Source organism: Evansella clarkii (assembly GCF_002019695.1).
In the GTDB taxonomy this organism is placed as follows: domain Bacteria; phylum Bacillota; class Bacilli; order Bacillales; family Salisediminibacteriaceae; genus Evansella; species Evansella clarkii.
On record NZ_KV917376.1, the window covers coordinates 518,223 to 633,565 of the forward strand.

The following is a 115,343-nucleotide window of genomic DNA, read 5'->3' on the forward strand; positions in this document are numbered from 1 at the left end:
TGAACGGCCGAAACAGTTACTCTAAAACCGACACTGATGCGAGTTTCATGAGAATGAAGGATGACCACATGCGTAACGGCCAGCTTAAGCCAGGCTACAATGTACAGACAGGGACAGAAAACCAGTTTATCACCGGATTTAGCCTTCATCAGCGAGCTGGAGATCCAGGCTGCCTGAAACCACACTTCGATTTACTGGAAAAATACGGTCGCCGACTTCCCAACAACCTGATCGCCGATTCAGGCTATGGAAGTGAGGAAAACTACTCCTTTTGTAAAGAGAAGAAGATAGAAGCCTATGTGAAATACAGTACACTGGATAAGGAACAGACCAAAAAGTTTAAAGATCAGATCGGTCGGGTGGAGAACCTCCAATATGATGAAGAGGAAGACGAGTGGAATTGCGCTAATAATAAGCGTCTTACGTTTCAGTATAATTCTAATCGAAAAACAGAAAACGGTTATACGACGATCAAACGTGTTTACCGGTGCGTGGATTGCCACGGCTGTCCTTTCCAGGAAGTATGCGCTAAAGGAAAAGATACGAAAACGATTAGTGTGTCTATGAAGAATCAGGAACAGCGAAGGCAGGTTCGGGAACGGCTTCAGACAGAAACAGGAAGTCAGCTTTACCGGCGGAGAAAGTGTGACGTAGAGCCGGTTTTTGGACAAATTAAATATAACCGAGGCTTTAATCGGTTCCATCTGAGAGGCCTTTCCAAAACGACGCTGGAATGGGGTCTTCTTTGTATTGCCCATAACTTTCTAAAATGGGAAACACATCTGAGGTTGAAGGAACAAAAAGAAATAAAAAGAGAGCCAAAGGCAGGGTAAGAGGCCTTCGACTCTCGAAAAATTAACTAAAAAAAGCTTACAAAAAGAGGCTGTCCTTTAAAGATCGCAATTTAGCGACCTTTTGGGACAGCCTCTATACTCTTAAAAGAGAATAACAAGTATGTATTAAAAAGCTGTTAATTATATTATTAGGTTCCTTGGCGCGCCCTAGAGGATTCGAACCTCTGGCCTACAGCTTAGGAGGCTGTCGCTCTATCCTGCTGAGCTAAGGGCGCTCGCAGAGTAATTATACCTGGAATCTAAGTTTGGTGCGGGTGAAGGGAGTCGAACCCCCACGTCTGTTAAGACACTAGAGCCTGATTCTAGCGCGTCTGCCAATTCCGCCACACCCGCAATATAAAAAATGGTGAGCCATGAAGGACTCGAACCTTCGACCCTCTGATTAAAAGTCAGATGCTCTACCAACTGAGCTAATGGCTCTTACTGGTGCTGGCCAGAGGACTTGAACCCCCAACCTACTGATTACAAGTCAGTTGCTCTACCAATTGAGCTAGGCCAGCAAAATTGGTGGAGGATGACGGGCTCGAACCGCCGACCCCCTGCTTGTAAGGCAGGTGCTCTCCCAACTGAGCTAATCCTCCAGTAAGTGGTGACCCGTACGGGATTCGAACCCGTGTTACCGCCGTGAAAGGGCGGTGTCTTAACCACTTGACCAACGGGCCAACTAATTAATAAAAGCTATAATTTAAGTTATTATGGCGGAGGAAGAGGGATTCGAACCCCCGCGGGCTTTGACACCCCTGTCGGTTTTCAAGACCGATCCCTTCAGCCAGACTTGGGTATTCCTCCGTGGCTCCACAGGCAGGACTCGAACCTGCGACCGATCGGTTAACAGCCGATTGCTCTACCAACTGAGCTACTGTGGAATAACTATGGTGGGCCTGAGTGGACTCGAACCACCGACCTCACGCTTATCAGGCGTGCGCTCTAACCAGCTGAGCTACAGGCCCTCAAGCAGCAATTGTAAGTCTACCATGTATCTATGAATTGTGCAAGAGGTTAAATTTGGAGCGGGTGATGAGAATCGAACTCACGACATCAGCTTGGAAGGCTGAGGTTTTACCACTAAACTACACCCGCATATTATTGAGAATATATAGCTTTAGCTTGTCTAAAATAAGTGCAATGGTCGGGAAGACAGGATTTGAACCTGCGACCCCCTGGTCCCAAACCAGGTGCTCTACCAAGCTGAGCCACTTCCCGTTTTCTCTTAATTGACCTGGCTAAAGGAGATTGAACCCCTACGTACTAATACCAGCAATTGTATTTGGTGCCGAGGGCCGGACTTGAACCGGCACGGTAGTCACCTACCGCAGGATTTTAAGTCCTGTGTGTCTGCCAATTCCACCACCCCGGCTAGAGGTTAAAAAGATTAGTGAAAATGGAGGCGGCACCCGGATTCGAACCGGGGCATAAGGGTTTTGCAGACCCGTGCCTTACCACTTGGCTATGCCGCCATGAAATATTGGAGCGGAAGACGAGATTCGAACTCGCGACCCCCACCTTGGCAAGGTGGTGTTCTACCACTGAACTACTCCCGCTTAATATTGGCTGGGCTAGCAGGATTCGAACCTGCGAATCACGGAATCAAAATCCGGTGCCTTACCGCTTGGCTATAGCCCATTAATAAATATGGGGCGGCTGATGGGAATCGAACCCACGAATGCCGGAACCACAATCCGGTGCGTTAACCACTTCGCCACAACCGCCTTAATAAAATGGTGGAGGGGGACGGATTCGAACCGCCGAACCCGGAGGGAGCGGATTTACAGTCCGCCGCGTTTAGCCACTTCGCTACCCCTCCACACTTATAAAACTAAAAAATGGTGGCTCGGGACGGAATCGAACCGCCGACACACGGATTTTCAGTCCGTTGCTCTACCGACTGAGCTACCGAGCCTTAAATTTGTTAAATTAAAAATGGCGGTCCCGACGGGAATCGAACCCGCGATCTCCTGCGTGACAGGCAGGCATGTTAACCGCTACACCACGGGACCTTGGTTGCGGGGGACGGATTTGAACCATCGACCTTCGGGTTATGAGCCCGACGAGCTACCAGACTGCTCCACCCCGCGACGATATGAAAGTTTCGAATGACTTAGAAAATGGTGGACCCTGTAGGACTCGAACCTACGACCAACCGGTTATGAGCCGGTTGCTCTAACCAACTGAGCTAAGGGTCCATAATTTTGGTAGCGGCGGAGGGGATCGAACCCCCGACCTCACGGGTATGAACCGTACGCTCTAGCCAGCTGAGCTACACCGCCATATAATTACAGAAAATATTTTTAAAATATGGTGGAGCCTAGCGGGATCGAACCGCTGACCTCCTGCGTGCAAGGCAGGCGCTCTCCCAGCTGAGCTAAGGCCCCGATAGAAACGGGACTAACATAGTTAGCCCCGGTCTGCCCAGCGACGTCCTACTCTCACAGGGGGAGAGCCCCCAACTACCATCGGCGCTGAAGAGCTTAACTTCCGTGTTCGGCATGGGAACGGGTGTGGCCTCTTCGCTGTCGTCACTGGACTATGTAATTGAAAGGTGTCTAGCTTCAGCGCCTACTCGTTCGAGGTCACTTCGGTCCGTCAATCGAAGCTTAAATGCTTGCTTCTTCTTTCCGGTCCTCCAGTGCTTGTCGCTCGTATACGAGGCCGCTTACGCTTTTCGTGTTGCCCTCTCAAAACTGGATAACTTTTTTCTGATTGGTGATCTTGCTTAGTAAGACTTATTGGTTAAGTCCTCGATCGATTAGTATCTCTCAGCTTCACATGTCGCCATGCGTCCACACGAGACCTATCTACCTCATCTTCTCTGAGGGATCTTACTCACATAAAGTGATGGGAAATCTCATCTTGAGGGGGGCTTCATGCTTAGATGCTTTCAGCACTTATCCCTTCCACACGTAGCTACCCAGCGATGCTCCTGGCGGAACAACTGGTACACCAGCGGTGTGTCCATCCCGGTCCTCTCGTACTAAGGACAGCTCCTCTCAAATTTCCTGCGCCCGCGACGGATAGGGACCGAACTGTCTCACGACGTTCTGAACCCAGCTCGCGTACCGCTTTAATGGGCGAACAGCCCAACCCTTGGGACCTACTTCAGCCCCAGGATGCGATGAGCCGACATCGAGGTGCCAAACCTCCCCGTCGATGTGGACTCTTGGGGGAGATTAGCCTGTTATCCCCAGGGTAGCTTTTATCCGTTGAGCGACGGCCCTTCCATACGGTGCCGCCGGATCACTAAGCCCGACTTTCGTCCCTGCTCGACCTGTATGTCTCGCAGTCAAGCTCCCTTATGCCTTTGCACTCTGCGAATGATTTCCAACCATTCTGAGGGAACCTTTGGGCGCCTCCGTTACCTTTTAGGAGGCGACCGCCCCAGTCAAACTGCCCGCCTGACACTGTCCCTGAACCGGATCACGGTCCGAGGTTAGAATTTCAGTACAGCCAGGGTAGTATCCCACCAATGCCTCCACCGAAGCTGGCGCTCCGGTTTCCAAGGCTCCTACCTATCCTGTACAAGCTGTACCAAAATCCAATATCAAGCTGCAGTAAAGCTCCATGGGGTCTTTCCGTCCTGTCGCGGGTAACCTGCATCTTCACAGGTAATATAATTTCACCGGGTCTCTCGTTGAGACAGTGCCCAAATCGTTGCACCTTTCGTGCGGGTCGGAACTTACCCGACAAGGAATTTCGCTACCTTAGGACCGTTATAGTTACGGCCGCCGTTTACTGGGGCTTCAATTCAGAGCTTCTCCCTTACGGGATAACCCCTCCTCTTAACCTTCCAGCACCGGGCAGGTGTCAGCCCCTATACGTCGCCTTGCGGCTTGGCAGAGACCTGTGTTTTTGATAAACAGTCGTTTGGGCCTATTCACTGCGGCTCTCTCGGGCTTGCACCCTATCAGAGCACCCCTTCTCCCGAAGTTACGGGGTCATTTTGCCGAGTTCCTTAACGAGAGTTCTCCCGCGCGTCTTAGAATTCTCTTCCCGCCTACCTGTGTCGGTTTGCGGTACGGGCACCAGTCACCTCGCTAGAGGCTTTTCTAGGCAGTGTAGGTACAGGAACTTCGGTACTTAAATTTCCCTCGCCATCACAGCTCAGCCTTATGGCAAACGGATTTGCCTGTTTGCCAGCCTAACTGCTTGGACGCGCATATCCATCAGCGCGATTCCCTGCCTTCCTGCGTCCCCCCATTGCTCAAATGGTGACGTGGTGGTACAGGAATTTCCACCTGTTTTCCATCGCCTACGCCTTTCGGCCTCGGCTTAGGTCCCGACTAACCCTGAGCGGACGAGCCTTCCTCAGGAAACCTTAGGCTTTCGACGGAGGGGATTCTCACCCCTCTTTTCGCTACTCATACCGGCATTCTCACTTCCAAACGCTCCACATGTCCTTCCGGTCATGCTTCACAGCCCTTGGAACGCTCCCCTACCACTGTCCGTAAGGACAATCCATAGCTTCGGTGATACGTTTAGCCCCGGTACATTTTCGGCGCAGAGTCACTCGACCAGTGAGCTATTACGCACTCTTTCAATGGTGGCTGCTTCTAAGCCAACATCCTGGTTGTCTAAGCAACTCCACATCCTTCTCCACTTAACGTATACTTGGGGACCTTAGCTGATGGTCTGGGCTGTTTCCCTCTTGACTACGGATCTTAGCACTCGCAGTCTGACTCCCGAGGATAAGTGATTGGCATTCGGAGTTTGACTGAATTCGGTAATCCTGTGGGGACCCCTAGTCCAATCAGTGCTCTACCTCCAACACTCTTCCCTCGAGGCTAGCCCTAAAGCTATTTCGGGGAGAACCAGCTATCTCCGTGTTCGATTGGCATTTCACCCCTACCCACACCTCATCCCCGCACTTTTCAACGTGCGTGGGTTCGGGCCTCCATCCAGTGTTACCTGGACTTCACCCTGGACATGGGTAGATCACACGGTTTCGGGTCTACAACAACGTACTATAGCGCCCTGTTCAGACTCGCTTTCGCTGCGGCTCCGTCTCTTCAACTTAACCTCGCACGTTATCGTAACTCGCCGGTTCATTCTACAAAAGGCACGCTGTCACCCATGAACGGGCTCCAACTACTTGTAGGCACACGGTTTCAGGATCTCTTTCACTCCCCTCCCGGGGTGCTTTTCACCTTTCCCTCACGGTACTGGTTCACTATCGGTCACTAGGGAGTATTTAGCCTTGGGAGATGGTCCTCCCGGATTCCGACGGGGTTTCACGTGTCCCGCCGTACTCAGGATACACTCCGGAGGAAACAACGTTTCGGCTACAGGGCTGTTACCTTGTCCCGCGGACCTTTCCAGGTCGCTTCACCTACGCTGTTTCTTTGTAACTCCGTATGGAGTGTCCTACAACCCCAGAAGGCAAGCCTTCTGGTTTGGGCTGATTCCGTTTCGCTCGCCGCTACTCAGGAAATCGCATTTGCTTTCTCTTCCTCTGGGTACTAAGATGTTTCAGTTCCCCAGGTCTGCCTTCTCATACCCTATGTATTCAGGTATGGATACTGCCTCATTACAGGCAGTGGGTTCCCCCATTCGGAAATCTCCGGATCAAAGCTTACTTACAGCTCCCCGAAGCATATCGGTGTTCGTCCCGTCCTTCGTCGGCTCCTAGTGCCAAGGCATTCACCGTGCGCCCTTTCTAACTTAACCGTTTTTGCGGCAGATAACCGTCGGATATCTTCGTCAACTGCGCCTTCTCGTTCCTGTCGCGTATTGGTATACGCTCAGTCACTCGAAAGCTTGTTTCCTCGATCTCCTTGGTTCTCCTTGCAAAAACCTTAATAAAAGGTTTTTTACGCAATTATGGCGTCTACATTTAGCCTTATCTAAGACACTCGGTTGTACTCGTTAAAAGTTTGCACTTTTAATTAAAACAACCGGTGATCATCAATCAGTTAATCGTTATCCAGTTTTCAAAGGGCAATAATGAGACAAGTATGTCTCTAAATTGAAGGATTTATTCCTTCAAAACTGAACAAAAGCTCAAGCGAAGCTTTAAAAAGGTATGAGCCTTTTAAGCTCCTTAGAAAGGAGGTGATCCATCCCCACCTTCCGGTAGGGATACCTTGTTACGACTTCACCCCAATCACCTGTCCCACCTTCGGCGGCTGGCTCCAAAAGGTTACCTCACCGACTTCGGGTGTTACAAGCTCTCGTGGTGTGACGGGCGGTGTGTACAAGGCCCGGGAACGTATTCACCGCGGCATGCTGATCCGCGATTACTAGCAATTCCGGCTTCATGCAGGCGAGTTGCAGCCTGCAATCCGAACTGAGAGTGGCTTTATGGGATTCGCTCGGCCTCGCGGCTTTGCTGCCCTTTGTACCACCCATTGTAGCACGTGTGTAGCCCAGGTCATAAGGGGCATGATGATTTGACGTCATCCCCACCTTCCTCCGGTTTGTCACCGGCAGTCACCTTAGAGTGCCCAACTGAATGCTGGCAACTAAGGTCAAGGGTTGCGCTCGTTGCGGGACTTAACCCAACATCTCACGACACGAGCTGACGACAACCATGCACCACCTGTCACTCTGTCCCCCGAAGGGGAACGCTCTGTCTCCAGAGTTGTCAGAGGATGTCAAGACCTGGTAAGGTTCTTCGCGTTGCTTCGAATTAAACCACATGCTCCACTGCTTGTGCGGGCCCCCGTCAATTCCTTTGAGTTTCAGCCTTGCGGCCGTACTCCCCAGGCGGAGTGCTTAATGTGTTAACTGCGGCACTAAGGGTATCGAAACCCCTAACACCTAGCACTCATCGTTTACGGCGTGGACTACCAGGGTATCTAATCCTGTTTGCTCCCCACGCTTTCGCGCCTCAGCGTCAGTTATAGGCCAGAAAGTCGCCTTCGCCACTGGTGTTCCTCCACATATCTACGCATTTCACCGCTACACGTGGAATTCCACTTTCCTCTCCTACACTCAAGTCCCCCAGTTTCCAATGACCCTCCACGGTTGAGCCGTGGGCTTTCACATCAGACTTAAGAGACCGCCTGCGCGCGCTTTACGCCCAATAATTCCGGACAACGCTTGCCCCCTACGTATTACCGCGGCTGCTGGCACGTAGTTAGCCGGGGCTTTCTGGTCAGGTACCGTCAAGGTGCCGCCCTGTTCGAACGGCACGTGTTCTTCCCTGACAACAGAACTTTACAATCCGAAGACCTTCATCGTTCACGCGGCGTTGCACCGTCAGGCTTTCGCCCATTGCGGATGATTCCCTACTGCTGCCTCCCGTAGGAGTCTGGACCGTGTCTCAGTTCCAGTGTGGCCGATCACCCTCTCAGGTCGGCTACGCATCGTCGCCTTGGTGAGCCGTTACCTCACCAACTAGCTAATGCGCCGCGGGCCCATCTTACAGTGTTAGGAACAAGTCCCAACTTTTACAGCAGAACCATGCGGTTCTTCTGATCATCCGGTATTAGCCCCGGTTTCCCGGAGTTATCCCAGTCTGTAAGGCAGGTTGCCCACGTGTTACTCACCCGTCCGCCGCTCATTCCACAGGCATCACCCCGAAGGGATCAGCCTGTTTCCTGCGCTCGACTTGCATGTATTAGGCACGCCGCCAGCGTTCGTCCTGAGCCAGGATCAAACTCTCCAATAAATTGATACGAGTTTGATGTCTCTGACATCATTTATTTGAAAGATTACTCTTTCGATTGACGGGATATTTAAAATATCCCACTTCGCTTGGCTTATTGTTCAGTTTTCAAAGAACAAATGTTTCGTTGTCGTTTCGGCGACAAGAATCATTGTATCACATCTGAAAGTTCTGTGCAACAACTTTTTTCAAGAAGTTTTTCTTGTGAGTTGTTTGCAGTAATTAATGTAAGCAGCTGTTTTATCAGCGACAAGATTCATTGTACCATACTCACTAATTCCGTGCAACAACTTTTTTCAATAACTTTATAAGTTGTTCGTGCCGTGAACCAGTGTGTCTCTGCGACGTATATAACTATATCACACAGATTAATTCTGCGCAACAATAAATTTTAAGGTATTTTTTTCTAACCGGTTTACTAATTTATCATAGTTACAACGAAACAACAAGGCAAACCCCTTGCTGTTTTTCAGAAGCGAAAATTATTCCGGTCCTGTCATTCAGTGGCCAATTACTTACACCTCTCCCATAACGGAATTCCATGCTATGTATTATAAGAAGAAAATAAAAAACCTCCTGTTAAAAACAGAAGGTTACAATTGCTCATGCATAATTTCTTTCATTCTTTCTTCCTGTTGCACAAATGCAGCGAAGTATCTTGAAGCTTCAGATGGTGAGGTACTCACCTTTTCTAAGTAATCTCCCTTTATATCTTCATGAATATAACCACTTCCTGCAATTCTTTCTTTTATAAATTCCAGTTGTTCATCCTCTTGGGAGTTTTCATGTTTATACTTGTTGTCTTTATATATAGCAAGTCCGGAAACTGCAGCAGTAGAAGAAACAACAATCAATCCGTCACCAGCAGGAAGAAGACTGATAAAATACATTATTAATATCGTAAAGGAGAAAAGCGGAATAAATAATGCCCCATAAATTAAGCATTTGCTTGCCACCGGCTTTATACGTTCCTGAAAATGAATTATGTCGCTTTCTGCAAAAACGGAGTTGCTTTCCTGACTGGATAACATATCATGTTGTCCTCCTTTCACATTTGTTTAACGTTTACCCTGTTATTATTTTAGTCAATCCCTTTTTTCGGTTGAGAACATGTTTAATAAATGTTTAGTCTTCTGAAAACAAATAAAGAAGACCCTAAGTAATCTTAGACCCTTCTTTGTCAGTCAGGAATTCTGTTGTCAGTTCCTTAATAACGAGATCAATCGCCTTGATTTCCCCTAGTGTCAGAGACCTTAGCTCCACTGTTTGCTCTTCTTTCATTTCCTTAAGAAGGTGGTCTCTTCTTATTTCCAGCCTGCTTATATAGTCGGTAATTTGCTCTTCCATAGGCACCGTCCCTCTCACAAATATAAAGTATAAAACCCCTTCGTTCTTTTTAAAGATTTAATGTTCTTTATAAAGAATATAGTTTAAGTATAATACCTTAAGCTTACGAACGCAATATTTTTCACTTAAAATATAGGCTTAAAGTAGTGTTACTACAAGTGTACTTTGTTCTGATATTACAAAAGGTAAGTAAAATGACGGGTCAACAACGAGAGCAGCCAAACTCCTGTACTTTTTATCCAGGGGACCTCTTCTGTCTCTGTGAACTCATTTTCCTTATATAAACCGTCTCCGTCTACAAGGAGACTGTTGTATTTAATATCCTTCTCAATTTCCTTCATTAACATTGCGGCAAATTCTTCACTATCCACTACAACCATTACCTCTGTGCTTAAAAAGGTACTTCTTGAATCCAGGTTGAAAGAACCTACTACACTGATCCTGCCATCAATAATAAATGTTTTTCCATGGAGGGATTCATCAGGACCCTGGTACTCGTAGAGTTTTGCCTCTGAAGCAGCTATCTTATTCCGTGACTCTCTGTACCCGGAATATGCAAGTAAATTGGGTGTTGCAGCCAGGGAATTGGTTATGATGGTTATTTCTGCAGCATTAACCTGGGAAAGGTTTAGATACTGTAGCATATCTTCTGTTGGAATAATATAAGGACTCTGCATGAGGACAGAGTCCTCGGCATTCTCTATTAATGAAGTAATCTCCTTCCATACCCATGGTTCCTTATTCATTCTGACCACCGGGTTATGGATGAAGGAAATGTTATTAACCGGGACAGACTGTTCCAGCCAGTCAGACTCATTATTAAAAGCTTCCTTATATACATTCAGGTGAAAGTCATGCAGTTCACGTAATTCATCCAGTTTTTCTATTGCCATCTCTTCTTTATTCTTCGATAATTCCGGAAAAGCATACTGGGAAAATTCATGGTCCCAGACATACTGATAGTAACTGCTTATTTCAGTTATGGTGCTTTCATTACAGCCGCACATATTAATAATACCCAAATCCCTGTCGTTCGAAGCTCCGTTATACCCCTCCCTTCCAAAGTACTTATCTCCGATATTACGTCCGCCCATAAGAGCAATCTGATCATCAGCAATCAATATTTTATCGTGCAGCCGATTGTTCCATGTCCATGGACGAACAGGATCAAAAGGCTCGTAAAACTTCATATCAATATTGGGATGATATGAAAAAGCATAGGCTGCTGACTTTGCCTCGCCTTTTATGCCATGGAACATCCCATCGAGCAGAATACGAACATTCACCCCTCTGTCAGCTGCTTCAATAATGCTTGAAAATAATATATCCCTTGATAACCCAGGGTGTACAGTATAATAGGAAAGTTCTATTTTTTCCTGTGCATTTTCAATTAAATTAATTCTCGCAAGCCCCGCCTCGTACCTGTCTTCTATATGGAATACCCTATCGTCCGACTGCGTTTTATCCAGACTGGTATTCTGCTGGCCTTCTGATGATGAAGGGGCAATGAACTGAAAAATGAACGCACCTGTAATGAAAGCATAAAAGATGTAAATTAACACGCCCGCAAGAATTGTTACTGCAATTTTCTTCATATACTTCATCACAGGCAAATCCCCTCCCATTGTGCCTTCTCTTTCACTAATATGTATTTATAAATCTCCTAGTGACAAATAAAAGCGGGTACACAGCCTCTTACAGCCATGGGCCCGCTTCAACCAGGTTATATTGTTTTCTTCTAATATCCCGCTGTATTAAAGTTCCTTAAATCAGCTTCAGTGGCTACTCTGCATGGTTAACCAGCTCCCTGAAAAGCAGGTAATCTGTAGGGGCCAGGCAAGATTCCTTAAAAAGGCTGTTCCAGCTCGTTTGATTATCACAATTATATCTGGGAAGTATGAACTGAAAATGAACTATAGGGCAAGAAGCAGAGGAAGGACGGGCACTCGAGACCTTCTTGCATTACCTCTCAATATGAATCCCCGCCCAAGTAGAATTCACTGACGGTGCTCACCTTTCATACATGAGCTTTTCACCGTCCTGACCCCGCCCATTCAGAAAAAAACTGCCTGCACTCTGGCAGACAGCTTTTTTCTAAAAACTATATTTATTTTTCGCCGATAAACATATGTTCACCGGACTTAGTACTCCTGGAATTCTCTTTGTTAGGCTACTTGAGATGTGTCCTCGTCGATTTCAAAGTTATCCATTGCCCGGTTCAGTTTCACTTTGTAAGCGAACAGTCCGAGAACGATTACTGTGCCAACTCCAGCAAGGATATAAGATGTTGTCATCGGCAGGCCAAAACCGATTGGCGCACTAAAGATGAAGGTAAAGGATACCATTGTCATGAAGACAGCCGGCACTGTCGCCACCCAGTGGAACTTCATCTGAATTGCCAGGTACATTGCCCCGACAAACAGGGCAATTGCACTGATCGCGGCGTTCGTTACTCCGAAGTATCTCCACAGAAGTGTGAAGTCCATGTTAGTAAGGATGAAAGAAATAACGAATAACGGAAGTGCGATCCAGAGACGGCTTGCGATTTTGAGCTGCGGAAGCTTGATATAGTCCGCGATAATCATACGCGCAGAACGGAAAGCTGTGTCGCCGGAAGTGATTGGAAGCACGATTACTCCAAGTACTGCAAGTGTTCCGCCGATAGCACCCAGAAGCGTGAACGCTACTTCGCTTACTACAAGTCCAGCTCCGCCAGTTGCGATAAGCTCGCTTAAATCTTGTCCATAGAAAAGGCTCATTGCAGCAGCAGCCCAGATCATTGCGATAATACCTTCAACAATCATCATTCCGTAAAAAATTCTGCGTCCGCTTTTTTCATTCTGAGTTGTTCTTGAAATGATCGGTGACTGTGTCGCATGGAAACCGGAAATGGCACCACATGCGATCGTAATCATCAGCAGCGGGAAGATTGCGTCTCCGCCTGGATGCATGTTTGTCAGAGTCAGTTCTGGAATCGGAGCTCCTGTACCAATCAGCATTACACCGACACCGATTGCACTTATTACCAGCAGCGCTCCGAGAATTGGATAAATCCGTCCGATGATTTTATCAACAGGAAGTAATGTTGCAAAAATATAGTAAACGAAAATTGCGCCAGTAATAATTCCTAATGTAACCCATCCGTTCATTAAGTTAAACAGCAGTCCTGCCGGGGCAGTTACGAAAACGGTTCCAACAAGCAGCAAAAGAAGAACTGCAATCGCATTTACGATGTGCTTCATTGCTTTACCAAGAAACTTCCCTGCAAGTTGCGGCAGATGAGCCCCTCTGTTACGGATGGAAATCATACCAGTAAGATAATCATGAACAGCACCGGCAAAAATACAGCCGAGTACAATCCAGATAAAGGCTACAGGTCCGTATAAAGCACCCATGATCGGTCCGAAGATAGGACCCACACCTGCGATATTCAGCAGCTGGATCAGGGAGTTCCGGTTAGTGCCCATTGGTATATAGTCAACACCGTCTTTCATGCTGTAAGCAGGTGTCTGCCTTGTTTCTTTAACGCCAAAAATCTTTTCAATGAATTTTCCGTATGTGAAATAAGCAACGATTAAAAGTGCGATAGAAACTAAAAATGTTATCATTTGGGAGCACCTCTTCCTTATATGAATGTTAATTTATAAATACGTTTTTTGAATACGCTTTCATAATACCACCAGAAAGTCTAATTGTGTCGAAATTGTGACGAAATGTAGAAAGCGCTTACTAACATGCTTGTATTTGTGTTTTACATGCATTCGGACAATGAGTGCGGTTTTCTCGACCAGTGTGACAAGTGCGTTCAAACAAACTTGTATTTTGTTTTCCATATGAATTAACATAATCAACTGCAAAAAAAAACACCTTCTTAAGGGTGTTTTACTAAAAGTGTATTTACAAATGCGGAAAAACGAAAGTGATAATTAACCCTTCCTCATTTGAACTCTACCGACCTGAGGTTTTTGAGATCTATACGGCGAAGTAACGCAAGCTCTTCTTTTGTTGGAGCTTCTGTCACTAGTATATTTTCATTCTTTAAAGCAAAACCTGTTGCTTCCTGCACTTGTTCAAAAGTGATATTGGGATGTATCGCATCAAGCACAACACGGCCATTTTTGTAACCAAATACACACAGGGGGGTAACTATTTTCCACAGATTTCCCCTTGTAGTTACAAAATCAACATCCTCTACAAATGTCCGCTTATCATGCTTTGTACGCCAGATTATTGCTTTTTTGGCTGTAGGAATAAGTACTGCACTGCCCGCGCCACCAGGAAGTCGTACTTTTGGCTTTTTATAGGGGCCGATGGCAGAGGCGTTCACATTTCCTTTTGCATCAAACTGAACCCCTCCTAAGAAGGCTACATCTAATTTTCCGCGCATAGATAAATCAAAAATGTCAGCAAGGGAAAAATAAGACTCTCCTCTCCTCACCAGCTCTGGTCCCGCCGAAGAATAGGAAACATCCCGTAAAGAATCAGGATTTACTCCGCCTGGGATATTTAAGTGTACTAAATCCGGAGCATGCAATGCTTTTGCAAGCTGCATAGCAACCATGGGCATGTGTGAGGAGACTCCATGGAAAACCGTTTCTTTGTCTTTAAGCAACCTCGCAATAACACAGGTCATTAAGTCGCCTGTCTCCCACTCCCGGTTACCAGGCACGCGCCCTCCATTAATCATCGCCATGCCCCCAGTCCCCCTTTATACGATAAACTATTGCGTGCCCTGTCTTTTCTCTCATAGGAATCTACCCACGCATGGAGCTCCTCCTTATTGTCCGCTTCTATAAAGCGTTTTATATCTTTCTCAGAAGCCTCATACTTTCCCTCGCACGAACACGGGGAAGCTCCATTAGGAATATGAACCACTGCATCGACCAGAAATCCCGGTATATCAATTCTGTCCTTTCGCTGAATCAGCCGACCTGCAGGCACTACCGTTTCAGCTGTTACAATAACCTTGTTTGCCGCGCGGCTGATTAATATGTCTTCGTATTGAGCTCCCTCAATAATTGTATTTCCATCTTCATCACATACCTGGGCATGGATAACTGCAAGGTCAGGGCGCAGAGTTTTCACTAACGTAACTGATTCAGCGGGCTTTCCCTCCGCTTCTGCAAAAGGGTTTTCCACAACCATGAAATAATCATTTTCCACAAGCAGATCTCCGTACTTTAAACCATGAACCGGCATAAACGGCACATTCATTACCGCTCCCCGGAGTGCGCAGATCACCGTATAACATGCATGTTCATTCCCTGTCACAGTTCCTGCCTCCACGGCTTTGCGGTAATGCTGGGCGAGCCCATATTCAGATTCATAACTCACAAAACCAGCATGGACGGTTGAAACAAGACCAAAGGCACATAATAAATCCACATCTAACGCGGCTGCTGTCTTAGCAACTTCCAGCTGTTTTTTTTCCTGCCTTACAATCTCTCTTATAAACGACATCGGTGCCCGGTGAAGTGCGTTGCCGCTGAATGTGAGCAGCATTCCGTCTTTCACAAATGACTGGACCGCTTCCTCTGTACCCATTCTCTTAGACATTAGATCAGCCTCCTATTTTATTTCACCGCATTACTGGCTACATGGATCGCATCCCAAACTCCGGCAAATGGCGGGGCGTAGCATAAATCGACCATTCCAAGTTCATCTGCTGTCATTCCGGTATGGATAGCCACAGCAAATGTATCGACGCGTAACACCGCTCCTTTTGGTCCGGCAACCTGAGCTCCGAGGATACGCCTGCTCCGTTTCTCACAAATAAGTTTGATCCAAAGAGGCGTCGCTCCCGGATAGTAGCCAGGATGGTCCGAAGATTCTATAACCACTGTCGAAATTTCCATTGAAAGCCTCTTTGCTTCAGGCTCAGACAATCCAGTACGCCCCATCTCGAGGCTGAACACCTTTATCGCCGCACTGCCCAGAGTTCCCGTATATTTTTTATGGCTTCCAGCTATATTTGCACCAGCCAGGCGGCCGCACTTATTTGCATTAGTTCCTAAAGGAATATAATCATTCTCCTGTTTCACCTTATGGTATACCACCGCACAATCCCCAGCTGCATATATATCTTCCACGCTCGTGCGCATTTCCCTGTCTACGATAACAGCCCCGTTTGAAGCAAGATGAACCCCTGTTCCTTTAAGAAACGCCGTCGCAGGTCTTACGCCAAGAGACATAATTACGTAATCTGCTTCATAAACACCACGATCAGTAACAATTTCAGACACGTTTCCTGAAGATGGCGTACCTGTAAAACTTTCGAGCTTCTCACCCAAATGAAGTTTTACTCCGTTATTAATCAATTCTTCTTCCGCTTTTTCAGCTACTTCCTTATCGAAGGGGGAAAGTATTTGGTCTGCCATTTCTATAATGCGGACTTCTTTACCTTGGAAAGAAAGGGCTTCTGCCATCTCCACCCCGATATAGCCCCCGCCGATTATTGCTACCCGCCTTATATCGGGCCTTTCAATATCCTCCCGAATACGAATACCGTCCTCCATGGACTTCAGCACACTGATCCCCTTTAATTCTCCGCCTGGAAAAGGAGGCACAATGGGAGTGGTACCAGTAGAGATCATTAATTTATCATAGCTTTCCAGAAAAACTCTTTTACTTTCCAAACTCCTTACCATTATCTGCTTTTTTCCCGGATCTACTTTTACAACTTCATGCCTTAATTTTACTTCAATTCCTTTCTCAGCAAAGTAAGCCTGAGAACGGGCAATCATACGGCGATAATCGTCATTTTCTCCTGAAATATAATATGGAAGGCCACAGGCGCCATATGTAGGAAACTGCCCTCTCTCGTATACTGTGATTTCCGCTTCATGATTAAGCCGGCGAAGCTTAGATGCTGCCGACATCCCTGCAGCAACTCCACCTATTACGATTAACTTCATAGCTCCTGACTCCCTTTCACCTGAACTTCGGATTATGCAGCCTGCTTCCGTGAATTCTCTGTCTGCTTAATGCAGCAGACTCTCTTTTTTTCTTTCGGTACACGAGGACATGTGCTGCCTTAGGGTGATTAAATACTGCCCCGCCAATCAGCATCTCCCCGGGTACCGAGGGAAGAATATCTTTAAAGGCTTCTCTTTTTTACGCAAAGATACGGTTAGTTTCACTCCCGGTACTCTCGCTTTTCAAACGGCTGAAAGACTTTTCCCTTTATATTGCAAGATTTCTCCTTAGTTATAAATGAACAACTTATGATTTAAATACGGCGAATAAAGCTATTTCGATCAATACCTGCAGTAGTCCAGGAGCCATTTCTAATCGGCTTCCTCAAAAACGGGCTCCTGGTCAATAATTCCTACTACAAGCATATCAATTGGAGCTTCGCGATGAAGGCCGTAACGGACAGGTTCTCCTGTAGTTAATAGCACATGCTCTCCCCGTCCGGCGCCAATAGTGTCTGCCGCCACGACATAGGACGGTTCGGCAGTGTGAGTGAGCCGGACCACAAGCAGTTTATACCCTTGGAGCCCTTCATATTTACGTGTTGAGACAACGTTTGAAATGACCTTCCCCATTAACATGACCGTCACTCATCCTCTCTAAGCAGCTTCACACTGCTGCTTCCTTCTATTAAAAATGCATTTCCGTCATCTGTATCAATGTGCATGTCCAGAGCATAGGAGTCCTTCACCCGGATTGTCACATTCTTCAAAATGCCCGGCTTCTCGCCATATACTTCTACAGCAACTTTCTCACCATCGGCAACTTGGTAATTAGATGCATCTGAAGGAGTCATATGGATATGCCTGTCCGCAATTATACATCCTTCCTCAAGTTCAAGACGGCGGCCTGAAGGACCTATTATTATTACCGGAGAAGAACCCTCCAGATCCCCGGAATGGCGGACCGGCGGCTTTAACCCAAGTATACGGGCGTCTGTACGAGACACTTCGACTTGAGTCCGGCCTCGGGCAGGTCCTAACACTCGCACTCTTTCAATCTGTCCTTTTGGACCTTCGAGAGTTACCTGTTCTTTACATGCATATTGATTAGGCTGGGATATTTTTTTAAACGGTGTCAGTTCATACCCATCTCCAAACAAGTATGCAACATGGTCTGGTGAAAGGTGCAGATGACGTGCAGATACACTGACAGGGATCATATCAGTTTCAGCAGGCCCTGCCAATTGGACGCCTTCTGCTCTCAGAATCTCTAAAACTTTAACCGTTACCTCTTCTACGAGCCTTTCCCTCTTCACCATCCTCTTCACATCCTGTCATTATTAAGACTGAAGCATAGGAAGAATTTTTACTACGTCACCATGCGGCCTGGGAATTACATGAGCGGCAATCAGTTCACCTGTACGCTGCACTGCATCTGTTCCCACTTCAATGGCGGCTTTCACTGCTCCTACTTCTCCCTGAATAATCACAGTAACCAGTCCAGAGCCAATTTTCTCGCTTCCAACTATCTCTACATTTGCAGCTTTCAGCATTGCGTCTGCTGCTTCAATTGCTGCAGTCAAACCTCTCGTTTCAATAATTCCTAATGAACTATTCATTTTTCAGCCTCCTTATTTATTTCCAGGTAAAAGATTAGTTAATTCAGCATGCGGTCTCGGAATGACATGTACTGCTACAAGCTCACCGATTCTCTGCGCAGCTTCCTGGCCTACTTCTGTTGCAGCCTTTACTGCCCCCACATCACCTTTAATCATTACAGATACCAGGCCTGAACCAATTTTCTCACTGCCTACAACTTCTACATTCGCTGCTTTAAGCATAGCGTCCGTCGCTTCAATTGCCGCGGTTAAACCTCGTGTCTCAATAATTCCAATAGATTCATTCATTTTCATTTTCCTCCTCTGATATTTGTTGAGAATCTTCCTTTCCAGCAGCTAAATAATTCATTATTTCCGGAGCTGGATTTGAAATAAGCACTGCACCTTTCAGGTAATCAGCAGTAATCTTCGGGTTTACATGTTTTGCAATCTCCAGCGCTCCCTGCACTTCTGATATGCTCCCCCCGATCACTAATGTCACCAGGCGGCCGCCAAGGTAGTTTTCACTGGAGAGAAAATCCACATTCGAACCTTTACACATGGCATCTAATAACTGAGATGCAATAGTAAAGTACTTAACTTCAACCAGTCCCACTGCTTCATAATCAGCCACTAAACCCACCTTCTTCCTTGCCTTTTTGCGCCATAACCGACAAAGTTCCATCGTACGGCCGCGCAATCACCTTTGTCCTGATAAGCTCTCCGTAGACGGCGGCTGTTTCTTCCGCTGACTCTAATGCAGCCTGTACAGATGCGAGATCTCCTTTTACTGCAATTGTTATATATCCAGATCCTGTTTTTTCCACCTGTTCACAAGTAACGTAAGCAGATTTTATCATTACATCCAGACACGCCACTGCTGCCGTATATCCAATCACTTCAACAAATCCGTACGATTGATACATCGGCTCTCCTCCTTTATAGCGGCTGCTTCCGCTTAACCTTCCCCAAAGGCAGCAGGCTTTTCAGCTCATCTGCAACTCCAGGCACAATCCGGACAAGTATATCTTCCTCATCTAAATACTTAAGGGCTTCTGATCTGGCACCATCCATGGCAGCTTCCACATCTGATACAGCCCCCGTAAACTTCACCTGGATAACTACCGGAATTTTTGCATTATCTCCAGACACTGGATTGTTGCAGTCGATTCCTTCTATTTTAATATTTCCTTGTTTGCACGCTTTGTCCATTGCAGCCATAGCAACACTAAAACCTAATACTTCGAGCATCCCCAGTGCCTTATTCATCATCATTACCCCCGCTTATCCTATAATTCGAAATCCGCCTTCTGCCAATACACAGCGGCGCTTTCGGGTAAATGTCCGTGCTGAGGTAACTCCTTCTCCGGTAGGACCGGCTATGCTCATTGTTGTATGTCCTTCACCGCCGAAACCGACACCTGCTAAAGAAGAAGCATTTTTGACAAAAATAGTTGTTTCTATTGCCCTGGCAAAGGCTGTCATTCTGTCGACATTTTTTGAATGTATTACTGCTGTATGGCGATTTCCTCGTTCAGCAAAAACAGCTTTTTCCACAGCCTCTTCAAAAGTTGCCGTTCTTACAAGTGGTAAAACCGGCATCATCTGTTCTAACTGTACAAATGGATGGTCAAAATCAGTTTCACAGATTAGGAGTTTGACCCCTTGCTTTTCAATGCCAATAGCGCGAAGGATTTTTTCTGCACTCTGTCCTACCCATTCTTTAGAAACATGGTATTTTTTTGCAGGGTTAAGAGTACATCCTGCCGCGGCTCCTGGATCCCGCTTGTCTTCTTTAAGCACAAGAGACATCACTCTCTCCAGATCATCTTTTCCAAGCATATATGCGCCTTCCTCAAGGAAATGGTAGATCAGCTCATCTGCAGCCTCTTCCATCACAAAAACTTCTTTTTCCGCAATGCATAAAATGTTGTGATCAAAGGATGCTCCGAGGATGATGGATTTTGCAGCGTTCGCCAAGTCAGCTGTTTCATCCACAATTACCGGAGGATTGCCCGCACCTGCACCAATAGCCTTTTTCCCTGATTGAAGCAATGAACGAACCAGGCCAGGACCGCCTGTACCTACCAGTAGCCTTACTTTCGGGTGCCTTGCAAGAATCTCAAGTGTTTCCAGAGAAGGTTCAGCTACCATAGTGATCAAGTTTGCCGGGCCTCCGGCTTCTATAATTGCTTTATTTAAATACCTTATTAGCACCTGGCAAGTACGTTTTGACGAGGGGTGCACATTGAATACCACTGAGTTTCCCGCAGCAAGCATTGACAGACTGTTATTTATAATTGTGGTAGTGGGATTAGTCACTGGCGTGACGCTTCCTATCACCCCGAACGGAGCATATTCCGTAATCGTCAGTCCGTCATCCCCGGATACTGCTTCAGTACGTAGATCTTCCACCCCCGGTGTTTTCATAACAACCAGTTCGTGCTTTTTCACTTTATCTTCCACTGAACCAAGCTTCGTTTCTTCCACAACTTGTTCTGCTAGAAAACGCTTTTTTTCTGTCACAATCTTTTTAATTGCCTCAAGGATCCGTGTTCGTTCGGAAACACTAATCTCCTTCACGAATAAAGCTTGTGCTTCTGCTGCCTGCTCTACAGCCGACCTCATGTCTGCAAATACACCGTCTGACCCCTGCGCTCCCACAACCGCCGTATTCTCCGGAACCTGTGTAACCGTCTTCATTTTCACCGGGGCAAGAGCCTTAGCGGTGGGAGTGCTTGTCTCCTTTTGCAGCTCTCCTCCGCCCAGTTCCTTTTCTACATTAGCAACAACAGACTGAACGATCTGGCGCAGTGCCTCTTCCGAAATGGCCATCAGTGTTCCCTCCTTTATTGCTGATACTTTCTTAGTACTTCCCGGGTTACCCGCTCAACTATATCAGCTATATTAACGTCTTTCTGCCTGTTTTCATCAGCAGTGCATGGAGGCGTGCCTCCGGTTTTTATGCCCATTTTGTCCCGGATTGCTATTAGATCGGAAACCTGGCTGCAATTTAATTCATTACTTCTTTGAATAATATTAGTGGAGTACATAGTCATCAGTGCATAATGCTCTAATGATTCCATTCTGTAATAAGCTTCAATCAGATCCCGCCCCCAGGTCAGGGCCCCGTGGTTTGCCAGCAGAACAGCATTATAATCTTTACAGTATGGGGCAATGGAGTTTGGCACCTCTTCTGTTCCCGGAGTGGCATAAGGGGCTATAGGAACGGTCCCTAAAAGCACTACCGCTTCAGGAGATATAGGTTTATCCAGTTCTACTCCTGCAATAGCATAAGATGTTGCGACTGGCGGATGAGCGTGTACTACTGCATTAATTTCCGGATTCTCTTTATAAGCGCGAATATGCATCTTCACTTCGGAAGAAGGCTTGTACTTTCCGGCAAGCACTTTCCCGCCGAGATCCATTTTCACCATCATGTCCGGGCGCATAAAACCTTTACTCACTCCTGTTGGTGTTGTCCATATAGTATTTGGTCCGCATTTAACGGAAATATTTCCATCATTCGCTGCGACAAAATTCTTTTTATAGATTCTGTCTCCGATTTCACAAATCCACTTCTTTGCTTCGAAATCAGAATAATAGTTCGAGTTTTTCATGGGAAACCTCCCCTCTTTTCCTGCCTGCTTCAATTATATTTTCGTCTTTTTTATAAGGTTTGTCAATTGTTTGTTTGGTTTTTTGTTGTTTTGTTTTGTTTTATGCTTGTTTCCTTCGTATGCAACCCTAAAAAGTATGGTATAATAACTGATGAATTAATAAATGTTAAGGAGAAACGACAATGCTTCCCATCGAACGAAAAAACAAAATTAAAGAATTGATTATTGAAAAAAAGAGCTTAACTGTCTCGGAAATGACCAAGCTGTTTAAAGTAACCGAGGAAACGATCCGACGCGACTTAAAACAACTGGAAGAAGAAGGTGTCTTAAACCGCACATATGGAGGCGCTTACATTTCTGAAGGCGTACAAAACGATGTAGATATTAACCTCAGAGAGTTTATACACGTAGACGGCAAGAAAAAGATCGCTAAGAAGTGTCTTTCTTTTATTCATAGCGGGGATTCCATTTTTCTTGATGCCTCTACCACGTCTCTTATGATCGCCTCAATGCTAAATGATCTTAGTCTTACAGTAGTAACTAATTCTATTAAAGTAGTTAATTCATTAAACGCTAATCCAAATATAAACCTGGTGGTAATTGGCGGCAGCTTCGCCCGTTCTTCCCAGTCAAATTTAGGAAGGGCGGCTGAAGATAATTTAAAGCAGTACTTTTTTGATGCCGCTTTTATTTCCTGCCGCTCTGTAAGCATGGAGCACGGTATCACTGATTCTAACGAAGCTCAGGCCGGTATTAGGAACATCGCTGCCGAGCATGGGAAACAAATATTTTTAATTGCAGACTATACTAAATTTGATAAAACATCCTTCACTAAAATATGCAGCTTTGATCAAATCCAGCATGTGGTCGTTGACGAAAAACTGTCAGATAGCTGGCACGCATTTCTTAAAGATAAGCAAATCACCCTTCATGAAGCTTAAAGAATGCTCCATATAACCTCTCTTCATATAACTGCCCCTCCAAATGATGGAGGGGCGTTAGATTTATTTATCGAAAAGCGCCTTTAAACTTCCTTCATATCCCGGATAAGCTAAACCCTTCTCCGTTATAATAGCCGTAATTAAAGAGTGGTCCGTCACATCAAATGCCGGGTTATAAACTTTAATATCTTCAGGAGCCATTCTCATTTTATACCATTCTTCTGTTATTTCTTCCGCCCGTCTGTTCTCAATTTCAATATCATCCCCTGTTGCGCAGGATAAATCAACAGTGGACAACGGAGCACATACATAGAAGGGAATATTATAATGTTTAGCAAGAATAGCGACACCGGATGTACCTATCTTATTTGCGGTATCACCGTTAGCCGCTACACGGTCACATCCAACCAGAACTGCCTGCACACGTCCTTCTTTCATCACAATGGAGGCCATATTATCACAAATGAGAGTTACATCCACTCCCGCCCGTTCTAATTCCCAGGCCGTCAGCCTTGCTCCCTGAAGCAGGGGACGGGTTTCATCTGCGTAAACTTTAAAGTTATAACCTTGTTCTTCCCCTAAATAAATTGGAGCTAGAGCCGTTCCATACTTAGCTGTTGCAATGGCGCCGGCATTACAATGTGTTAAGAGACCCATCTCAGGCTTTAATAACGTGAGTGCATGTTTGCCTATAGATTCGCACACTTCAGCATCTTCATCTCTGATATTTTCAGATTCTGCATGCAGTGCTTCCTTCACTTCCTGAACAGTTCTGCCAGCATTCATTTCCCCAATAAAACAGCTCTCCATCCTGTCGAGAGCCCAGAATAAGTTAACCGCTGTCGGTCGTGAAGAAGCCAGATATTCTTTTGCTTTTTTGAATTCTTCATACAAACTCCTTACATCCGCTGCTTCGGATGGTTTCACTGCTAAATAAACCCCGTATGCTGCTGCTATGCCTATTGCCGGAGCTCCCCGCACTTTCAGTTTATAAATAGCGTCCCAGATCTCCTCCACTGTCTTTAAGTTTAAAAACTGTGTCTTTCCTGGCAGTAATGTCTGATCTAATAAAACAAGAGTATCGTTTACATCATCAAGCCTCACTGACTGGATCACATTTGCTCCCATAACTGTCACCCCTCTTAATTAAAACTCTTCTATTATTGTGTGCGCTGTTTCTGCATACTGGATTCCGGACTTCATATTTGCGCGGGCCAGAATCAGTGATTTCCCAATAGCTAAACAAACTTTTTCTGCACGGGCTCTTTGTTCGTTATTTTCAATACCAGTCAAATCTTTTACATGGGCAAGGCCTACCGTTCTGCGTATCAGCTCACAGCCGGTAATTCCTGCCGTATTTTCAAGAATGGAATTCAAGTAGTATTCTTTAAAGCCTGGAGATTCCGCCATGTGATCCTTGGCACATTTGTCCCATACTGTGTTGAATTTTTCTTTAAATAAGTCAACCACTTCTATAATAGTTTTTTCAAGAAATCCGGTGAAATGTTCCTTGCTGTCTCCTTCTTCCATCGTGACGACACCGTTGATATAGGCGAAAATTAAATTAGCAATAACGTTCCCAACATCGTAACCAGCTGGTCCGTAGAAAGCAAACTCAGGATCGATCACTTTTGTGGAATCAGGCTTAATGAACACTGATCCTGTATGAAGGTCACCGTGTATAAGAGACTGTGCATTAGTCATGAAATCGAACTTCAGTTTGGATGCTTCCAGCTTTAATTCTTCATCATTCCAAATCTCCCGTTCTACAAAACTTTTAATCTCAGGGAAAACATCATTTCGTGTACAATTATAAAAAGGCTCAGTGAATACAAGATCTTCACTAATTTCACAAAGGTCAGGATTAATAAAATCCTTTACGAGCTCTTTTTTCTCCTTATGGTTCATTACCACATCCGAAGTCAACAGGAGTGTATTAACCAAAAAAGTAGTAATATGATCTGAGAACAGCGGGAATGTTTCTTTATTTATCAGCGCTTCCCTCATAATAGTGTGGTCAGATAAATCCTCCATAGCCATACAATTCATTACTGGATCATAATGATAAACTTCAGGGACAAACCCTTCCGCCAGTTTACCCTGCAGTTTTAAAATCTCACTTTCAATCCTGTTGCGGTCTGGAGACACTTTAAACTCATCTGAAATTCTCGCCACAGGACCTGCCTGCTTAATAATCACAGATTCATTATTTCTCTCATCTTTTACCAAAAAAACATAATTAAGGTTTCCATCGCCTATTTCTTTACAGCTAAGCTCGGCATCTTCTTTAAAGTAGTTCAGCTCAGTTTTAACATAATCTGTCACATCTTCTTCACTCATAGTAAAGTATGCTGTCCTGAAATCTTTAACTGTCATATTTAATCCCTCCGCCTTATTTAAGCTTGTAATAAGTTAAAGCAAGCGCTAATGCAAGTACTGTTCCTTTCACAATATCCATGGCATAGTATGGTACTGCCATCATAACCAGACCATTCGCGAGAATACCTATTAAAACAGCACCGATAAATGTTCCAAACGCGTTAGGCTTTCCTGCTCCAAGCACAGCGAAACCAATAAATGCTGCTGCTACAGCGTCCATTAAGTAAGGACCGCCTGCGTTAATCTCCGCAGTCATAACCCTGGAAGCAAGCACCATCCCGCCTATCGCTGCAAATGTTGCTGATAGGAGATAAGCCAGCACCTTATATTTGTTAACAGGTATCCCGGACAATCGGGCAGCTTCCTGGTTCCCGCCTATCACATACATGTACCGCCCGTGCTTAGTGTAGGTTAAGAAAATGTGAACAACCGCTACTGAAACCAGCATAATTATGATTATCCAAGGTATTTGCCCAAGTTTTGCGAAAAGCGGGGATATTTGACCCTGCGCATATGTTCCATCAGGCATAATCATATTTTGTGAGATAGTTGCTCCCCGTGTATATGTGAGGGCGACCCCCTGTATAATAAACATGGTGGCTAATGTCATTAATAAATCAGGGATTCTTACTTTAACTATCATAAAAGCATTGAGTGCTCCTACCATCAGCGCAGCCAAAAGACCAGCTCCTATCGCAATAAACACCGGCTGCTGGTACCAGACAAACATGGAAATGACTACAGCATTTGCGAGAGAGGCTACAGACCCTACCGATAGATCAAATCCATCTACAGATAATGACAGCGTAATGCCAACTCCAATGATTGTTACAATAGATATGGAACGCAATATGTTTACTAGATTACTCGTTTGTAAAAAGTTTGGATTCATGGATGCAAAGAAGATAATTAATAGACCGATAAGAATTAATGTTCCATATTTATACATAAAATCAAATAAGTCAAAGCCCTGTCTGCTTTTTTTTGTATCAACTGAGCTCGAGGTGTTCATATTAATTTCCTCCTGTTGAATAAAGTAGCAATTTCTCTTCGTTTGTCTCTTCTGTCATCACTTCATTAACAATCCTTCCATCGTACATTACGTAAATTCTATCGCTGATTCCCATAATCTCCGCAAGCTCACTTGAAGCATATATCACAGACTTTCCCTGGTCAGCCAGAGCAGCTATTAAATTAAAAATATCTCTCTTTGCCCCTACATCTACTCCTTTAGTAGGCTCATCGAAGATATATACTTCCGCATCTGCAACCAGCCATTTCCCTATAGCTATTTTCTGCTGGTTTCCCCCAGATAGATTTTCAACAATCGCTTTTTCGGACGGGGTCTTTACTCCAAGGCTCTGGATCATTTCTTTTGCTTTAGTTGCTTCTGCCCTGAAGTCCAGAAAACTGAACACTTTTAAGAAGTTATTCAGGCTAGATGCTGAAAAATTTGTCACTACTGTTTCATGGACAAGGACCCCTTCTTTACGCCGTTCTTCAGGAACGAGGGCCAACCCTTGGTTAACAGCATCATATGGTGTACGGATTCTCAGCTTCTGACCATGAAGTAGTACTTTACCGTCAACTTTGTTAGTAACACCAAAAAGCGCCTTGCAAAATTCTGTTTTTCCTGCCCCTACAAGCCCGGCTATCCCAACAATTTCACCTTTTTTCACATGCATGTTGATATCAGATATTTTTTCCCGGTCACTTAGTTCTTTAGTTTCCAGGACAGTTTCTCCTATCATCGGCGTTCTGGAAGGAAATTGATCATCAAGCTTCTGTCCGAGCATATATTCAATAACACGATTAATTGTCGTCTTAGGAATTTCTTCTTTAATAACAAACTCTCCATTACGCATAATTGTGATTTCATCACAAATCTCAAAAAGTTCCGGCATTCGGTGTGAAATAAAAATAACTCCGACATTTTTGCTTTTCAGGTCACGAACTATGCGAAACAACTCTTCTGTTTCGGTAAAACTAAGAGGAGCAGTAGGCTCATCAAGTATGAGGAACTTACAGTCTTTAGAAATAGCCCTGGCAATCAAAACCATTTGTTTTTCTGAAAGGCTCAGCTGGCTCACCAGTTTTCTGGAAGACACATTAACATTAATACTCTCTAAAATTTCTGTGGCCTTTTTATGAATACGGGTCCAGTTAACTACTTGCTTTTTTCCCATATCACTGACTGTTTCGTTCAGCATAATATTTTCCCCGACAGTTAAATAGGGGATAAGCGCCGTGTCTACCTCTTGATAGACAATTTGTATACCAAGATCCTGAGCATCCTTCGGAGTGCGGATATTTACCTTTTTGCCATTTAGAAAAATCTCTCCCGTATAGTGTCCATAAGCACCGCAAAGTACTTTCATTAAGGTGGATTTCCCTGCTCCATTAGCACCGATAAGCGCATGAGAAACCCCTGTTTCTGTTTCAAAATCTACATTATCAAGCGCTTTAACACCCGGAAATTCAATGGATATCTGATTCATAGCTAATACTGTTTTTTCCATGCGATATGGCACCTCTTTCAAAAAAGGGGGAGAGTACAAGCCTCCCCCTCTTCCTCTTGTTAATTATTAGCTTTTAATGTTTCCATCCAGTCTTCAAGGAACTCATCTGTCTGGCCCCAGCCAGGAATTAGTTCCTGCAGGCTTTCCATGTTTACCGGAGCATCACTTTCCTGGAGCTGTTCCTGAGAGATTAAGGTAGCTTCCAGGTCATACGTATCCGGAGTATCTTCTCCAGCTAATTTTTTTGCCAGTATACGCATGTTTACAGCACCGACAAGCTTTGGATCAACCGCAGCTGTATATTTCCATGGACTTCCTTCCTGCTGCATAATTTCTAAGTCGGCATTGGATACATCGATTCCATAAATAGCAATTTCATCACGTCCTGCTTCATTAACAGCACGAGCGGCACCAATAGCAAACGCATCCCATGTTGCGAAAATTGCGTCAATTTCCCCTTCAGAATGAGCGTTTAACATTGAAGCGACAGCATTTTGAGTCTGTCCCGTTGTATCCTCAGCTGCAACTCCGAATCTGTCAATTTCATTTAAACCTTCATATTCATTCATATAATCTGTGTAAATATTATTACGGCGAACCATTGGGGGAAATCCGTCAACCCAGAGATATACCAGATTTGCTTCACCGTCGTAATCCTGTACCAGTTGTTCTAAAGCAAGTTCAGCAAGAGCCTCATCATCCTGGGATGTCACTGTTACATTGTCGATATCAGTAAGTTCAGGAATAGAGTCGAAAGCAACTACTTCAATTCCTTTTTCTCTCGCTTCTTCCACTGCGTCAAAAGTTGCTGAATCGTCCCCATGGGAGATGATTAAACCGTCTACATTCTCATCAATCGCCTGGGCGATTGCATCATGAAACCTTGCAGTATCCCCGTTTGCTGTAAAAACATCTACATCAAACCCCAGGGAATTCCCCTCTTCCGATGCCCCAGCTAAAAACTGCGCCGTATGATCGTCCCCGCCGATTTTACGAATAACACGTATCTTTGTGTCTTCCTCAGTAAATCGCTCAGGGACCCCTTCCATACTACTGCTACCATTATTTTCATTTTGACTATTATTATCATTATTGTTTTCCGCTGAACCATTATTAGATGCTCCAGTGTTATCGTCACCACAACCAGCCAGCAAAATAGTCGCCATTAATGCACCCATTAATGTTTTACTAAATGAAAATCTTTTCATACCCCTGCCTCCTCTTATTCTTCTCTTTTTCAAAACCATATAAAAGCGCTTACAAATCAAACTTTTAAGAAAATAATAGCACGAATACATTGTTTGTACAATGTTTCTTTTGTGTTTTTGTATATTTTGTGTGGATTTGTTTTGTTTTTTGCCATATTTAATGGGTGATTTATATAATGAAGTTTTTTTCAGGATTTTATAAAGACAAGAAAAAACACCCCGACTATCAGAATGTTTTTCATATTTCAAGAAATTATAATTGTTTTATTATCATAGAGGAGGCACTAATAACCCCCTCTTTCCACCGTTTCAAACTCCATGCCAAGCTCATCTTCCACGAGCACCCGCAGCTCAACATTTTCCAGGTCTGTACTGGCTTCCTCATGCTCAACCAGTGTGTAGAAAAAATACTCCTCACTATATTCGCTCGTATAACTATTGTGAGCTCCCTCAAGAATGTCCCATTCGTGCAGGAGTTCTCCCTGATAATAAAGAAAGGCAGAAGCCTCCGTTATGCGCATATCCTCCACGTTCCCTGCCATAACAAATTCCTCATCTGTATTATTAGTAATGTCGATATGAACTTCAAACTCCTCCTGGTTTACAGGAAGAATATTGGGGTTCAGGAATACACGGGAAGAAAGCTGGTCATAGAAATCAAGCTCAAACAGAGCATCACTCCGGCTTTCAGACTCTGACCGGGCGATTACTTGTGTGCTTATATTGCTGTCCAGAGGGAATCTGTGCTCCAAGGAGTAATTAAGCCCGTTCATATGGACAGCATCAAGCTCCGTCCATTCCTCCCCGCTCCCTAAACGATAAAGGAAAGCCACTTCCTCATTATCGGCAAGCTCACGAAAACGCCATTCAAAAAGCAAATCCACCGTGTTTTCCACAGTATCAATATTTTGGATTTCATATCCGTTTTCCTGCACCCACGCCTGCTCCTGAACAAATTGCTCCCTCATCTCGTTCATGTCCTCTGATAATTCCGTTACAGACCAGCCTACGTTGCTGATATCATGGGACAGGCCTTCCAAATAGGGGAGTTTGTTATCCAGTTCTGCCAGGCGTACTAAATTATAAACATTCACACCAATAATGAGAGCAATAGCTAATCCAGCAAAAATTTCCTTTTTACCCATTTCCTCCTCCCCCTTATCCCTTATTATAACTCAAGACGGTCCCTCAGTTCCTTAACATAATTGCGGCTGACAGGTATTTCTTCTTTGCTGCCCTCCACTTTTACCTGGTAAGCACCGTTAAACCATGGGATTAGTTCATTCACTTTATTCAGATTGACGAGATAGCTTTTATGTGTACGGAAAAATGGATAGCCTTTGAGCTTTGCTTCAAGATCTTTGATCGTTGTCCTGACACTGTACTTCTCATCCTTTGTGCAAATCACTGTTTCTCTTTCTTCACGGAACATATAAGTAATCTCTTCCGGGGACAAGTAGACGATCCTGCCGTCCCCTTCCACTGCAAGTCGTGCAGCAGGTGAAAGAAGAAACTCCTGTTTTTCCCCCGCTCCTGCAACAGATGCCCCAAGTCTTTCCCTGATCATCGCAATTGTCTCTGCCAGCTCCTCTTCGTCGAAGGGCTTCAGTATATAATCCAGCGCCTGAACGCGAAAAGCTCTAGCTGCGTAGTCTGGATAGGCTGTGGCAAAAATAATGAGCGGCGTCTTCTTCATGTTTTTTAATGCCTGGGCCAGCTCCATTCCCGACATCCGGGGCATTTCAATATCGAGAAATGCTACATCCGGTTCGTTTTTCATAATTACCTCAAGCCCTTTTTCCCCTGAATCTGCTTCAGCGACAATTTCTATATCGTCGTACTGCCCCAGTAAGAACTTCAACTCATCTCTGCTGTATGGCTCATCATCTACGACAACTACACGGATTCCAGTTTTCAATCTCGTTCACCTCTGTTTCTTACAGGGAGGGTAAATGCAATGGTTGTTCCCTTCCCTGCTTCACTGTCAATTTCCATTTTCATCTCTTCTCCATACATCATCCCTAGTCTTCTGTTCACGTTGGAAAGGCCGATTCCCGTCCCGGTCTCTGATACCACAGGCTCAGAGCCCAGTTCCTTGAGCCTCTCCTCGGAAATGCCAGCACCGTTGTCACTGATGGAGAGTAAAACACTATTATCCCGTTTCTTTGCCTGGATAAAAATAAAGCTTTCCTCCCGCAGCTGTTTCACGCCATGTTTAATGGCATTTTCAACTAGTGGCTGGAGTGTCATCGGCGGAATCCTCACAGGCAGTGCTTCCTTATCAACATCGAAGTCCACTGTAAGCTTGTCCGAAAATCTCGCCTCTTCGATCTCCAGATACGATTTAACATGTTTCAGCTCCTCCTCTAATGACGTTTCGGTCATATTCGTACCCGAGAGATTCTGCCGGAAAAAATGTGATAAAGATATGAGCAGTTTCCGTGCTTTTTTCGGGTCCGTTCTGATGAGAGCCACAATTGTATTCAGGGCGTTGAAAAGAAAATGGGGGCTCACCTGCGCCTGCAGGGCTTTAATTTCCGCCTGTTTTGCCAGTTCAAGGTGGCGGTCCACTTCCGACAGCTCCAGCTGGTGGCTTAGGATGGTTGACAGACCTTTACTCAGTTCCACTGCCGTCTGAGTCATATCGTCTTCTGATTTAAAGTAAAATTTCAAAGTCCCTATCGTCGTGTCTTTTATTTTTAACGGGGCAATGACGGCGGCTTCCAGCGGGCATTCTATAAAGCCGCAGTAAATCTCCTCAGAGTCCGCGATCATCAGCTCACCTTCTCTGAGAACCTGCTTTGTTGCCCCGGTCATTATTTCTTCATTCAGCAAATGATACTGGCTGCCTGCTCCGACAAACGCAAGTATTCTGTCTTTGTTCGTAAGTGACACTGCATCCGCCCGTGTCTCCTTTAAAAGGATTTCACACGTAGCCTGAGCGGACTGCTCATTCAGCCCTTTCCTCATATATTTCAGTGTATAATCTGCAAGCTTCAGGGCTTTCTGCGCCTGAAGAGACCCCATTTTTTCCTCTTCGAAAAATACGTTGCGGATGATCAGGATGAAAATTGCTGCTCCAATTCCATTGGCCACCACCATCGGTACACCGATTGCCTGAACAAGCAGCACCGACTGTTCAAAGGGACGGGCAACAAGAAGGATAATCAGCATCTGAACTGCCTCCGCAACTGCTCCGGCAAATAGAGCCGTCTGCAAAGATATGATCCGGTGGTTCTTGTTCCGTTTATAAAAATAACCAGCAATAAGCCCGGCAATAATAGTGGCAAGCCCGCAGGCAATACCAGTAAATCCGCCTAAAAACATACGATGAACACCTGCTATGGCTCCGGCTCCAAGGCCCACTGCCCAGCCCCCCAGCAGTCCGGCGACAACGACACCAATAACCCGGGAGTTGGCAATTGCTTCCCCTTCCCCGATGTCCAGAGCCCATCTGTCATAGGAAGCCTGTTCAATATTTACGGTGAGCCCGGAATATGTTCCCAGAATTCCGAAGAGTCCAAACACAATGATCACACTTATTTTATGTTTTCGGCTGAGTTCCCGCCGGTCAATTAAATGGCGGATAAATTTAAACCGCGTCATGATAAAGGCGACTGCGACGATAATTCCCAGCCGTTCAAGCATCGCCAGTAGCAATTCCCACATGGTGTACCCTCTCTCCAGTTTAATTTGAATAGTTGCTGCACACTTGTCTTATTTTAGTATACTTCTTTATTTGGTGGCTAATCTTTTATGAGGGATGAGTAGTGGAGGATGACTGCACGTTTGGATAAATGTACTGACTTGTGCAAAAGTGGATTAAAGTTATGCGTAAGCCGGGGAAGTTGTGCAAACCATAACGGAACTTGTACGAATCTCCTGCCTTATCGTGCGAACGGCATTTGAACTTGCGCAACCATTCCGGTCTACAGATAAAAATCCTGGCGCTTTTTATATTCACCTACTGGATGGTTCAGGGACTCACCGTATTTCTCCAGGATATATTCCACATTCCTGGCGTCCCGCTCCATCCCTACCCCCTGTTCGTAAACAAGCCATTCCAGTAAATAGACCAGTCCTGAATGCCCGCCCTTAACCGCCTCGTCATAAAGCTCGCCTATTGTCATTTTACTCTGCTCCTTCCAACCAGAATCAGATGCTGCCTGCTTATATGTATGCCTTTATACTCCAAAAGGGTAGGGTAAATATATTTTTTCTTCCCCTTTTCTTTCATTAATCAAGGTATAATTGCAAAAGGTATAATATAAATTCATGTAATTTTGAAAGGGGAACAAACAAGCATGATGATGATTCTCGCAATTATAGCCGGAGCCGTTATTTATATGGTTTCGGGAATGATTTATTACACAGTGCTGGGGAACCGGTGGGTCGATCTGTTAAACATCAAAAATCCTGAGCAGCCCAATTACGGGCTATTATCCTTTGTCACACTTTTAACTTCTCTCATTTTGTTCGGGCTTATCCGGTTTTCAGGGGCCGAAACATTTATCGGCGGGGCTTTCGCCGGCTTATTGACTGGATTAATTGTATCCCTTGCTTATTCAAAGGATTTTATTTTCGGGCTTGGAACCAGTACGAAGAACGCGCTCCATGTTTTTTTGATCGCGGCTGGCTATCATGTAATAGCACTCACTTTAATAGGCGGAGTAATGGCCTTGTTTTAAAAAAATGTATTATCCTTAACTCTCTGACGGCTTATAACAAAAAAGGGCTTCTGTTACCCTCGCGATTCCTCCTGCCGCTGAATAATAATATTATGAGTTGGAAACCATGTTAGATGGTAAGAGTAAGAGGACAAGCATGGTCAGGAGGAATTATATATGTTTAAAGCAGAATCAGATTCATCTAAGCTCGCGGATAAAGTTGTGCAGGAATTAAAGGAAAGAAATGATAAGGCGAGGGAACAGGCGAAAAAAGCGCTGGGAAAGTAACTGAAGATTCACCAGAAAAAAAGAGTGCCTCCACTTAAAAATACGTGGAGGCGCTCTTTTTAATATTCGAGGTCACTTCCTTAAAAGGGTGGGCTGATTACAAGGAATCAGGACAAATCTTCGCAGTTTGTTTGAAATTTGTCCAGCAAATCTCTTTTTCTGGACAAATTGCACCCACTTCAACAATATTTGTCCTGCAAACCTTCTTTGCTGGACAAATTCATCCTTTTATTACGGAATTTGTCCAGATTACCACCTCGAAATGGAAAATAAATACATTCTCACTGCTTATTTTGGACAAATCTTTGCTGTTTGGTTGAAATTTGTCCAGCAAATCTCTTTTTCTGGACAAATTGCACTCATTTCAACTATATTTGTCCTGCAATTCTTCTTTGCTGGACATATTCATCCTTCTATAACGGAATTTGTCCTGAATAGCCTCCCCGAAAAGCTCACAATCCCACCGCTGATACAGGAGAAGGCTCACTTTATATAACTTCAAAAATAAAAGCCGGCAGTTAATTAACTCTGCCAGCTTGTTCATCGTTTTGTTTTTCATTTTCATTATTGCCGTTATTATAATTTAATGCCTTCAGTGCTTTTTCACGGGCATGTTTATTTTTCTGTTTCCGCTTCAGCATATAATTGTCGGAGAGTTGTGTGGAATATGGCTTCTCTTTAGCAGCTTGTCCCATAATCAAACCTCACCTTTCCCGTTGTCCGGCCTGATATCACCTGCGAATTTATTAAGCAGTTCGCAGCATATCCAGAGAACTTCCTGCGTTATCGTCAAGTTCAGTTTACCAGTTTCCTCGGCTGCATTCAACTTGTCCCGGTTTGAATTATCCAGGTGCAGAGACAGTATCCATTCGGACCCATCCTGCAGCGTCCGCTTCCAGGAGATAAAATCACCAATAATTAAAGGGTCTGACTGTGTTTTTTCCATAGAGCGGATGTATTTATCATCTTCCCTTTCCAAAGGGATGAAAACATCAAACTCTGCCTTATTCACACCGTAGCCTCCAATATAGTGGAGACCGTCCTCAGCTGCCTGATAAAGTGTATAATTTGAGCCAAAGTCGATGTTATCAAGATTAAACTGGTCATTTACGAGCAGGTTCAGTTTTGATTTCAGCTGATACAGAATTGCGATCAGAAAGTCTGATTTCTCCTTAAAAAATACAGCTGAATCTTCTGAACGGTCAAGTTCCTCCAGAAGTGTATTAAGCGCATCATTTTTCTGCTCAATCGCTGTATTTTTCTCTTCGATCTGCATGTTCTTCTCTTCAATAACTTCCTGCTTCTGCTTCAGTTCCACCCAGAGTTTCTCCGGATCTTCCTGAAGCTCCTGTTCCAGCCTTTCCTTTAGCGTCATGATAAAGTCCTTTTCCCGCGCAAGGGTGACAAGGGAGGAATACTCCTTTTTCTTCCGCTTCTCATATACCCCAAGATGGAACATATCGCTGCCGATCGTACTCATTTCCTCAAGGACAAGGCTCCGAAGCAAAGCGCCTGCTAATAAGATAATTATTACAGCGAGGACAACAATAGAACTGGCAGGAAGGGCCAGAATGTATTCGAAAGCATCCGCTGTATATGCAGCTATTCCGCCGGCAGATATACCGGCCGCTGCAAGACCGCCTCTCACTGTACGGATTTTCTGCCAGAGATAAAGGGAAGAATTATAAACGACCAGCTTCAAAGTAAGCTTTTCAAAACGTTTTGAAGACTCATGGATTTCGTTAAGGAGATCATTCAGTTCCTTGGACAGGACATTAATTTTATTATACGTATCCCTGTTCATTCGCGCCCCCTTATACAACGTTTGCCAGCTGCCAGAAACCTTCTCTGACGGGAAACTGGATGAAAATTTAAAGTGTAAGCTTGAGCTGGATATTCCCTATTTAAACAGCCTCAGCATAACTTCCTGTTTTTTGGAGAGAAAAAAAGTAAATTGTGGAAAAACAGCTATTTATTCCTAAGGAAAACCGGGACTTCTCAATATAAGAAAAAATTACCGTATAAAAAAGGCACAGTCTCCTTTGGGGAAACTGCACCGTCCGTTAAAACTACATTTTAAAGTTTTTCACTGTGCACTGCAGTTTTTCTGCCAGCCCTGCAAGCGTTTCAGCTGCCGCAGAAATTTCATCGATGGAGGCCGTCTGCTCTTCCACCGCTGCTGCAACATTCTGGGTGTAGCCAGCGGATGCTTCGGAAATTTCCGAAGTCTCCTGAATCGCAGTAACCATTGCCCCTGCACCAGCCGATATTTCCTGAACAGATGCTGATACCTCTTCCACCTGTGTGGAAACAAGGTTAATATCTTGAATCAGGTCCTGGAATGTACTTCCCGCTTTATTTACATAACCGATTCCCTCAGAAACAGCCGTACGTCCTTCTCCCATCGAAACTACAGATTCATCAATATCTTCCTGAATTCCACGGATTACTGAACTGATTTGCTGGGCTGAATCGCGTGACTGTTCTGCGAGCTTCCTTACCTCATCAGCCACAACAGCGAAACCTTTCCCGTGTTCTCCTGCTCTTGCCGCTTCAATTGCTGCATTCAGAGCTAACAGATTAGTCTGGTCAGCTACATCTGTAATAAGGGATACAATTTCTCCGATTTTATCAGATTTACTTCCGAGCTGCTCGATAATTGCTGCTGTAGATGATGTTTTTTCCTGAATCTTATTCATCTGGCTAACGGTCTCAACAATAACACCTGATCCCTGTTCGGCCTTTTCAGCAGACTGTACGGAGGACTGGCTTACTGTCTGGATGTAGGAAGCGATCTCCTCCATTCCTGACGTTATATCGCTTACGATCCCCTGGACGTTCTTTGTACTGTCTGCCTGCTGTTCAGAGCCTGAAGCGACTTGCTGAACAGAATCAGAAATGTCCCCGGTTGCCTTATTGGTTTCCTCAGCACTGGCTGCCAGTTGTTCCGACGAGGCAGCGAGATGCTCAGAAGTTCCGGCCACTTGCTGAATTAACGCCTTCAGGTCCTTTTTCATCTTTGTAAATCCTGCCGCAAGCTGGCCGATTTCATCCCGGGAATCATCCTTAACATCTGCAGTGAAGTCCCCTTCCCCAGCTTTTAACATAACTTTATTGAGACTTTCCAGGCGCCGGGCCATTTTTTTCGAAATCAAGTAAAACATTAATACACCGAACGTAATTATTACTGCAAGAACGATAAAAACTACTTTCATTACTCCGGAAACAGTTTCATTAATAAACTCCTGAGACGCCCCTACAAAAATCATGCCAATAACTTCCCCGTTTATATCCATGATTGGCATATAGCCTGTCTGCATATCAGTGCCGAGCACATCTGCCTCTCCATACAGATTATTTCCTTCTGTCAGCACAACATCCACTACCTGGCCGGTAGCCTCTGAACTGATCGCTCTTTCTCCTTCAATGAGCAGGTTCGTCGTAATTGGCTGTCTATGCTGGAATACTGTTACGAGCCCGCCGATTGTTTCCCCTATATGGTCGGCAATTTCAAAGTTTTCATAAATGGATTCATCTCCTTTATGGAGCTCTCCGCCAATGATTTCCCACTCGCCCGGATAGTAATAGTTAAGCATATAATTTGCAAGTTCCAGATCATTGGCTGCCTTTTCCGCAGCAGATCCCTTCACTCCGCTCGTTACCTGAGACTGGACAACTATTCCTACAACCACTGCAAAAACAATGATAATACTTATAAAAGCGAGATTTAATTTCGTACTGATTTTCAGCTTATTCATTAAACTTTTCACCGTTTGCTCTCCTCCTGATGTTTTTTACTGTGCTAAAAGCCACACATAGCCTAACTGCACGCCCACTTAAAACATTACTTTTGTACTATACAACAAGACTCGAAAGGCGGACAATAGGACTAATCTGTTTTGTTTAAAGAAAAGCGCAAGCGCCTTGGATACGAGCGGGGCTCTATATCTGGAACGAGTAACCGCTCCGCTGATCCAGACACTGCCTCATCCCCCTCGATTATATATACGTGTTGTAGTAGTATTATTGAGGCTACTTGCTGCCATATGCTCGTTGGACTGTAGTGTCATTTAACCAATTCAATACCTGAATGAGCCGCTTTCGTACGTTCACTCCCGTTGTTCAATCGATTCAATTCCTGAATGAGCCGCTTTAATACGTTCAGTTGCATTGTTCAAGCGATTCAATTCCTGAATCGGCCTCATTCGTACGTTCAGTTGCTTTGTTCAACCGATTCAATTCCTGAATCGGCCGCTTTCGTACGTTCAGTTGCTTTGTTCAATCGATTGAATTCCTGAATCAGCCGCTTTCGTACGTTCAGTTGCGTTGATCAACTGATTCAATTCCTGAATCAGCCTCATTCGTACGTTCAGTTGCTTTGTTCAATCGATTGAATTCCTGAATCAGCCGCTTTCGTACGTTCAGTTGCGTTGTTCAACCGATTCAATTCCTGAATCGGCCTCTTTCGTACGTTCAGTTGCTTTGTTCAATCGATTGAATTCCTGAATCAGCCGCTTTCGTACGTTCACTCCCGTTGTTCAACCATCCCAATTCCTGAATCAGCCTCATTCGTACGTTCAGTCCCGTTGTTCAACCATCTCAATTCCTGAATGAGCCGCTTTAATTCATCCCTTGAGTGAGTAATTCGGGACAGCATAATTAAATAGCTGCTTTTTCCTCTTCACACAGTACTTCGAGGTGCTGGAACTGGACAACTATCTTCGAAATTTATACATTCTTATTTTATAAAAAAGACCGGGGATCATCCCCGGCCGCTCGCTATACATGTATAATATTAGTTTCGTTAAACAGGTGAGCTCCTTCCAGTGCCACGGGCTCACCTGCTTCGTAAATTGTTTAATAGTGGTAAAAATCGGGACTCTTGTTAGTTAGTTTTAAATTTTTCCGAAGCGGACTGAAGCTCCTGAGCCATATCAGCCAGCGTGGTCGTTGCTGAACTGACTTCTTCCACGGCTGCAGTTTGTTCTTCTGTAGACGCTGCCACTTCCTGCGTATGGCCTGCAGTTTCTTCCGTGATTTTATTTACCTCATCCATGTCTTCAGCTAGAACTTTTGTACGGTTGTTCATTTCCTGTATGGACAGGGATACTCCCTCCATCGTGCTCACTACTGTTTCAATAGAATGAGATATATCCTTAAAAGAAGCACCTGCATCGTTAACAACTTTTCTTCCTTCGTTAACGGCATTTTCTCCTTTTGCCATCGAATCTACAGCAAGCTTTGTATTTTCCTGTATCTCGCGAATCAGACTATAGATATTTTTTGCGGACGTCTTTGATTCCTCGGCAAGCTTCCTCACCTCATCTGCCACAACAGAAAAACCTTTTCCATGTTCTCCTGCACGGGCTGCTTCAATGGCAGCATTCAGTGCAAGTAAATTTGTCTGTTCGGAGATTTCAGAGATCAGGGAGACGATTTTTTCAATTTCAGCGGATTTCTCATCCAGTGAATAAATAACTTTCCCAACTTCTGAGGAATTTGAGTGAATGATATCCATTTGCCTTACTGCCGTTTCAACAACATGTCCCCCGGCACCAGCTTTTTCAGATGCCGTTTCAGTCACCTCATTAAGTGCTGTTATTTTCTCTGTTATTTGCTCCATCTCTGCAGAGTTTTGGCGCACCGCATCTGCAGAGTGATTAATTTTTTCCAGCTGAGCTTCCGCCCCGCTGGAAACATGCTGGATAGATGCCGCGATTTGTTCTGTGGAAGCTGAGGTTTCTTCCGCATTTGCGCTCAGCTGCTGTGCTGATGATGCCAGTTGATCTGACGTGGTTAATACCTGATCGATCAAATCCCTCAAATTTGATGTCATCCTGTTGAATGAGACGGCAAGCTGTCCAATCTCATCGCCGGATTTATGGCTGATTTCTCTCATAAGATCACCCTCTGCAACCTTTTCTACCTCATACAGAATGTCCTGTATAGGCTGTATGACCACCCTCCTGATTACAAGCGAAATGCACAATGTAACAATAATAAACATTACTGCACTGTCCACGATTATGTTAAACCTGCCATCGTATATAAAATCGACTAAATAGTTAACAAAGGCTGCAAGAAGGACACTGACGATTAAACTGGCAGCGACAGCCAGAGCCATTTTCAGCCGCAGCCCCATTTTTGCCTTCCTCTTTGTCTTGCTTTCATTCATCCCCATCATTTTCCCCCTTCATAGTTGTCATCATTAATCCTGGATGTTTTTCACTAGTTATATCGTCCTCTGTCATCCAGAAATCCAGTTGTATTTTTTTACAGCAACTATTCTTATCAGGTTTGGAGGCCCTTATGGTTCCTGCAGTCCTCAAATCAATCATTTTCGTGTAAACTATATTAAAACTGAGACTTTTAAAGAGGAGATGTAAGTAAATGGGAAGTGCGCGAATTCTGATTGTAGAAGACGAAGAAAATATCGCCCGGGTAGTGAAACTGGAATTGGAATATGAGGGCTATGAGACAGATATTCTCGAAGACGGCCTGGCTGCATGGCAGGCACTTCAGGAAAAATCCTGGGATCTTATCCTTCTTGATGTCATGATGCCAAAACTTAGCGGCATCGAAGTCCTCCGCAGGATGAGAGCGGCCGGAAATGAAACTCCTGTAATAATGCTTACAGCAAGAGACGCTGTTGTTGATAAAGTAACGGGCCTTGACCAGGGGGCAAACGACTATGTCACTAAACCTTTTGAAATTGAAGAGCTTCTCGCAAGAATCCGTGCCTCCCTCCGGTTCAGCCATACTCGCAAGGCCGTTGACGCAGAGGAAGACAATAAAGCTGCCTTCCTTGATTTAACCGTGGACATTAAGACCCGGGAAGTCACAAGAGCAGAAACGAGTATTGAATTAACACCGAGAGAGTACGACCTTCTCCTGTACTTGCTCAGCCATCCAAACCAGGTTCTGACAAGAGAGCAGCTGCTCAACCATGTATGGGGGTTTGATTATTACGGGGACACAAATGTGGTGGATGTTTATATTCGGTATTTGCGCCAGAAGGTTGACAAGCCGTTCACCACTCCCCTTATCCATACGGTTCGTGGAGTGGGCTACGTCCTGAAGGAGCAGGTGTAAATGAAACTCGGACACAGAATCACCCTCTATTCCACCGTTTCCCTGCTTGTGCTTCTTCTGGCAGTTAATACGAGCATTTATTATATGTTCCACCATTACACTCTGAACGCTGAACTTGAGCGGGTTCTTTCCCAGTCCAGGACGGCTGCTGAAGCATTACAGACATACGGCAACGATCAGGAAACAGCCGCTGCATATATGGGCGCCTCCATTCCAGAAAACGGGCTCATCAGGATCATCAGAGAAAACGAAGAGGTTCCCGTTTCTGTCACAAAGGAGTTTGCCCTTAATAATATTGAAACCCGCTTCACCCGCCAGGAAACTACAGCTCACTTTGAATTTGGCGGCGTACTTTTCGCCAGTGCGAAGACTCCGGTGATCTGGGCAGATGGCTCTGTTGTCAGCCTGGAGTTTATCGCTCCTCTTGCTGCTTTTGAGGAAACACTGGGAATTCTCCGGCTTATCCTGGGGATTGCCTCCATTGTCATTCTCGTTCCATCCTTTTTCGCAGCCAGGGCTCTCAGCCGGTTTATTCTCGCGCCAATAAAAGCCCTTGTCGCCACAATGAATGAAATTCGTGAGGAAGGAACCTTTAAAAAAATCACTATTGATGAAAAATCAAAAGATGAGCTTGCTGAAATGGGACGGACATTTAACCATATGATTGAACTTTTGAAGAAAAACTTTGATAAACAGCGGCAATTTGTCTCTGATGCTTCCCACGAACTGAAAACTCCCCTTACTGTAATCAGCAGCTATTCCAGGCTCCTGAAACGCTGGGGTTCGGAACGGCCTGAAGTTGTAGCGGAAGCTGCTGACGCTATAGATACGGAATCACAAAGAATGAAAGAAATGACGAACCAGATGCTAGCCCTCGCTTCCGGTGAAAATGAAGAAACACTTCATTTTTCCAGGATCGAGCTTTGTGAGGCCGCGGCAGATATAGCGCGAAAAATTGAAGCTGTGTATAACAGGCCTGTAAATGTACAGTGCAGTGAGGACAATACCGCGACTCTTGCTGATGAGGGAAAAATAAAGCAGCTGCTGTTTATCTTGTTTGAGAACGGCATGAAATACAGCGATAAAGAACTGGACGTTTCTGTTACAGCTTCTGACAAAACATTGACTATTAAGGTGAAGGATTATGGTATTGGCATTCCGGAAGAAGAGCTGCCGCATATTTTCGAACGTTTTTTCCGCGTGGATAAAGCGAGAAACAGGAAAACCGGCGGCACAGGACTCGGCCTGTCCATAGCCAAAGCCATTGTGGAGGCGCATAAAGGCTCCATTACCGTGGCCAGCATAGAAGGGCATGGTTCGGCCTTTACCGTAGAGCTGCCCCGTAAAGAGGTGAACGAGAGATGAGGAAGAAAATAATAGCCTCTGTTTATGTGGCAGGAGTGCTCCTCGCCGCTCTGGTTATATATTTCAGTACGGCGACAGATGCGGCACTCCCGGAAGCTGAAGTAGCAGAAATGCTTGAAGACCGGTACAACGGCCAGGTGGAGGATATTCGTTCCGGACAGCATGAAAACCGCCTTGTTTACCATACGGAAATAGCCACTGCCGAAGGATTATATTATGTTATGGTGGACGCAGTCTCTGGAATGATCGAGGATATAGAGCTGCTTACATTAAACGAAAACCGGGACCGGGAACAGCAGCTCCTTTCAGCTGAGGAAATTAACAGCATAGTGCTTGAGTCTGCAGGAGAAAATGCAGTAATTACCGAGGTGGAGCAGGCAGAACGGGAGGGGCGGACAATTTTCCGTGTAACCGTAGAACAGGATGAAGGTACAGGTTCTTTTCAGCTGGACGGATTTACCGGGGAAGTGCTCCTCTACACTCTTGAAGCACGGGAAGAGGAAACTCCGGCTGGCCCGATCAGCAGACAGCAGGCAATCGATATTGCTTTAGAAGAATTCCAGGGCGAGGTGGACGATGTGGATCTGGAGCAGCAAGGCGGCCGGCTCGTCTATGAAATTGAAATTGAAAACGACGAAACAGATGTGGAAGCTGTAATTATCATTGATGCTTACACGGGGGAAATCCTTTCGGTGGAACTTGATTAAAGTGTAACGGGTGATGCGCACAGGGGTAACCCTCTAAAGTATTCACTCATACAAATCCGGTTACATGGCACGGAGTATATTTCCCGTGCCTGTTTCCCCCCACCTCTGTATGCTTTCTTAAATATCGTTGGTCCTTTATAACAACTGTCTGGATTATTTCATCATTTTAAGGATACTTTTTGAGTGTTTAATCATTCCCAGTAACCCGAGACTTTTTTTTGCATCTTTTGCTAATTTCTTCTCTGCAATCTTGATAGTTTTAACGTCGGCCCCAGAGAAATCGCCAGAGTCAAAAGGTGGTTGTGGATCATATTGTATTGCGAGCTGAATAGCTTTAGTTTCTTCTTCCCCAGCTGCCAAATTCGATAAATGGAGTGCCATATCTATTCCTGCAGAAACCCCCGCAGCAGTAATGTATTTTCCTTGTTCAACGATTCTTTCCCTTACAGGGACAGCCCCATATTCTTTTAGCAGATTGATTGGTTTCCAATGGGAGGTTGCTTTTAATCCGTTCAACAATCCCGCTGATGCCAGCAGCATAGAACCGGAGCACACGGAGACAGTCCATCTTGTAGATTTGTCCAGTTCCCTGATCCATTCCAGTACATGCTCTTTTTTCATTTCTTCAACAAAACCAATGGTCGAGCCTGGAATAATGAGAATGTCTGCCTGTTGTATCTCCTGAATGCTGTACTTTACATTGACATCTACAAAACCTGAGTCAGCTGTTACTGCCCCTGTTTTTTCACCAGCAAACAATATTTCCGCATCTGTAATATTTCTTAAAACTTCATAAGGTCCTATCGCGTCAAGCATAGTTACTCCATTGTACATATAAATAACAATTTTCATCCTTCCCACCCTATCCCTTCGGCTGCTTATTTATGGTCTGGCAATTTTAATCTCCCATTAACAGCGTTTTTCACACTATTAATATTTCTCCAGAAATATCTCTGTCCCTGTTATTTTATTGAGATAAATGTGAGCTTGAGAGAAGGGGGTTAAATTTCTCATCATTTTCTCATTTTTCTCTAAGGGTTCTTTCATCTTCCCTGTTTATAGTTAAAGTAACGAATCACACAAGGAGGAACTAAACGATGAAGAAACTTACTTTAATTTTAACAGGTGCATTTATTATTGGAGGCACGTCCATGATGGCTTTCGCTGGGGACGATGTACGGGAAGCAAGCATTCCTGCAGCAAACCTCACCACAGCAACGGAACCCACAGAAATAAAAAACGGAAATGAAGACAATGGGGCCAGCCAGATTTCAAAAGAGGAAGCAGCATCCATCGCTCTAAGCATGCTTGACGGTAAAGTGGAAGAAGTGGAATTAGACCGGGAAGATGGGATTCTGATTTATGAAGTAGAAATAGAGTACCGGGGCAACGACTATGATTTTGATATTGATGCCCAGACAGGGGAAGTCCTCAAGATTGACGACGACCTCCTGAAAACACCTCTCACCGACAGTGTCAGTGTTTCTGTTGATGAAGCAGTAAATCTTGTTAAAGAGCAATTCCCTGATGGAGAAATTGATGATATTGAGCTGGAAGTAAAGAACAGCCGCTTCGTGTACGAAATAGAAGTGGAAGTTTTCGATGAAGACGGGGATGTATATGTCGATGCAGAAACAGGAGAAATTGTAAAAATAGATTCCGATCTTAAAAAAGTATTAAATAAGATTTCTGCGAAAACAGAAGAAACTAACTCTTCTGTTTCAGCGGCCAGCTCTGAATCCGTAAGCGATGAATCCGGAAGATCAGCGGAAAGTTCCGATAACTCCGATTCCGGAGAGCGAATTTCAGCCCAGCAGGCAGGAGAAATTGCTCTTAACCATATAGGTAAAGGCTATATTGATGATATTGAACTGGAAAAAAAGAAAGGTACGCTCCTGTATGAAGTAGAAATTGAGTTCGGTGATGATGACGCGGAAGTTTATATCGACGCTTTCACAGGCGAAGTAGTATACGTAGATTATGATTAATAAGGCTGCCCCTTCAAGTTCTTCAGGAGAGCAGGAAAAATAACCAAAATTTTTTACGCAAGCATTTGGCAGGAAACATACTGCTCAAATGCTTGTTTTTGTTTATTTCACCGGACTTAAGCAGGCAGAACAGATGGTTTCAGGTGTCTGCCTTTATAAGGGCGTTCCTTTGGTAATACTTTTGTAACATGTTATACTGCCGTTAAAGAGGACCGATTTTTTAATATTAAACTTAACGGCAGGTAAAGCCCTCGCTTTCATACATAAATAAGGGAAAAGCCTGCTGAAGAATACACCACGTATATACTGACCTTGATCATAAACATTTAACAGAGAGGGGAATTGGATGGATAAAGAGTTCCACTACATAGGAAAGAAGATAGTCGAAAACCAGGAAGAACTTGCACGGAGATTCAGTAAGCAAATAGAAAAACATGCCGATGAACACTTTGGAAAAAATGGCATGCCGGCGGAAGAGTATCTGCAATTGAGAGGCAGCTTAATCCGATTTTGCGGAGAAGTACTCTACAAAAATGAGGATCAGGTCACAAAGCAAGTTGAGGAATGGGCGAAACAGACTGCCCAGCTCACGCTGGAATATAATGTTTCCTTATCAGAAGCTTTAAGGATCATCTCACTTTATCAGCCGATGATATGGGACTTTTTCGACGAGGAATTAAAACAAAACCGAATTACTCCTATGGCGGTCATCGAGATTTCAAAAAAAATTAACCGCGTCTGTGATTTAGTAATGAGAATTGTAGGAGAACGGCATGATAAGCACAGCCGTTTACTGGCAGATGAAGCTTACACCGCTCTTGAAGAGCTTTCTGTTCCGGTAGTTCCTGTAGCAAAAGGGCTGGCCGTAATCCCCCTTGTAGGAGCAATCGATACTCACCGTGCAGCCAGAATTCAGGATGTGGCTTTAAGTGAAGCTTCCCGAATGGGGCTGGAGTATGTTGTTTTTGACATTTCCGGGGTACCTGTCATGGACACCATGGTTTCCAACGAGTTATTTTCTATCATTACCGCTTTAAAATTGTTAGGAATCGAAGCAATCATAAGCGGTGTCCGCCCAAGCATTGCACAGACAGTGACTAATCTGGGGATAGACTTTAAGAATATCCCGACAAGGGCAAATCTTCAGCAAGCCCTGGCCGAGCTGGGTTTTAAAAAAAGCTGATTAAAGTTCTCCGAAAAAAACGCCAGAGCAGAAATCCTCTGGCGTTTTTACTGTTTAAATTATGTCTCACTCTCCAGGTTTTTCCGTCCACTGATAATATCAGCATCAACACCCATATTCTGCAGCTCCTCTGTGATCTTCCTGACTGATTTCTTTTCCTCCAGAGATTCGATCCCCGAGCCGTTAAAAACTTCCACCTGTTCTTCGGAAAGCTTATTGTTTTTTGAAAAAGAACTCATCCGGACAGCACCCTCTTCCCGCTGGATTTATTTTTCCGATCATCGATTCAAAAGCATGTCAAAATTAACGCCTGTAATTTACTAAATACCTGTACCCTTTTTGAAAAATGATAATCCTGTAAATTCTGATAAAACAGATTTTTCTCCTGCAGGGAAGGTATGTCTGCTGACTGCCATCGCCATCCGGGATAAGTTGTTTTTATAGTTTTTACAAAGCTCTCATTTGGTATAGTTGCCGGCAAATTAAAAAGACTGACTACTGCCAGCCAGCCTTTTTATATGTTTATCCTATTGTTTTATTGCCTCCCTGCCAGGCGGGTCCCCAGGCACAGCCACTTCCGCCTCTTTCCGTTCCGGACTGGATATGGCTTTATACGTAAAAGCAGCTGCCACTGCCCCAATGACAGGTCCAATGACGTAGACAGGAAACTGAACCCAGTTAATATTTCCGTTGAATATACTGCTTACTGCGTACGGACCAAGTGTTCTGGCAGGATTAAAAGAACCGCCGGTAGCCCCTGCTATAAGCATAATGATTCCTCCTACGGTAAGGCCGATGACCAGGCCACCCCATTCTTTAGGTGCTCCTGGAGCTACAGCTATCCCCATTATCACAAACATCAGGATAAATGCTGCAATCGCTTCAATGGCAATCCCCTGTACATAGCTTGTTTCCGGAGCAAGAACGGTAGCTCCAAGATTTCCAGCCTGGACACCATCCATTCCAAGAACAGCAATAATTCCGAAAGCCCCGATTAATCCTCCGATGCACTGGGCTGCCAGATATGCCGGTACTTCTTTCCAGGGGAAGTTTCCCGAAGACGCTAAACCTACAGTCACTGCAGGGTTTATATGGCAGCCAGAGATTCTGCCAATTGTATAGATCATACCCAGCACAATAATCGCAAACGCAAAACTTATTACGCCTATATCAGCGAGTGTTGCCGGCTGATTATTATTTGCCGTAATTACTCCGTTGAACGCAGCGGTCCCTGCGCCAACCAGCACAAGCAGCGCTGTTCCAATACCTTCAGCGATACATCTCTTCACCAAAACCGGAGAATCCATTTTAACCCCCTATTTAACAAGTCCGTGAGGGTCAATTACATACTTCCTGGCTGCTCCCTGGTCAAACTCCTGATATCCTCTCGGTGCTTCTTCTAAAGAAATAACAGTGGCGTTTACCGCATTGGCAATTTGGGCTCTTCCGCTTAAAATAGCAGACATTAATTCTCTATGGTATCTCATAACCGGTGTTTGTCCGGTAACAAATGTATGAGCTTTAGCCCAGCCTAAACCTAACCTGACTTTTAATGTGCCGATTTTGGCGTCTTCATCGATCCCCCCTGGGTCTCCCGTAACATAGAGCCCGGGAATGCCAAGGCGCCCCCCTGCCCGAGTAACGTCCATAACAGAATTAAGTACCGCAGCAGGCGATTCTCCCGCGTCGGCCCCGTGCCCTGATGCTTCAAAACCTACACAGTCTACCGCACAATCTACTTCGGGCACTCCAAGGATTTGTTCAATTTGTTCACCAAGATCCGAATGCTCCCGGAGGTTTACTGTTTCGCAGCCAAAACTACGAGCCTGTTCCAGTCTTTCGCTAATTAAATCCCCTACGATAACCACAGAAGCACCTAATAATTGTGCTGAATGAGCCGCTGCCAGACCAACAGGTCCTGCCCCTGCAATATAAACTGTCGAGCCTGGTTTTACACCAGCACTGACTGCTCCATGGTAGCCTGTTGGAAAGATGTCGGAAAGCATTGTCAAATCACGGATTTTCTCCATAGCCTGATCTTTATCCGGAAATTTTAACAGCTGGAAGTCAGCATAGGGGACCATTACATATTCAGACTGGCCTCCGACCCATCCTCCCATATCCACATACCCGTAAGCGGAACCAGGACGGTCAGGATTCACGTTTTCGCAAATATGAGTATCCCTTTCTTTACAGCTCCGGCATCTGCCGCAGGCAATATTGAAAGGTACCGATACGAGGTCTCCCTTATTAATAAACTCCACATCCCTGCCCACTTCAATCACTTCTCCTGTAATCTCATGCCCTAAAACGAGCCCTGATGGAGCTGTTGTTCTCCCCCGTACCATATGCTGGTCGCTCCCGCATATGTTTGTGGTAACAACTTTAAGAATAACCCCATGGTCGCATTTGCGGCCGACGTTAAGAGGGTTTACCCCCGGGCCGTCCCTTAAGACGAGATCCGGAAAACCTATGTCCTGCACCTCCACCTTACCTGGTTCCATATAAGCCACTGCTCTGTTTTCTGCCATTTCCTTTTCCTCCCTTATATAAAAAATCAGCCTTTCATTGACTCTATTAATGCAACTTTCATGCCAACTGAAAAAAGCTGTTTTTTTGACGTGTTTTAACATAGCTGGATTCGATAAAATGTGAAATCTCTTAACACAACTGTCCTGTTTTAGGACAGTATTTTCAATAATATTCCGAATAGTATAAAATCATTGTATAATATTAAAGGAACAGATTTACTTTACTGTATAAAGGGAGGAAAAACAGGTGCCACTGAATAACCTTACAGATCAGAGTAATTTAATTGACCGTTCCTGGAAGCGCTGTCAGAACTTTGGACTTTCCCCCTCCGGCCCTGTAAATGAACAGGTTTTAACAGGGAAAAGATTGAAGGAAGTGCTTGAAAAAAATAAAGACCTGATTACAAACGCAGCTTCTGCATTCGAAAAACTATATCCAAATAGCGCCAGGAAGGGACTGGTTTCTGTCATTGTTGACAGACATGGGACCATTCTCTATAAAACCGGAAGTTTAGGTATGGAAAATGAAGACAGTTACCTTGCGATAGGTTCTAACTGGTCTGAGAAAAACCAGGGCACTAATGCCATGGGAGTGGCAATCTATGAAAAGAAGCCTGTTATTACCCATGCAGATCAGCACTTTCATATTAAAAACCAGTTTCTCACTTGTGCTGCGAGCCCCATCTATTCAGCGGACGGGGAGTTTATCGGGGCTGTAAACGTGAGCGCCAGAAAAGAATTTTATCACCCCTTCACCATCTCTTTAACAAGCGTCATATCCGATACAATCCAGACTCAGCTTCTGTTGTCCCGTACTAACAACGAAAAACTGCTGGCTTTAAAAGAGATGGAAGCTACGGCTGCCCTTTCCGCGGTTCCCCTTGTTTCAATCGACAACGAAAACGTTATTAAAAGAGCTAATAATCTTGCCCGGTCTATTTTAGGTGAAGACTGTATCGGCAAAGAATTTCATAAAAAACTAGACTGTATTTCTGAGGTTGTCACAGACAACACTAAAAGAATTTATTCCACTGTTATTTCGTTAAACAGGCCTGTTAATAAATCTCCGGAAAACAAGGGTCTCTACACCATCAGAGATATTGCCGGCTCCTGCCCGAAAATAATAAAAGTAAAGAAATTGGCTGAAAAAGCGGCTTATACAGATTATCCTGTAATTATTTACGGTGAAAGCGGAACAGGAAAAGAGCTGATTGCACAGTCTCTGCATACAAGAGGCCCCCGTTCTGATAATCCCTTCATTGCTGTAAACTGTGGCGCTATTCCTGAGAGCCTCGTCGAAAGTGAACTTTTCGGTTACGAAAAAGGCGCATTCACAGGTGCAAAGAAGGAAGGAGTACCTGGCAAATTTGAAGTCGCAAAAGGGGGAACCTTGTTTCTCGATGAAATCGGGGATATGTCATTAAAGGCCCAGTCAGCCCTGCTGCGGGTGCTGCAGGAAAAAAAGGTGACTCGTATTGGAGGGACAAAGCCTGTACTGATCAATGCGCGAATCGTGGCAGCCACCAACAAAAATCTTAAAGAAGAAGTTCTCAACGGGCGATTCCGGGAAGATCTGTATTACCGGCTGAAAGGAATAATTATTACTATACCACCGCTCCGGAAGCGGACCGATATTCTTGAAATGGCCACTCATTTAATGAAAAAACTGGACAACCCTTCTGCTTACTTATCAAGGGAAGCACAGCAAAGAATACTATCTTACCACTACCCAGGTAATGTAAGAGAACTTAACAGCATTCTTATGGAAGCCTCTTTCTGGGCAGAGGATAATGAAATTACAGCGGAAGACCTTAAGTTTGAAGATATATATGAACAGCAAAATAAAGCCGGGCTTCCTGAAAACACTGCTCTTATTAATACCGAAAAGGAAGCTATTAAAACGGCCCTCAAATCTACAGGCTGGAATATAAGCAGATCTGCTAAACTATTACAGATTAGCCGAAACACTCTCTACCTTAAGATAAAAAAGTATAATTTACAGGAGGAATAAATGACAGAGTTTATAAACGCTTCTTTTTTTAGCGTACTTGGTGTACGGATTCCCTCTACTGACTTGTAAACCCGGCTGGCCTTCCTTCAAGGAAGCTGTCAGCCGATTTTTAGCTTTCAGCGCGAAACAACTCCTCCAAACATACGTAAATAACCACAAACTTGCATATTCATGCAAACTTACCCCTTGATTCTGAAAATTCAAAAGGTATAATAAAAACTATCATTTTCGTACATAAGTTCATTTTTTCGACAAATTCACTATTCAAAAGGAGGAGCATTTTTGACACAGAAAACAGATCAGCCAGAGGTTCAGCAGCCGGAAAACGGCAAAAAAAGATGGGAAATGCCTGATACATACGTTATTTTATTTACAGTATTGCTAGTTTCAGTAATCTCTACATTTCTGCTTCCATCCGGACAGTTTGAAAGAGAAACGATCGACGGGGTGGAACGTGTCATTCCAGGCACTTTTTCTTTGACTGAAGGTGCAACGCTCGGGCTGATGGATATATTTACGGCCATCCAAATGGGAATGGTGCAGTCAGCCGACATTATTTTTATGATTTTATTTACCGGAGCAGCGTTTGAAGTTATCGAACGCTCCGGCGCACTTAGAGGAGGAATCGACCGGGCAGTAGCACTCACCCGCGGGAAAGAATTCTGGATGATTGCCATTGTTTCCACCATCTTTGCAATCGGCGGAGCGGTAGGAGCTGTCGCTAACGCTGTCATCGCATTTGTGGTTATCGGGGTGATCATTGCGAGAACGTTAAAGCTTGACCCGATCGTTGCAGTTGCTATTACATTCGGAGCTAACTTTGCAGGATTCAATGTTGGGTTCGCCAACCCTTATACAGTGGGGATCGCTCAGGGGATCGCCGAACTGCCTATTTTTTCAGGAGCAATATTAAGAATTATAGTCTTTGTAATTATTTTATCCATTACCATCTGGTACACATGGAGATATACGAAAAAAATAATGAACGATCCTTCGAAGAGCATCATTGGTGTGTATAAAGATGAGGACGGTCCGGGGGAAGAAGAAGCTCCCTTCACTTTAAGGCACAAACTGCTGCTTTCCTTTGTCGGTTTGTCATTAATCTTCTTCGTCTACGGTTCTATCCAGCTTGGCTGGACAATCAATCATATGGGTGCATTCTTCATTTTCTTAGGTATCAGCGCTGGGATTATTGCCGGAATGAATTACAATACGCTTGCGCTCACTTTCCTTGAGGGGGCAAAAAAGCTCGCTTACGGCGCTCTTGTTGTAGGACTGGCAAGGTCAGTAATCGTAGTTTTAGAGGATGGTCAGGTACTGGACACTGTCGTGTACGGTTTGTCCGTACCTTTAGAACAGCTTCCGGCGGTTCTCGCGGCCATTGGTATGTTTGTATCAAGCGCCCTTCTGAATTTCCTTGTTAACTCAGGAAGCGGCCAGGCGATGATCTCCATGCCGATGCTCGTTCCTCTAGCCGACATGGTTGGAGTTACAAGACAAGTAGCTGTCCAGGCGTTCCAGTTCGGTGACGGGCTGACAAACAGTATTTTCCCAACATCAGGAATCCTGATGGCAAGCCTCGCTGTCGCAGGAGTACCGTGGACAAAATGGGTAAAATGGGTATTCCCGCTTTTCCTGATTTGGGTGGCGATCGCCGTACTGATGTTATCCTTTGCGGTTATGATTAACTGGGGGCCGTTTTAAAAAAGAAAAAGCGCAAGCCGTTTGAAATATGAAAGAGTAACATCGTCTCGCGTTACCGCTTTGACTCGGATTTTTTCCGAGCGGGTACGTGAGACGCTTTTACGTTACCGCTTGCGTGTTCGCTGATAAAATAGGGGTTCGCCGATATATCCTCCCATTTCGCCGATAAATTTCAAATTTCGCCGATAAATTTAAAAACTCGCCGATAAACCACCCAACTTCGCCAATAAATCATCTCCCAGCCTCCGAGCACCAGTATAACTACCTGCAAAACCCCAAATTAAATCAATAAAACAAGCTGATCCACCTAATTGGATCAGCTTGTTTCGTTACCCCAGCTCTTCCCGCTTTGCATCCAGTTCTTTTTCGAACGTTTTCTTCGCTTCGTCTGCAGAGCGGTAGTCTATGAAGTATTTAATTGCTGCTTCGCACAGTGCGTAAGTCCCGGCTGTTGCCAGTGAACCGGAAATAACACTGCCTGCACCCGGGAAGATCTTCACCGCCTGCCGGGCAACTTCCCGAAGCGCGAAGCCGACACCGGCATTTACGCCAAGTGCACCGATAAAATCAATTATTTTTCTTTTATTAATCTTTGTTCCGCCGATCATTGCTATAGAGCCGACCATGGAAATCTGCAGGCTCGTGATAATCGGCATATCAGAGCCTGGTATTGGCGAAGCGCCCACAATCCCTGTCACACCGGCGACCCCTTTGCCGATTTTACGGGCCAGTTTTTTCTGAACAGACTTTATTTTTGACAGCTTAGCAAGGATTACCTGGGCTTCGGTGGGAAGCTCCTTTACGAGATAGTCCACCAGCACATCTACATTCCATCTGAGATCGTAGACAATTTCCCCGTTATCGAATTCCATATAAGAGCAAACCGGAATAACCTTAATCGGTGTGGAAACAATCTCTTCCAGCTTGTCCCCCAGCATCTCCACAGCATACTCGATGTTTTCCTGCTTTCTCGGGCTGGAAAACGGAGGGGCATTGTCAGACAGGGGAGCAAGCTCGTCCACTTGTGTTACGACGCCAATTACAGGAACATCGTAATCATGAATCGTATTTACTTCTTTTTTCAGGTCAAGGAGCTGTACTGCGTCCTCATCGATCCTTGCCCCTACTTCCTTTGCTTTTGCTAAAAATAAGATCACGTCCGGGCACTTTTCTTTAATAGAAGCCTTCACCTCGGAGACTGGATCCGCCGCTGAAGTTTCCTCGTCCGGTGCTTCCGACTCCCCAAGCCCCCTCGTATCAAGAATTTCCATTTCTCCCAGTTCGCCTTCATAGGTATACCATTTGCCCCGGCCGGTTTTAGATTTGATGTCCCCCACTTCTGCTTTATATTCACCGAAGATAGCATTAATCAGACTCGATTTCCCAGAGCCTCTCCTCCCTACAAGAGCGATTCTTGGTGCTCTCGCATCAACAGTAAATGACTTTAATTTTCCTATTTCATCAACAATTTTATCTTTCATGGACCCTGACAGCTTCGATTTATTTAAGCTTTCGTACATATATTTGAAGAGGTCCTCCATCTGCTCGTAATCTTTGCTTCTGTTTTTTGGGGAATCTGCCACACTAAACACCTCATTTCTGTAAAAATCGGATGATAACTTGCCTGGCTATTCAGCAATCACCATTCTTCTATCTGTATTCCCTTTGCTTCAGGATTCTAAATATATACTCCTTTTTACGTTTTAAAAGAAAGATGGTTCCAAAGAAATCCCCCGCACCATCAAAAACTTACAAATTTTCACAGCCCGAAACTTACATATATTGTAATAATTTACACACCTTAACTATTAAGAAACTTAGTTAAGGAGCATACCATGAAAAATAAGCAAATCAAAGGACAAGCTGCAATAATTTTGTTGATTGTACTGCTGAATCTGTTTAACAAAACCTGGCGCGATTTCCCGAAATATTATAAAAACATAGGGTACGTCGGTCTGGTAAATATTTTTTATTATTATCTTTGCAGTAGACACCTTGTCTGGGAATTCCCTCCTGTCGGGGCCAACTGGAAACTGCTAAGGATAATGCACATATTCTTTATTACTCCATTATTAGTCCTGTCGTTTTTATCCAGGTACCCATCCACATTAAGTAAACAATTCCTGCATGTGATCAAATGGGTAACAGCTTCGAGTATTACAGAATATATTGCTCATAAACAAAAGCTCCTTCAGTACAAGCATGGCTGGACAATCTTCTGGTCTGCTCTGCTTTATTTGAAAATGTTTATGTACAGCAAACTAATTGTTAAAAGGCCATTAACAACGCTCTTCCTGTCAGTATGTTCCGTTGCTTTCCTTATTAAAAAGTTTAAAGTACCCATAAATAAAAAGCATCGCTTATCCAAAAACTGCGAATGGCTCACAGACTGTTTTTACCACTCTTCTCTTGAGGATATTTTCTGAGTCGGTCCTATGCAAAAAAAGCAGCGGCTGGGCTGCTTTTTTTGGTTGAGATTTCTATTTTTGTTCCGGAAGTGCTGTCAGCTTAAGCATCCTACAGCATATGCTCGAAAAACCTGGTTATAAGGGATTGAAACCACATATTGAGATATTTGGAAGTGGGAACGTCTTCTTCCTCCACATTTTCATTTGGAACATACGACCCGTCATCGGCTACCTTAAGGCTCTCGTACTGCATCTTGTCCTCAACAAAATCCCGAAGCTCCCCGTTAACCTCCTCACTGTCCACAACAAACATACTTTCTGTGCTGAGATAGACACTTCTTGGGTCAAGATTGAAAGAACCGATAATGCTGATTCGGTCGTCGATCAGAAAAGTCTTGCCGTGTATGGAGTCGACCGGCCCCTGATACTCGTAAACATCTGCCATAGAAGCAGCTACCTCCTCCCTGTGTCCATACCATCCTGACCAGGCTGTTTCATTAGGGCTGGCAGCAAGGGAGTTTGTTAGAATATCCACCTGTCCGGCTGTTAAATTATCCGTATCAAGATGTTCCATTATTTTGTCAGATGGGATAATGAACGGACTTTGCATAAAAATATAGTCCTCTGCACTCTCCATTAAAGCGGTAATGTCCTTCCATACCCATGGATCTTTGTTCATCCGCTCAATAGGATTATGAATGAAAGTTACATTCCTCGTCGGATGGGACATTTCTTCCCAATCAAGCTCCTGGTGGAAAAATTCAGCGTACTCCTCATGGAAAAACTCGAGCTGCTCTCTAAATTCAGCAAGCCTTTCTTCTCCTGCCTCAAGCTGCCTTTCAGAGAGACCTTCTGAAGTATCATGAGAGTATTCATGGTTCCATACATATTCGAAATAATCTTTCACCTCATATATCACACTGTCTCCAAAGCTTGCATCCTCAGTGTTGTAAACTACAGCATCCCTGTCATTTGTCGCATTATCATAACCTTCAGGAGCAAAGTATCTGTCGCCAATATTTCTGCCGCTGATCATCGCCAGATTATCATCTGCAATTACCAGCTTATCATGCAGCCTGTTATTCAGCGTCCACGGGCGCAGCAGATCTACTGGCTCATAAAATTTCAGTTCAATATTAGGGTGGGCGGCCATTGCGTAAACAATATCTGTCTGTTCGCCCCGCAATGAATGGAATATTCCATCAAACAGAATTCTTACTTTCACCCCTCTGTCGGCAGCTTCCACCACGCTTGCAAAAAACATTTCCGCTGCGGACCCTTCATTCAGTTTGAAATTAGTTATATCCAAGGTCTCCTGGGCAGACTCCCGTATATTATTCCGGGCAGCTTTCGATTCCAGCCTGCCTTCAATTAAAGCTACACGGTCAACCGACTCTTCCTCTCCGTAAAAACGTTCAATATCACGTTCTTCTGCAGGATAGCTTTCCTCTTCATAGCCTGCAATCTGAAACATTACTACAGCTGTTATAAACGCGTAAACAGCATACAATATAATGACTAAAGCTATCACTGATAATACTTTTTTAATCGTTGCTCACCTCTGGCTTTTTTGACTGGTTTCATGATAAAAAATGATTTCTGAACTGGACAACTCTCAGTTTGTGTTTACCCGTTTCTTCGTTTTTTTATCCCGACGGGCTTAACCATGTAATAATATGGAAAGCGCTTTAATCTTTCTATTTCAAAGAAAAAAAGGTATCCTGAGCTATATCATAATTTTTATAAATTTTGGCCGGCTGGCCTGATATATATGGAGGAAGAACTGTGATTCACGTAAGAAAAGCATTAAATAACAACGTTATAATTGCTGAGCATCCGGAATATGAAGAGATTATCTTAATCGGCAAGGGGCTCGGTTTCGGCAAGCGTCCAGGTGATACTGTAGCCGGCGAGCAGGCCGAGAAGTTCTTTGTGCTGAAAAACACCGAGGAACAAAAGCAATATATGAAGCTCCTTGAATATGTTGATGAATCGTTTATAGCGCTAATGGATGACATCATAACAAAAATTGAGGAACGGTTTAAAGTCCAGTTGAACGAACATATACATGTGGGCCTCACTGACCATCTTTTTTTTGCCATAAAACGAATCAGAGAAGGGCTTGGGGTCAAAAATCCGTTCCGCAAAGAAACGGAGCTTGCATATCCGAAAGAATATGCGATGGCGGAAGAAATTGTGGAATCCCTCGGCGACCGGCTGGATCTCACAATTCCGGAAGGGGAAATTGGTTTTATCGCGCTCCATATTCACAGCGCTCTGACGAACCGTGATCTGGCAGAAATTAATAAGGATACTCAGCTTGTTGCTCACCTTGTAGATATCATTGAGGACAGCCTGAAGATTACAGTAGACAAAACAGACATGAATTACCTCCGACTCGTCCGTCACATACACCATGCCATTGAACGAGTGCAGAGCGGGGATTTTATGGAAGAACAGGAAACTTTAAAAAATGTCTTGCAGGAACAATATCCTTTATGCTACAATCTGTCTTGGAAATTGATGAAAGTCATGCAGCAAAAAATAAAAAAGCCGGTGCCAGATGCTGAAGCAGTTTATCTGACACTTCATTTGCAAAGATTAATGAAAAGGTAACCATTTTTGAAATGGCTCTGCCGGCCGGCAATAATGTATAACACCAACTATAACGTTTTCCGTGTTACTGGTTAAGCAGGCATGAGCGAAAAGGTTGTATAGTGTGTGGATTCTGAGGGAAATTAACCTTAATTTGGTTGACCTTCCTTTTATGCCACCACTGTATTACTTTTTCACTCATGCCTTTTTTGTTGCAATGAAAGATTTACAGCGGAAGAAGCTTTCGCAGAAACTTTTATACTTTCTTATTTTCTGATTATCATTTGCAAAAAACTAAAAAGGAGATGTTACATATGTTTAAAAGAGCATTTGGACAGCTGCAGCGTATCGGTAAATCACTGATGCTGCCGGTCGCTATCCTTCCGGCTGCCGGTTTGCTGCTCGCTTTCGGTAACGCGATGAGAAACCAGAACATGGTCAATCTTATGCCGTTCCTCGAAAATGACTTTTTTACCGGCCTGGCAACAATGATGGAATCTGCCGGCGGAATAATTTTTGACAACTTAGCACTCATCTTTGCCCTCGGGGTCGCCGTTGGTCTAACTAACGGAGCAGGTGTTGCCGCACTGGCAGCTCTTGTCGGTTACCTCGTTATGAACGTTACCATGGGAGTAATGGGCGGCCTGACCCTTGAGCAAGTAGTATCAGGGGAAAATCCTGCCTATGCTCTCGTCCTTGGTATCCCTACACTCCAGACTGGTGTATTTGGGGGTATCATTATCGGTGCACTGGCAGCCTGGGCATATAACCGGTATTACACGATCGAACTGCCGGCATTCTTAGGATTCTTTGCAGGTAAACGATTTGTGCCGATTGTAACTGCGTTTTCTGCTTTCTTTGTCGGTGTGGCTCTGTTCTTTATCTGGCCTCCGATCCAGACAGGAATGAATAACTTCTCACAATTCCTTATGGAAGAAGCGATGGCTGTCGCTGTATTCTTCTTCGGTTTTGTAAAACGTTTATTAATTCCATTCGGTCTCCACCATATTTTCCACGCTCCGTTCTGGTTTGAATTCGGGATGTATACGAACGCAGCAGGAGAAATTGTCCGTGGGGATATGAACATTTTCTTCGCCCAGCTTCGTGACGGAGTTGAGCTTACTGCGGGACACTTTATGGCCGGGGAATTCCCGATCATGATGTTCGGTCTGCCGGCTGCGGCGCTTGCCATGTACCACCAGGCCCGTCCGGAAAATAAAAAGCTTGTAGGAGGATTATTAGGTTCTGCGGCACTTACCTCTTTCTTAACAGGTATCACAGAGCCAATCGAATTCTCATTCCTGTTCCTGTCACCGCTTCTGTTCTTTATCCATGCGGTGCTGGATGGTATATCATTCGTAATTCTCTACTACCTTAATATTAATATGGGGTACACGTTCTCCGGGGGCGCTATTGACTTCTTCCTGTTCGGTGTTGTCCCTGGCCGTGAGCCTTGGTGGATCGTTATTCTCGTCGGTCTTGTATTCGCGGTTATTTACTACTTCCTGTTCACATTCATGATCAAGAAGTTCAACCTGATGACACCAGGCCGTGAGAAAAATGATGACGCTGTTCAAGGCAACACGAAAAAAGGCAAGGGCGGAAACACAGAACTTCCTTATAACGTTCTTAAAGCTCTTGGCGGAAAAGAAAACCTGACTCACCTGGATGCTTGTATTACTCGTCTGCGTGTTTCTGTAGCAGATATTGATAAAGTCCAGAAAGACCGTCTGAAAGAGCTTGGCGCTTCCGGCGTGATGCAAGTAGACAAGAACATCCAGGCTATTTTCGGCCCTCGTTCAGAAACAATCAAAGGGCAGATTGAAGATATTATCTCCGGAAAAACTCCGGTAGTGGAAGAAGAACCAGAAACACCTGTTTCACCTCCTCCTGCAGAAGCGTCTGTAGAAGATATGCAGCTCGCAGTTCCTATGGCAGGTAAGGTGGTTCCTATTTCAGAAGTACCTGACAAAATGTTTGCTGAAAAAATGATGGGTGACGGCTTTGCTATCGATCCTTCAGAAGCAGACGGAAAAATCACTGTTACTGCTCCTGCAGCTGGAACGATCGTTAACCTGTTCCCTACGAAGCACGCGATCGGCCTTCAGACAGATAACGGCAAGGAAATCCTGATTCATGTTGGTATCGACACCGTTAATCTGAAAGGAAAAGGTTTCGAAGCACTTATTGAACAAGGCCAGACAGTCGATGCAGGCCAGCCGCTTTTAGAGGTTGACCTCGGCGTGGTGAAAAACGAAGCAACATCTTCTGTAACACCAATCGTCTTCACAAACTTAGCTGACGACGAATATGTTGTCATCGAAAAAGAAGGCTCTGCAGAAGCGGGAGAAACAAACCGCGTACGTATTGCAAAAAAATAAGTATAAGTCTGTGCCCGGCATAAGCAGGTAAATCTGCAAATGCCGGGCATTTTTTTCGTTATTTTATGAAGCCTCCCCACTAAACATGTTCAGGTCACTCCCCCTGAATCATACTTATGTATAGAAAAGGAAAGGGGAGTGCCCGGAATGAATTATTTTAACGTCTTTGAAGGGAAACAGCAGCTGATTATACAGCTAGTGCCATCTTTGAGTTTTTCAGGCATTAAAATATTTATAGATGGGCAGGCAGTCACCCCTTTAGTAAGAGGCAAAACTTTAATTTTGCCAACGAGGAAACTGCCCGGCGGTACACACCTGCTTCAGATTGCTGGTGTAATAAATTACTTTGGATGCCTATATCCAGTGGAAGAAACCTATCATTTTACAATACAGAAACGGGGCCTCCCTCATGCCCGGGGGGTGAATTATAAGCCAGGTGACATTTTAGTCGCAAGCGATAATTCTAAAGGGGTTCCTCCTGGCTATATCGGCCATGCTGCAATGCTGATCAATAAGGAGCAGGTTCTTGAATCAGATATCGGCCCGGAAAGCATTGCGGTGAATCCGGTTGCTAAGTTTTTCGAAGAGCATGACTGGTATGCTCATTATCGGCCAAAGGATGAGACCCTGGGCATCGCCGCGGTAGACTGGGGCCTGAAATATTACAGAAAATATAAGAAAAATATAGCTAAAGGAAAAAGTATCCCTGTTTTTTCGTATATTCCTGCCAGTAAATTTAAAGATACCCAGACAACGATTTACTGTTCAAAGCTCGTCTGGTTTTGCTATTACTACGGGGCGGGCTATGAGTTCGAACGAAGAGGCTTATGGTTCCCGCCGCAAAAATTAGACGACGAACTGAAAAAAGACGGCAACTTCGAGCTTGTATATAAGCATCCGGACCATTCCTATAAAATTAAGTTAGGTTAGGTGTGCAATGTGGCGGAGTGCCCCCAGTACGCTTACTTTCGCAGAGGACGATTTTGTATGGTATCGTTTAATTAATGCCATGTGAGTGGCTGTTCATTAATTGAAGTATTTATTTTGCACGTTGGAACTGCTGCTCCAATCAACTTTGAGAATTGGACACTTGATTCCGAGAATGGACCCTGCCTTTTCGAGAATGGACTGCGTGATTTCGAGAATAGAATCCCACTTCGAGAATGGAACACCTGATTTCGAGAATGAAGCCTGCCTTTTCGAGAATGAAACCTCCTATTTCGATAACGTGATTCCCAGAACAAGCCACATAAACATTCAAACCGAAAGGATGATGAATAAATGCAATCTTTAAAAGGGAAAAAGGCGCTTATTACCGGCGGAAGCAGAGGAATCGGGCGTGCAACAGCACTTGCTCTTGCTAAAGAAGGAGTGGAGCTTGGCCTCATTGCCCGGACTGAGCAGAGTTTTGACCAAATAAACCAGGAACTCCCTGAGCTTGATGCAACCTTTGTTACTGCGGCAGCCGATGTTTCAAGCGAAACAGAAGTGCAGCATGCGGTGCGAAAAATCGAGTCTGAACTTGGCCAGATCGATATTCTCATCAATAACGCTGGAATTGGTACATACGGCAAGTTTCTCAATTTAACTGCAGATCAGTGGAAAAAGATGCTGGATATTAATGTGATGGGGATTGTCCATGTCACGAAAGCCGTACTCCCGGGAATGATTGAAAAAGATAGAGGGGATATCATCAATATTTCTTCTATGTCCGGGTTAAAAGGCACGAAAGGCTCAAGCGCATACAGTGCTTCAAAGTTCGCGGTTATCGGAATGAGTGAAGCACTCATGCAGGAGGTCCGTCCTCATAATATCCGGGTGAGCGTCCTTACTCCAAGCCTCGTGGAAACTGACATGACCAGGGGCAAAGAGAATACGGAACGTGATCCGGACAAGTTCACCCAGGCGGAAGACCTTGCGGAATACATGGTGCATCAGCTGAAACTGGAACAGCGGACTTTTATTAAAACTGCGCAAATGTGGGCGACAAATCCATTTTAGAAACGGGGATACTGTGATGACTGAAACCATTATTGACACACCTTTCATTGAACAGATGCCCGAGCTTCCGAGAGGCTGTGAGGTGACAAGCCTGGCGATGCTTCTTCAGCATGCCGGGCTGAACCCTGACAAAATGCAGCTTGCAAGAGAGGTAACGAAAGTTCCTTTTAAAGCTGACGGGCTGCACGGGCACCTGAATGATGGCTTTGTCGGAGATATGTATTCGTTTGAAACAGACGGGCTCGGAGTATATTATCAGCCCATTATAGAGCTGGGGGAGAAATACCTTCCCGGGAGAATGATAAATTTAACGGGGTGCGAACTTGACGATATTTTTTCCACGGTCAAAAATGGGCTTCCGGTCTGGGTTATCACGAATGATACATATGCTGAGCTGGAGGAAAAACATTTTCAGCACTGGCAGACGAAGCATGGGGAACTGGCAGTTACATACCGGATGCACAGTGTGCTCGTTACAGGCTTTGATGAGGAAAATGTTTATATCAATGACCCTCTCCACGACAAACCGAACCGGCCTGTTCCCCGCTCCGAATTTGAAAAAGCGTGGGTCCAGCTTGGAAGACAGGCACTTTCATATAAGAAGTAGCGGAACAAAAAGGCCGCCCCTTAACCCGTTAAACAAACGGACTGAGGGGCGGCAACTTCATTTTCATATTTTTACTTGCCGAGCACCGACTTAATCTCCTGCCTCGTATTGACTAAACTGAGCAGATAGAAAAAAGCATAAATCAAGGAGTATACAATCAGGCAGATGGCGACTGGCACAACAATGCTGGTACGGAACAGAAAGCTTACCGACTGGACCGCGAAATAACTATGCAGTAGTCCTATCGCCAGCGGAAGCGTGAAAAACAGCAGCTGTTTGCGGCTGATTCCGCCGAGCATTTCTTCTACAGTAAATCCAAGCTGGCGCAGTGTCCTGTAGCTCCCTTTTTCATCCTCCACTTCTGTCATCTGTTTAAAGTATAATATACTTCCTGTCGCTGCGAGAAAAACGACACCGAGAAATCCGGCTATAAAAATAAACATACCGGTCATTTCCAGGGCACTCCGCATCTGGTCTGCAAAAGTAAGGAGTCCCGTAGATCCGTCTTCAAGGGGATAAAGACTGTGGTATACTTCGTTTGCTCGTTCCCGCGCGTCGTTATCTGCTATGTTGACCGCCGTATACGTTTCTCTCTTAAGATCAATGGACTGAAATGTTTCTTCATCTACAGCAATAAGACCGTTATTCGTATCAATATTCAGTGCGTAGAAATTTCTTCCTTCTGCGATAGCTATTTCTGTGTCCCCTACTGCTGCCGTTGCCATACTCACATCCATGTCAGGGCCAAACGTTCCGAAGAACACCCCTTCCCCTTCAGCCACTTCCACGTCTACGCCTGCAGACTGAAGCTGGCTTTCCGGCGCAATTCTGAGATACCACTCCCATTCTTCCATTTCAAAACCAAAGCCTTGATTGAAATTGCTTAATGATACATCTGCTGCTACTGTATCAATCGATACGGCTGAGTATTCAACTCCTTCATTGTCCAGCCTGCCCACAAATTCTGCCGCCTCTTCCCACCCGTCTTCCGTAAATAGAAAATCATGGGGATACATCTGGCGCGCTTCTTCTGCCGATGAATAATAAAGGGAATAAGCGACCGTCACTAAAGTAAGCGTTACCGCAGAAAGAGTTGTAATCAGCGTCAACAGCTTTGCGTTACTTTTCATCCGGTGAATTACAGGAGCAATCGACAAGGCATTTTTAAACGATAAATGCCCGTCCGCCCTGTTCCTGATCCGACCCAGGAGCCAGCTGATTGTTACACTGAATAATAAAAACGTCCCGAATATTACTGTGAATAGCACCACAAGCATGTTAATGAATAAAAACTGGTTGAGCATATTACCGGAAAGCCAGTAGCCAAACCCTGTCAGCAAAAGGCCCAGTATGGCCAAAACCGCCTGTGTCACCGGGCGTACTTTCCTGATTCCTTCTCCTTCTTCTTTGGACCGAAACAACTCAGTAAGCGTGTGTTTTCGAATAATAAAGACGATCTGAATTGTTGTCAGTACAAGAATGAGAAGAAATAACACCCCTGTCTGGAGAAGCGCTTCAGTGGAAAACTGCAGTGTAACCTCTGCGTCAACCTGCAGGACTTTTACAAACAGCAGCAGAAACAACCTGGCAAAAATAAGGCCTAATACTGTACCTGCAGCAGCCGCTCCTGCGAGAAGCAGGAAATTCTCGATTATAAGCATTCTGGAGACCTGCCCTTTAGACAAACCGATTAACTGGTACAGCCCGATTTCCCTGCCCCGCCTTTTATAAAACAGTGCTTTTGCGTACAGGACAAACACAAGAATGATAACAGCCAGGAAGATAACTCCTGTGTAGAATGCACTGCTCATAGAATCGGATTCCTGAATCCCCGTGCTGATCACATCATCATACTGGAGAGTACTGAATATAAAATAAAGCATAATGCTGAAGATGAGCGAGAAAAAATATAGATAATACTGCTTCATATTTTGCAGCATATTTCTCCGGACAAGATCAGTGAGACGCATGGACTTCTCCCCCCAGTACCCCTTGTACATTTAAAATGTCACTGAAGAACTCCTGGCGCGTCCGCTCCCCGCGGTACAGTTCTGTGTAGAGCCTGCCATCCCGGAGAAATAAAACCCGGCTGCAGTAACTCGAAGCAAGAGGATCATGTGTTACCATCATTATCGTTACCTTTTGTCTGAGGTTCAGCTCCTCCATTTTTCCAAGGAGCATGGCCGCTGATTTAGAATCAAGCGCACCTGTAGGCTCATCCGCAAATAAAATTTTTGGCTTATGGATCAATGCCCGTGCTGCAGATACCCGCTGCTTCTGCCCCCCTGAAAGCTCATGTGGATAATGTCCTCCCACGTCCTCAATAGACAAGGTTCTGACGAGCTGGCTGTACGTTTCTTCCGCCTCTTTTTTCGATGGGTTCCCGAGTGACAGAGGCAGGAGAATATTCTCCTTTGCCGTCAGAGTATCGAGCAGGTTATAGTCCTGAAAAATAAAACCGAGCGAGCTTCTGCGAAACTTAGAAAGTGCTTTATCTTTCATTTTCACAATGTCTTTTCCATCAATAGTTATCGTTCCCGACGTTGGTCTGTCAATGGTTGCGAGCACATTCAGGAAAGTGGTTTTCCCAGCCCCTGAAGCTCCCATCACCCCAACAAATTCCCCGGGTTCCACGGTTAAATCCAGACCTTTTAAAACCTCATTTGTCCGTTTACGCGACCCGAATACTTTACGAATATCTTTAGCCACCAGCAGCGGCTGTCCTGATTCTTGTTTTTCAGCCATAGTGTTTCCCTCCAATTTATCCTTCTATCAATATCTTACTTTTTTCTGCTGCGGCATTCGTTCGATTTAGCTGACAATCGAGTCTTTTAACGTGACAGTTTTGTCACATAGAGCGAAGCGGAGCCTGGAAATGATCAGGCTGGTAAAACCGGACTGCGGCAGTGGTCCCTTTTCCTGGCACAGACCGGACGGATAAAGAGATCTTCAACTGGTCAGCGGCATTCTTAGCCAGATAGAGGCCAAGCCCCGTAGAAGCGTTCCGTTTCCGTCCCGCCTGGCCTGTATAGCCTTTTTCAAATACCCGGGGCAGATCCCTTGCCTCGATGCCGCTGCCTGTGTCACTAACTTCAAGGACATGGTTAGCACCATCATGTTTAGCTCTTATTAGTATTTCAGAACCATCCGGGCTGTACTTAATCGCATTGGATAGGAGCTGGCGGATAATAAATCTGCCCCATTTTACATCCGTCGTAACTTCCATCTCTTCCCCCTCCACGTCAAAACCTATCCCCCGCTCTCGGCAAATAGACGAGAAAGCTTTAATTTCAGGAAAAACAAGGTTTTTCACCGTCGTTTTCTCCATCACTGTATCATGTTCTATGGAGGGGAGCCTCACTAGATAAAGCTGCTGTTCCAGGAGAAAAAACAACCTTGTCCATTCCCTTTCGATTTTCCGGAAACGTTCGTCGGCAAGATTCGGCTCCAGCTGCAGCTTCATCGCTGTTAAGGGCGTCTTCATCTCATGAACCCAGGCCTCAATGTCACTCGTTTTCAGCACGTATCGTTTTTCCATCTCATCTGCAGATTCCCGGGCCATCTCAAGGCCTTGAAGCAGCACGTCATTCACTGCCTTTTCCAGTGGAGAGCGGGCTTCGGGCAGGAGCTCTGCCCATGCGGAAAACTGTTCTTCCCCCATTTTTTCAAGCTCATTCCAGTAAGCTGTCTCCCGCTTAAAACGCCAGGCGAAAAACAAAATGAACAAAACTGCCAGCACAAGATTAAAGTAAAAGACGGAAACTCCACTCATATCGAGACCTCCGTCAAGCCAAAAGAGGAGGTTGGAAAAAAGGAGCACAACAGTAAAAGCGGCAATCCAGCTTCGCCGCTCTCTCACATATCTTTTCCACATTTTCATTTCTCTAATGTCACCGCCATATAGCCGAGTCCTTTCTTCGTTACGATCGCCCCTTCAAGTCCTATATCCGCTACTTTCTGGCGGAGCCTGCCAACATTTACTGTCAGCGTATTGTCATTGACGAAACGTTCATCATCCCAAAGCTTTCTGATCAGTGCATCTCTCGTCACTATTTCATCGCGATGCTCCAGAAGAATCGCTAATATGTATAATTCATTTTTAGTAAGCTCCACAGTATGCTCTCCTCTGATAAGAAGCCCTTTCTCCATATGGAGCGTAGCCCCGTTCCAGGACGGATTTTTACGCGGGGGCTCCTGATACTCATACGTCCTCCGGGCTACTGCCTGAAGCTTCGCTGTGAGCACTTCCATATTATATGGCTTTTGTATATAATCATCTCCCCCAAGCTGCATCGCCATAACGACGTCAAGCGGGTGGTCCCTCGATGATAAGAAAACTATCGGCACAGTGGACTCACTGCGAATCTGGCGGCACCAGTAGTAACCGTCATATGCAGGAAGCTGAATATCCATTAGCACAATTCCCGGTTCAGCTTCTCTGAACGAAGACATTATATCATTAAAATCATCCGGCACTATCACTTCAAATCCCCATTGCTTCAGGCGGGACTGCATCTCCTTAACGATTTGCTCATCATCCTCTACTGCAAATACACGCATCCTTCTGCCCCCTTCCTTAATTAATAATAATCGAGATTGTAAGCTTATTCCAGACCGTCTGGGAAAAGTATGGTTTTTGTTGTTTGAAACGAGGGGGATGGGTTAATGGGATGGTTGATTGAAATGCAGTTCGTTGATTGAACGCCCGATTTCGTTGATTGGCTCCTCTTTTTCGTTGATTAAACATCACGTTTCGTTGATTGAACCACCCATTTCAATGATTGAACCTCCAGCTTCACCGATTAATAACTGCCATATTCAAATTCCCACTATTTTTTGTACCCCCACACTAAAAAAGAACCCTTGCATCAGCAAGGGTCCATGGTTATCACAAAAAAAGAGTTAAATATCTTTCTCCCAGTTTTCCGCTTCTTCTTCCTTCATTTGTTTCTCTGTTTCCGGCGGGTAAGCTGTGCGGAATTTATGGGAGTCTTTCGGGATGACTTCCACCATCTTCGCAATCATATCTTCCGGGTCAAACTGGTCGGACATGCCTTCGTCCACCTTTTGCATTTCTTCTTTCGGAGAGAAATGGATATCCTCGTGGTACCATCTCCATTTCGCTTCGGCAGCACGGTCGTTAAAGCCTGTATTGAATGGCCCTGGGTTAATCGTTGCTACCTGAACCCCGAAATGCTCCATTTCTTCCTTCATCGTTTTTGCAATCGCCTCAAGTGCATGCTTGGAGGCTGCATAAAGCCCTGTATAAGCAGATGCCATCAGCCCTGCCATGGAGGACATGAACACGATTTTTCCAGACCGCTTTTCCACAAATTTTTCAGCGGCAATCTGTGCTGTTTCAAGCGTACTGAAGACATTCACTTCCATGATCTCCCGCAGCTTGTCCACCGGCACTTCGCTGATCGGCCCGCCTTCATTAATCGCTGCATTTGCCACAAAAATATCAAAATCGTATTTATGCATAAGGGCCTGGTCTTCCGGATCAGTGATATCCATCTTAAAAACTTCCAGGTCAACACCTTCCGCTTCCGCAGCTTCCCGCAAAGCAGTTACTTGGGGAAAAATCTCCACGGATGCGATTACACGGTGCCCTTCCTTAGCAAGACCTAAAGCGGTCCCCTTACCAAGACCTGTTCCGGCTCCGGTAATAAAGATTGTTTTTGCCATAAAAAAACACGCCCCCTGTCATTTAAATATCAGTGTTTTGTATTCCCCGAGGTGTTACATCTAAACCTCGGTGGAGTATACGGTGAACAGGTATGATGGGTGCTCCTGCGTTACCAAAATCGCTCATGCGAGGGCCTCCTCAGCAAAATTCTAAATAAACACAAAGAAGCGCGTGTGCTAAAATAATTTAAATTGAATGAATTTGATATATAGACTTTGCATAAAAGAAAGACGAACGTTGCTTTTCGATTACAGCGTAAGACGGCGGTGACTGTCTCTTCCTCTGCTCCTGCGGTTACTCGTCGCAAAAAGAGTTTTGCTCCTGCGGTTACTCGTCGCAAAAAGAGTTTTGCTCCTGCGGTTACTCGTCGCAAAAAGAGTTTTGCTCCTGCGGTTACTCGTCGCAAAAAGAGTTTTGCCAGCTTAGCTCCGTAGAATATCCGTCGAGACAACTCGATGCATTTGCGTGAAGAAGATGCTCGTTCTTGCGGGAATAGCGCGAGCTGAAAATCCATTTTTGACGGCATTTGACCGTCTAAAATTAGTTGAAGCCGTGCCCGCAGAACGCGTCCGTCTGAAACGTAATCGAACAACAAAGTAACTTTTTAAGATAATGTTCGTATTAATTGATAAAAATCTTGAATTATGAAATTGATTCTGTTGAGTATACGGAAAGAGCTTTTGAAAAATACATATGAAGGGGTGGGTTACTGGAATCGTCGATTGGATTCACGTTCGTTGATTGAACATCACATTTCGTTGATTGGATTCACGTTCGTTGATTGAACATCACATTTCGTTGATTGGATTCTCGTTCGTCGATTGAACGCCTGATTTCGTTGATTGGCTCCTCTTTTTCGTTGATTAAACATCAAGTTTCGTTGATTGAAATATAGTTCTGTTGATTGAACACTCGATTTCGTTGATTGAACCACCCATTTCAATGATTGAACCTCCAGCTTCACCGATTAATAACTGCCAAATTCCCACTAGTTTTTGGCATCCCACACTAAAAAAGAACCCTTGCATCAGCAAGGGTCCCTGGTTTTCACAAAAAAACGTTAATATCCTTCTCCCAGTTTTCCTCCTCTTCTTCCTTCATTAATGGCTGTGTTCTGATCGTCTAGAATCCCATCCTTCTTCTGTTTATCTCAAGCATCTATTATTGAAATGGTAATGAAAGAGTGAATATTGTCAGATTTAAATTACTGTGCTGAATAAATCCTCATTTTTCGTAACAGGCGATTGGTTAAAACAAATAAACCAACTGGAAAATTCCGCCCTTTTGTCTGTCTAATGAATTGTTCCATACATCATTTTTTAATCTCCGCATACCATTCAGACTTATTTGATGAAGTAACGGTCTGTAAAACTCTCAGCAACTACCATTATAAAAATTCGCGGAAGGTAAAATTCTTGCATTAAAACAGGGGCCACCCCTCTGTTCACTATCGATTTTCTTTTTTATTTAGAATGTTCTTATCTGGTTGAGTCTCTCGAATTACAAATCTTTTATTCAATGCAAATAGATTATCACTACGTGTTTTAGAATGAAGACACTCTCATTAATTATATTAAAATTCGACAAAACACCCTGTCATCTTAAATAAAGTTTTAATAATATATGGTAACTTACTAAATAAGGAGGGATTACTTTGAGTGCTCATAGGCCAATCATTGGACTGTTATGCAGACCGAGCACGAAAAAGATGCTTTTAAGACAAAAAGTAACTTACCGACCGAAATTATTGTACAAGGCATGCAGGAAGGTCAAGGCAACTGTATATTTTTTTGTGGCTAATGATTTTAACAAAGAAGCAAAAAAAATAAGAGGAGTCTACTATAATAGAAAATCAAAAAAATGGAAAAGAAAATACTTCCCCTTACCACAAATCATATATCGCCTGGGGGGGACGTATACTCCTGCATTGTACCCTGATTTCCATAAGGCACTTCGATCACACAATACTCTTCTCCTTAACCTCTCCACAAGCCTTGATAAATATGAACAATATGAAAGGTTAGTTAAGCACCCTTCTACTGCCCAATATTTACCCAAGACACACAAGGTATCGTTAAAAAGAAGGTGGCAGTTATCCCTCTACCTTAATTATTATAAAGCAGTTTATATTAAAGCAACCAGCAGTTTTCAAAGCAAAGGTGTCATGAGAGTGCAAAAGAAGCGACCTGGTTCATATCAGTACGCCTATTACCTAAATGGCACTTGGAAAAAAGGAATAGTATCTTTCGCTAAGCTGATGGTGCTTCTAAGACACTTCTTTCACGAAAAGGAGATCTTTATTCAAGAAGAAATTCCTTTAATCACCACTAAACATACTACCTTTGACATACGAACAGAATTACACCGCAGCACAAATAATGAAATTAAGGTCGCAGGATGTATTGCAAGCGAACACCTCAACGGTAACTTCAAATCACGAATTTCGAAGTGCTACAATCTTAGAGCCTATTTAAAACGGACTTACAACTATACAAATAACGAGCGTAAAGCACTTATACAGAAAGTGAAGAAACTCTCTATCGATACGTATAAAGCACTTGAAACAAGCTATGGTCCTCTTGGAGAAATCGGAATTGATTTAGGAATAGATAAAAACGGTCGCCTATGGATAATTGAAGCTAATTTAAGCAGTGGAAAGCGTTCACTTTATAAGGTGAATGGTTCTGCGCCACTTGAAAAGTCATATATTGAAATGTTCTCTTATGCAATTCAAATTCAACGAAGGAAAGGAGTTCTAAAATGAGACGCATTGGTGTTATTCTTCCTTCAGAAAAGTATAGACTGTTGTTAAAGGACGATCCCAATGTACGAAAGAGAGTTCAACTCTACACGAAAGCAGCAAAAAAACAAAATTGTACAGTTTGCTTTTTCCGACTCCAGGATTTACAGCCAAATACTACTACAGTTAATTCCCTTATAAAGGAAAACGGAACATACAAGAAAAAAAGAGTATCTATTCCAAAAGTTATTTATAAACGTGTTGGCCACACTAAAAAGCACCTGCCCCTCTTTGAATCACTTAACCAAAAAGGGGTTAAAATCTTCAACTTATACAAAAATAATTATAAGTGGAATGTATGGAAAATTGTGAATAAAAATGAATCTCTTTCCATTTACCAGCCATATACCAGGTTAGCTTCAACTAAAAGTATTAAATCAATGATACGAAAATATCCTAGTGTAGTAATCAAACCCAACCGCGGAGAAGGCGGTAAAGGTATAATGAAAATTGAGAAAGATGGGAATAGAAGATGGGTATTGTATACAAAAAACAGTAAAGGGCAATGGAAGGGAAAGCGTTTTACCAGCAAGCTTCCTTCCGTTCTTACAAAAACCATAAAGAAGAGAAAATATTTGGTTCAAGAAGGGATAGAACTTGCCTCCTACAATGGATCTAAGTTTGACCTGCGCGTCGCTGTACAAAAAAATACAAGAGAGAAGTGGCAGCTTTCAGCTATATTCACGAAAGTTGCAGGACCTGGTCAATTACTCACTAATATGAGTCAGGGCGGAGAATCCTATTTGTTAGAGGAAGTTTTAAGAAATCACCCTACCCTTCACTATCATCACCTATTCCCGCAAATCAAGCAGATTAGTTTGAAATTAGCTGAGCATCTATCAAAATATAAGAAAGGCATGTACGATTTCGGCTTTGATATTGGAATCTCTAAAGATGGAAGGCTGTATTTATTTGAAGTCAATCACACAAATGATTACCCCTTCTTCTCTATTAAAAACGGTGAGCTCGCTCACGAGGAATGGTATGAAGTATATAAGACACCTATTGAATACGCCGCAAAGTTATTAAAACAAAAGTTGCGCACAGACAAGTGCAGCCTGACGAATGCAAGACATAAATTGCTTTTCCGACCACCATGTTTGTACTAATGTAAAATGGAATCACCCTCTCAAATGAAAAAAATTAACCTCTTCGTATACTTTCACCGAAAAGCTATTTCCATTAATTCACTGTCATATGCTTGCTTTGGAGATAGGTTGATCTACAGTCGCATCAGGAAAGGGGAGGACCTGAACAACACTCTTCATAAAACCTTATAGACACTTTTCTTTAATATTGTACTTCCACCAAATTAAGTCCTCCAGACTGCCACTACAGAGGGTTACATTTTTTCCCTCTCCCTTTCCTATTATTAACAAATTAAAACCAATATGCACTTCTCAATTAACCCAACTCGAAGACACAGATGCGATCACCCGGTGGCCTTCCTTCGCCAGACCTGACGTAGTCCCCTCTCCAAAGTTCGGGCATGATGGATACTCCTCATGTTAAATAAACACAAAGACAGCACCTGGATACGTGCTAAAATAACTTAAACTAGAAAAAAATAGAAATTAATTTTCCAATATATGAAACTTACTTTTTCCAGCCGGTATCTTTATTAGTGAGAGGGGGCACAGGGGTGGATTTGGTTGAACGATTACGCAGCGGAGAAGAAAGCGCATTGAATGAGCTGATGCAGCTATACGGAAATGAGCTTGTAAGGACAGCAGTGCTGCTTGTAAAAGACTATTATTTAGCGGAAGAAATTGTCCAGGATACATTTGTCACAGCTTTTCAGAAAATTGAGCAGCTGGAAGATGACAGCAAGTTAAAAGGCTGGCTCGTTATCATCACTGTTAACGGCTGCAGAGCGAGAATGAGAAAGTGGAGCTGGAAAAATATTTTTCTGGCAGAAAAAGAAGCAGCATTCGATCAGCTCGCAGAAACTGACCCTCTGCCAGAAGCCGCCCTCCTGACAGCCCAGAGAAATGAACATTTACATAAAGGCATCCAGTCTCTCACCTACCATTACAGAGAGGCAATCACACTATTTTATTTTCATGAGCTGTCCATCAGGGAGATCTCTGAAATGCTTGAGGAAAACGAGAACACGGTAAAAACAAGAATCGCCCGCGGGCGCAGGCTGTTAAAGGATTTTTTACAGAAAGGAGATGTTCAGGATGAACAGCAGAGACGAACAAAGAAAGGCTAAACAGATACTCGTGGAAGAGCTGGAGCAGTACAATTTTACTGCAGCGGGGAAAGTCACTGCCCGAACACATCCGAGATCTTTCCGGGAAAAACTCGACCGTTTGTGGAATAAAGAAATAAACATTCCATTAGTTCCCGTGGGCGCGGCCCTTTTCCTCTTTCTTTCTGCCGGTTCAATGTTTGTTATTTCTGAAACAGCCCCGGACGGACAAAGGGAGCTCATCGAGAAAGGCGGCAGCATTTACTGGAGCGACCTTCTGGAGAGAGAGGAATCCGACCGATGAGAGTAAAAATGAAGGTGAAACATCTCGTGCTTAGCACCGTTTCTGTAATTGTTCTTCTGGTTTTATTCATCAGTTTTCTCCAGCCACAGCTCGAAACCTGGGGCATCAGCCGCCAGTTGGCGAGCGGGGAAACAGAGCAGGCTAAAGAACGTATCATTGAAAATATAGAGAGTAAGTCCCGAAACCGGCTGCAACTGATCGAGAAATATATGATTAGTCCAGCACCTGGAGCGCATTATGATATATATGTAAGCCCCTCCGGCATAATGGGTCCCGGTCCTGAAGCGGCTGAGCGATATTTTACACTGGAGGAAAGCGCTCCATACTTACTTGAATACCTGGAAAAAGGCCCTGCAGGGGACACGCACAGGAAAGCAGCAGATATTCTTTCGGTTTATTACTATGGCGAAGGCGATTATGAAAATCTAAGCCTCTCTCTGCAAAAGGCGGCCGCTCGTTACGATAATAATAGTGAGCATTACCATGAATTAAAGCTAAGGAACATAGAACAGGCTGTTAACTTCCAGGAATTCGAAGCTGCCGAAGCACTTATAGACCAGTATGAAAAGGAGGTCCCGGAAAGCTATCCTGATGCAAGGCTTCAGACTGCTATGTTAAAAGCCCGGTCTTATATGCTCCAGGATAAAACTGAGGAAGCTCTGGCTGTACTGGACACTGCAATGGAAGATTATCGGGAGCATGAACGGCAGCTTCTGGAAGAAATGAGGGAGTATGACCCGGATTATACAGATGAGTTTCAGGAAGATAGCTATTATTTAACAGTTGCTGAAGACTTAAAAACAAGTATAGAGTCTATGGATGATAATGCAGGGGGCGCTTCCATTGAAGGAAGGATAACGAGGTCTGACGGCCAGCCGCTGGCTAATGCCGGCGTATTTTTAAAAGATGAACCGAATGTCATGAGGACCAGCCCCTCCCCCTTTGATGAAAAATATGGAACAGTAACAGGCCCGGACGGAAGCTATTCTTTCCACGGAGTTGCGCCTGGAAGCTATCAGGTGCAGGTTGGCCTGCTCCTTGAGCAAGTGGACGGCTGGTCGTGGCCGGCAGATATGTATGAATGGGTCGACCTTGAAGCTGATGAAGCTGAACAGTATGATATCGAGCTGACCCCCCTTATTAATATAAGCGGTCCAAAAGACTATGAAACACTTGAGAATGAGACGATTACGTTTGACTGGGAGGACTATCCTGATGCTGCCAGCTACACGATATTTTTAGGAATTGAGGTGGATGGTGGTGCTGGCTCCCTCTCCGTAGGATTTATGGAGGAAATACCAGAGTCACAGATTACTTTTGAAGCGGATGATCTGTACGCAAAAGCGGTAGGCTTTTCATTCGGTGATGAGGAGTGGGACAGCGTTCAGCCGGAAAGCCTCCTTGCCTTTGCAAACGTGCATGGAAGCTATTTCTGGTATGTGCACGCTTTTGATGAAGACGGGGAATTCATTGGCCAGAGTAATGGGTATCGCCTCAAGGAAGAAACTATGGGAGCTCTGCCGTTTTTCCAGTTGCAGGAGCGGGAGATGACGGAAGCAGATAACCTGTTAATGGACGGCAAAGCCAGAGAAGCACTGGCTCTTTATAAGGAAAATGTTGCAGAAAATGAAGATGATATTCACAGCCTGAGGATGATCACGAGGATTAACGGCCTTGATGAAAAAAATGCGGAAGAAACTGCCGAATACCAGAAAAGGCTTTATGAAGTTGCTCCAGATGAAGGGAATTTATTTCATATTATTGAGTATTATTTTTCCGCCGGGGACTGGGTGGAAACAGCTAAGTGGTTCTCCAGGTATCAGGAAGAAGTGCCTGAGGGAAAGCAATCCTCCTATGTTAAAGCTTTGTACGGGATAACTTTAACAAGGCTCGGTGAACTGGAAGAAGCCCGCAGCTTATTCTATGAAGTAATGGAAGAAGATCGATCCAACGAGTATATTGGAAATCTTCTTGCCCTGGAACTGTACCTGGGGACAGAATGGGAAAAAGTACAGGAGATGGCGTGGGAAAATAAAGAACGATTCTATGAAACTCTGGACTGGACTCCACTGGTTGAAGACCTGGAATCTGTGGAAGAGCAATCTTTAATGGAAGCTTTGAGGCTCTCTTTTGAAGGGAATGAAGAGGAACTGGAAAGATTTTTAGCAGATGAAGATTCGGCCCTCAGGAATTTTATCAGTGAATTAAAAAAGCGTTAGTAAAAGCAAGGGCGGCCGCCCTTGCTTTTTATTATGAAAGCCATTGTTTCAGCCGAATGACATTATTTTTCGCATCGTTATATCCAAGGTCATACAAACTGAGCAGCCTTGCTTCGTTACGTTCAAAACTGCTAACCGGAAGTTCCCTGGAGGGCTGAATGATAAATATGTTGCCGTTTTTCTGTTCTTTTTCAAGGAAACCGAGAGTTTCGTTATATGTAACTAGCCGCTTTCTGAACGACTCCGCTACAGCCGGATATTTTCGGTACAGCAGCCTCATAAGGCCAGAAGTTCTTCCCGGTTCAAGGCGTTTATTTTCCCCTTTTGTCAGCACTACTATATTTTTTTCATTCCCGTCTTCAATCGATTTTTTAACAGGGACCGGATCAACTAGTCCCCCGTCCAGAAGCATCCTTCCCTCATATTCAACAGGAGCTGCAATAAAGGGCAGTGAGCTTGAAGCCCGGATGATTTTCAGTATGTCCTTCCCGTGTTTTTCTTTATCATAATAGCGGGCCTCCCCCGTCTGGCAGTCCATCGTTGCGACGAGAAAACGCTCTTTTGACTCCCGAAACGCTTCGTAATCAAACGGAACGAGCTTATTTGGTATTTCATCAAATAAAAAATCCATACCGAACAGTTCTCTTTTAAAAATAAGGTTACGCCAGGACAGAAAGCGAGGATCGCTTGCCAGACCTACGTTCACCTCTTTGTTTCGTCCTTTCTGCCTCGACACATAGGATGCACCCATGCACGCTCCGGCGGAAACGCCGCTTACATAGCTGAAAAATAACTCATTTTCCAGGAAGTACTCCAGAACCCCTGCTGTATAGAGTCCCTTCATCCCTCCCCCTTCTAAAACAAGACCGCAATTATACATATCGTGACGTCCTTTTTCTGCAAATTTCCTTTAATCGATTTTAATTAAGTTTATCAGGTTTCACGTAAGGAGGGAAAGCTTTAGTGCCGGTTTTTTGGGGGGAGGTGGATATGCAGCTGGTTCGTTGATTGAAAACCTGTTTTCGTTCATTGAATATTGTTTTTCGTTCATTGACCAGCTTGTTTCGTTCTTTGAATAGCTGTTTTCGTTCATTGACCATCCAGTTTCGTTCATTGGTATCTTTTTCGTTCATTGACCAGCTTGTTTCGTTCATTGAATACCTGTTTTCGTTCATTGACCAGCTTGTTTCGTTCATTGAATACCTGTTTTCGTTCATTGACCAGCTTGTTTCGTTCATTGGTATCTTTTTCGTTCATTGACCAGCTTGTTTCGTTCATTGGATCAACGATACGTAGCTGTATCGCGCCGATTCAAAGGGTTATCACGCTAAACTCAGCAGTTATCGCGCCAAATCGTATAGTTATCACGCCAAACAATGATATTATCACGCGGAAACCTGCGAAAATCACCAACTCTAATTAATAAAAATCCTCTATCTAGAGAATTATTTGCTCCACCCTTAGTTAATCGCAAGTTTTAACCTTTTATTCCTCATCTGCCATGGTCATTCGCACAGGTCTCTGTTATTTGCACAACTCGAACCACTATTCGCTCATTTCCCTATACCATTCGCACAACTTCACGGGTGATTCGCACGACTCCAATGAGGTTACGCACAAGTCCTGATGAATTCTCCCCCCATAAATTTCCCCACAGGTCCTGTTGAATGCCACCACTCACACCCCCTCCCCTTTACAACTCTCCTTCACCGTTGATAGACTAATAGTAACTTACATATTTTTCAAAAAAGAGGTGATACCTTATGGCGCGAAGGCGGACAGCAGCCAGGAACAACGGGACGACATTTTTGATGGTTGGCGCACTTTTACTCATACTTGCTCTCCTCTTCAGACCGTGGGATTTTATTAATTTTACGAGTGACACTCCGACAACTGGCAATAACACCAGCGATACCCAACCAACAGAAACTGAAAATAAAATGAAGGAAATCTTTGCTGACAGGGATTACGGAGATCTGGACCAGGAAACAGAAGACATCCTGTCTGCAGCCAGCAGCCTCGAGGGCACTCCTTTCCAGTCCGGCGGTTCATCCCCTGAAGAAGGCTTTAATTCTTCCGGATTCACCCAGCACGTGTATGAGGAAACCACCGGTCTCCGTATGCCACGGATAGCCCAGCATCAAAATGAACTCGGTGAGCAAGTCACAGCCGAAGAGCTTTACCCTGGGGACCTCGTCTTTTTTGAAGCGAACACAATAATGAGCGGTATTTACTTAGGGCACGGAGAGTTTGTGACCGCCTCTCAAAGCAACGGGGTGGAGACACTGCGCCTGCAGGACGGGGGCTTCTGGACGGAAAACTTTACAGAGGGAAAACGACTCACAGAGGAGGAAAAAGCAGCCCTTCATCCTGACACATATATGGACCACAGCCACCCGGCAGTACGGCACGCAATGGAATATCTTGATATTCCATACGAATTCGGGGGCAATACTCTGGAAGCCTTCGATTGCTCGTTTTTTACCCAGCTCGTATTCCGTGAGAGCATGGACGTATACATTCCACGGGTTACTACTGATCAATACCTCATTGGCGAGGCCGTTGAACGTGAAGATCTTGAACCAGGAGACATCCTGTTTTTCTCCGGAATTGACCTGGAGGATGATGACCGGGGTAATGGAGAGATCACACATGCAGGCATATATCTCGGGGAGGGTCTGATGATCCATGCGAGCAGAACAGAAGCGAAAACCCAAATCTCTTATCTGAACGATTACTGGAACGACAACTACACAGGCGCCCGAAGATACGATAGCATGAGCCTCCAGGGCGAGCACCCTGTGGTCCAGGAGGCAGCCAGTCTTCTTTACACACCTTTTGAATCCGGCGGCACATCACCAGACGAAGGCTTCAACACATCCGGACTCGTTAAGTATGTCTACCGGGAAAGCCTCGGTATCGATCTCCCTGACACCGCGAACGCCCAGTTCGAAGCAGGAGAAAAAATAGAGCGGAGCGAGATGGAGATCGGCGACCTTGTCTTTTTCGAAGGTTCAAGCAGTTACCTGCCTGGTATTTACATCGGCCATGACCAGTTTATCATTGCTTCTGAGTCTTCAGGCGTAACAACCCGCCATCTGGATCATGATGACTTTTTCTCAGAGAGATTTGCCGGCGGCAGACGATATTATTGATGAAGAGCTCTTCCCTGAAGCAGGAGGTGCTCTTCGTTAGTTCCTGGGAATAAATGATTTGAATTCAGAATTATCGCTAGTACTAAATTTCCTTTTGAATTTCTGAAAAATTTACACACTTTTTCATCCTCCTTCCAGAAGAGGCTTTAAACTTGTTCTATCATGGAATTCCCACAATCCGCCAGTACCAATTTTCGCATTTTCCCACATAACTACTACTAAAATGCTATGATAGAATCAGCATATTTTTTAAACAAAAATGTTGAAAAAGTAAAAAAGCAGAAGGAGCTTTTAAATAAATGGATATATTAGCCCGAAATAACGTAAAAGTGAAAGGGCGCGGCACTGTGCCGATGCTTTTTGCTCCTGGCTTTGGCTGTGATCAGAATGTATGGAATACAGTAGCAGAGTCTTTTGAAGACAACTATAAAGTTATTTTATTTGATTATGTGGGCGCCGGGAATTCCGACCTGGCAGCATACAGCCCTGATAAATACAGCACTCTCGAAGGGTACGCGCAGGACGTCCTCGATGTGTGCGAAGCATTAAAGTTAGAGAATGTTATTTTAGTCGGACACTCTGTAGGAGGCATGATCGGAGCCCTCGCCTCTCTGGAAAAACCTGAATTGTTCTCCAGCCTCATCATGCTGGGGCCCTCTCCATGCTATCTGAACGACCCTCCTGAATATGCCGGTGGTTACGAAAAAGAGGAGCTTACAGGTCTGTTAGATTTGATGGAAAAGAATTATATTGGCTGGGCAAATATGTTTGCTGCCACTGTCATGGGCAATCCCCAGAGCCCCGAACTCTCCGCTGACCTTGAGGAACGGTTCTGTTCCACCGATCCGGTCATAGCGAGGCAGTTTGCTCAGGCGACCTTTTTTGCTGATAACAGGAAAGACCTTCCGAATATTACCGTGCCGTCACTTATCCTCCAGTGTACGGACGATGTAATCGCTTCTATGGAGGTAGGCCACTTTGTTCATGAAAACACTCCTCACAGCACGTTCAGAGTTATGGAAGCAACAGGGCACTGCCCGCACATGAGCCACCCTGAGGAAACGATCCGGTTAATCAGTGAATATTTGGCTGGAGATATGGCAAACTTTGAAAAAAAGAAAACAGGTGACCGGGTTTGATGGATGATCAGTTAAACTTTGCTCCATGCGGTTTTATTACGATGGATGAGGATGGAAACCTCATTTCTGTTAATGAGACATTACTTATTCTCCTCGACTATAGTGGGGAGAAGCTGAGCGGGAAGCATATCAACGAAATACTCTCTGTTCCTGCCCGTCTTTTTTTCCAGCTTTACTTCTGTCCTCTTATTAAAAAAGAAGAAAAAGTGGAAGAAATGTATCTCTCCTTAACAACCAGCAAAGGGGAAGAACTTCCTGTGCTTATTAATGCGCTGCGAAGGAATCGAAACAACGCCTCTGTGATCGATTGTGTTCTTATCCCCATGCGCAAACGGGACGAGTATGAAAACGAGCTGATCCAGGCGAAAAAAATGGCCGAGATCGCTCTCCTTGAAAAAGACAAAGCAGTCATCGAAATGGAGGATCTTCTGCAGAAGATCGAAGAACAGAGACAAGAGCTGATCACCCTTAACAGGGAAAACCAGCTGTATAAAGAAAATATGGAAAAAGAGCTTCAGCTGGCAAAGAATATTCAGGAAACATCATTAACAGAACCAATCAGTAATGAGGAACTGCAAATCGATGCTTACTATAAAGCTTCCAGCGAGCTTTCCGGAGATATCTACGGTTTTTACCAGATCAGCAGGACACAGTATGGCATTATTCTCCTCGACGTAATGGGGCACGGAATTTCCTCCTCCATGATTACTATGTCACTTCAGTCCCTGTTCCAGAGGCTGATTTCACGGGGCGTTACTGGAGAAAGGATCATGAAGGAACTTGATGCCCACCTCCATGAACTGTTCCGCAATAATGCAGACGCCTGGCATTACTGTACAGCAATTTATCTTTTTATCGATACGAAAAAACAAACCATTGAATATGTTAATGCAGGCCATCCTCCCGCACTTCTCCAGGCTCCAGATGGCATTCAGTACGAACTCATATCCACTACTCCTCCTCTCGGGGCGTTTGAAGGGATAACATTTGTAAAAAACTCGGTCGAATACTCAAGCGGCGGCCGCCTGCTCCTGTATACAGACGGAGTTACCGATCCCCTTGATGTCCAGCACCTTCCTGATCTTCTGATGAAACACCCTTCCGCTTCTCTTAAAGAGCTGAAAGGAAGCATTCTTCAGTCACTGGAGGAGACCGAAAGCAGCTACACTGAAAATGATGATAAATGCTTCATTTTAGTGGACCTGAAATAAAGAAGAAGCCGGGATGCTTTTACAGCATAACCCGGCTTTCCTGTTTACTGCCCCTTTTCCAGATGTATATCAATCAGCTCATCTTTTTTCATGTCCACAAGCACGTATGCTCTCACTTTACTTCCGTCTTCCAGTGTGAACAGAAAGTTAAACTGCTCCCGCACATCAGAAATCATTACTTTCCCCTGATAGTCATAATCCTTCACGTCCTCACCTGGATATTCTTCCATCATTCTTTCAATGGCAAGCTTCCCCCACTTCGCATATTCCGGATCCTGAGCCTGCGCAAAGTTTGCAGGCACCACTATACTTAAAAAAATAAGTAAGGTAAGTGCCCCCAGTATGTTTTTCTTCATCTTGTCATCCTCCTGTTAGTTAGTTGTAAAACGTGAACTAGTCCTGTTCACATCTATTTTTCTACTGGAAATTTAAAACATACATAAGTTCCTGATTTTTTCCAAGCCCGTGCAGCAACAGCATAAAATGCAACGGCCTGCCATACATATACGAGTAGAAGACATGTGCAGTGAGGGGGAAGGGAAACTGATGAAAGATAATAAACTGCCTAAAATGAGCACACCGCCGAAACAGCGGCCGCAGCAGAAAAAGCAGCAGCTGGAGCAGTTTACGGTAGATCATGAAGGGGAAAAGCTGACGACGAACCAGGGAGTGCCTGTTTCAAATGATGATGATTCTCTTAAAGCAGGTATCCGTGGACCCACGATTATGGAGGATTTTCATTTCCGTGAGAAAATGACTCATTTTGACCATGAGCGTATCCCCGAACGGGTCGTTCACGCCCGGGGGACTGGAGCTTACGGGTATTTTCAGGTGTATGAACCTTTAACGGAGCTGACGAGGGCTAAATTTCTTCAGGACCCGTCTGTAAAAACTCCGGTGTTTGTCCGTTTTTCAACTGTTGTTGGTTCACGGGGCTCCGCAGATACTGTACGGGATGTACGTGGTTTTGCCACGAAATTTTATACTGAAGAAGGTAATTATGACCTTGTGGCAAATAATATTCCGGTTTTTTTCATCCAGGATGCAATCAAATTCCCGGACGTTGTACATGCGATAAAACCAGAGCCCCATAATGAAATACCCCAGGCTTCCTCGGCTCACGATACATTCTGGGACTTTGTAGTGAATAACACGGAGATCGCCCATATGGTCATGTGGCTTCTGTCAGACAGAGCGATACCGAGAAGCTACCGGATGATGCAGGGGTTCGGCGTTCATACATTCAGACTTGTAAACGCCCAGGGGAAGGCCCGGTTCGTAAAATTTCATTTGACTCCTCTTCTCGGAATCCATTCTCTCGTATGGGATGAGGCTCAGAAGCTCGCAGGAAAAGATCCCGATTACCATAGGCGTGATCTTTGGGAAGCTATTGAAGCAGGCCATTTCCCTGAGTACGAATTCGGCATACAGATACTTGAAGAGGAAGATGAATTTAAATTTGATTTTGACATTCTTGATGCAACCAAGCTCTGGCCCGAGGAACTCATCCCTGTCAGGCCAATCGGCAAGCTGACCCTGAACAGGAACAACGACAATTTTTTTGCTGAAACAGAGCAGGCCGCTTTTCACACAGGAAATGTAGTGCCCGGTATTGATTTCACGAATGATCCTCTGCTCCAGGGGCGGCTGTTCTCCTACCTGGATACCCAGCTCATACGGTTAGGCGGGCCGAATTTCCACGAGATTCCGGTGAACCGGGCAATGACACGGGTGCGCAACAACCAGCGGGACGGCTATCACAGGATGACGATAGACCGTGGTGTCACGAGCTATCAGCCAAATTCCATGAGGGGGAATTATCCTCGTCCAGTCCCTCCGGAAAAGGGCGGGTATACGCATTACCAGGAAAAAGTGGAGGGTAAGAAAATTCAGGAACGGAGTCCAAGCTTTAAGGATCACTTCAGCCAGGCCCAGTTATTCTGGAACAGTATGTCACCAGCAGAGAAACGGCATATTGTAGAGGCGTTTCATTTTGAAGTTGGAAAAGTAGAACATATGGAGCTCCGCCAGCGAGTTGTAGATATGTTTAATCATGTTGACCACACACTTGCAAGGCAGATTGCAGCAGGAGTGGGCGCCGTACCGCCGGCAAGGCCCGCAGATAAAGGGATTACAGCAAAGTCCCCTGCTTTGAGCCAGGAGAATACGAATAAAACAGCAAGATCCCGGAGAGTTGCCATTTTGCTGGATCATGGCTGGAATGTGAACCAGCTGCGCCAGTTTACGGATGCGCTGAAAAAAGAAGGCGTATATCCTGATATCATCAGCAGAAGATTAGGCAAACTCGTGAGTGAGGACGGAAAGCATCAGATCGAGGCAGATAACAGCCTCACTACGGTGGAGTCCGTCATGTATGATGCTGTATTCGTACCGGGAGGGCGTAAAAGTGCCAGCAGCCTTGCCGGCGATGGAGAAGCGCTTCACTTTATTAACGAAGCTTTTAAGCACGCAAAAACAATTGGTGCAGTAAACGAAGGCGTTAACCTCCTGACTGCCTCGCAGATTCGCAATGCTATTATCGCCGGGGCGGAAAACCCGTCGCTTCCTATCTCCTCCCATGGAGTGGTGACAGTACGGAATGCGGGAAATCTGCGCGGTTTCAATAAATCCTTTATTCAGGCACTCGCCCAGCACCGGCACTGGGACAGGGAAAAACTCGCCGGCCAGGTGCCGGGGTGAGGAGTTAATTAGGTAGTTAGAAGTATGGCAAAGAAGGCTGCCTGTTAAAGGGCAGCCTCTTTTGCTTACTTATCAATGAATATTTCATTTTCGCAGGTTGGGACGTCAGTTTCGCTCGCAGGTTGGATTTTCGCACATTGAAACGCTGATTCCGTTCTTTGAAACTCTGGTTTCGTTCTTTGAACTCCTCATTTCGTACTTTACTTCTGATTCCGTTCAATGGTACCTGGTTTTTGTTCATAAAACCGCGGTTAATCGGATTACAACAAATAAACAATCAGTTGAGGGGATCTCAACTGACTGATTACACTGCATTAAAATAAATACACATCAATTTTTTGCAATTATGCTTCCTCCGAAGGTTTCGTTCTCCTGACGAGAAGCGCCAGGACTACTGTAGCTAGAGCCAAATAAAACCCTGTTGAAAAACTCTGCTGGGAACCGTAAGTAAGTGCCTCGATCATCATTTGTTCAGATGGATTTGCACTTCCTGTTCCGGCCAGGTAATTTTGCTGCCCTGTTTCCATTACCGAAATAAACAGTGCTGCTCCAATAGCCCCTGATACTTGCATTAATGTATTCATTATAGCTGTGCCATGGGGATATAGTTTTGCAGGAATCTGGTTCAGCCCATTTGTTTGTGCTGGCATCATGATCATCGCAACCGCAATCATGAGAATGGCCTGCTGGACGATAACAATCCAGGTCGGAATTCCCGGAACTGTATAACGGTATGTGAAGACAATAGCCGCTAAAATAATGGTCCCTGGAATTAATAAAGGCCGTGGCCCGAATCTGTCAAACAAGCGCCCCATAACGGGTGACATTGCTCCGTTTAACAGCCCTCCCGGCAGCATAACCAAACCTGCGGTTACAGCGCTGAATAACAGGGCTCCCTGCATATATATAGGCATGACGAGCATCATGGCAAACATCGTCATCATCACGAGCATTACCATTACGAGACCCAGTAAAAACATTGGATACCTGAACACCCGGATATCCAGTAATGGTGTGGCGATCTTCAACTGGCGCCAGCTGAACAAACCAAGTGATATAAAACCCACAATCAAAAAGGAGAATACCATCGGATCTGCAAAGCTGGCGTCTCCCTTACCAGCAGCACTGAAGCCATATACTATCCCGCCAAAGCCAAGCATGGATAAAACAAAGGAAAGGACATCGAGCTTTGGTTTTGACGTCTCAGAATATTCGTGAGCACCTTCATCCCAAAGAACAGAGATGCTAACGCAATAGGTAAAATAAAATAAAACAGCCATCGCCACGATAAATTCTCAACAATCAGGCCTGAAACAGTGGGACCGATTGCCGGTGCAAACATAATTACAAGCCCTACCATTCCCATAGCTGCTCCTCGTCTTTCAATTGGGATAACAGCGAGAATAACATTAATCAGGAGCGGAATCATGATTGCTGTACCAACTGCCTGTGTTAATCGGCCGGTTAAAAGAACAGCAAATACCGGACTGACACCCGATATGATAGTTCCCAGTGTAAACAGTGACATTGCTGTTATGAAAAGCTGACGTGTCGTAAACCGCTGCATAAAATAAGCAGAGACAGGTATTAACGTACCAATCACAAGCATATATCCAGTAACCAGCCACTGTGCGGTGCTTGATGCCACACCGAAATCCGCCATAATGGCGTTCAGGGCTACGTTTAAAATCGTTTCACTTAAAATGGCGACAAATGCGCCGGAAAGCAGAACTGCTAATATAGTAACCGGGTTCACCTTTGGTTTAACCGTTTCCTCAGCTGCTGCTTGATCTTGAGCTGTAATTGCCATAATCTTCTCCTCCAGTAAATCTCTTTATCAATACGAAACGGTATCGTTCCGCTGAATAATATTACCACCATGAATAACGAAACGCAACAGTATCGTATTTGTAACAAAGGAACCAGAGTGTTAAACTAAACACATAATAAAGGTGAAAATCAGAAAGGCGGTGCTTCTCCCTATGACGGTGCAAAATGAGCATCTGGAAGAAAGTAAACGAGGGAGACCCCTTGATTTGTCCCGCAACGAGGTCATTCTCTCCGCAGTATTAGAATTGCTGGCAGAGAACGGGTATGATGCGCTGACAATAGAGGCTGTTGCAGCAGAGGCAAAAGTAGGCAAGGCGACGATTTACAGACGCTGGCCCTCCAAAACAGAACTCGTCATTGATGCTGTTTCCATGATGAGTCCGTTTGGAGCACTTGAGGAGAACCTGAACACAAACGAGGGATTACGAGACCAGCTGGTCGAAATGCTTTCCTTCATTTTTAAGTGCGGCGATAAAAAATACCAGGACATTTTGACAGCGGTTTACTCCGCTGCTTCAACGAATGAACAATTAGATAAAGAGCTGAAAAACGATTTTTACCATCGCCACCGGAAAGCAGTAGAGTCGATAGTGATGCCTTTTATCAAGGAGAACTATGAGCTGCAGGCCCATGAACTGGACCTCCTTGCCGACATTGGGCCGGCCTTAATAACCTACCGAAGTATGTTAGGCGGTAAGCCCTTTGAGCGCGCGGAAGCAGAGCACATCGTTGATCTGTTAATGATGCCAGTCTTACAAAAAATGCTGGATGAAAATGAATAGCTGCCTTGAAATGCAAAAAACCAGGAGCCTCTGGCGGCGCCTGGTTTTATAATGTTTCTAATTAAACACAGCTTAGGTTGTGCGAGTGATGTTTTGAGTCGGACGATTGCCCCTTGATGTTGTGCAAACCAACACCATTGTTGTGTGAATCAACCTCAAAGTTGTGCGAACCACAATTAGAATCCAGCAGCCACACCTTCACCTTCAATAGATTCAACTTTTCACTTCTAGAAAAAAACCCTGCAGCTAAACAAGCTGCAGGGTACTACTTTTATTCACGTCCGGAATTTCCATTTTTTCCGGCATGGGCTGGCGGGCCAGCGTGTGCAGGTGCTCCTGAATGTGCCGGTGGTCCTGCATGTGCAGGCGGCCCTGGCTGAGGCGGTGCCTCTTCTGCCTCTTCCTCATATAACTCTACGCTGATACGTCCTTCACTCTCGTAATTAATATATTCTCCTGCTGCTGTAATGCTCTGGGCAAAGTCGATCATTGCGTTTGTCATAAATCCTGCGCTTGGCTGAATTACTTCTCCGACAAAGTCATAGCCTCCTCCGCCGGTAGCCGTATAGTCAGACACAGCGACACGGTACTTTTCCCCCATGTCCAGTGGTTCGCCATTCAATACGAGCTCCACATCAACCAGATTTCCTTCTTCATCCGTGAAAATTGTGTAATGAAGCCCGGAAGTCTGGAGGTCAATCTGATTCCTTCTGTTATAAGAATACTCAATGACATCTCTGATTGCCGCGCCTGTCATTTCCATTTCCATTACTTCATTGGCAAACGGTTCCACCGTATAAATGTCTCCTGCGGTAATCTCACCCGGCTCAATGTTTGCACGGATTCCCCCGTTATTCGTAAAGGCCATATCTGCCTGGACATATTCACGCATGGCGTCTGTCCAGAAGTTCCCTAATGGCGCGTCCTGCTCATAACGCTCATCCCGGCTAAGACCAGTTTCTGTATAGCCGATCACCTGGGCGAGAACCTCGTCCATTTCTGCATTATATTCGTCAATCATCGCCTGAATTTCAGCGTTTGTTTCCGTCAGCTCATCCACCGGCTGAAGGAACCCTTCCACATTAATAACATCCATCGTATCAGCGTCTATCTCAATAGAGAGATTGCCAATATTAGAAAGGTTAGCTCCAGTCTGTACGATTGGCGTTCCATTCACAACCACAGGTTCATGCAGGACTGTATGTGTATGCCCGCCGATAATTACGTCAAAAAACTCATCAAACTGTTCTGCAAGCTCACGATCAGCTCCATAACCGATATGCGTTAAACCAATAAGAACATCCACTTCGTCCCTTATATAAGCATACTCTTCCACTGTCTCAGCATACGGGTGGAACTCCAGACCGACGATTCCCGCAGGCGCTGTTGCTGGCGGTGTCTGTGTAAGAGCAAGAATTCCTACAGTAAACCCATCCATCTCCTGAATGAAGTAAGGCTCTGGCTGCTCAATTGGTATTTCTGAATCAACTACTTCCGTGTTTGCACTCAGCCATGGGAAATTCGCCAGTTCAACATTTCTTGCAAAAGCTTCCTGGCCGTAATCAAATTCATGATTGCCAATAACCATTGCGTCCAGATTCATTTCGTTAAGGATCCGGATAATCGGTTCCCCTTCCTGTAAATCAACTACAGGATTTCCGCTGAAAACATCTCCTGCGTCCAGATACAAGGAGAAGTCTGCCTCAGCACGTTCTGCTTCCATATAAGCAGCCACTTTGCCTAAACCATCAATAGATGAGTGAATATCATTCGTATGTAAAACTTTCAACAAGTAACTCTCTTCCTCTGCAGACACCTTCTCAAATGGCAGTGGCAGAAAAGATGAAACTATTAAACTTACAACGAGAAATACAGAGAAAAACTGTCTTTTAGTACCAGCAAACATGTAACCCCTCCAATTTTGTTTTCACAGTAACCGACAGAAAATTTCAAAATGCGCCAGTTTTCCCTATTCACTATAAAATTCAATAGCTAAAGTGTCCAGTGACCATCAGGTAGGTATTTACTCTCTATTTTTCTCCCTTTCCTTCCAGAAAAAGAAAAACTTGTCCACTACCGCTGACTGTACGGTCCCGAACAAGTTCAATTATTTATACACTTAAAGTTTTCGTTTTTTCGTGAGCAGGAAGGCGGATCTCCACCAAAGTACCTTTCCCCATCTCACTTTCAATAAAGAGCTGCCCTCCATGAGCTTCCACAATCCGCTGGGAAACAAGCATCCCGAGACCGTTCCCATCTTCCTTCGTTGTGTAAAAAGGCTGGCCGATTTTTTTCAGTACATCCTCCGGTATTCCGGGGCCTTCATCTTTAATCTTCAATGATATACCCGCTGGTGTGTTTTCTGCAGCCACCTGAATCTTCCCCCCTGCCGGCATAGCTTCCATTGAATTTTTCAGCAGGTTGATCATCACCTGCTTCAGCTGGTTTTCTTCACAGTTAATTACAGAGAGACCGTCCTCAAGGGATGCAGTTATCTCCACATTTTTCAGCAGCGCTTCCGGCTGGATAAAACTGATAATGTTACTAATAACAGGTCCTAAATCTTTTGAAGAGAAAGAGACTTTATGGGGCTTGGATAGTAAAAGGAACTCCCCTACTATTTCATTTATCCTCTCCAGCTCTTTCTCCATGATCTCGTAGTAATCTTTCTTTATGTCTGGCTTTGAAAGCTGCAAAAAGCCCTTCATGGAAGTCAGTGGATTCCTGATCTCATGGGCAACTCCAGCCGCCAGTTCCCCTACAGCATGTAATTTATCGGATTGGTACATCAAAGCTTCCAGTTTTCTGATTTCAGAAATATCTTTAATGATTTCAAAAACGCCTGCTACTTTATCATTAATTTTTATTGGGAGCATCTTTATGAGCACTTCAATCTCTTTCCCGGATTTATTCCTTGTAACCAGTGTGTATTGCTGAGGAGTTCCTTCCGCAGCAGCAAGAGTGTGATGAATTTTTTTGCTCATATCCTCCTCTTTTATAATGGTCGACCAGTCCAGGTGTTTCATTTCCTCTATTGTATAACCTGTCAGTTCACAAATAGCCGGATTGCCATCTATTAACTTCCCGCTAATGTCAAAAATTAATACCCCATCAATGTTCTGGTCAAAAAGAGAGTCATAAAGCAAGTCCGTCTCTCTCAAAAGGTTCTCGTTCCGTTCAGAAGCTTCTCCCGTCTCCGCGTCCTCGGATCGTACTGGAATCTGCCTTCCAAGGAGGACACCAGAAAGAAGAATGCACAATAAGATAACCGCAAAAAGGATTACACTTTCCCCGGTTTGATAAAATATGATCCCTGTGCCTGCAGCCACTATTGCCAGCAGAAATAGGGCAACCGAAATCAGTTTCCCGCTCATTGATATCCCCCTCTCCTCTTTGCGCGGAATTTCCCACATTTATAAACCCTTATTTTTCCAGCACCATCTATACAGGTTGATTATAACACGACAATTGACCAAGAAGTTACTTCTTTTTAACAAACTGTTGCCGAATCATTGAAGATCCCCAATCTAATACCTCTGGATACAGCAAAAAACCAGGCTCCGCAACAGAACCTGATCCTTGCAAAACTATATTACATTGTTCCAACAGCAGTTTCACTTTCTTTTTTCCCGCTGAACAGCAGCTGATCTGCAGAATACAGCTTACTTCCGTTAATAAACAGGTATACAGCCATAGCAAGGAGTGCCAGGTCGTATGCATAACCGCCTAAAAACCCTGCGGATAGCTGTACAGTAATGATTGCTCCAGCAAGGACAACTGCCAGCAATCCGGCAACGATGCGTGTAGCAAGCCCCAGAATCAACGCGATGCCTCCTGCGGTTTCAATAAGAACTACGGCATAAGCGAGAAATCCCGGCAGGCCGATACTGTCGAACCAGGCAGCTGTATTACCTACTCCTCCCTGGATTTTATCGAGACCGTGGGCAAGAAATACAACCCCTAAAACTACTCGTAAAATTACTGCTCCCATTTCATTTTTGTCAGCCATTATAATTCCTCCATTTATACATATTAATTTTTAGTTCTCTATTCACTTGCTGTAGAGCCCCAGCCTTGTTTTTGCTAAAATAAAAGTAAGTTTCTTATTAGAAAACAGCAGAGGTGAAAACATTGGATATTGGTACAAAAATCCGGTCGATACGAAAGAGAAAGAAAATTACTATTGCTCAATTATGTGAAGGCACCGGACTTTCAAAAGGGTTTATCAGTAATGTGGAAAATAATAATACTTCACCCTCTATCAATACTTTACATACGATTGCGAGCTATCTTGATGTCCCTCTGCCATATTTGCTGCTTGAAAAAAAACAGCATATGCGTGTCATCAAAAAAGAGGAAAGAACGCATTCATCCTTTAACGATCTGAAAATACAGCACCTGTCTTCAAAGGGAGGACTGAGAATGATGCTCGCCGAGTTTCCACCTGGCTCCTCTATGGGAGAAGAAAATGCCCATGAAGGGGTGGAATCCCACTTAGTTCTGGAAGGAAAAGTCCTGGCCAAACAAGGGGAAGACTCTTTGATCATTGAGGAAGGGGACACATTCAGCTGGAATGCGAGCGTGCCTCACTTCGTTAAAAACATTGGCGATGGTACAGCAGTTGTTCTCATCTCCATTTATTCCGATGCAGAGCTGAACGACATTTATTCAAAATGAGTGAAGCTGTCAATTCAGCTTTGCACGCCGGACGGCTGACGTCCCCTTCCACCTGGATGATCTGTATTTCATTTTATTTTTAACGCGGATTGATCTATCTCTGATTCGAGATATCCTATCTGATTTTATCGGACTGTTTTCAGTGCGCCGCTCCAGGTATTCACCTGATCAAGCATTAAGTTCACATTATCAAGATGTAAATCCTGCGGTTTGAAATCAGTTCCGTTTTCAAAGTCAGTAAATAAGGATAATGTTGGGTGAGTTCTTACATCTGCAATCATTAGTTCTCCCATAATTCCCCGCAGATGCTCTGCAGCACGCGCTCCTCCAGTAGAACCATAGCTGACAATTCCAGCGGCCTTGTTATTCCATGCTTCTCTAGCTAAGTCCAAAGCATTTTTCAGAGCTCCAGTAATACTGTGGTTGTACTCCTGAACGATAAAGACAAAGCCGTCTAAGCTTGCAAGCTTTTCATTCCATTTTGCAATCCCCGGGGCATCTGCTTCACCCAGAAACGGCAGCTCATAATCTGCAATATCAACGATCTCGTAATTTGCGTCTCCTCGTTTATCTGCAATCTCTTTTACCCATTCTCCCACCTGCGGGCTCACTCTCCCCTGGCGAGTACTTCCTAAAATAATTCCGATATTTAACTTTTCATTTCCCATTGTTTCTTCCTCCTTTGGTTGTTTAGCGAATAAACTGCTCAAAATACCCATTATGTGCACCACCTGTATATAAATTTAATTATTGCCTCAATTGCCGCCACTGATTACAGTTTTTTCTCACCTCCTGAAAAGCTGAACGAGTTCCGGCAGCAGTTTTCATGGATGCTCACTGCCGCGCTTCACAGCATGCTGTTGTATGACTGCTGGCAGTTTCAGCATCTTATGATTCTGTTCATTTATTTTTTGTTTGTTCATTACTTTATGTAAGTGAGTATATTTTAGTTATTATATTTTGTCAAGTAACTTTGTGGCAAAAAATCATTTTATATAAAAACATACAGTGGTATATTGTAATTAAAGGGGTGTTGCAAAATGAATTATTCTAAAATTTGTCCCAGATTCGAAAAAGCTGTCTCTATTTTAAGCCAGCGGTGGACAGCGTTAGTGATTTATCAGTTATTATCCGGACCGCAACGGTTCAGTACAATACAGGCATCGGTCGGGCTTAGTGGAAAAGTGCTGTCTGAGCGATTAAAGGCTCTTGAACAGGAAGGTATCGTTAAGCGGCATGTCATCCCGGAAACGCCCGTGGTAATTGAATACTCACTTACACAAAAAGGCCAGTCCTTAAATTCTGTATTAAAAGAAATAGAAACCTGGTCGCAGGACTGGGTCGACAGAGAGGATACAGAAAGTTAAATTTTGAAGTTCTTCTGGTATCGGGGCATTAGTGGGCCGGCGGGGGGTAATCTTGCGTGACCTGAGTAGCTGGTTCAGTTTTGCACAGGTGCCGCATTGTGCTCTTGTGTGCCTTTAGGTTACGGTTCACTCCTGCTCAGGCAACGCAGAGCTCTCTTGCGTGCCTGGGTAGTTAACTTGGTGAGTTGCTCCTGGTTTCACCGGTTAATTATAGTGTATTAGGAATTCAAGTGAGGTAGTTCCTCTGCTCAAGGGATGAATCGGGCTCTTTCTGGAATTCAGTTCGGGCTGTTCCTGATCTCAACGTAGGAATCAGGCTCTTTCTGGAATCCAAGTAGTACATTTCACGATCTCAACGTATGAATCGGGCTGTTTCTGGAATTCAAGTACTCCAGTTCTCGATCTCAACGTATGAATCGGGCCCTTTCTGGAATTCAGGTACTCCAGTTCTCGATCTCAACGTAGGAATCAGGCTCTTTCTGGAATTCAGGTACTCCAGTTCTCGATCTCAACGTATGAATCGGGCCCTTTCTGGAATTCAAGTAGTACAGTTCACGATCTCAACGTATGAATCGAGCCCTTTCTGGAATTCAAGTAGTACAGTTCACGCTCTCAACGTATGAATCACACTCTTTCTGAAACCCGATTGCTGCAGGGCATGCTTTCGATACTTGAATCACTCTCTTTCATGTATTCCACGGATGCCATCCCCACTTTCAATACATGAACCCGATGCTATTCCCTGATCAACGCCTGGTCCACCAAATTACCGCAAATCCACAGTTACTTTTTTCTAGGAAGAAAAAATTCTTTTGACCATCTACCATCCATTTGTTATCCTATATGTAACTTTTATTCACATATAAAAACAAATTCGTTGTTTTATATATAAATATTGATGGGGGAAAGCCAGATGAATAAAAATATACAAAAAATCTTAAAGGATAAGATTGAGGTTTTACAACAGGAGGGCGGCCACGACATTGCACTCGCTGGGCCTGTGCAGCTTCCGGTTAGGCTCGGTGAACAGGAGATCACCTTCCAATGGTACACGTGGCTTTCATTAAAGGACTTGCCTTCAGATAAAGAGGAATTGCTGAAAGCATTGCCAGAGGCAGACCTTGCTTTTTCCCAGCAGTCTTCCGTCTTAGTTTACGGGGATTTTTCCAGCGCTGACGATGCAATGATCAGATTTCACAGCATCTGCCATACGGGCGATATATTTGGAAGTATGCGCTGTGACTGCGGCTACCAGCTGCGCAAGTCGATGAATATGATTGTGGAAAACGGCAGCGGCGCTCTGTTTTATCTTGCTGACCATGAAGGACGGGGGATTGGATTATTCTCCAAGTCCCTTGCATATATTCTGCAGGAGGAAGGCCTTGATACAGTAGAGGCAAATGAGCAGCTTGGGTTTGAAGATGACCAGCGCTCCTACAATGAGGCGATCCGCATCCTTCAGGCTTTCAGAAAAAAGCCAGTCAGCCTCATTACCAACAACCCTAAAAAAGTCCATTCACTAAATGAAGCAGGTATGAGTGTACACCGGTCTGTCCCGCTCTGGGGAGACTTCTCTGAACACAACAGAAAATATTTACAGACTAAAGTAGAAAAATCAGGCCATATGCAGGGGACAGCGCCCAAGCCAGCCCTACAGAGATAAAGATAAAGCAAAAAACCAGGTTTCCTTTAACAGGAACCTGGTTTTTTCCTAAAATCTTATAAGTGGACTGTTACATCCGCTTCATCCCGAAGTCTTTCAACAAGCTGCTGGGAGGCTTCATTTTCTTTTTCCGCCCGGAGCTGCTGCTCAAGATCATCTCTGATTTCTTCATATTCCGGAAGTTCGATTTCTTCTTCCGTTTCACCAGCCATCGCTTCCTGCTGGGCTACAAGGTCTTCGTAATAAGCTTCCAGCTCTTCTTCTGTAACTTCCACATCACCAGCTTCATTTTCAATCATCTTGTCGATTTTCACCTGAAGTTCAAGCTGTTCCATTACTTCCTCTTCGCTCATGCCTTGTTCCTCAAGGGCAGCCATAAACTCATCAGCTTGCATTCCGCTTTGCTGAGCGATCATCTCAAGAGTTTCATCCATTTCTTCCTCAGAAGCTTCATAATCTCCGCTTTCAGCTGCCTGGATCAGAAGTTCCGTGCCGATCATATTCTCAGCAACCTGCTCCTTTAACTCGTCCTGGTCGATAGGTTCTCCGCTCATCTGTGCCATCATGGCCATTTGCTGAAACTGGCCCATATAAGAAGCTTCAAATTCTTCACGAGTAATTTCTTCTCCGTTAACTTCAGCAACTACATCAGGGACACCTTCAAGATCCGGCTCTGGCATATCCGGCTGTTCCCCTTCTTCCAAAGCAATTTCATCATTATTTTCTTCAGGAGCTTCCTCCTGTGTATTTGTATTCAAATTATTATCTTCACCTGCATTATTCTGATCATTTGCATCGTTTGCATTACCACATGCAGCTGAAACAGCTACTGTTGCAGCAAGAGCAAAACTTAATGCCCACTTTTTTCTCAATGTAATTCCCCTCTCATAAATAGCTTGATGGTTATTCTAGCATACTATTTGCGAGGATAAAACCCTGTGGGCTCCGGAGAACCATATACTATATGGGATTTTAAAAAAGTATCAAAATAAATTACTGGTTAAAAACCGTCAGGGAGGCTGCAAAAACGCGCCGAATCAGCAGTTTCTGTTTATTGAATCCTCCCTTTACTTTTCCCCGGCCAAAAAGTATACGTGACTTTGTAAAAGTGTGTAATATGGATTTAATCAGAGGATTACGCTGCTCTTTCAGATAACTTCCGTTTTCTCCTCCCCAGAACGTTTACGATAATTACACCAGTGAGAGCAATGACTCCTCCCGTCATGGATACAGCGGACGGCAGTTCTGCCAGCCAAAGCCAGGCAACGAGGATGGCTACAGCAGGCTCAAGATACATCATGCTTGTAACAGTCCCTGCATTGCCAACAGACAGAGCGACTGCCCAGGTTACATACGCAACCGCCGCCGGAAAAATCCCTGTAAACAATGCTGCCAGATGAGCTTCCATGCTGGCATTCGCCAATGATTCCGTTAAACCTGGAGCAAAAAAGAGAAATGGCAGTGTTCCCGCCCATGTGAAATAGGCCGTTAGTTCAATTGGTCTGTAACGCACCAGCAGCTGCTTCTGGAAAACGAAGAACAGCGATGTAGCAACCACCGCTATTAGCACAAAGAAAACTCCGCTGGAAACAGCCAGGTCAGGCCCGCCATATGTACCGATCGTAATTAGTATAATACCGGCGAACCCTATTCCGAGGCCAATCCATCCTGCTCCGTTAAGGCGCTCCTTTAAAATAATCAAAGCGATCACCGCTGTAAAGATTGGTGCTGCCCCGATCAGCATTCCCGCAGTTCCAGCTGTGACAGTCTGCATTCCGAAGGTCACACCAATATGATATACACTAATCCCAAGCCAGCCCAGCACAATAATTTTCAGTATGTCCTTTCTTTGAGGAAGCCTGAATTTTACCCCAGGCAGCAGGAAATATAATAAAAATAAAGCAGATGCAATTAAATAGCGGACGAGTACTAAATGTCCCGCTTCGTATCCCCCTTGTAAACTGGCTCGAATCGCCGCAAAAGTTGCTCCCCAGATAATAATAGTCGTTAGCGCCATAAAAAAAGCTTTCTTGTTCATTCTCCATCCTCCTTTTCCTAAAGATTCAAGCGGCTCCCAGCAAGGACTGCCACCCCAGTTGATTCCTATTATAAGCTGAAAGTTCAATAAATGGTGGTTTTTCGGACTGTTGTATCAGAATAATTTGAAATCACTACCAAGTCTCCAGCATTTACTAAATCCCTGTCACTTTACAACACCCCGTCCCAACTGCCCCTCCTGGTTACTAAAGTTAAAACAGCGAGCCTGGGAAACTGGCATTCTATTGCAAAGTTGTTCCTGAATCTTTCAAATGGTAAAATGTGTTGTAGACTGCAAAGATACTATATAAACAGACAAGGAGCTGACAGTGTATGCCTGGAGTAGAATGGAAAAAGGATTTCCCTGTAACGGAAGGGCATGTTTTATACACTTTTAACAACGATGATATCTACATAGATAATGCTGTAAATTACATAATTTCCGGTGTTAAAAAAGAGGAAAATGTGCTTGTCGTGGAAAGCTCGCGGAATATCCCTAAACTTCGGGAAAAACTAATGAGTAAATTAAATGAGAAGGAACAGGAAAAAATCCATTATACCAATAATTTCACCTACTATATGCTGAACAAAAGCTTTCATGCCGAAACAGTACTTCGATATTTTTCCAAAGCAGTAAACGAATTCTCTCAGCGGGAGGAAAATTTCCGCATGTGGTCCCATGTAGAGTGGGGCGACCATGAAGCATTCCTTAAGGAGGTCGAAACATGCGAACGGGCCTCAGATGAAATAATCCTGGAACAGGAGATACTCTGTGTATGTGCGTACAGAGAGAAGAATCTCTGCCCTGAGCTGAAACAAATACTTCTCCAGCATCATGAACTGGAATTGAAAGATAACAGGCTATATTTCTCCAGGCTTTATCCGCATAGCAATGGCAGATTATCCGCTTTAACAAGAAACATTAATAAATAAGGCCCGTTGGAGCTCAAACTCCAAGGGCCTTTCATTCCTCTAATATGGAAATCTTCAAACAATGTAACCGTTCCGATCGCTCGGATCAGGATAAAGATGGATAGCACTATTTATTTTTATCCAAAAGTATTTGCTTAATCTCTTCCAGGTCTTTCTTAAGTTCCTTGTTTTCTTCAAACAGCCGGTCCATCTGTTTCTGTTTCAGCTCTTCTTCATCATGGCCCAGATAATCGAGAATTACCGCGACAACTAGGTTCAAAATAACAAGGGCTGCAACGACAATAAATGAAATGAAATATACCCACGCCCACGGAATTTCCGCAATAACCGGCCTCGCAACCTGGCTCGCCCAGGACTCAAACGTCACGACCTGCATTAGTGTGAAGAGCGACGTATGGAAGCTTCCGAAGAATTCATAATCAAGAACGTCCCTGAAAAAGGTTGTTCCGATAATCGCATAAATTGAAAATATTAGTGCCGATAACCCAAGGATACCTGTTAATGCAGGCACCGAGCGCATTAATGAATCTATGATTTTCCGCAGAGCCGGAATCGCCGGAATCATCCTGATAAGACGCAGTACCCGAATTAAACGGAGAACACTTACGAGCGGAGTATTGTAAAATATTAAACTCGCAGCGACTATGAGAAAGTCAAAGATATTCCATTTTTCCGAGAAGTAGCCTCTGACCCCAAGCCCGATCATCTTCAAAGCAAGTTCCACCACAAAGATCCAGACGATGATTGTATCAAGTGCCAACAGCACATCATTACCTGTTATATACGACTCGGCAACGATAATAACACCGTTTAAAAGAATAATGCTTATGATAAACGGCTGGAAGTATTTATGTTCTACAAGCTGCCTTATTTTTTCCCTTAAAGGATTGCTCCTTTTATTCCCGTTATGTTCTATATGTTTCAACCTGCATTTCCCTTCCATCGTAAACTTTTATTTTTCTATTATATCATTTTCTCTCTTGAGATAAATGAATAAGGCAGTATACAGGTAAAGAGTTGCATTTGCTTCCTTATGGAACAAAAGGATTAAAGGGGCCCGCTCATCCCGGCTCTTCCTTTAATCCTTCCAGGCGATATTTTGATATTCTTGCGCCATAAAGTGAACCTTCAATCAGTGGGGGTTTAATCATCCCCCACTGATTGTTAGTTGAACCAATCGGGATGTTAGCTTCCGTTATCTCCCGCCTAAACATCTTCGCTTCCACTCATGTTTTGAGGCGGGAGTTTTACGGAAGGTTACATCGGGATAAAATGAAGGCTGTACTCCATTGTATTTTCCAGATCCCCGGACAGTTCCTCTTGTCGGGAATCCCATTCATACCTTTTACGCTGTCTTTCTGTTCTCCCTTAAAGCCACAGGAAGCTTTGTAAGTCCTTTCCATATGAGTTCAAAGGGGCCTGCAGTAAATTTCCTCAGCCAGACGTGGGCAAACAGCATGATAACTATGCAAATAAGCGCCCATACTCCGATAATCTCCATCGCGTTCAGTGTTCCTCCAAGACCAAACCCCCAGCCGTAAAACAAAATGGAAGCAACAATATTTTGCAGCATGTAACAGCTTAACGCAGTCCTCCCCACTTCTGAAAGACGGTTAAACAGAAACAGGCCCGGCCTTTTTTCGTGAAGATAATAGAAAAGCATCAGATACCCTAAAGCCATCACAGGGGCAAATGCGTAACGGACTAACACTCCCATAGAGAAGAGAGGCAAAAACATAAGAGCGTTCAGGGGCACTCCGGCAACCAGACCCCATTTCAGATACTTTTTTCTTCTCAGCCTGCTCTCTTTGCTGCTGCGGTTTAGTAAGCCACTTCTGATAATATAAACTCCAAATAAAAATAGCAGAATATTCATAGGTATTATTGCAATCGCTTCTGACCTCATTCCCCAGAAGTCGCCCAGGCGGTAAAGCACTTGGTCCCAGTATGTACCGTGTAAATAAACAGCGGACATCTCCTGCATCATTAAGCCAAACTCTGCCCTTGCTTCATCTATTCGGAACAGAACTTCTACAAGCGCAGAAAAAAGAAGCACTCCAAGTATATGAATGATGCCAAGTGTGATCGCCACCCCTTTAATAACTTTAGGCTTACAGCCAATCAGAAAAGCAACGATTATACCAGTAACGGCATAACTCATAAGCACATCATATTCAAAGACAAACAGATAATGTAGGAATCCATCAGCTAACAAAAGCAGCATCCCCCATATATACAGCCATGGCCACATACGCTGCTGGCCATTATTTATATACGATCTCCGCTTGATTTCGAGCCCCATGCCAAAAAGTATCGTAAGCAGTCCAAGAAACTTGCCGTTCATGAAAAACAGAAACAGCACCTCTGCAAATGATTCCCATGAAATATAGTATTCTATTTCACTCCCAATCAGAAAATCGAAATTACCGAGTGAAGCAAAAATCCAAATATTTGTCCCTAATGTACCCAATATAGCAGCTCCTCTTGCTATATCAAGCGCCGGAATCCTTCTCCCCAACACAATTCCCCCTCTCTTTCTGTTTCTTCATTTCCCATTATCGATTTTACGCACAATTATGACACCCTAACTGGCTGCTTTTTTTCCCTCCAGCGCCCTTTTCTTCTTCGGCCTGCCAGAGAGAGTAAGATACGTTGCTATCCTTGCAGCCCGTTCAAGCGGGCCAGTACGAAAATGCTTCAAATACCACTTACTAAAGTGGACCTGGCCGTAGTACACCACTATGGTGAGGAGGAAGCCGTAAACAATGCCCAGTTCTCCAAACATCCCTAGTCCATAACCGTAGAAAATCGTAGTGCAGATAATCGTCTGCGAAATATAGTTTGTAAGGGATAACCTACCTACATAGCCAAAAAAGCCAAAAAATGACGGGTTTCTGACAGCTGTATAGAAATAAGCAAACAGGAACAAATAGCCGGCTGCTAAAAACATAGAGCCCGCTATAAAAAGCGCTCCGCTAAGGGAATGGCTCCCCATCAGAAAATAAGCTGATTTACACATTAGTCCAAAGGGCAGTAAGACCAGCCCTTTCGTATACAATTTCTTTTCCTGTTCCGGAGAGGTGAACCATCCTCTTTTTGCCCCGTACATGCCAAATAAAAAAGGAAATATCCCTATGAACAGAGCAAATAGTGCCACAACCGGAATCAACCCCTCCGGTACGCCCAGATCCAGCATAGGATCTTCATTCATTCTGTGCTGAAGAATATCCAGATAACTTCCCTCGCCGTAAACCATATTTGTTTTCGTCACGTACTGACTGAGAGAACTATCAACCTGTGCATAATCATCCACAGAACCTCCATATCCAAGTAACACCGTTGCTCCAAAGAGTATAACAGCCCAGATGAGCAGTGTTTTCGCTTTTCTTTTTAAAAAGAAAAGAAGGAACAGGCCGGTGATCCCGTAGCCTAGCAGTATATCGCCCTCCCAGAGAAAAACAGAATGCAGAAGTCCCAGCACAATGAGGAAGACAAACCTTCTTGCGGCGGTCCGCTTCACACCGAGGTTAAGTTCCTGGAGATTCTCCACCATCTTTACCATCCCAAATCCGAATAAAAAAGCAAATATAGGCATAAAACTTCCCTCAACTGTGATTTGAAGGAAGGTGTGAAAATATGTTTCCCCCCTGGAAACCTCAAAAAGTTCCATCTCATCTTTTCCATAAAACCCGTACTGAAAAATAAGCATATTAGCAGCCAATATCCCAAAAAGGCTCAAGCCCCGGATTGCGTCTATTAAGTGCAGCCGTTTTGTACCCATTCGTACTCCCACTTTCCTCATTGAATACTTAAATTGTATCTTCAGTCCTTTACAGGAACGGAAAGAAAAGTTTACGAACAGATTAACCTTTTTATTCCAAAGTAAGCTTCTCGTAAGGTTCTTATGCTAGGATGAAAATGAAGGAGTGTGAGAAGATGCAAGACCCTGCTATCTTAATTGTCGATGATGAAATTTCCCTTTCGAAAATGATCAAAACAGTGCTTAATAAAGAAGGTTTCACTCTCATACATACAGCAGCAACAGCAAAAGAAGCATTAGAAATTGTTCAGAATCATTCTGTTGATTATATCCTTCTAGATGTCATGCTCCCAGATGAAAGCGGCTTCGATCTATGCCCTAAACTGAGAATGTTAACAAAGGCATACATCATTTTTTTAACCGCTAAAGTGTCTGATCTGGATAAGCTGACTGGCTTTGCCATTGGCGCGGATGACTACATAACTAAGCCTTTTAATCCACTTGAAGTTGTAGCAAGGATCAGGGCGAGAATGAGGCGCGACCTTGTCATTCCTGAGTTTTCAGAAACACCTGCCTCAAGTAAAACAATCTATTCCTGCGGCCGGTTTTCTGTTGATGAGCAGGCTGGAGAACTGATTGTCGATGGAAAAATTATTCCCTGCCCCGCGCAGGTTTTTCATCTGCTGCTATACTTCTGCAAGCACCCGAACCGGGTCTTTTCGAAAACGCAGCTCCTGGAAGCGGTCTGGGGGATGGACAGCTATGTGGACGATAATACTGTGATGGTGCATATCCGCAGAATACGGGAACGGATCGAAAAAGACCCTGGAGCACCTGAACATTTAGTAACTGTCAGAGGCCTGGGCTATAAGCTCGTAAAGGAGAAATAACCAGTGAAAGCAACTAAAAGGAGGCTCGCATTTCGGTTTACCATTCAGTTCATTATCTTTCTCATCCTCGCAGTTATCATTTTCGGAATCTTAATGTTCGTTGCTCTTAATTATATTTCTAAAGCGGAAATGGAGCGTAATTTCCCAATGGGCGGGCTGGAAGCAATCATAAATGAAACAACTATCTCAGAGGATGTGGTGACCCTCTATCCAGGCTGGGAAAGCCTTTTAGAAGAACAAGAGATGTGGCTGCAGATCGTTAACAAAGATGGGGAGGTCATCCATAATGTTAACGCCCCTGATAACCTGCCAAATACGTACACGCTGAAAGAAATTATGTCCGTTGATGAAACGAACAGGTACGGAGAATATAAAGTTTATTCAGTGATAGATACATACTACGAAGATCCTTACCTGTATTTTCTTGGCTATCAGAACCATTATGATGACCTCCTTCAAAGATGGGCGGCTATATACAGAGAGGATATTGCACAGGCAGAGGCGGACTCTTTAGCCCAGCTGGAACAAAATGTGGGAAGAATAAACAGCACTTTGAAAATATTAGACAGCGAAGGTAATATAGTAAGAAGCTTCGGCTTCAGGGCAGCGGAAGAAAGCTCTTTTGGCCCTGTGGAGATCCTTGCGAGAAGCATGGGCATAAGCGGCATGGAAAAAGAAATTTCTGTGTTTTATGACCCTGATTATGAATTGACATGGATGCTCACAACAGAAAGGGAAGAAGGAGAACAATACGGTACGTTCATTCGTTTAATCGTCATTGTAATGGTCATTGCAGCTTTCGTCATTCTCCTCCTGGGAATCCTGTTTACAGTATGGCATGCAGCACGTTACGGCCAGCCTCTCTTCCTTTTTGTCACCTGGCTTGAAAAGCTCGGCCGTGGAGATTACGAAGAAGTGTTAGCTGAAATGGAAGACAGGAAGATACTGAATAAAAAAGGGAAAATACGCGGCAGATATAAGCTGTATGAAGCTGTCATAAACGCCTTTCGTGAGATGGCCGATAAACTCATTGATGCCAGAGATGAAAGAAGCCAGCTGGACCGTACCCGTGAAGCCTGGATGACCGGGATTTCCCACGATCTCCGTACGCCTCTTTCCAGTATGCAGGGCTATGCCCATATGCTGGAAAGCGATAAATATAACTGGACAAGAAACGAGCTTCAGGAAATCGGTGCGACCATCCGGGAGAAAGGCGATTATATGCTGGATCTCGTGGAGGATTTCTCTCTTGCTTTTCAGCTGAAAAACAGCGCCCTGCCTCTGGAAAAAGAAACAGTGGACCTGGAGCAGTTCCTTCAGAGGATTATTCTGAAACTTAAAAATGATATATCCGTAAATGACTATGAGCTTCATTTTAAAACCGAAGGAAAAGGAGAACAGGAAACTGTACCTATTCGCGCAGATATCCGCTTGTTTGAACGGATGATACTTAATCTGATTTACAATGCTGTTCAGCACAACCCTCCTGGAACAACGGTATTTGTGAAGGTAACGTCTGGAGAAGATGAAGTTAAAATCGCCGTTCACGATGACGGTAAAGGCATGGACGAAGAAACGAAGAAGTTCCTGTTTGAGAACTACTACAGAGGAGTAAGCACTACAGACAAATCTGATGGTACCGGCCTTGGGATGAGTATCGCAAAAGGAATTGCCGAAGCACATAACGGCAGCATCTGCGTCCATTCAGAAACAGGGGAAGGCACAATTATTGAATTGAGGTTCCCTAAGTATCAGAGCCTCACATAAAGGTATAATGCTAAGATTCAGGCAGCTTTTCTGCATACATACCGCATACTTTCAAAAGTTAATAAAGCTTCATAAAGTGAACCTTCAATCAGTGGGGGTTTTATACATCCCCCACTGATTGTTAGTTGAACCAATCGGGATGTTAGCGTCCGTTATCTCCTGCATGAACATCTTCGCTCCACTCCTGTTTTGAGGCGGGAGTTTTACGGACGGTTACATCGGGATAAAAAAGGTACAGAAGCAGAAGGTGAATATTAATTATGGAATCTGAACAAAAAAATACACTTAAGGCGTTTTATGACCTGATTCTCTCAGCCAGAATTCCTAAGCTGGCCCTGACTGTCGGTCTTGCGGGAAGCCTTATTACTACAATTGTCGGTCTATCAATACCTTTGCTGACGAGAGAACTCGTTGATGGTTTTTCAATCGAAGCGTTAAATCCTTTCCTCATTGCAGCAATCGTCATCGTATTCATTTTACAGGCAGTAACAGACGGAATTTCCATGTACGCCCTTGCGTATACCGGACAGAAAATCGTTGCGAGCCTGCGGGAGAAAATGTGGTATAAGCTCCTCCGCCTCCCGGTTAAATATTTCGATAAAAACAAAAGCGGTGAAACTGTCAGCCGGGTTGTTAACGATACGGGGATTGTAAGAGACTTAATATCAACGCACTTCCCACAGTTTATCACCGGCATTATAACGATTATCGGGGCTGTAACAATCCTGCTCGTTATGGACTGGCAGATGACATTATTAATGCTTATCTCTGTGCCGGTAACGGTGCTGTTTATGGTTCCTCTTGGACGAAAAATGGCCAAAATCTCCAGGGGACTGCAGGACGAAACCGCAAAATTTACCGGAAGCGTTCAGCAGACGTTAAGCGAAATAAGGCTCATGAAAGCTTCCAATGCCGAAGAAACGGAAGAAAAGAAAGGGGCAGCACGAATTGAGGAATTGTTCTCTTATGGCTTAAGGGAAGGGCGGATCTTTGCCCTTATTTCTCCTCTTATATACCTCGTAGTTATGGTCGTTATTGTCGTTATCATCGGCTACGGAGGTATCAGAGTTGCAGAGGGAACAATGACTACAGGGTCCCTTGTTGCTTTCCTGCTGTATCTTTTTCAGATCATATTTCCAATAACCACATTCGCCATGTTCTTTACACAGCTGCAGAAGGCGAAAGGGGCTACAGAAAGGATCATTACTATTCTTGAGGTCGATGAAGAAGCTGGACAGCAAGGGAAGGACATGGATATTTCCGGAAAGATGATTCATGTGAAGAATGTATCCTTTTCCTACAGTGAGGAAGACACAGTAATAAATAATGTCTCGTTTGATGTGGCGCCTGGCACGATGGTTGCCTTTGCAGGGCCAAGCGGCGGCGGGAAAACTACTTTGTTCGGATTACTGGAACGGTTTTACGAACCTTCCGCAGGTGAAATATTCATTGGTGATACTCCAATACAAGACCTGTCCATGTACAGCTGGCGGAAGCAGATCGGCTATGTCTCCCAGGACAGTCCGATGATGGCCGGGACCATCCGGGAAAACCTTTGTTACGGGCTGGAAAACCAGGAGGGTATAACGGATGAACGCCTTTGGGAAGTAGCGAGAATGGCTTATGCGGAGCAGTTTATTAAAGAGTTTCCGAAGGGCATGGATACGGAAGTTGGCGAGCGGGGCGTTAAGCTTTCCGGGGGGCAGCGACAGCGAATCGCCATTGCGCGGGCATTCTTAAGAGACCCAAAAATCCTTATGATGGATGAAGCGACAGCCAGCCTGGACAGCCAGTCAGAAGGGATTGTCCAGCAGGCATTAACAAGGCTCATGGAAGGGCGGACGACTTTTGTAATCGCTCACCGTTTATCTACAATTGTAAATGCGGACAAAATTGTATTTATCGAAAAAGGAAAGGTCACAGGAATAGGCTCCCATAAAGAGCTCGTTGCCTCTCATGACCTCTACCGGGAATTTGCGGAACAGCAGTTAACTTAGGGGGCTTTATAAGTTTAGCTTCTCGCATTCCCGGGCACTGGCTTATATAGTGCAAAACTTCCAGCAGCGGGGGTTCGTCCCCCACTGATTGTTAGTTGAGCCAAACACTGCTTACTAATAGCTTACCGGGAGGTTTCTATGGGAAAAACAATTTTGAAATATATAGTTATCGGCTGTGTTATTACTATAGTGCTTGGTTTGGCAACCGTGATATCAGCTGGCTGGAACATATTCTTATTGTCAATGGCTATTCTTGCAGTCGCAGCCTTTATCCCTCTTATTATTCTTGCGTTTACAAGTAAAAGTGTCCCAAAACCCACGGTTTACGGAACCTCTGCTCCCGGGAAGTTCACGACAGTAAATGCCCATGAACAAAAGGAAGACAGCAGAAAAAACACAGAATGGGCTACCCGGATTGCTATTACAGGGTGTGTATTTCTTGCTGCATTCTTTATTTTTTCACTTTGGTTTTTAAGCCAGAACTAAACGTGTCTCCCATGACTTCTGTGCTGGGAAATCGTTAACTGTATGGGAATATGCTGCAGACCCGGCACTTCTTATTCGTTATTTCGCCCCCTGTTTTTGAACTCGTCGCAAGGAAAGCAGGTGAGTAAGCCTTTCGAATCCATCACACCATTTAAGAAGCCATCCAGGCAGAAAACCTTCTTCCCGCATATTTGACAGTCTCCAACTTCCTCTCGCATTCGACCACACCCCTATTAGTTTGAAATTTAAAGCCTTTTACAGTACAATTAAACAAGTCAGAATATTTAATTAATTAAGTAAATATATATTAACTTGTTACACAGCATAATACAATAATTTAATCTTCATTCTCGTTTATTAACAGAAATTATTACAGGAAGGGGTTTGAGTAAGGTGGGATTTTTCGAATATTTCTTAGCAACATCCTTTACAGGTGCGGTATTTTTCGTTATCGTTTTCTGCCTGGGATTCTACTTTAATTTTAAGATGTATGGCCCCGAAGAAGAATGACGGTAGTCCGGAAGATCCGTGACACACGCCGGTCTGCCGGACTCGCCTCTTTAAAGTAGGGACTCATATTAATTTTGCCATATAGTACTCATCCACATAATTCCCATTTATGAACAGAGAATGCCTTTTTATGCCTTCCACTTCAAAACCCATTTTTTTATATAAAGCTACACCAGCTTCATTCGGAGTTGCCACGGTTAACTCAAGTCGGTGAATCTCTTGTTCAGCAGCCCATTTTTCCAGCGCTTCAAATAACTTCGTCCCTGTCCCTTTGCCCCTGTACTTCGCTAGCATCCCTGTAACAATGTATACAGAATGCCTCTTTCGCGCTGCACTGCCGCCCATTGCAATTAAGAAACCAATCAGCTCATTATTATTCTCCGCTGCAAGTATGACAGCGTTTCCGCTTTTTCGAATGTTTTCTATCATCTTTCCCTGCTGCTCTGGTTTAGTTTTTCTCTCTTCTGGCTCCCACTTCATAAATTCCGAGGTGTCCTCTACTTGTTTCGTTAAACGGAGGAAGCCTTCCGCGTCTGAAGGTTCAATTTCTCTGATAACCACGATACACACACCCTTTCTGTTTGTCCTTGCAAAAAGCTTTTCCTGTTTGCTTATCTGATCTTCCTTTGCCTTATGAGGCCTGTTACGATTGGAAAACACGTACCTGCTATCACTATTGGAAGGAACCATATTCCTAAAAGGCTTCCCCAGCCTATAGCAATGGACACCGATTCAAACAAAATCAAAGCAAAAATGATCAGACAGATATTTTTAACCTGATTAAGGAGTTTTCTGCTGTTTAAATAAAACTCCTTTGCATTGGATTCATTCAACCTCTTAGGATAATTGTGTATTTCAGGGAATCTCTCAAACACTGTCATAACAATAGCCGTAAAAGCTCCAACGATCGGCAAAATGAACAGTTCGTATTTCGACCCCCACCGGGTTACTTCCCCAGCAGCATTATAATGGGCAGGCACTTCTTCCGGGAGTGTATTCCACACGAAGACCAGCAGAAGGATAGAACCCATATAAAACGTATATCCTGTAATGTCCCAGGCCCATTCCGACTTTGTTTTCGGAATTTGGATTTTCGGCTTTTCCCAGGAATTTACCACACCTCTCCACTCCTTTTCCTATACTGAAAGAGTCAGAATAGGATACCTGTAAAAACGAATGCAAAATAAATGAAACTCATTGTCAGGAAAGTAACCAAAAACGTAACAACTGCTTTTGGAAGTTCACCAAAAAAATAGATAAAACCCAGCCCTATTAAAATATGAATAACGGCAAAAAAGATAATATTCATAGCCTGCCTCCGAAAAAATAAAAATCTCATTTCTGCCAGCCTGCTCGAACAGGAATTCACTTCTCAGGCAAAGAAATATGTTGTACAGCCCCAGTGTTCAGAAGCTGTCTTTCTTCTTCCCTTCCAGCCTTTTTTCTTCAATTCTTTTGCTATGAGTATATTCATAAAACCATGGCCGACAAGGACTATGGGGCCGTATTCAATAGAAGAATCAATTAATTTTTTCGCTGCTTTTTCCGCTCGAAGTTTTGCTTCCTTTAATGACTCGCATTTACGGGAATAACCAGAGAACCATACTAACCTTAAAATGACAGCCCATATTCCTGGCCCCAGCCTTAATTGAAATAATTCCGTTGAACAGACAGGTAACTCAGTTTCCCGAAATAAGGGGTCTGATATTATTTTTGCCTCTGGGTTTAATAGCCTGGCTGATTCAACAGAGCGTTTTAAATCACTCGTAATCACAACTTTTGCATCAGCTGCCCTTTTTATAGTTTCAGGTGGATATGCCGCTTCTTCATTTACACCAGAGCTATCATACTTTTCTATCCAGCTTCTGAAATCATTAATGGTTATTCTGTCATTTTCAGAGAGTAAGGATCTTCCATGCCTTATCAATGATATTTCCATAATTAAATCTCCTGCTTGCCACATTATTCTTTCGTTTGACTATCAAAATTCGTTAATATCTGCTATTACTTCTTTAAGTATATTAATTGATTCCACTGGCTGATTACTAAGTTCTAACCCGTGGTCTCCACCTTCAATCAGTCTTAAGGTTAGATTGGAATGTTTTTTTAATGCTTCAAACCGGTCAGTAATGCAGCAGCTGTCCTGGTCTCCAATAATACAAAGCCCCTTATTGTTCGTGTTCTTCATGGCGTTAAATACATCATCCCGTTGTAACAAAGGTGTGAGCCATACTGCCTTTGCATCATAGAATTTTGGGTTTTCCAGCAAATAACTCAAAGCTATCGTTCCTATTGATTTGGCTGCAAAATAAAAGTTTTTATATTCTTTGTTCTTTAACACTTTTTCAATTACGGCCAAAACATCATTAGCAAAATCCTCTTTCTTTAAAGCAGATAATTCCTGGCTGTTATATTTATAATTAATATGCAGTACATCAAATCCCTTGCCGTACAATAAACCCGTTGTGTAATACAGTAAAGGTGCCTGAGTTGTGTAGCCTGCCCCAGGTAAGACAATTGCTAAATTAGTTGTTGGCTGTTCTTGTTCGATAATTCTGTATGGAATACTAGCAGCCCCAGTATAGCCCATCACACTTCCCCCTTTGATCCATTTATTTCGTTAACCTTATCATATAGCTTAGCATAATCTTCCAGTATAGTGAGATAGAAAAAAGAGCTGCAATAATGGCAGCTCTCGGGATCTTAACGCGTAAATCACAGCGCTCCCTGCTTTATTTATACTTTCCTTATTGAGGTTCATTGTGCCTGACCGTTACAATCGTTACATCCCCTTCAAATTAAGAAACTGCTTTGCCCAGCCTGCAGTAAAGGGAAGTAACGACCCAGATAGCTGCCGGAAATGCCACAGCACCAACAATCATATACGCTAATAAACGAAATACGCTGGTAACTCCATCGGCGGTTATCAAGAAAATTGCACCAGCCAGGAGCAGGAATGGCAAAGTTCTCGTTACATTTACTAAAACTCTTTTCCCTTCCTCTGCCCATTTATTTTTATATATTGCAGTTACCGTCCAGGACGCCGGCAGAGCAAATATGGTGAGAATAACCGCAATTACGGTCAATGTGGATTGAAATGCCCCTGTAGTTATTAATGTGCCGAGCCATGCGAGCGCTGTTATGATGACAAACGATATGACAGTCCATCTCACCGAACTCCCCAGTTCCCCGTGCTTTTCAGCTGCCGTCTCCCGGTCACTGTAAATTGGAGGTGTTCCAGGTGCAGCGCGAAATAAATGAGTATTACCTTCTGTAGTAACATGAGTCCACCCGGCAGAAGAAAAAAAGTCCAGATATTCCTCCCGCTCCTCCTCTTTTAAGGAACGATAATCTATACTGTATTTAAAATCCGAACTGGGCCCTTTTTCCAGAGAGTACCCCATGAATTTAAAATTCCGGACATGCCATCCTTTTAAAGACAAGCGGCGCAGTTTCTCCATGTCCTTTTTCTCTGCAAAAGCCAGTCCCTCCGACATTACATACTTTGTCTGTTTCATACTTTCCCCTCCTTCTTTAATCCTTCTTCAGCTAATGTAATCATCAGTTTCCTTATTCTCACTTCCCCTTCCAGTACCTCTCTTCCTTTTTCAGTGAGTAAGTATGTTTTACGCCTCGAATCTGTCCCGTCATGGAGATAAATCCACTCCTGCTTTAATAACTTTTTAATAATGGTGTACATGGAGGCAGGACCTATGGAGACAGCTCCTTTTGTTGACTCTTCAATCAAATTCATAATGGCGTACCCGTGCCGGGGCTCAGTTAAAGCAGCCATTATATAAAACATGGAATCTGTTAATTGTTCTGTTGTTTTCAACGTAGCACCTCACTTCAACACACTATAGGTTATATCACAATATGATATATATCCAAAAGTAATATATCATATTGTGATATATTTGTCCAGAGTTAAGAGCGTTACTACTTATCGTCTTTTCAGGTTCAGGTCAAACAGCAGATTCAATAATTAGGCGGAAAAATTCCGGTTAATTCGTTTTGATTATTAAAAAACTCTTATATAGACGGAGAGATTCCGCTTATTAACTCGAAAACTTTAAAAATGACAGGTTTTGTTTTGCATAACCGGAAAAATTCCTCTTATATCCTTCCGCTGCGGCTTCCAATCCGCATATAACCGGAAAAACTCCGTTTATATTAATACTCCAAATATTGAAACTTGCCAGCAGTTACTTTAGCAAGATTCTTTTAATCTAAGGTATTTCTCCCTATTGCCTGAATATGAAAACAACTATAGAATCCTCTTAACAAGATGAAGTCAGGGCGGGATTCATCATATTGCACGAAGGAGGATGGCCAGTGGCAAAAAAGATATGCCTGGAAAAAGGAACTGGTTTTATAATGGCGCCGGCTCTTATAAAAAAGAAGGTGTTTGTGATTTTACTGCTGCTTGTTGTGTCAGTAATCAGCAGCGGATGTTTTGCAGTAAAAGCCGGAACGAGCCTTGATCTGGGCCATTCCCCTGGGCTTGACTGCGTGCCCGGGGAAAAAGGGGCTGTGATGATGTTTGGGGATACTTTTGTAAGGCATGTTGGTAACGAGGAAGTCACTATAACTGGTATATCTTTAGTAAACCCTGAGGAAATCACCCTTGCTGAGGCAGTTCTCGTTGAACTTGGTGACAAGGAATCTCTGGTAGGTTTTGGTGAATGGCCTCCAACCGATGAAATATTTCCTTTGCCTGCTGAATGGGAAAACAGGGTGGAGGCAGCGGGTACTGTACTGGAGCCTGGCGCAGAACTGAACCTTATTGTAGCCCTCCAGTCAAATGCCGATGACACGGCATCCGCACAATCATTGGCGATTACATATGAGAATGCCGCAGGAAAAGCATTTGAGCAGAAAACCCTGGTCAGTTACTTTATTACCTCCCGGACATGTGAGGAAATTATTGATGAAAACCACGACTATTAAAAAGTATTCAATTCATGGTTACCCCGGCAATCAAATCCAATGCCGGGATTTTTTTTATTCCCTCTTGAAAGTGACGTAACGTCATTTTATATAATATAAATACGAGGAGGTTTTTCAAATGATTTCCATTAAAGAAGTAACCAAACAAACAGGTGTGACGGTAAGAACGATGAGGCATTATGATCAAATTGGTTTGTTAACTCCTGCCGGAAAAACCGAAGGCGGCCACCGTTTATACGGAGAAAAAGAACTGAAGAAGCTTCAGGAAATCCAGTTTTTGAAATCGTTAGGCTTTAGCCTGAAAAAGATAGAGGAAATGACCGGAAACGTGGATCATGACTGGTATAGCGGTCTCCAAAGGCAGTTGAACTACATAATTCAGGAGAAAGAAAAACTAACAGAAATGGAGCAAATGGTGAAAGGGGTAATGAATCAGTTTACCCTCGAAGGGAAAGTGGATATGCAGCATATCCAGCAGCTAATCCATTTTTCCCAGCAAAACAAATTTAAGCGGGAGGAATTTTTACAGCAGCAGTTCAAAGAGGATAAAGAAAAGCTTTTTGATCTCCTTCCAAATGTAAACAGCGGGGATCCTGATACATTAGAGTGGGTTGCTTTGCTGGCGCAAATAAAGAAACATATGGCGAAAGGAATTGAAGCCGTTGAGGTGCAGCGCATCATACGGAGGATACTGGAAAAAGATCAGGAGTTATTTGCCGGAAATGAAGAGCTGTCCAATGCATTCTGGGAAGTAAGGAAGTCTCAGGAGAAATCCCAGGCTGCCGGGCTGTACCCGATTGAACAAGGGGTACTTGAATTCGTGGAGAAAGCGACTGAATATTATTTAACCAAAGAGGCTGAAAACCTGGGAGGAGAGAGTTAAAACATGGATTTATTAGTTGAATATCAGTGGGAGATCTTCATTGCAGCAGAAATACTATCTGTACTCGCGCTCCTCCTTTTTGGATTTTTCCGCTACTTTTTAGTTAAAAAGAAGGTGAGTATCCTTTTTATCTTCGCTTTTCTCGCGCTGGTCGTACTGGAAGCAATTTTAGGGCTCGTCATTTATGAGCATACAGGGGAATTTTCCACATTCCAGCTTGTCATCACCATCTTTGTCATATACGCCTGCACGTTCGGAATCTTTGATTTCCTTCGCCTGGACCGATGGATGCGGAAGAAAATCGGGGAATGGCGAGGAATTGAACTCTTAAGCGAAAAGGACTATCAGATTATGAGTAAAAATAAAGACCCTAAGCATATAGCAAAAAAATACCGCTGGAGTGCAACTTTCCACATGGTTATTTTTGTGGCCGCCCAGGCTGTCTTCTGGTCTATGGGCACAGAGAATCTCCGGGAAATGCTCGCATATGCTACTGATTTCTCATGGGTAGAAGCTGGCACCGCAGAACACTCTCCATATCCAACTGAGACACTATACTCTATTGGCATGGTCTGGTCCGTCGTTTTCATTGTGGACTTTATCTACTCATGGTCATATACAGTCTTTCCATCTAAATAGGGTGAAAGAAGTTGTGGTGTGGGTCACCGTACTGCGTTAAAATAGGGGCATCTTTGGTTTGAGATAAAAATCAATTCCTTTGTCTTTTCCTTTAGCGGGCGGGTATTCACCAAAAATAAACGGAGAAATTCCGTCTATACGCAGGCTGGAGCTCATTTCAGGGTGATATAAGGGAAGGTTTTCCGGTTAAGCAATGCAAAATCTCCCTTTTCGTATTTTTTGAGTTAATAGTCGGAATTCCTCCGGCTATTTCAGCGTTTTTTTATAATAAATACGAATTAACCGGATTTATACGACTATTGAGGGGGCTATCCCTCCGCTCTAGGGATGAATCACACTCATTCAGGGAATTATTACCGGCCCCCTCCCATCGATAGGTTAAACCCCTCTTAACCCTGGATGCTGGATTCTAGAAAAAGACGTATGCCAGTTCATACGCCTTCTTGCCTCTCTTAATTATGAAAGCACCCGATGACGGAACACTTCACCTTTATAGTGGTTGCTTCTCAATCAATTTTATCAGCTACTTATTTTCAGAATAGGTTTAATGGCTTTACCGTTTTTTGAATCCTCGAATGCCTCGTTGATCTGTTCAAATTCATAAAACTCCACTAATTTATCAAACGGGAACAACCCTTGCTTATAAAACTCCACCAGTTCCGGGATAAACACCTGGGGAACGGAGTCACCTTCAATAACTCCAACCATTGTTTTTCCTTCAGCCATAATTTCTTCATGTACGTGAATGTTCATTTCCGGAGTCACCCCGACAATTGCAAGCTTTCCAAGGGGGCGAAGTGCCTGGAGACCCTGACGGACAACTGGCGGTACGCCCGTTGTTTCCACACCGTAATGTGCGCCACCGTTTGTTATCTCCTTAATCTGTTCAACGATATTTTCACCCTTGCCGTTTATAACATGTGTGGCTCCTAGTTCCTTCGCCATTTCAAGCCGGCTGTCATGAAGATCAATGGCTATGATATGTTTGCAGCTCGTTATTTTTGCAGCCATCACTGCACTCAATCCTACTGCACCAGCGCCATAAATAACGATGGATGTGCCAAACTCCGGCTTCAGATGGTTCAGCACAGTCCCGCTCCCTGTCTGGATGCCGCAGCCTAAAGGCCCTAATAAGGCAAGGTCCACATCCTTGTCCACTTTCACCACATTTCTTTCACTAGCCACAGCATACGTACCGAAGGATGATTGGCCGAAAAAAGTGGAAAGGTCCTTTCCTTCTTTCTGCAAACGATGGGTCTGGTCTTCCATTTTCCCGCCGAAATTCAAATCGTTAAAGTCTGTGCAAACTGTTGGATGCCCGGTGAGGCAGTTTTCACAGTGGCCGCAATACGCGAAAGACAGAACAACATGGTCACCCGGCTCTACAGTTTTGACTCCATCCCCTGTTTTCTCCACGATTCCTGATCCTTCATGCCCTAACACAACAGGATATGGGGTCAGCCCGGCATCACGGGCAACCGCATCAGTATGGCAGACTCCCGAAGCAACGATTTTTACTAAAACTTCATTCGCTTTCGGTTCAGCAAGCTCCACTTCTCCAATTTGAAATTCTTCTTCCTGGCCATGGGTAACAGCAGCTTTGATTTTCATCTTCCTTCAGCTCCTTAGTTCAGTTTTACTGTCCTATTTTTATCGTTTGGCATATATATATGTGTATCTCAAACCAATACACTTTTTTTATTCGTTAATAAACCAGAGTATTACATTCGTTTTCGTATGCGGTTCGCACGACCTCATGGGGGTTCGCACAACTTCCCAGGTCAATCGCACATACCTATACCAATACCTCCTGTTGCCTATCCAAATCATTTCCATCTATGTTTCCCCTCCCATCTATCAGGGTATTCGCTCCTATGACGAGGTTTATAATTCGGAGCAGTATGGCATTCTTTTTTCGATAAAATAAGGAGTGAGTTTATGGTTGATACAATTTCTCTGCTGGAAGAAATGATTAAGATCGACAGCTCAACGAAAGAAGGCGCTAATGAAGCGGTTGAGTTCTGCGGAAACTGGCTGGAGAAGCACGGCATGCCGGTGGAAATGCTGGACAACGAGGGATACAAAATAGCGGTTTGTGAAATTGGCGAAGGAGATAACACAATAGTTTTTAACGGACATGTGGATGTGGTGGACGCCCATCCCCAGCAATTCAACCCTAAAATGGAGAACGGCAAGCTGTACGGACGTGGTTCTATAGATATGAAAGGTGGAGTTGCCTCCATGATGGCC

The 115,343-nt window shown here is 44.2% G+C and carries 103 protein-coding genes, 23 tRNA genes and 3 rRNA genes (1 of these 129 only partly in view); 40 read left to right on the plus strand and 89 right to left on the minus strand.

Features of this window, described 5'->3' with window-relative positions; translation table 11 throughout:
• Positions 1-833 (plus strand): transposase (locus tag BK582_RS02250; protein ID WP_139368304.1); only part of this gene is annotated, 833 nt, incomplete at its 5' end.
• 159 nt (positions 834-992) lie between these two features.
• Here BK582_RS02250 and BK582_RS02255 read toward each other — a convergent pair.
• The 42 genes from BK582_RS02255 to BK582_RS02460 form a co-directional block, all read right to left on the minus strand.
• A tRNA-Arg gene (locus BK582_RS02255) sits at positions 993-1,069 on the minus strand.
• Positions 1,070-1,100: 31 nt separating this feature from the next.
• Positions 1,101-1,187, minus strand: a tRNA-Leu gene (locus BK582_RS02260).
• A gap of 11 nt (positions 1,188-1,198) precedes the next feature.
• Positions 1,199-1,274: transfer RNA gene (locus BK582_RS02265), tRNA-Lys, on the minus strand.
• A gap of 4 nt (positions 1,275-1,278) precedes the next feature.
• Positions 1,279-1,354 (minus strand) — tRNA-Thr (locus tag BK582_RS02270).
• 5 nt (positions 1,355-1,359) lie between these two features.
• Positions 1,360-1,435 (minus strand) — tRNA-Val (locus tag BK582_RS02275).
• Positions 1,436-1,441: 6 nt separating this feature from the next.
• Positions 1,442-1,516: transfer RNA gene (locus tag BK582_RS02280), tRNA-Glu, on the minus strand.
• A 34-nt stretch (positions 1,517-1,550) separates the two neighbouring features.
• Positions 1,551-1,643: transfer RNA gene (locus BK582_RS02285), tRNA-Ser, on the minus strand.
• Position 1,644: 1 nt separating this feature from the next.
• Positions 1,645-1,720 (minus strand) — tRNA-Asn (locus tag BK582_RS02290).
• A 7-nt stretch (positions 1,721-1,727) separates the two neighbouring features.
• Positions 1,728-1,804 (minus strand) — tRNA-Ile (locus tag BK582_RS02295).
• A 56-nt stretch (positions 1,805-1,860) separates the two neighbouring features.
• Positions 1,861-1,934: transfer RNA gene (locus BK582_RS02300), tRNA-Gly, on the minus strand.
• Between the two features lie 46 nt (positions 1,935-1,980).
• Positions 1,981-2,057: transfer RNA gene (locus tag BK582_RS02305), tRNA-Pro, on the minus strand.
• Between the two features lie 65 nt (positions 2,058-2,122).
• Positions 2,123-2,211, minus strand: a tRNA-Leu gene (locus tag BK582_RS02310).
• Between the two features lie 25 nt (positions 2,212-2,236).
• A tRNA-Cys gene (locus BK582_RS02315) sits at positions 2,237-2,311 on the minus strand.
• Positions 2,312-2,320: 9 nt separating this feature from the next.
• A tRNA-Gly gene (locus BK582_RS02320) sits at positions 2,321-2,395 on the minus strand.
• Between the two features lie 7 nt (positions 2,396-2,402).
• Positions 2,403-2,477: transfer RNA gene (locus BK582_RS02325), tRNA-Gln, on the minus strand.
• 10 nt (positions 2,478-2,487) lie between these two features.
• Positions 2,488-2,563: transfer RNA gene (locus BK582_RS02330), tRNA-His, on the minus strand.
• 10 nt (positions 2,564-2,573) lie between these two features.
• Positions 2,574-2,658, minus strand: a tRNA-Tyr gene (locus tag BK582_RS02335).
• A gap of 20 nt (positions 2,659-2,678) precedes the next feature.
• Positions 2,679-2,754 (minus strand) — tRNA-Phe (locus tag BK582_RS02340).
• Positions 2,755-2,775: 21 nt separating this feature from the next.
• Positions 2,776-2,851, minus strand: a tRNA-Asp gene (locus BK582_RS02345).
• Between the two features lies 1 nt (position 2,852).
• Positions 2,853-2,929, minus strand: a tRNA-Met gene (locus BK582_RS02350).
• Between the two features lie 31 nt (positions 2,930-2,960).
• Positions 2,961-3,037, minus strand: a tRNA-Ile gene (locus tag BK582_RS02355).
• Positions 3,038-3,044: 7 nt separating this feature from the next.
• Positions 3,045-3,121, minus strand: a tRNA-Met gene (locus BK582_RS02360).
• A gap of 29 nt (positions 3,122-3,150) precedes the next feature.
• Positions 3,151-3,226 (minus strand) — tRNA-Ala (locus tag BK582_RS02365).
• Between the two features lie 35 nt (positions 3,227-3,261).
• Positions 3,262-3,378, minus strand: a 5S ribosomal RNA gene (rrf, locus tag BK582_RS02370).
• A gap of 202 nt (positions 3,379-3,580) precedes the next feature.
• Positions 3,581-6,515: ribosomal RNA gene (locus tag BK582_RS02375) — 23S ribosomal RNA — on the minus strand.
• 377 nt (positions 6,516-6,892) lie between these two features.
• Positions 6,893-8,460 (minus strand): 16S ribosomal RNA (locus BK582_RS02380).
• Together the 16S, 23S and 5S rRNA genes with 23 tRNA genes alongside form the textbook arrangement of a ribosomal RNA operon.
• Before the next feature lie 590 nt (positions 8,461-9,050).
• Positions 9,051-9,488 (minus strand): DUF5392 family protein, encoded by a 438-nt coding sequence (locus BK582_RS02385; protein WP_078592797.1) that lies wholly within the window; start codon positions 9,486-9,488, stop codon positions 9,051-9,053.
• A 124-nt stretch (positions 9,489-9,612) separates the two neighbouring features.
• Positions 9,613-9,804, minus strand: a complete 192-nt coding sequence (locus BK582_RS02390) for a hypothetical protein (RefSeq protein WP_078592798.1) — start codon at positions 9,802-9,804, stop codon at positions 9,613-9,615.
• Between the two features lie 176 nt (positions 9,805-9,980).
• Complete coding sequence (locus BK582_RS02395) at positions 9,981-11,408, minus strand: phospholipase D family protein (protein ID WP_244895481.1); 1,428 nt, start codon at positions 11,406-11,408, stop codon at positions 9,981-9,983.
• Between the two features lie 561 nt (positions 11,409-11,969).
• On the minus strand, positions 11,970-13,412 hold the full coding sequence (locus tag BK582_RS02400; RefSeq protein WP_078592800.1) for a carbon starvation CstA family protein: 1,443 nt from the start codon (positions 13,410-13,412) through the stop codon (positions 11,970-11,972).
• 329 nt (positions 13,413-13,741) lie between these two features.
• Positions 13,742-14,497, minus strand: coding sequence for a CoA-transferase subunit beta (locus BK582_RS02405; RefSeq protein WP_244895323.1), 756 nt, complete (start codon positions 14,495-14,497; stop codon positions 13,742-13,744).
• On the minus strand, positions 14,488-15,360 hold the full coding sequence (locus BK582_RS02410; protein WP_078592801.1) for a CoA transferase subunit A: 873 nt from the start codon (positions 15,358-15,360) through the stop codon (positions 14,488-14,490). The genes BK582_RS02405 and BK582_RS02410 overlap by 10 nt, the downstream gene beginning before the upstream one ends.
• Positions 15,361-15,377: 17 nt before the next feature.
• The gene (locus BK582_RS02415; protein WP_078592802.1) at positions 15,378-16,718 is read right to left on the minus strand and encodes a CoA-disulfide reductase; all 1,341 of its coding nucleotides are present in this window, start codon (positions 16,716-16,718) and stop codon (positions 15,378-15,380) included.
• A gap of 372 nt (positions 16,719-17,090) precedes the next feature.
• Positions 17,091-17,357 (minus strand): EutN/CcmL family microcompartment protein, encoded by a 267-nt coding sequence (locus BK582_RS02420; RefSeq protein WP_167553368.1) that lies wholly within the window; start codon positions 17,355-17,357, stop codon positions 17,091-17,093.
• A 5-nt stretch (positions 17,358-17,362) separates the two neighbouring features.
• A complete protein-coding gene (locus tag BK582_RS02425) occupies positions 17,363-18,037 on the minus strand; it encodes a phosphate propanoyltransferase (protein ID WP_078592803.1) in 675 nt (224 codons plus the stop codon).
• Positions 18,038-18,058: 21 nt separating this feature from the next.
• Positions 18,059-18,337, minus strand: a complete 279-nt coding sequence (locus BK582_RS02430) for a BMC domain-containing protein (protein WP_078592804.1) — start codon at positions 18,335-18,337, stop codon at positions 18,059-18,061.
• A gap of 12 nt (positions 18,338-18,349) precedes the next feature.
• Entirely contained in the window at positions 18,350-18,625 is a 276-nt protein-coding gene (locus BK582_RS02435) for a BMC domain-containing protein (RefSeq protein ID WP_078592805.1), read from the minus strand.
• Positions 18,618-18,950: a BMC domain-containing protein gene (locus tag BK582_RS02440; RefSeq protein ID WP_169910759.1), complete on the minus strand. Its 333-nt coding sequence runs from the start codon at positions 18,948-18,950 to the stop codon at positions 18,618-18,620. Before BK582_RS02440 ends, BK582_RS02435 begins: the two co-directional genes overlap by 8 nt.
• Positions 18,943-19,242: a BMC domain-containing protein gene (locus BK582_RS02445; RefSeq protein WP_078592807.1), complete on the minus strand. Its 300-nt coding sequence runs from the start codon at positions 19,240-19,242 to the stop codon at positions 18,943-18,945. The genes BK582_RS02440 and BK582_RS02445 overlap by 8 nt, the downstream gene beginning before the upstream one ends.
• Positions 19,243-19,255: 13 nt before the next feature.
• The gene (locus BK582_RS02450) at positions 19,256-19,591 is read right to left on the minus strand and encodes a BMC domain-containing protein (RefSeq protein ID WP_244895324.1); all 336 of its coding nucleotides are present in this window, start codon (positions 19,589-19,591) and stop codon (positions 19,256-19,258) included.
• A gap of 9 nt (positions 19,592-19,600) precedes the next feature.
• Positions 19,601-21,151 carry an aldehyde dehydrogenase family protein gene (locus BK582_RS02455; RefSeq protein ID WP_078592809.1) on the minus strand — a complete coding sequence of 517 codons (1,551 nt, stop codon included), beginning with the start codon at positions 21,149-21,151 and terminating at the stop codon, positions 19,601-19,603.
• A 14-nt stretch (positions 21,152-21,165) separates the two neighbouring features.
• The gene (locus tag BK582_RS02460; protein WP_078592810.1) at positions 21,166-21,936 is read right to left on the minus strand and encodes a class II aldolase/adducin family protein; all 771 of its coding nucleotides are present in this window, start codon (positions 21,934-21,936) and stop codon (positions 21,166-21,168) included.
• Positions 21,937-22,118: 182 nt separating this feature from the next.
• Between BK582_RS02460 and BK582_RS02465 the strand changes: the two genes are divergently transcribed.
• Positions 22,119-22,877 (plus strand): DeoR/GlpR family DNA-binding transcription regulator, encoded by a 759-nt coding sequence (locus BK582_RS02465; protein WP_078592811.1) that lies wholly within the window; start codon positions 22,119-22,121, stop codon positions 22,875-22,877.
• A gap of 63 nt (positions 22,878-22,940) precedes the next feature.
• Here BK582_RS02465 and mtnA read toward each other — a convergent pair whose 3' ends face one another.
• The 9 genes from mtnA to BK582_RS02510 all read right to left on the minus strand — a co-directional run bounded on the left by mtnA (position 22,941) and on the right by BK582_RS02510 (position 33,113).
• Positions 22,941-24,005, minus strand: a complete 1,065-nt coding sequence (mtnA, locus tag BK582_RS02470; RefSeq protein ID WP_078592812.1) for an S-methyl-5-thioribose-1-phosphate isomerase — start codon at positions 24,003-24,005, stop codon at positions 22,941-22,943.
• An 18-nt stretch (positions 24,006-24,023) separates the two neighbouring features.
• Positions 24,024-25,253 carry an S-methyl-5-thioribose kinase gene (gene mtnK, locus BK582_RS02475; protein ID WP_078592813.1) on the minus strand — a complete coding sequence of 410 codons (1,230 nt, stop codon included), beginning with the start codon at positions 25,251-25,253 and terminating at the stop codon, positions 24,024-24,026.
• Positions 25,254-25,269: 16 nt separating this feature from the next.
• The gene (locus BK582_RS02480; RefSeq protein WP_078592814.1) at positions 25,270-26,268 is read right to left on the minus strand and encodes an ABC transporter permease; all 999 of its coding nucleotides are present in this window, start codon (positions 26,266-26,268) and stop codon (positions 25,270-25,272) included.
• 1 nt (position 26,269) lies between these two features.
• Positions 26,270-27,775, minus strand: coding sequence for a sugar ABC transporter ATP-binding protein (locus tag BK582_RS02485; RefSeq protein WP_078592815.1), 1,506 nt, complete (start codon positions 27,773-27,775; stop codon positions 26,270-26,272).
• Between the two features lie 59 nt (positions 27,776-27,834).
• On the minus strand, positions 27,835-28,983 hold the full coding sequence (locus tag BK582_RS02490) for a sugar ABC transporter substrate-binding protein (RefSeq protein ID WP_078592816.1): 1,149 nt from the start codon (positions 28,981-28,983) through the stop codon (positions 27,835-27,837).
• A 284-nt stretch (positions 28,984-29,267) separates the two neighbouring features.
• Entirely contained in the window at positions 29,268-30,128 is an 861-nt protein-coding gene (locus BK582_RS02495; protein ID WP_078592817.1) for a hypothetical protein, read from the minus strand.
• Positions 30,129-30,151: 23 nt separating this feature from the next.
• The gene (locus BK582_RS02500) at positions 30,152-30,901 is read right to left on the minus strand and encodes a LytR/AlgR family response regulator transcription factor (protein WP_078592818.1); all 750 of its coding nucleotides are present in this window, start codon (positions 30,899-30,901) and stop codon (positions 30,152-30,154) included.
• Positions 30,898-32,652, minus strand: coding sequence for a sensor histidine kinase (locus BK582_RS02505; RefSeq protein ID WP_078592819.1), 1,755 nt, complete (start codon positions 32,650-32,652; stop codon positions 30,898-30,900). The genes BK582_RS02500 and BK582_RS02505 overlap by 4 nt, the downstream gene beginning before the upstream one ends.
• 260 nt (positions 32,653-32,912) lie before the next feature.
• Positions 32,913-33,113, minus strand: a complete 201-nt coding sequence (locus BK582_RS02510) for a hypothetical protein (RefSeq protein ID WP_078592820.1) — start codon at positions 33,111-33,113, stop codon at positions 32,913-32,915.
• A gap of 153 nt (positions 33,114-33,266) precedes the next feature.
• On the opposite strand from BK582_RS02510, the gene BK582_RS02515 reads away from it, so the two are divergent.
• Entirely contained in the window at positions 33,267-33,671 is a 405-nt protein-coding gene (locus BK582_RS02515; protein ID WP_236939283.1) for a DUF1761 domain-containing protein, read from the plus strand.
• 785 nt (positions 33,672-34,456) lie between these two features.
• Here the strand turns inward: BK582_RS02515 and BK582_RS26730 are convergent.
• The 5 genes from BK582_RS26730 to BK582_RS27590 all read right to left on the minus strand — a co-directional run bounded on the left by BK582_RS26730 (position 34,457) and on the right by BK582_RS27590 (position 40,267).
• Positions 34,457-34,633 carry a hypothetical protein gene (locus BK582_RS26730; protein ID WP_169910667.1) on the minus strand — a complete coding sequence of 59 codons (177 nt, stop codon included), beginning with the start codon at positions 34,631-34,633 and terminating at the stop codon, positions 34,457-34,459.
• A gap of 2 nt (positions 34,634-34,635) precedes the next feature.
• The gene (locus BK582_RS02525; RefSeq protein ID WP_078592822.1) at positions 34,636-35,742 is read right to left on the minus strand and encodes a hypothetical protein; all 1,107 of its coding nucleotides are present in this window, start codon (positions 35,740-35,742) and stop codon (positions 34,636-34,638) included.
• Positions 35,743-36,007: 265 nt separating this feature from the next.
• Positions 36,008-37,708, minus strand: a complete 1,701-nt coding sequence (locus BK582_RS02530; protein ID WP_244895325.1) for a methyl-accepting chemotaxis protein — start codon at positions 37,706-37,708, stop codon at positions 36,008-36,010.
• Between the two features lie 1,115 nt (positions 37,709-38,823).
• Positions 38,824-40,113 carry a methyl-accepting chemotaxis protein gene (locus BK582_RS02535; RefSeq protein ID WP_218190696.1) on the minus strand — a complete coding sequence of 430 codons (1,290 nt, stop codon included), beginning with the start codon at positions 40,111-40,113 and terminating at the stop codon, positions 38,824-38,826.
• Positions 40,106-40,267: a hypothetical protein gene (locus BK582_RS27590; RefSeq protein ID WP_218190697.1), complete on the minus strand. Its 162-nt coding sequence runs from the start codon at positions 40,265-40,267 to the stop codon at positions 40,106-40,108. Before BK582_RS27590 ends, BK582_RS02535 begins: the two co-directional genes overlap by 8 nt.
• A gap of 61 nt (positions 40,268-40,328) precedes the next feature.
• Here BK582_RS27590 and BK582_RS02540 point away from each other — a divergent pair, with 61 nt between their 5' ends.
• Genes BK582_RS02540 through BK582_RS02550 form a run of 3 tightly spaced genes read left to right on the plus strand, consistent with a single transcriptional unit; the run spans position 40,329 to position 43,102 of the window.
• Positions 40,329-41,030 carry a response regulator transcription factor gene (locus BK582_RS02540; protein ID WP_078592824.1) on the plus strand — a complete coding sequence of 234 codons (702 nt, stop codon included), beginning with the start codon at positions 40,329-40,331 and terminating at the stop codon, positions 41,028-41,030.
• Positions 41,031-42,395: a sensor histidine kinase gene (locus BK582_RS02545; protein ID WP_078592825.1), complete on the plus strand. Its 1,365-nt coding sequence runs from the start codon at positions 41,031-41,033 to the stop codon at positions 42,393-42,395.
• Positions 42,392-43,102: a PepSY domain-containing protein gene (locus tag BK582_RS02550; RefSeq protein WP_078592826.1), complete on the plus strand. Its 711-nt coding sequence runs from the start codon at positions 42,392-42,394 to the stop codon at positions 43,100-43,102. The genes BK582_RS02545 and BK582_RS02550 overlap by 4 nt, the downstream gene beginning before the upstream one ends.
• Positions 43,103-43,255: 153 nt before the next feature.
• Here the strand turns inward: BK582_RS02550 and BK582_RS02555 are convergent, their stop codons facing one another.
• Positions 43,256-43,954: a DJ-1/PfpI family protein gene (locus tag BK582_RS02555; RefSeq protein WP_078592827.1), complete on the minus strand. Its 699-nt coding sequence runs from the start codon at positions 43,952-43,954 to the stop codon at positions 43,256-43,258.
• Positions 43,955-44,199: 245 nt separating this feature from the next.
• On the opposite strand from BK582_RS02555, the gene BK582_RS02560 reads away from it, so the two are divergent.
• Together BK582_RS02560 and BK582_RS02565 are read left to right on the plus strand one after the other, a co-directional pair.
• Complete coding sequence (locus tag BK582_RS02560; protein ID WP_078592828.1) at positions 44,200-45,090, plus strand: PepSY domain-containing protein; 891 nt, start codon at positions 44,200-44,202, stop codon at positions 45,088-45,090.
• A gap of 346 nt (positions 45,091-45,436) precedes the next feature.
• Positions 45,437-46,273 (plus strand): STAS domain-containing protein, encoded by an 837-nt coding sequence (locus BK582_RS02565; RefSeq protein WP_078592829.1) that lies wholly within the window; start codon positions 45,437-45,439, stop codon positions 46,271-46,273.
• A 59-nt stretch (positions 46,274-46,332) separates the two neighbouring features.
• Here the strand turns inward: BK582_RS02565 and BK582_RS02570 are convergent, their stop codons facing one another.
• The 3 genes from BK582_RS02570 to fdhA all read right to left on the minus strand — a co-directional run bounded on the left by BK582_RS02570 (position 46,333) and on the right by fdhA (position 48,804).
• Entirely contained in the window at positions 46,333-46,512 is a 180-nt protein-coding gene (locus tag BK582_RS02570) for a hypothetical protein (protein ID WP_078592830.1), read from the minus strand.
• 288 nt (positions 46,513-46,800) lie between these two features.
• Positions 46,801-47,580 (minus strand): MIP/aquaporin family protein, encoded by a 780-nt coding sequence (locus tag BK582_RS02575; protein ID WP_078592831.1) that lies wholly within the window; start codon positions 47,578-47,580, stop codon positions 46,801-46,803.
• 9 nt (positions 47,581-47,589) lie between these two features.
• A complete protein-coding gene (fdhA, locus tag BK582_RS02580; protein ID WP_078592832.1) occupies positions 47,590-48,804 on the minus strand; it encodes a formaldehyde dehydrogenase, glutathione-independent in 1,215 nt (404 codons plus the stop codon).
• A 247-nt stretch (positions 48,805-49,051) separates the two neighbouring features.
• Here fdhA and BK582_RS02585 point away from each other — a divergent pair, with 247 nt between their 5' ends.
• Positions 49,052-50,815 (plus strand): sigma-54-dependent Fis family transcriptional regulator, encoded by a 1,764-nt coding sequence (locus tag BK582_RS02585; protein ID WP_078592833.1) that lies wholly within the window; start codon positions 49,052-49,054, stop codon positions 50,813-50,815.
• A gap of 345 nt (positions 50,816-51,160) precedes the next feature.
• Entirely contained in the window at positions 51,161-52,519 is a 1,359-nt protein-coding gene (locus BK582_RS02590) for a YfcC family protein (RefSeq protein WP_078597758.1), read from the plus strand.
• Positions 52,520-52,848: 329 nt separating this feature from the next.
• Here BK582_RS02590 and BK582_RS02595 read toward each other — a convergent pair whose 3' ends face one another.
• Positions 52,849-54,102 (minus strand): GTPase family protein, encoded by a 1,254-nt coding sequence (locus tag BK582_RS02595; protein ID WP_078592834.1) that lies wholly within the window; start codon positions 54,100-54,102, stop codon positions 52,849-52,851.
• Between the two features lie 252 nt (positions 54,103-54,354).
• On the opposite strand from BK582_RS02595, the gene BK582_RS02600 reads away from it, so the two are divergent.
• Positions 54,355-54,945, plus strand: a complete 591-nt coding sequence (locus tag BK582_RS02600) for a CBO0543 family protein (protein ID WP_078592835.1) — start codon at positions 54,355-54,357, stop codon at positions 54,943-54,945.
• Between the two features lie 91 nt (positions 54,946-55,036).
• Here BK582_RS02600 and BK582_RS02605 read toward each other — a convergent pair whose 3' ends face one another.
• Positions 55,037-56,458 (minus strand): phospholipase D-like domain-containing protein, encoded by a 1,422-nt coding sequence (locus BK582_RS02605; RefSeq protein WP_078592836.1) that lies wholly within the window; start codon positions 56,456-56,458, stop codon positions 55,037-55,039.
• 254 nt (positions 56,459-56,712) lie between these two features.
• Here BK582_RS02605 and glcT point away from each other — a divergent pair, with 254 nt between their 5' ends.
• The 5 genes from glcT to BK582_RS02630 all read left to right on the plus strand — a co-directional run bounded on the left by glcT (position 56,713) and on the right by BK582_RS02630 (position 62,511).
• On the plus strand, positions 56,713-57,543 hold the full coding sequence (gene glcT / locus BK582_RS02610) for a glucose PTS transporter transcription antiterminator GlcT (protein ID WP_078592837.1): 831 nt from the start codon (positions 56,713-56,715) through the stop codon (positions 57,541-57,543).
• Between the two features lie 293 nt (positions 57,544-57,836).
• The gene (gene ptsG / locus BK582_RS02615) at positions 57,837-59,903 is read left to right on the plus strand and encodes a glucose-specific PTS transporter subunit IIBC (RefSeq protein WP_078592838.1); all 2,067 of its coding nucleotides are present in this window, start codon (positions 57,837-57,839) and stop codon (positions 59,901-59,903) included.
• 147 nt (positions 59,904-60,050) lie between these two features.
• Positions 60,051-60,833: a hypothetical protein gene (locus tag BK582_RS02620; protein WP_078592839.1), complete on the plus strand. Its 783-nt coding sequence runs from the start codon at positions 60,051-60,053 to the stop codon at positions 60,831-60,833.
• Between the two features lie 351 nt (positions 60,834-61,184).
• Positions 61,185-61,904 carry a 3-ketoacyl-ACP reductase gene (locus BK582_RS02625; protein ID WP_078592840.1) on the plus strand — a complete coding sequence of 240 codons (720 nt, stop codon included), beginning with the start codon at positions 61,185-61,187 and terminating at the stop codon, positions 61,902-61,904.
• A 16-nt stretch (positions 61,905-61,920) separates the two neighbouring features.
• Entirely contained in the window at positions 61,921-62,511 is a 591-nt protein-coding gene (locus BK582_RS02630) for a C39 family peptidase (RefSeq protein ID WP_078592841.1), read from the plus strand.
• Between the two features lie 71 nt (positions 62,512-62,582).
• Here BK582_RS02630 and BK582_RS02635 read toward each other — a convergent pair whose 3' ends face one another.
• The 5 genes from BK582_RS02635 to BK582_RS02655 all read right to left on the minus strand — a co-directional run bounded on the left by BK582_RS02635 (position 62,583) and on the right by BK582_RS02655 (position 68,199).
• Positions 62,583-64,481 carry an FtsX-like permease family protein gene (locus BK582_RS02635; protein ID WP_169910765.1) on the minus strand — a complete coding sequence of 633 codons (1,899 nt, stop codon included), beginning with the start codon at positions 64,479-64,481 and terminating at the stop codon, positions 62,583-62,585.
• Positions 64,468-65,256, minus strand: a complete 789-nt coding sequence (locus BK582_RS02640; protein ID WP_078592843.1) for an ABC transporter ATP-binding protein — start codon at positions 65,254-65,256, stop codon at positions 64,468-64,470. The genes BK582_RS02635 and BK582_RS02640 overlap by 14 nt, the downstream gene beginning before the upstream one ends.
• A gap of 103 nt (positions 65,257-65,359) precedes the next feature.
• Positions 65,360-66,391 (minus strand): sensor histidine kinase, encoded by a 1,032-nt coding sequence (locus BK582_RS02645; RefSeq protein ID WP_078592844.1) that lies wholly within the window; start codon positions 66,389-66,391, stop codon positions 65,360-65,362.
• Complete coding sequence (locus BK582_RS02650) at positions 66,388-67,071, minus strand: response regulator transcription factor (protein WP_078592845.1); 684 nt, start codon at positions 67,069-67,071, stop codon at positions 66,388-66,390. The genes BK582_RS02645 and BK582_RS02650 overlap by 4 nt, the downstream gene beginning before the upstream one ends.
• A gap of 342 nt (positions 67,072-67,413) precedes the next feature.
• Positions 67,414-68,199 carry an SDR family oxidoreductase gene (locus BK582_RS02655; protein WP_078592846.1) on the minus strand — a complete coding sequence of 262 codons (786 nt, stop codon included), beginning with the start codon at positions 68,197-68,199 and terminating at the stop codon, positions 67,414-67,416.
• 216 nt (positions 68,200-68,415) lie between these two features.
• On the opposite strand from BK582_RS02655, the gene BK582_RS26735 reads away from it, so the two are divergent.
• The 7 genes from BK582_RS26735 to BK582_RS02680 all read left to right on the plus strand — a co-directional run bounded on the left by BK582_RS26735 (position 68,416) and on the right by BK582_RS02680 (position 75,717).
• Positions 68,416-68,634 (plus strand): hypothetical protein, encoded by a 219-nt coding sequence (locus BK582_RS26735; RefSeq protein WP_218190698.1) that lies wholly within the window; start codon positions 68,416-68,418, stop codon positions 68,632-68,634.
• Positions 68,635-68,665: 31 nt separating this feature from the next.
• Complete coding sequence (locus BK582_RS27990; RefSeq protein ID WP_276328187.1) at positions 68,666-68,800, plus strand: hypothetical protein; 135 nt, start codon at positions 68,666-68,668, stop codon at positions 68,798-68,800.
• Positions 68,801-69,992: 1,192 nt separating this feature from the next.
• Positions 69,993-70,964 (plus strand): YheC/YheD family protein, encoded by a 972-nt coding sequence (locus BK582_RS02660; RefSeq protein ID WP_169910770.1) that lies wholly within the window; start codon positions 69,993-69,995, stop codon positions 70,962-70,964.
• Positions 70,961-72,109, plus strand: a complete 1,149-nt coding sequence (locus BK582_RS02665; protein WP_078592848.1) for a YheC/YheD family endospore coat-associated protein — start codon at positions 70,961-70,963, stop codon at positions 72,107-72,109. Before BK582_RS02660 ends, BK582_RS02665 begins: the two co-directional genes overlap by 4 nt.
• Before the next feature lie 533 nt (positions 72,110-72,642).
• Positions 72,643-73,215, plus strand: a complete 573-nt coding sequence (locus BK582_RS02670; RefSeq protein WP_078592849.1) for an RNA polymerase sigma factor — start codon at positions 72,643-72,645, stop codon at positions 73,213-73,215.
• Positions 73,184-73,498 (plus strand): hypothetical protein, encoded by a 315-nt coding sequence (locus tag BK582_RS02675; protein WP_078592850.1) that lies wholly within the window; start codon positions 73,184-73,186, stop codon positions 73,496-73,498. The genes BK582_RS02670 and BK582_RS02675 overlap by 32 nt, the downstream gene beginning before the upstream one ends.
• Complete coding sequence (locus BK582_RS02680; protein WP_078592851.1) at positions 73,495-75,717, plus strand: carboxypeptidase-like regulatory domain-containing protein; 2,223 nt, start codon at positions 73,495-73,497, stop codon at positions 75,715-75,717. Before BK582_RS02675 ends, BK582_RS02680 begins: the two co-directional genes overlap by 4 nt.
• Positions 75,718-75,748: 31 nt before the next feature.
• On the opposite strand, the gene BK582_RS02685 is transcribed toward BK582_RS02680, so the two are convergent.
• Together BK582_RS02685 and BK582_RS27595 are read right to left on the minus strand one after the other, a co-directional pair.
• A complete protein-coding gene (locus BK582_RS02685) occupies positions 75,749-76,597 on the minus strand; it encodes a patatin-like phospholipase family protein (RefSeq protein WP_078592852.1) in 849 nt (282 codons plus the stop codon).
• Between the two features lie 40 nt (positions 76,598-76,637).
• Complete coding sequence (locus BK582_RS27595) at positions 76,638-76,955, minus strand: hypothetical protein (protein ID WP_139368202.1); 318 nt, start codon at positions 76,953-76,955, stop codon at positions 76,638-76,640.
• 525 nt (positions 76,956-77,480) lie between these two features.
• Between BK582_RS27595 and BK582_RS02695 the strand changes: the two genes are divergently transcribed.
• The 3 genes from BK582_RS02695 to BK582_RS02705 all read left to right on the plus strand — a co-directional run bounded on the left by BK582_RS02695 (position 77,481) and on the right by BK582_RS02705 (position 81,222).
• Positions 77,481-78,872 carry a C40 family peptidase gene (locus BK582_RS02695; protein WP_078592854.1) on the plus strand — a complete coding sequence of 464 codons (1,392 nt, stop codon included), beginning with the start codon at positions 77,481-77,483 and terminating at the stop codon, positions 78,870-78,872.
• Between the two features lie 299 nt (positions 78,873-79,171).
• The gene (locus tag BK582_RS02700; RefSeq protein ID WP_078592855.1) at positions 79,172-80,011 is read left to right on the plus strand and encodes an alpha/beta fold hydrolase; all 840 of its coding nucleotides are present in this window, start codon (positions 79,172-79,174) and stop codon (positions 80,009-80,011) included.
• Positions 80,011-81,222: a SpoIIE family protein phosphatase gene (locus BK582_RS02705; protein WP_078592856.1), complete on the plus strand. Its 1,212-nt coding sequence runs from the start codon at positions 80,011-80,013 to the stop codon at positions 81,220-81,222. Before BK582_RS02700 ends, BK582_RS02705 begins: the two co-directional genes overlap by 1 nt.
• A 44-nt stretch (positions 81,223-81,266) precedes the next feature.
• Here the strand turns inward: BK582_RS02705 and BK582_RS02710 are convergent, their stop codons facing one another.
• Positions 81,267-81,578, minus strand: a complete 312-nt coding sequence (locus BK582_RS02710; protein WP_078592857.1) for a DUF3889 domain-containing protein — start codon at positions 81,576-81,578, stop codon at positions 81,267-81,269.
• Between the two features lie 214 nt (positions 81,579-81,792).
• Between BK582_RS02710 and BK582_RS02715 the strand changes: the two genes are divergently transcribed.
• Entirely contained in the window at positions 81,793-83,922 is a 2,130-nt protein-coding gene (locus tag BK582_RS02715; RefSeq protein WP_078597760.1) for a catalase, read from the plus strand.
• Between the two features lie 344 nt (positions 83,923-84,266).
• On the opposite strand, the gene BK582_RS28205 is transcribed toward BK582_RS02715, so the two are convergent.
• Together BK582_RS28205 and BK582_RS28210 are read right to left on the minus strand one after the other, a co-directional pair.
• Complete coding sequence (locus BK582_RS28205) at positions 84,267-85,082, minus strand: MFS transporter (RefSeq protein ID WP_338066794.1); 816 nt, start codon at positions 85,080-85,082, stop codon at positions 84,267-84,269.
• Complete coding sequence (locus BK582_RS28210; RefSeq protein ID WP_338066795.1) at positions 85,061-85,732, minus strand: MFS transporter; 672 nt, start codon at positions 85,730-85,732, stop codon at positions 85,061-85,063. The genes BK582_RS28205 and BK582_RS28210 overlap by 22 nt, the downstream gene beginning before the upstream one ends.
• A gap of 142 nt (positions 85,733-85,874) precedes the next feature.
• Here BK582_RS28210 and BK582_RS26750 point away from each other — a divergent pair, with 142 nt between their 5' ends.
• Positions 85,875-86,534 (plus strand): TetR/AcrR family transcriptional regulator, encoded by a 660-nt coding sequence (locus BK582_RS26750; protein WP_169910780.1) that lies wholly within the window; start codon positions 85,875-85,877, stop codon positions 86,532-86,534.
• Positions 86,535-86,805: 271 nt separating this feature from the next.
• On the opposite strand, the gene BK582_RS02730 is transcribed toward BK582_RS26750, so the two are convergent.
• From BK582_RS02730 to BK582_RS02740, 3 genes are all read right to left on the minus strand, one after another.
• Positions 86,806-88,440: a bifunctional metallophosphatase/5'-nucleotidase gene (locus tag BK582_RS02730; protein WP_078592858.1), complete on the minus strand. Its 1,635-nt coding sequence runs from the start codon at positions 88,438-88,440 to the stop codon at positions 86,806-86,808.
• Between the two features lie 205 nt (positions 88,441-88,645).
• Positions 88,646-89,908, minus strand: a complete 1,263-nt coding sequence (locus tag BK582_RS02735; RefSeq protein ID WP_169910783.1) for an ATP-binding protein — start codon at positions 89,906-89,908, stop codon at positions 88,646-88,648.
• Between the two features lie 218 nt (positions 89,909-90,126).
• Positions 90,127-90,543 (minus strand): DoxX family protein, encoded by a 417-nt coding sequence (locus BK582_RS02740; protein WP_078592860.1) that lies wholly within the window; start codon positions 90,541-90,543, stop codon positions 90,127-90,129.
• A 122-nt stretch (positions 90,544-90,665) separates the two neighbouring features.
• Here BK582_RS02740 and BK582_RS02745 point away from each other — a divergent pair, with 122 nt between their 5' ends.
• Positions 90,666-91,211, plus strand: a complete 546-nt coding sequence (locus tag BK582_RS02745; RefSeq protein ID WP_078592861.1) for a helix-turn-helix domain-containing protein — start codon at positions 90,666-90,668, stop codon at positions 91,209-91,211.
• Positions 91,212-91,336: 125 nt separating this feature from the next.
• On the opposite strand, the gene BK582_RS02750 is transcribed toward BK582_RS02745, so the two are convergent.
• On the minus strand, positions 91,337-91,930 hold the full coding sequence (locus BK582_RS02750) for an NADPH-dependent FMN reductase (protein ID WP_078592862.1): 594 nt from the start codon (positions 91,928-91,930) through the stop codon (positions 91,337-91,339).
• A gap of 321 nt (positions 91,931-92,251) precedes the next feature.
• Here BK582_RS02750 and BK582_RS02760 point away from each other — a divergent pair, with 321 nt between their 5' ends.
• Both BK582_RS02760 and BK582_RS02765 read left to right on the plus strand, forming a co-directional pair.
• Positions 92,252-92,578 carry a winged helix-turn-helix transcriptional regulator gene (locus BK582_RS02760; protein WP_078592864.1) on the plus strand — a complete coding sequence of 109 codons (327 nt, stop codon included), beginning with the start codon at positions 92,252-92,254 and terminating at the stop codon, positions 92,576-92,578.
• A 913-nt stretch (positions 92,579-93,491) separates the two neighbouring features.
• Positions 93,492-94,241: a GTP cyclohydrolase II gene (locus BK582_RS02765; RefSeq protein ID WP_139368203.1), complete on the plus strand. Its 750-nt coding sequence runs from the start codon at positions 93,492-93,494 to the stop codon at positions 94,239-94,241.
• A gap of 56 nt (positions 94,242-94,297) precedes the next feature.
• Here the strand turns inward: BK582_RS02765 and BK582_RS02770 are convergent, their stop codons facing one another.
• Together BK582_RS02770 and BK582_RS02775 are read right to left on the minus strand one after the other, a co-directional pair.
• On the minus strand, positions 94,298-95,113 hold the full coding sequence (locus tag BK582_RS02770) for a SurA N-terminal domain-containing protein (RefSeq protein WP_078592866.1): 816 nt from the start codon (positions 95,111-95,113) through the stop codon (positions 94,298-94,300).
• A gap of 263 nt (positions 95,114-95,376) precedes the next feature.
• Positions 95,377-96,279, minus strand: a complete 903-nt coding sequence (locus BK582_RS02775) for a DMT family transporter (protein ID WP_078592867.1) — start codon at positions 96,277-96,279, stop codon at positions 95,377-95,379.
• Positions 96,280-96,611: 332 nt separating this feature from the next.
• On the opposite strand from BK582_RS02775, the gene BK582_RS02780 reads away from it, so the two are divergent.
• Positions 96,612-97,211, plus strand: coding sequence for an MEDS domain-containing protein (locus tag BK582_RS02780; RefSeq protein WP_078592868.1), 600 nt, complete (start codon positions 96,612-96,614; stop codon positions 97,209-97,211).
• A gap of 106 nt (positions 97,212-97,317) precedes the next feature.
• Here the strand turns inward: BK582_RS02780 and BK582_RS02785 are convergent, their stop codons facing one another.
• The 3 genes from BK582_RS02785 to BK582_RS02795 all read right to left on the minus strand — a co-directional run bounded on the left by BK582_RS02785 (position 97,318) and on the right by BK582_RS02795 (position 100,992).
• Entirely contained in the window at positions 97,318-98,136 is an 819-nt protein-coding gene (locus BK582_RS02785) for an ion transporter (RefSeq protein ID WP_244895327.1), read from the minus strand.
• Between the two features lie 420 nt (positions 98,137-98,556).
• Entirely contained in the window at positions 98,557-99,729 is a 1,173-nt protein-coding gene (locus tag BK582_RS02790; RefSeq protein ID WP_078592870.1) for a DUF418 domain-containing protein, read from the minus strand.
• 66 nt (positions 99,730-99,795) lie between these two features.
• Positions 99,796-100,992: a DUF418 domain-containing protein gene (locus BK582_RS02795; RefSeq protein WP_169910789.1), complete on the minus strand. Its 1,197-nt coding sequence runs from the start codon at positions 100,990-100,992 to the stop codon at positions 99,796-99,798.
• 155 nt (positions 100,993-101,147) lie between these two features.
• On the opposite strand from BK582_RS02795, the gene BK582_RS02800 reads away from it, so the two are divergent.
• The 4 genes from BK582_RS02800 (at position 101,148) to BK582_RS02815 (ending at position 106,111) form a co-directional block, all read left to right on the plus strand.
• Positions 101,148-101,861, plus strand: coding sequence for a response regulator transcription factor (locus BK582_RS02800; protein ID WP_078592872.1), 714 nt, complete (start codon positions 101,148-101,150; stop codon positions 101,859-101,861).
• A gap of 3 nt (positions 101,862-101,864) precedes the next feature.
• Positions 101,865-103,628: a sensor histidine kinase gene (locus BK582_RS02805; protein WP_078592873.1), complete on the plus strand. Its 1,764-nt coding sequence runs from the start codon at positions 101,865-101,867 to the stop codon at positions 103,626-103,628.
• A 260-nt stretch (positions 103,629-103,888) separates the two neighbouring features.
• Entirely contained in the window at positions 103,889-105,625 is a 1,737-nt protein-coding gene (locus tag BK582_RS02810; RefSeq protein WP_078592874.1) for an ABC transporter ATP-binding protein, read from the plus strand.
• A 138-nt stretch (positions 105,626-105,763) separates the two neighbouring features.
• Positions 105,764-106,111, plus strand: coding sequence for a hypothetical protein (locus tag BK582_RS02815; protein ID WP_078592875.1), 348 nt, complete (start codon positions 105,764-105,766; stop codon positions 106,109-106,111).
• Between the two features lie 573 nt (positions 106,112-106,684).
• On the opposite strand, the gene BK582_RS02820 is transcribed toward BK582_RS02815, so the two are convergent.
• The 7 genes from BK582_RS02820 to BK582_RS02845 all read right to left on the minus strand — a co-directional run bounded on the left by BK582_RS02820 (position 106,685) and on the right by BK582_RS02845 (position 110,456).
• Positions 106,685-107,182: a GNAT family N-acetyltransferase gene (locus BK582_RS02820; protein WP_078592876.1), complete on the minus strand. Its 498-nt coding sequence runs from the start codon at positions 107,180-107,182 to the stop codon at positions 106,685-106,687.
• A gap of 50 nt (positions 107,183-107,232) precedes the next feature.
• Positions 107,233-107,739 (minus strand): DUF1648 domain-containing protein, encoded by a 507-nt coding sequence (locus BK582_RS02825; RefSeq protein WP_078592877.1) that lies wholly within the window; start codon positions 107,737-107,739, stop codon positions 107,233-107,235.
• A 32-nt stretch (positions 107,740-107,771) separates the two neighbouring features.
• Positions 107,772-107,930: a hypothetical protein gene (locus tag BK582_RS26760; RefSeq protein ID WP_167553319.1), complete on the minus strand. Its 159-nt coding sequence runs from the start codon at positions 107,928-107,930 to the stop codon at positions 107,772-107,774.
• Positions 107,931-107,993: 63 nt separating this feature from the next.
• Positions 107,994-108,560, minus strand: a complete 567-nt coding sequence (locus tag BK582_RS02830; protein WP_078592878.1) for a histidine phosphatase family protein — start codon at positions 108,558-108,560, stop codon at positions 107,994-107,996.
• A 42-nt stretch (positions 108,561-108,602) separates the two neighbouring features.
• A complete protein-coding gene (locus BK582_RS02835) occupies positions 108,603-109,211 on the minus strand; it encodes an alpha/beta family hydrolase (protein WP_078592879.1) in 609 nt (202 codons plus the stop codon).
• A gap of 208 nt (positions 109,212-109,419) precedes the next feature.
• Positions 109,420-110,139, minus strand: coding sequence for a DUF2812 domain-containing protein (locus BK582_RS02840; RefSeq protein ID WP_078592880.1), 720 nt, complete (start codon positions 110,137-110,139; stop codon positions 109,420-109,422).
• Entirely contained in the window at positions 110,136-110,456 is a 321-nt protein-coding gene (locus BK582_RS02845) for a PadR family transcriptional regulator (RefSeq protein ID WP_078592881.1), read from the minus strand. Before BK582_RS02845 ends, BK582_RS02840 begins: the two co-directional genes overlap by 4 nt.
• A gap of 500 nt (positions 110,457-110,956) precedes the next feature.
• Between BK582_RS02845 and BK582_RS02850 the strand changes: the two genes are divergently transcribed.
• From BK582_RS02850 to BK582_RS02860, 3 genes are all read left to right on the plus strand, one after another.
• Positions 110,957-111,571, plus strand: a complete 615-nt coding sequence (locus BK582_RS02850; protein WP_078592882.1) for a hypothetical protein — start codon at positions 110,957-110,959, stop codon at positions 111,569-111,571.
• A gap of 118 nt (positions 111,572-111,689) precedes the next feature.
• The gene (locus tag BK582_RS02855) at positions 111,690-112,454 is read left to right on the plus strand and encodes a MerR family transcriptional regulator (RefSeq protein ID WP_078592883.1); all 765 of its coding nucleotides are present in this window, start codon (positions 111,690-111,692) and stop codon (positions 112,452-112,454) included.
• Positions 112,455-112,457: 3 nt separating this feature from the next.
• The gene (locus tag BK582_RS02860) at positions 112,458-113,093 is read left to right on the plus strand and encodes a hypothetical protein (RefSeq protein ID WP_078592884.1); all 636 of its coding nucleotides are present in this window, start codon (positions 112,458-112,460) and stop codon (positions 113,091-113,093) included.
• Positions 113,094-113,612: 519 nt separating this feature from the next.
• Here the strand turns inward: BK582_RS02860 and BK582_RS02865 are convergent.
• Positions 113,613-114,704, minus strand: coding sequence for an NAD(P)-dependent alcohol dehydrogenase (locus tag BK582_RS02865; RefSeq protein ID WP_078592885.1), 1,092 nt, complete (start codon positions 114,702-114,704; stop codon positions 113,613-113,615).
• A gap of 327 nt (positions 114,705-115,031) precedes the next feature.
• Here BK582_RS02865 and BK582_RS02870 point away from each other — a divergent pair, with 327 nt between their 5' ends.
• Positions 115,032-115,343: the start of a M20 family metallopeptidase gene (locus BK582_RS02870; RefSeq protein ID WP_078592886.1), read on the plus strand. Its footprint extends 774 nt past the window's final position; only the first 312 of its 1,086 coding nucleotides appear in the window; its start codon is at positions 115,032-115,034; its stop codon lies beyond the right edge, outside the window.

What these genes read in the sequence shown, in the direction of transcription:
- BK582_RS02385 (WP_078592797.1), bottom strand. Translation starts at nt 9,488, where the DNA reads ATGTTATCCAGTCAGGAAAGCAACTCCGTTTTTGCAGAAAGCGACATA.
- BK582_RS02390 (WP_078592798.1), bottom strand. Translation starts at nt 9,804, where the DNA reads ATGGAAGAGCAAATTACCGACTATATAAGCAGGCTGGAAATAAGAAGA.
- BK582_RS02395 (WP_244895481.1), bottom strand. Translation starts at nt 11,408, where the DNA reads ATGAAGTATATGAAGAAAATTGCAGTAACAATTCTTGCGGGCGTGTTA.
- BK582_RS02400 (WP_078592800.1), bottom strand. Translation starts at nt 13,412, where the DNA reads ATGATAACATTTTTAGTTTCTATCGCACTTTTAATCGTTGCTTATTTC.
- BK582_RS02405 (WP_244895323.1), bottom strand. Translation starts at nt 14,497, where the DNA reads ATGGCGATGATTAATGGAGGGCGCGTGCCTGGTAACCGGGAGTGGGAG.
- BK582_RS02410 (WP_078592801.1), bottom strand. Translation starts at nt 15,360, where the DNA reads ATGTCTAAGAGAATGGGTACAGAGGAAGCGGTCCAGTCATTTGTGAAA.
- BK582_RS02415 (WP_078592802.1), bottom strand. Translation starts at nt 16,718, where the DNA reads ATGAAGTTAATCGTAATAGGTGGAGTTGCTGCAGGGATGTCGGCAGCA.
- BK582_RS02420 (WP_167553368.1), bottom strand. Translation starts at nt 17,357, where the DNA reads ATGTTAATGGGGAAGGTCATTTCAAACGTTGTCTCAACACGTAAATAT.
- BK582_RS02425 (WP_078592803.1), bottom strand. Translation starts at nt 18,037, where the DNA reads ATGGTGAAGAGGGAAAGGCTCGTAGAAGAGGTAACGGTTAAAGTTTTA.
- BK582_RS02430 (WP_078592804.1), bottom strand. Translation starts at nt 18,337, where the DNA reads ATGAATAGTTCATTAGGAATTATTGAAACGAGAGGTTTGACTGCAGCA.
- BK582_RS02435 (WP_078592805.1), bottom strand. Translation starts at nt 18,625, where the DNA reads ATGAATGAATCTATTGGAATTATTGAGACACGAGGTTTAACCGCGGCA.
- BK582_RS02445 (WP_078592807.1), bottom strand. Translation starts at nt 19,242, where the DNA reads ATGTATCAATCGTACGGATTTGTTGAAGTGATTGGATATACGGCAGCA.
- BK582_RS02450 (WP_244895324.1), bottom strand. Translation starts at nt 19,591, where the DNA reads ATGATGATGAATAAGGCACTGGGGATGCTCGAAGTATTAGGTTTTAGT.
- BK582_RS02455 (WP_078592809.1), bottom strand. Translation starts at nt 21,151, where the DNA reads ATGGCCATTTCGGAAGAGGCACTGCGCCAGATCGTTCAGTCTGTTGTT.
- BK582_RS02460 (WP_078592810.1), bottom strand. Translation starts at nt 21,936, where the DNA reads ATGAAAAACTCGAACTATTATTCTGATTTCGAAGCAAAGAAGTGGATT.
- BK582_RS02465 (WP_078592811.1), top strand. Translation starts at nt 22,119, where the DNA reads ATGCTTCCCATCGAACGAAAAAACAAAATTAAAGAATTGATTATTGAA.
- mtnA (WP_078592812.1), bottom strand. Translation starts at nt 24,005, where the DNA reads ATGGGAGCAAATGTGATCCAGTCAGTGAGGCTTGATGATGTAAACGAT.
- mtnK (WP_078592813.1), bottom strand. Translation starts at nt 25,253, where the DNA reads ATGACAGTTAAAGATTTCAGGACAGCATACTTTACTATGAGTGAAGAA.
- BK582_RS02480 (WP_078592814.1), bottom strand. Translation starts at nt 26,268, where the DNA reads ATGAACACCTCGAGCTCAGTTGATACAAAAAAAAGCAGACAGGGCTTT.
- BK582_RS02485 (WP_078592815.1), bottom strand. Translation starts at nt 27,775, where the DNA reads ATGGAAAAAACAGTATTAGCTATGAATCAGATATCCATTGAATTTCCG.
- BK582_RS02490 (WP_078592816.1), bottom strand. Translation starts at nt 28,983, where the DNA reads ATGAAAAGATTTTCATTTAGTAAAACATTAATGGGTGCATTAATGGCG.
- BK582_RS02495 (WP_078592817.1), bottom strand. Translation starts at nt 30,128, where the DNA reads ATGGGTAAAAAGGAAATTTTTGCTGGATTAGCTATTGCTCTCATTATT.
- BK582_RS02505 (WP_078592819.1), bottom strand. Translation starts at nt 32,652, where the DNA reads ATGTGGGAATTGCTACTGGCGATGCTTGAACGGCTGGGAATTATCGTC.
- BK582_RS02510 (WP_078592820.1), bottom strand. Translation starts at nt 33,113, where the DNA reads ATGACAATAGGCGAGCTTTATGACGAGGCGGTTAAGGGCGGGCATTCA.
- BK582_RS26730 (WP_169910667.1), bottom strand. Translation starts at nt 34,633, where the DNA reads ATGGGACAAGCTGCTAAAGAGAAGCCATATTCCACACAACTCTCCGAC.
- BK582_RS02525 (WP_078592822.1), bottom strand. Translation starts at nt 35,742, where the DNA reads ATGAACAGGGATACGTATAATAAAATTAATGTCCTGTCCAAGGAACTG.
- BK582_RS02535 (WP_218190696.1), bottom strand. Translation starts at nt 40,113, where the DNA reads ATGAATGAAAGCAAGACAAAGAGGAAGGCAAAAATGGGGCTGCGGCTG.
- BK582_RS02540 (WP_078592824.1), top strand. Translation starts at nt 40,329, where the DNA reads ATGGGAAGTGCGCGAATTCTGATTGTAGAAGACGAAGAAAATATCGCC.
- BK582_RS02545 (WP_078592825.1), top strand. Translation starts at nt 41,031, where the DNA reads ATGAAACTCGGACACAGAATCACCCTCTATTCCACCGTTTCCCTGCTT.
- BK582_RS02550 (WP_078592826.1), top strand. Translation starts at nt 42,392, where the DNA reads ATGAGGAAGAAAATAATAGCCTCTGTTTATGTGGCAGGAGTGCTCCTC.
- BK582_RS02555 (WP_078592827.1), bottom strand. Translation starts at nt 43,954, where the DNA reads ATGAAAATTGTTATTTATATGTACAATGGAGTAACTATGCTTGACGCG.
- BK582_RS02560 (WP_078592828.1), top strand. Translation starts at nt 44,200, where the DNA reads ATGAAGAAACTTACTTTAATTTTAACAGGTGCATTTATTATTGGAGGC.
- BK582_RS02565 (WP_078592829.1), top strand. Translation starts at nt 45,437, where the DNA reads ATGGATAAAGAGTTCCACTACATAGGAAAGAAGATAGTCGAAAACCAG.
- BK582_RS02570 (WP_078592830.1), bottom strand. Translation starts at nt 46,512, where the DNA reads ATGAGTTCTTTTTCAAAAAACAATAAGCTTTCCGAAGAACAGGTGGAA.
- BK582_RS02575 (WP_078592831.1), bottom strand. Translation starts at nt 47,580, where the DNA reads ATGGATTCTCCGGTTTTGGTGAAGAGATGTATCGCTGAAGGTATTGGA.
- fdhA (WP_078592832.1), bottom strand. Translation starts at nt 48,804, where the DNA reads ATGGCAGAAAACAGAGCAGTGGCTTATATGGAACCAGGTAAGGTGGAG.
- BK582_RS02590 (WP_078597758.1), top strand. Translation starts at nt 51,161, where the DNA reads ATGCCTGATACATACGTTATTTTATTTACAGTATTGCTAGTTTCAGTA.
- BK582_RS02600 (WP_078592835.1), top strand. Translation starts at nt 54,355, where the DNA reads ATGAAAAATAAGCAAATCAAAGGACAAGCTGCAATAATTTTGTTGATT.
- ptsG (WP_078592838.1), top strand. Translation starts at nt 57,837, where the DNA reads ATGTTTAAAAGAGCATTTGGACAGCTGCAGCGTATCGGTAAATCACTG.
- BK582_RS02620 (WP_078592839.1), top strand. Translation starts at nt 60,051, where the DNA reads ATGAATTATTTTAACGTCTTTGAAGGGAAACAGCAGCTGATTATACAG.
- BK582_RS02625 (WP_078592840.1), top strand. Translation starts at nt 61,185, where the DNA reads ATGCAATCTTTAAAAGGGAAAAAGGCGCTTATTACCGGCGGAAGCAGA.
- BK582_RS02630 (WP_078592841.1), top strand. Translation starts at nt 61,921, where the DNA reads ATGACTGAAACCATTATTGACACACCTTTCATTGAACAGATGCCCGAG.
- BK582_RS02635 (WP_169910765.1), bottom strand. Translation starts at nt 64,481, where the DNA reads ATGCGTCTCACTGATCTTGTCCGGAGAAATATGCTGCAAAATATGAAG.
- BK582_RS02640 (WP_078592843.1), bottom strand. Translation starts at nt 65,256, where the DNA reads ATGGCTGAAAAACAAGAATCAGGACAGCCGCTGCTGGTGGCTAAAGAT.
- BK582_RS02645 (WP_078592844.1), bottom strand. Translation starts at nt 66,391, where the DNA reads ATGAAAATGTGGAAAAGATATGTGAGAGAGCGGCGAAGCTGGATTGCC.
- BK582_RS02650 (WP_078592845.1), bottom strand. Translation starts at nt 67,071, where the DNA reads ATGCGTGTATTTGCAGTAGAGGATGATGAGCAAATCGTTAAGGAGATG.
- BK582_RS02655 (WP_078592846.1), bottom strand. Translation starts at nt 68,199, where the DNA reads ATGGCAAAAACAATCTTTATTACCGGAGCCGGAACAGGTCTTGGTAAG.
- BK582_RS02665 (WP_078592848.1), top strand. Translation starts at nt 70,961, where the DNA reads ATGAGACGCATTGGTGTTATTCTTCCTTCAGAAAAGTATAGACTGTTG.
- BK582_RS02675 (WP_078592850.1), top strand. Translation starts at nt 73,184, where the DNA reads ATGAACAGCAGAGACGAACAAAGAAAGGCTAAACAGATACTCGTGGAA.
- BK582_RS02680 (WP_078592851.1), top strand. Translation starts at nt 73,495, where the DNA reads ATGAGAGTAAAAATGAAGGTGAAACATCTCGTGCTTAGCACCGTTTCT.
- BK582_RS02685 (WP_078592852.1), bottom strand. Translation starts at nt 76,597, where the DNA reads ATGTATAATTGCGGTCTTGTTTTAGAAGGGGGAGGGATGAAGGGACTC.
- BK582_RS27595 (WP_139368202.1), bottom strand. Translation starts at nt 76,955, where the DNA reads ATGAACGAAACAAGCTGGTCAATGAACGAAAACAGGTATTCAATGAAC.
- BK582_RS02695 (WP_078592854.1), top strand. Translation starts at nt 77,481, where the DNA reads ATGGCGCGAAGGCGGACAGCAGCCAGGAACAACGGGACGACATTTTTG.
- BK582_RS02700 (WP_078592855.1), top strand. Translation starts at nt 79,172, where the DNA reads ATGGATATATTAGCCCGAAATAACGTAAAAGTGAAAGGGCGCGGCACT.
- BK582_RS02705 (WP_078592856.1), top strand. Translation starts at nt 80,011, where the DNA reads ATGGATGATCAGTTAAACTTTGCTCCATGCGGTTTTATTACGATGGAT.
- BK582_RS02710 (WP_078592857.1), bottom strand. Translation starts at nt 81,578, where the DNA reads ATGAAGAAAAACATACTGGGGGCACTTACCTTACTTATTTTTTTAAGT.
- BK582_RS02715 (WP_078597760.1), top strand. Translation starts at nt 81,793, where the DNA reads ATGAGCACACCGCCGAAACAGCGGCCGCAGCAGAAAAAGCAGCAGCTG.
- BK582_RS28205 (WP_338066794.1), bottom strand. Translation starts at nt 85,082, where the DNA reads ATGCTTGGCTTTGGCGGGATAGTATATGGCTTCAGTGCTGCTGGTAAG.
- BK582_RS28210 (WP_338066795.1), bottom strand. Translation starts at nt 85,732, where the DNA reads ATGGCAATTACAGCTCAAGATCAAGCAGCAGCTGAGGAAACGGTTAAA.
- BK582_RS02730 (WP_078592858.1), bottom strand. Translation starts at nt 88,440, where the DNA reads ATGTTTGCTGGTACTAAAAGACAGTTTTTCTCTGTATTTCTCGTTGTA.
- BK582_RS02735 (WP_169910783.1), bottom strand. Translation starts at nt 89,908, where the DNA reads ATGAGCGGGAAACTGATTTCGGTTGCCCTATTTCTGCTGGCAATAGTG.
- BK582_RS02740 (WP_078592860.1), bottom strand. Translation starts at nt 90,543, where the DNA reads ATGGCTGACAAAAATGAAATGGGAGCAGTAATTTTACGAGTAGTTTTA.
- BK582_RS02750 (WP_078592862.1), bottom strand. Translation starts at nt 91,930, where the DNA reads ATGGGTATTTTGAGCAGTTTATTCGCTAAACAACCAAAGGAGGAAGAA.
- BK582_RS02760 (WP_078592864.1), top strand. Translation starts at nt 92,252, where the DNA reads ATGAATTATTCTAAAATTTGTCCCAGATTCGAAAAAGCTGTCTCTATT.
- BK582_RS02765 (WP_139368203.1), top strand. Translation starts at nt 93,492, where the DNA reads ATGAATAAAAATATACAAAAAATCTTAAAGGATAAGATTGAGGTTTTA.
- BK582_RS02775 (WP_078592867.1), bottom strand. Translation starts at nt 96,279, where the DNA reads ATGAACAAGAAAGCTTTTTTTATGGCGCTAACGACTATTATTATCTGG.
- BK582_RS02780 (WP_078592868.1), top strand. Translation starts at nt 96,612, where the DNA reads ATGCCTGGAGTAGAATGGAAAAAGGATTTCCCTGTAACGGAAGGGCAT.
- BK582_RS02795 (WP_169910789.1), bottom strand. Translation starts at nt 100,992, where the DNA reads ATGGGTACAAAACGGCTGCACTTAATAGACGCAATCCGGGGCTTGAGC.
- BK582_RS02800 (WP_078592872.1), top strand. Translation starts at nt 101,148, where the DNA reads ATGCAAGACCCTGCTATCTTAATTGTCGATGATGAAATTTCCCTTTCG.
- BK582_RS02810 (WP_078592874.1), top strand. Translation starts at nt 103,889, where the DNA reads ATGGAATCTGAACAAAAAAATACACTTAAGGCGTTTTATGACCTGATT.
- BK582_RS02815 (WP_078592875.1), top strand. Translation starts at nt 105,764, where the DNA reads ATGGGAAAAACAATTTTGAAATATATAGTTATCGGCTGTGTTATTACT.
- BK582_RS26760 (WP_167553319.1), bottom strand. Translation starts at nt 107,930, where the DNA reads ATGAATATTATCTTTTTTGCCGTTATTCATATTTTAATAGGGCTGGGT.
- BK582_RS02830 (WP_078592878.1), bottom strand. Translation starts at nt 108,560, where the DNA reads ATGGAAATATCATTGATAAGGCATGGAAGATCCTTACTCTCTGAAAAT.
- BK582_RS02835 (WP_078592879.1), bottom strand. Translation starts at nt 109,211, where the DNA reads ATGGGCTATACTGGGGCTGCTAGTATTCCATACAGAATTATCGAACAA.
- BK582_RS02840 (WP_078592880.1), bottom strand. Translation starts at nt 110,139, where the DNA reads ATGAAACAGACAAAGTATGTAATGTCGGAGGGACTGGCTTTTGCAGAG.
- BK582_RS02855 (WP_078592883.1), top strand. Translation starts at nt 111,690, where the DNA reads ATGATTTCCATTAAAGAAGTAACCAAACAAACAGGTGTGACGGTAAGA.
- BK582_RS02860 (WP_078592884.1), top strand. Translation starts at nt 112,458, where the DNA reads ATGGATTTATTAGTTGAATATCAGTGGGAGATCTTCATTGCAGCAGAA.
- BK582_RS02865 (WP_078592885.1), bottom strand. Translation starts at nt 114,704, where the DNA reads ATGAAAATCAAAGCTGCTGTTACCCATGGCCAGGAAGAAGAATTTCAA.